The organism is Pseudomonas atacamensis (assembly GCF_017167965.1).
GTDB lineage: Bacteria > Pseudomonadota > Gammaproteobacteria > Pseudomonadales > Pseudomonadaceae > Aquipseudomonas > Aquipseudomonas atacamensis.
This window is the reverse complement of the sequence record NZ_CP070503.1, coordinates 2307494-2420629: the sequence shown is the minus strand read 5'-3', so window position 1 is coordinate 2420629 and position 113136 is coordinate 2307494. Positions and strand designations below refer to the sequence as shown.

The window sequence follows — 113136 nt, the reverse complement described above, 5'->3', positions numbered from 1 at the left end:
CGCGGTCGGACGCAAACCCAATACTCAAGGCTTCAATCTCGAAGCGTTGAATCTGGACATGAACGGTTCGGCGATCAGGATCGACAGCGGTTGCCAGACCAGCATGCGCAACGTCTACGCCATTGGCGACGTGAGCGGCGAACCGATGCTGGCCCACCGCGCCATGGCCCAGGGCGAAATGGTTGCCGAGCTGATCAGCGGCAAGCGCCGCGAATTCAACCCGACCGCCATCGCCGCCGTGTGCTTTACCGACCCGGAACTGGTGGTGGTCGGCAAAACTCCGGACGAGGCCAAGGCTGCGGGGCTGGACTGCATCGTTGCAAGCTTCCCGTTCGCCGCCAACGGCCGCGCAATGACCCTGGAATCGAAAAGCGGCTTCGTCCGCGTGGTCGCCCGTCGCGACAATCATTTGATTGTCGGCTGGCAAGCGGTGGGTGTCGGTGTTTCCGAATTGTCGACGGCATTCGCGCAGAGCCTGGAAATGGGCGCGCGCCTGGAAGACATCGGCGGCACCATTCACGCCCACCCGACCTTGGGCGAAGCGGTGCAGGAAGCGGCGTTGCGGGCGCTGGGGCATGCGCTGCATCTGTAAATCCGTCAAATTGATCGTTCCCACGCTCCGCGTGGGAATGCAGCCCGGGACGCTCTGCGTCCCAACAGCCGAACGCGGAGCGTCCGATGAGGCATTCCCACGCAGAGCGTGGGAACGATCAATCTGCAACCGCCGGGCGTCAGATATCTGTGCCAAAGGGGCCGCTTCGCAGCCCAGCGGGGATAAATCCCCTCGCCACAAGCTGCGAAACCGCTCAAGAATGAAGTATTGTTGTGCCCATCCAAAAAAACGTCAGAAGCCTTGAACCGTTTCGGCGGTTGTTCAGTGATAGAGGGTGTCATGGGTAACGAAAGCATCAATTGGGACAAGCTGGGTTTTGACTACATCAAGACCGACAAGCGCTATCTGTCGTACTTCCGCGATGGCGAGTGGGACAAAGGCACCCTGACCGAAGATAACGTCCTGCACATCAGCGAAGGCTCCACTGCCCTTCACTACGGTCAGCAGTGCTTCGAAGGCATGAAGGCCTATCGCTGCAAGGACGGCTCGATCAACCTGTTCCGCCCGGACCAGAACGCCCTGCGCATGCAGCGCAGCTGCGCGCGTCTGCTGATGCCGACGGTCGACACCGAGCAGTTCATCGAAGCCTGCAAAGCCGTGGTTCGCGCCAACGAGCGTTTCATCCCGCCGTACGGCACCGGCGGCGCGCTGTACCTGCGCCCGTTCGTGATCGGCGTCGGTGACAACATCGGCGTACGCACTGCGCCCGAGTTCATCTTTTCGATCTTCTGCATCCCGGTCGGCGCCTACTTCAAGGGCGGCCTGACCCCGCACAACTTCCAGATCTCCAGCTACGACCGCGCGGCCCCGCAAGGCACCGGTGCGGCCAAGGTCGGTGGCAACTACGCCGCCAGCCTGATGCCGGGCTCGAAAGCCAAGAAAGCCAACTTCGCCGACGCGATCTACCTCGATCCGATGACCCACACCAAGATCGAGGAAGTCGGTTCGGCCAACTTCTTCGGGATCACCCACGACAACAAGTTCGTCACCCCGAACTCGCCATCGGTCCTGCCAGGCATCACCCGCCTGTCGCTGATCGAACTGGCGAAATCGCGTCTGGGCCTGGAAGTGGTTGAAGGCGACGTGCTGATCGACAAGCTGTCGGACTTCAAGGAAGCCGGTGCCTGCGGTACCGCTGCGGTGATCACGCCGATTGGCGGCATCAGCTACAACGATCACCTGCATGTGTTTCACAGCGAAACCGAGGTAGGCCCGGTGACCCAGCAGCTCTACAAAGAGTTGACTGGCGTGCAGACCGGCGACATCGAAGCGCCAGCGGGCTGGATCGTCAAGGTTTGAATTGACCGTTGTTGATGTTGGAAAAGCCCTCCATTGAGTGATTGATGGAGGGCTTTTTTGTTCATCTTCTATTTCAAAGCAATCCGCTTCCCGGCTCGACTGGCAATCCCACTCGCCTGCCCATTCTGCTGCTTGCCCATCCGCGCCTGGGTGATCAATCCCGGTATCAACTCGCCCTCCGGCAGATTCTTCCAGAACCGCACCGGCAGATGTCCTTGCATGACCTTCGGGTTCAACCGCGCCGGGTTGAAGATGTGGCTGTAGTAGGTCAACCATAAATCGCCGTGGGGGTCATCGACGTTCTGTGCCAGTTGCTGCCATTCAATCGGGCATTGCCGCTCGTGAATCAACTGCTCACCGTCGTAGTACACACCATCGCGCGGTGTGGCGATCAACCAGCGATGCTGGCCCATGCGACCGATAAAGTGCTCGCTGGCGCTGTGCAGGATGTCATGCGCCGGTTCGTGCCACGCCACGTATTGTGGACCAGGCAGATCCTTCGGCCGCTCGATGAAACGCACGAATGCATGCAGATGATGGGCCTCGCGGCTGACCTGCTTGATGCGCCGCTGCAACTCGCTGCCGAGTTTGTCGCCGGCCATCATCGCCGTGCGGTCGCCGTGACTGACGCGCCAGAGCACTTCATACAACAGGCTCCAGCGTTGCTCACCGCGATAGCGCGCCGCTTGTTCGAGGGTGGCGAGCAGCGCACGGGGAATACGCGCCTGAAACGGCCCCTGCCCTTCGGGCACGTGATCATCACTGGCAAACAGATCGCCAACGCCTTCCGCCGCCCAGCTCACCAGACTCGGATCGATCTCATGGCTGAGCAACCAGCGCGCCTGCTGGCGCCAGGTGTCGAACAGATCGTCACAATCGAGACTGATCATCCCCACAACCCCATCTGCTGCGGCATCGGCCGGTCGCGCAATTGCTGGTAGAGCATGTGACTGGTGACTTCCGCCTGTTGCGGGTGGTAATCGCTGGTGATGATGAACGGCTTGGCCTTGGCCAGCACACAGCGCATCCGTGCCACGTCTTCGTAACGGATGCGGCGCTGACGGCGCAACTCGACCAGGCGCTCGGTGGTGCGCAAGCCAATGCCCGGGATGCGTGCGATCAACGTCGCGTCAGCACGGTTGAGGTCGAGCGGGAACACTTCGCGATTTTCCAGCGCCCAGGCCAGCTTCGGGTCGATATCAAGCGCCAGATTGCCCGGGCCTTTGAGCAATTCGTCAGCGCTGTAGCCGTAGCTGCGCAGGAGAAAATCAGCCTGATACAAACGGTGCTCACGCATCAGCGGTGGCGCGGCGAGCGGTACGCTTTTCGGGCTGTCGGGGATCGGACTGAATGCCGAGTAATAGACCCGGCGCAAACGGAAGTTGCCATAAAGGGACTGAGCGCTGTGGAGGATGGTGCTGTCGTCGGTGTCATCGGCACCGACGATCAGTTGCGTGCTCTGCCCCGCCGGGGCGAATTTTGCCGAGCGCGGTTCGTTCAACACTGTTTGCACGCCGGTGTAGATGGTGTTCATCGCTTGCTTTATCGAGGTGATGTCCTTCTCCGGCGCCAGTGTCTGCAGGCTGGCGTCGGTGGGCAGTTCGATGTTGACGCTGAGGCGGTCGGCGTAACGCCCAGCCTCCTCGATCAAGGCCGGATCGGCTTCCGGAATGGTCTTCAAATGGATGTAGCCGCGAAATTCGTGCTCTTCACGCAGCAGCTTCGCCACGCGCACCAGTTGCTCCATGGTGTAGTCCGCCGAGCGGATGATCCCGGAGCTGAGAAACAGCCCGCTGACGCAGTTGCGGCGGTAGAAATCCATGGTCAGCGTCACGACTTCTTCCGGGGTGAAGCGCGCACGTGGCACATCGCTGGAACGGCGGTTGACGCAGTACTGGCAATCGTAAAGACAGAAGTTGGTCAGCAGGATTTTCAGCAACGACACACAGCGCCCGTCCGGCGTGTAGCTGTGGCAAATGCCCATGCCGTCCGTCGAACCGAGCCCGCTCTTGCCCTCGGAGCTGCGCTTGGGCGCACCACTGCTGGCGCAGGAGGCGTCGTACTTGGCGGCGTCGGCGAGGATGCTCAGCTTGTCGATGATTTGCATGGCGCGGGCTCTTTACTGTGTGCATATACAGTATAGGCTCGCCCGCCGCGAAACAAGTTGATGGATGACCCCTCGTCGGCTGGCCATCTGAATTGCGGCCAACCGCGCAACCAGTGGGAGCGAGCCTGCTCGCGAATAGGCCCTGCCAGTCACCGCAACACAGTGATCAAACCGCCCACTGCAATATCAACCAACTGTTCGCCCCGCTGATCAACACAAACAGCCCCCAGGCCAGCACCCGCGTGGGCCAGCGATTGACGAACGGCCCCATCAATTGCCGATCGTTGGTCATGCGGATCAGCGGGTACAAGGCGAACGGCAGTTGCAGGCTGAGCACCACCTGGCTCAACACCAGCAACTTGCCGATAGCGCCATCACCGAGCAGCCATACGCCGATGAACGCCGGAATCAGCGCCAGCCCGCGGGTGATCAAACGCCGCTGCCAGCACGGGATGCGCAGGTTCAGATAGCCTTCCATGATGACCTGCCCGGCGATGGTCCCGGTGAAGGTCGAACTTTGCCCCGACGCGAGCAGCGCCACGCCGAACAACACACTGGCCAGCGCACCGCCCACCAGCGGATCGAGCAGATGATAAGCGTCCTGAATGTCGACCACATCGGTGTGCCCGGACTGGTGAAAGGCCGCCGCGGCGAGAATCAGGATCGCCGCGTTGACCAGCAGCGCCAGGGCCAGGGAACCGATGGTGTCGATGCGTGCCAGTTTCACCGCGTCCTGTTTGCTCGCCAGGTCCTTGCCGATCATCCGCGTTTGCACGATCGAGGTGTGCAGATACAGGTTATGCGGCATCACTGTGGCGCCGAGGATGCCGATGGCCAGATACAGCGGCGCCGCATCGCTGATCGCGGACAGCGAGGGTTTGAAGCCCAGCGCCACGTCTGGCCAGTACGGTTTGATCAACAACAATTCGACGAAGAAACACACACCGATGGTCGCGACCAGAACCAGCATGATCGCTTCGAGACGGCGGAACCCCCGGTTCTGCAAGGCCAGCACTAGCAGCGTGTCGAACGCCGTGAGGGCAATGCCGAAGGTCAGCGAACAGCCGAGCAGCAAGTGAAACGCCAGGGCGCAGCCGAGCACTTCGGCGAGGTCGGTGGCGATGATCGAGATTTCCGCCAGCAGCCATTGCAGGCGCGCGGTCGGCGTGCTGTAGCGCTCGCGGGACAACTGCGCCAGATCGCGCCCGGTGGCGATGCCCAACCGCGAGCAAAGGCACTGCACCACCATGCCGGCCAGACTCGCCAGCAACACGACGAACAACAGGCTGTAGCCAAAACGCGAACCGGCCTCGATCGCGGTCGCCCAGTTGCCCGGATCCATGTAGCCGATCGACACCAGCAAACCGGGACCGGCGAAACGCAGCACACGTTTGAAGAACGAGGCAGTCGGATCAACCGCAACACTGCCAGCCACTTCCGGCGGGCAAAACGGCGCGGTGGCGATTTTGGGCAAACTGAATTTCACGCACACATCCAGAAACAAAAACGGGAGCCCGGCAGCTTAGTCGTTTCGCCTGATGCCTTGAAGCGCAAAGATCACTGAACCTATGGGTTCACCCCCAGCAACTGCTCGCGCAACTCGGGACTGCGTGTTCGCGGATCCAGCCAGATATCGAAGAACGCCTTGGCAAACTGCGGATCCTCAATCTCATGCTGGAGCTTCTGCCCGACAAAAAACCGCGCGCCCTGCCCCGGCAGATACACGCCTGTTATGCGCGTGCCGGCCTGGACGTCGACAAAGGATTGCTGCATCTGCTTCTGCCAGCCGGCCAATTGCGCTGAAGTGACCCGAGGACCGGCAAGGCGTTTGATCTCATCGACGCTGGTGCTGACCAGATCGTCTCGCGAGATGTTGCGCCGGTAGATCAGCTCCAGAGCAAACGGCTGGCCCGGCGCCAGAGGCCGCGCGGCACTCCACAAGCGCGCGCTGTAAACATCGAAGCCGAACACGCTGAAATCGCCGCTGCCGATGATTTGCGCGCCCGGCACTGCGTCCTGCCAATTGGCCCACGTCGGCGTCAGCAACAGCGCCCACAAGCCGATGCCACAACAGCCACGTACGAGCTTGGGTGTTCTGTTCATCGCCGTATCGTCTCCGCTGCATTCTGATGATCAAAGCATAGCCGGATTCGCGTCTGAATTTTTGTATACAAAAATTGCGAACATAGGCAGCAATCTTTAATCGGCAGTGCTAACGTGGCTCATCCTGACCCGATGGAGACACCCGCGTGCTGATCCTCAAACTGCTGCTGATTCCCGGTTTTCTCCTGCTGATTTCCCTGGCGGGCAAACGCTGGGGGCCGAGCGTGGCCGGGTGGTTGTCGGGATTGCCGGTGGTGGTCGGGCCGATTCTGTTCTTTCTGGCGATTGAACAAGGGCCGCAGTTTGCCGCGCAATCGGCGGTGGCGGCGCTGTCGGCGATGTTCGCGATGATCGCTTTCTGCATTACCTATGCGCAGGTGGCGCAGCGGGCGAACTGGCCGTGGGCGTTGACCATTTCACTGGCGGTTTGGGCCGCGCTGGCGACGGTGTTGTCGGTGATTCCGGCGTCCTTGCCGTTCTCGGTGATTGCGGCAGCGGTGGCACTGCTCGCTTCGCCTTATCTGTTCCCTGAGGTGCAGCCGGTGTTGAACGGGCCAGCACCGAAGTCGGACAAACTGATCTGGCGGATGATCGCCGGTGCGGCGCTGACGCTGGTGGTGACGATGCTGGCAAGCACCGTCGGCGAACGCTGGAGCGGCCTGCTCGCGGTGTTCCCGGTGCTCGGCAGCGTCATGGCAGTGTTCTCGCAACAAACTCGCGGCCCGGCGTTTACCGCTGCGTTATTGCGCGCAACGGCGACCGGCATGTATTCGTTTTCGGCGTTCTGCCTGGTGTCGGCCTTGACGCTGCCGACCATGGGCCTCAGCGGTTTTGTCGTAGGCGTGGCAGTGTCGGTGGTCATGCTCGGGGTGACCCGGCGTCTGCTGGCGCGGCCAGTGGCCAAGGCGCAAGCGCAATAACCGCCCGGACGAATCGCGCTGGAACGCCCGGCACGCTCCGTGGGATGATCGCCCGCCTCGCGCGACCATTCACCGGAGATTCACATGTCATTGTTGAGCAAAAAAGCCCTCGTCCTGATGCTGGCGGCCGTCGCCGGTTTCGCCGCGATCAACGCGCACGCCGCCAAGGAAAAGGTCAAAACCGAGAAGGTTACGCTGCTCGACGGCAAATTCGCCTTCGTCCTGCCCAAAGGCTTTGTCGCTGACCCGCTGCCCGCCAGCCCAAGCGGGGCCAAGGGCACGATGTACACCAACCAGACCACCAAGACCGTGGTCATCGCCGCCGAAAACCAGATCCCCGCAGGCCAGAACGTCAAGGACAACGACGGTGAGTTTCTTGACGGCAGCGTGTCGAGTTTCATCGACGATCAGCGCAAGGCCCTGCCGGACTTTAACAAACTCAGCGAGAAAAGCCTGACCCAGAAAGGTACCGGCCTGGGTCTGCGTCAGGTTGACAGCACCGCCACCCAGGGCGGTGGCCAGACGCTGAACACCACGCTACTGGCCGGCTCGGGGACGAAGATGGCGCTGGTGCAGGTGATTTCCCGCGCCAGCGACAAGAAGGGTCACGATGCTTTGGTCAAAGCCATCGTCAAGGATTGAGCCGCTGCAACCAGCCGTTCAAATCGCGCAATTCGGCCGCACTGATGCTGTGGCCGACGCCCGGATACGCGTGAAACTCGGGCTGGTAATCGAGCTTGTGCAATAGCGCGTTGGCCTCGGTGCCGTGACGGTAAGGCACCGGATCATCAGCGGTGCCGTGGCCGATAAAAATGCTCAGCGGCAGTGGCGCTTGCCCGGGCTTGAGTTCGGCTTTGAGCACCGGCAACAAGCGCCCGCTCAACGCGGCAAACCCGCCCACGACCGCTGGCGCGCGCAGGCCCACTTCGTAACTCATCATCGCGCCCTGGCTGAAGCCGATCAGGTACACCTTGTCCGGCGCGGCGTGATATTTCTTCGCCGCCTGGGCGATAAAATCGCGCAGCTTCTGGCCGCTGGCCTTCAGATCATCGGTCTCGCCGTTGTAGGCGCCTTCACCCTTCTTGCGAAACCACTGGAAACGTCCTTCACCCAACGTCATCGGTGCGCGCACGGAAAGGTAGTTGTACTGCGCCGGCAGCTGAAATTTCATGCCGATCAGATCGGCCTCGTTACTGCCGTAACCGTGCAGGAAAATCACCAGCGGACGTGGTACGGCGTCGGCGTGGACCTGTTCGAGGTATTTGAGCGGCAGGTCGGATTGCAGGGTGGTTTGCGCGTGGACGGCGGTGGATGCGAGCAGGGTCAGCAGGGCGAACAATTTCAGCATGGAGCGCTCCTTCACAGAGTGTCGGGTTCGCGGGGAGCCTAACATCCTCGGCTGAGGATCCAAATTTTGTGGCGTGGCTGATGGCCCTTTCGCGAGCAGGCTCGCTCCCACCGTTGAAATGCGTTCTTCTGTGGGAGCGAGCCTGCTCGCGAAGAGGCCCGCACATTCACCGCAACCTGTCAGTCGTTGGTCAGCTTGCCGGTACGAAACGGCACCCGCCCCGCCACTTTCGCCTGCCAGATCCCCGGCTCGGTATAGCGCCCGCGATCAATCGCGAACAGCACCCCGCTGGTGCCGGCGCGCACGGTGGTCACGCGATCCTGCAACGGGTCAACGACCTCGAACAGCGCATCGCCCTGCTCTACCCACTCGCCGGCATTGCGCAAGAAACTGACCACGCCGTGGTGCGGGGCGAACAGGTATTCAGTGCCTTCGAACGGCAGACCTTCACAACATTCGCTCGGCGCCGCCGGCCATTCCCCGCTGATGAAACCCTGCTCGGCGAGAAAGCCCAGAATCGCTTCGCAGTTGGCCTGAGCCTGATCGACGCGGGTGTCGCCCATGCTGCCCAGCTCAAGCGTCGTCGCCAGATTCGCCGCCGGAATCGTCGCGTTCGGGAATGCTTTGGCCAGACGCAGCCACGGTGTCGAGCACGATTCATCGAACGAGCTGCCGCCGGAGTCCTCGCAGAGCAACGCGACGCCGGCCTGCAACCGCGCCGCCAGCGATTGCCATCGCGGCCAGTGTTGCGGCAGCGCGTAGAGGTGAATCGCAGCGTCGAAGTCGCAGTGCAAGTCGAGGGTGATATCGGCGTCGCAGGCGTGGCGCAGCAACAAGCGGTGCAAGGCTTCCAATTGCGAGGCTGGCGCTGGCAATTCCTCGAAGACCTGAGCCATGGCCTGGCGAATCAGGGCGACGTTGGCCTCGGCATCCGCGCCCAGACGCTCGCCAACCAGCGCCGCGACCGGGGCGCTGAGTTCGACGAATGCGCGGTTGAAATTCTTGCCGCTGCCCAGTTCGAAGCGGCCCATGTGATTGCCTTGCAGATGCTGATCCAGGCCGATCGGATTCGCCACCGGCACCAGTTCGATAATGCCCTGCAAACGGCCCTGCCGTTCCAGTTCGTTCAAGCGCAGCTTGAGTTCCCACGCGGTACGCATGCCCGGCAGTTCATCGGCGTGCAGGCTGGCCTGGATATACACCTTGCGGCTGCCGGCGCCGTAGCGAAAAACGCTGAGGGAGCGCTCGCTGCCCAAGTGGCTCCAGGGCAGAACGTGGTCGATGCGTTGCATGGAAAACTCCTTAATAGCTGGGTTACGCAAATCCCTGTGGGAGCGAGCCTGCTCGCGAATGCGTCAGGTCAGACGATGACGATGTCGAATGTCAGACCGCTTTCGCGAGCAGGCTCGCTCCCACAGAGAATTTCCATCAATAAAAGAACATAAAAAAAGTGGCCACCGCGCAAACGGGGCCACTTTTTTTCACGGCGTATTAATGGCCGTATACGTCAAAGTCGAAGTACTTGTCCTGGACTTTCTTGTACTCGCCATTGGCGCGGATTTCGGTGATGGCTTTGTTGAACTGCTCAGCCAGTGCGGTATCGCCCTTGCGCACCGCGATGCCAGCGCCGCCGCCGAAGTACTTGGCGTCTTCGTAGGTCGGGCCGACGAATTCGAACCCTTTGCCGGCGTCGGTTTTCAGGAAACCGTCGCTGAGGTTGACCGAGTCAGCGAGCATCGCGTCGATACGCCCGGACACCATGTCGAGGTTGGCTTCCTGCTGCGAGCCGTAGCGCACCAGATCGATCCCGGCCGGAACCAGCACTTCGGTCGCGTAGCGGTCGTGAGTACTGGCGCGCAGCACGCCGACTTTCTTGCCCTTGAGTTCGGTCAGCGGGTTTTTCACGCCCGAGCCTTCCTTCATCACGAAACGTGCCGGGGTGTGGTAATACTTGATGGTGAAATCGACGTTTTTCTTGCGATCGTCAGTGATGGTCATCGACGACAGGATCGCGTCGATCTTCTTCACTTTCAGCGCCGGGATCAGGCCATCGAACTCTTGTTCGACCCACGTGCATTTAACCTTCATCTGCGCGCACAGTGCGTCACCGATGTCCACGTCAAAACCAGTGAGTTTGCCGTCAGGGGTTTTCATCGAGAATGGCGGGTACCCGGCTTCGATACCGATGCGGATCGGCTTGGCGTCTTCGGCCACGGCGGTCAGAGACAACATCGACAGTGCCAGGGCACCGAACATCACTAGCTTTTTCATTTATTACTCCCGTGCGGAGGCTTTTATTGGCAGCTTTCGAGTCAGCGTTCGGTCATGGCGTTCTAACGGCAAAAACCGACGTGGCCGGCAGTCTATGGCGGCGCGCACGGAGGCAATTGTTTTTAAGCGACAATTACTTACAGAACATCGGCGCACGCATTGACTGGGGTCAACGCGTGCGCCGTGGTGGTGCGAAGGCTGTAGGACACTGCCCTCTTCAGGTCATAAATATGCGTTTTTTTGTTTGTGACTCTCTATGTCCCGACACGAGATGCGGAGGGCCCACGGCGGCGAGATCGAAGCGTCAGCAGGCGCAGCTGATCGCAGTGTTGGTTGCTGAAACCGCGTTCAATTCGAAACCCTCATCGAGCCATCCGGCGACACCGCCGATCATCTCCTTGACCGGATAGCCCAATGCCGCCAGCTTCACCGCCGCCTTGTTCGCGCCGTTGCAATGCGGCCCGGCGCAATAGACCACGAACAAAGTGTGTTTCGGGTAATCGGCCAAGCGCTCCGCCGTGAGCAAGCGGGTCGGGATATTGATCGCGCCGGGCACATGGCCGCGCTCGAACGCCAGTGGGCCGCGCACATCCACCAGAACAAAAATCGACCTCCCCGGCCTCGTGGCTACTGAACACGTCGGAACAATCGGTTTCGAAGGTCAGACGATTGCTGAAATGCATCAGGGCAATCGCCGAAGGGGCGGCGGGAATTTCGCGAACCAGGCTGGTCATGCTGTGTTGCTCCTTTGTCTGTGGGGGATGAACAGACTTTATCGAGACGGCGCTTGCCGCTACAGTGGCGCGCAAGACACCGACCGGGAGATTTCCGCCAAATGCCCACTCAGCCCAATCTGGTTGCCATTCTGGCCTACGACGGCCTCTGCACATTCGAGTTCGGCATTGCCGTCGAGATCTTCGGCCTGGCCCGGCCAGAGTTCGATTTCCCTTGGTACGAACACGCGATAGCGGCAGTCGATCAAGGCCCGATGCGCGCCATGGGCGGGATTCAGGTGCTGGCCGATGGTGGCCTGGAACTGCTCGCCGCAGCGCGCACCATCGTTATTCCGGGCTGGCGCGACCGCAACGCCCCGGTACCGCCTGCGCTGATCGACTCGTTGCGTCAGGCCCACGACCGAGGCGCGCGATTGCTGTCGATCTGCTCGGGCGTGTTCGTGCTCGCCGCCAGCGGCCTGCTCGACGGCCACCGCGCCACCACGCACTGGCGCTACACCGGTGAACTGGCGCAACGCTTCCCGGCAATCGAGGTCGATCCGGACGTGCTCTACGTCGACGCCGGTCAACTGATCACCTCCGCCGGCAGCGCCGCCGGCATCGACGCCTGCCTGCATCTGGTAACCCGCGACTTCGGCACGCAGATCGCCAACGCCGTCGCGCGGCGCCTGGTCATGTCGCCACAACGCACCGGCGGCCAGGCCCAATTCATCCCCACCCCGGTCAGCCCGACACCCCGCAGCGACCTGTCGCGCGTCATGCAATGGGCCCGCGAACGCCTGCACGAACCACTGGAAGTCCGCGATCTGGCCAGCGAAGCGGCAATGAGCGAGCGCACGTTTCTGCGGCGCTTCACCGAAGCCAGCGGGCAAACGCCCAAGGCGTGGCTGCAACATGAACGCCTGGCACGAGCGCGGGAGCTGCTCGAGAGCACCCATCAACACACCGAGCAGATCGCCCAGCGCTGCGGCTATCGCTCGGTGGAGAGTTTTCGTGTGGCGTTCCGCAGCGTGGTGGGCGTACCGCCGTCGGTTTATCGGGAGCGGTTTGGGCGAAGCAACAAGCTTTCGCTCCATTCCACAGCGTTTTAAGGGCCGACGCTGGCGGCGAGACCTGCAGAAACGCCAGCCGATGAAAATCATAAAACGGACAAATGCGGCTTGCTTTATATTGATTCTGATATAACCTGAAAATCAAACGCGCACTGGCACTTCTTGCAATACAACTCACCGTCGCCGCTTACGTTCAGCTATTACGCTTTTCCTTTTGACACAGGACTAGCCGATGCCGAAACACAAGGATGTGGTGTTCGTGGGAAGCGCGTTGAAAGATCTCAAAGCGTTCCCGGTTGATGCCCGAAGAGCGGCGGGGTTTCAGCTGGACCTGTTGCAACAGGGTGATGCCCTACTCGATTGGCGCCCTATGAAAACCGTAGGACGCGGTGTCAACGAAATCAGAATCACCGAGGACTCAGGGGCGTTTCGCGTGTTTTATGTAGTCAATCGACCTGAAGCAATCTATGTGCTTCACGCCATGCACAAAACCACGCGTAAAACGGAAATTAGAGACATCGAACTGGCCCGGGCCAGATATCAGGAAATAGGTTAAGCCATGAAGGAACATCAAGACTCATCCCAACGATTTTCCAGTGTATGGGATGCATTGGAGGACACGCCTCAGGAAGCCGCCAACATGCGTTTGCGAGCCAAGCTCATGCGTTCGCTTTGCGAGACCATTCGAGCGTGGGAGCTCCCTCAAAAGGACGCGGCACAGAGATTGGGAATCTCGCAGCCGCGCCTCAATGATGTACTCAACGGGAAAATCGACAAATTCTCGCTCGATGCATTGGTCAACCTGTCAGCTGCTGCAAGGCTGGAGGTGGACATTTGCTTTCCGTCAGGTCCTACATTGCAATGGGCCTGACTGACGATCTGTTTAGGACAGTCGTCGATTGACCTATATGCGGAAGTCAGCGAGCACAAAGGTCGTGTGAGTTCGAAGGTAACCGTCGACGTCATCCAGCGAATGCAATGCTCCACTGGATGACTCGATATTGGACGCATCGTCCTGACGAACCAAAGTTACGATAAACATTCCATCCTTTTGAACAAGTGTCCCGGTTACCTTTATTGCCATCCCATTCTCCTGAGAAAAAGAGGTCACGCTTATTGGCTTGAACTGCAGATTGCCAGCCACCTTCGCTTTGAGCTTTTTGCGCTTGGCAAGCAGTTCTTTACTAGCCACCCAACTGCCCACTCCAGCGGCGACGGACAATACGTACATGTAGTTGTAGCTTGATCTACCACGCGTACCATGCTTTTCAATCAGCCAATCGGTGACTTGCGAGACTACTTGCCAAATATCCATCACTCTTAGTCCTGTGCTAAAAACTCCCCGTTTCAATCCTCCCGCGTCAAAACCTCCAGCAACTCAATCTCAAACACCAGATTCGAATTCGGCGGGATCTTGCCCAGGGTCCGCTCGCCGTACCCCAGATGCGCCGGTACCAGCAATTTGCGTTTGCCGCCGACCTGCATGCCCATCAGGCCCTGATCCCAGCCTTTGATCACGCGCCCAGTGCCGATTACGCACTGAAACGGCTTGCCCCGGCTCCAGGACGAATCGAATTCAGTGCCGTCTTCCAGCCAGCCGGTGTATTGGGTGGTGATCAGCGCGCCTTTCACCGCGGCTTTGCCGTCGCCCGGTTGCAGGTCGATGATTTGCAGTTCGTCTGTCATGTCGTTGGCTCTTGAGATGTTCGCAGGCGGCGTTTTTCGCAGAATCCGGCGTCGATGGCAATCCATGGAACCGAAAACACGCCTTGCCGCTCACATGTGTATCGACATCGTATGACGACAAGGATGCTTAGATGACCGACTCTCGATTGCTGCGCAGTTTCATCCCGCCCTACATTCTCAACCGCATCATTGCCCACGGTTCCGAGCCGCAGCGCAACGCCGCGATGCAGACGCTCAATCATGTGCGCAGCCTGCTGCCCAACCCCGGCCGTCCTTCGCAGCCGCCGGCGCGGGCGATTCTGCCGGAGGCGAGCAAGCCTGGCCTGGCACGGCGCAGCGTGCATGATGCGCAGAACAAAATGCTCTTACCGGGCATGCCGGTGCGTCTCGAGGGCCAGCCGGCATCGGGGGATCCGGCAGTCGACGAGGCTTACGATGCGCTGGGCGCCAGCTATGATTTCTTCTGGAAGGTGCTCGGTCGCGACTCGATCGACAATCAGGGATTCGCGCTGATCGGCAGCGTGCATTATGGCCAGGGCTACGAGAACGCATTCTGGAACGGCGCGCAGATGGTCTTCGGTGACGGGGATGGCGAAATCTTCCAGCGCTTCACCCGCTCGCTCGACGTCATCGGCCATGAATTGGCCCACGGCGTCACCGAAAGCGAAGCCGGGCTGATTTATGCCAACCAGTCCGGCGCGCTGAACGAGTCGCTCTCGGATGTATTCGGCGTGTTGACCAAGCAATACACCCTTGGCCAAACCGCCGAGCAGGCAGACTGGTTGATCGGCGCCGACCTGCTGATGCCACAGATCCAAGGCAAGGGCCTGCGCTCGATGTCGCACCCCGGCACGGCATACGACGACCCGATGCTGGGCAAGGATCCGCAACCGGATCACATGCGCAAGTTCGTCATCACCAGCGAAGACAATGGCGGCGTACACATCAACTCCGGCATTCCCAACCGCGCGTTTTACCTGGCAGCCCGAGCATTTGGCGGCTTCGCTTGGGAAAAGGCCGGGAAGATCTGGTATGACACGCTGTGCGACAACCGCTTGAGCCAGGATGCAACGTTCGACGCGTTCGCAAAACTGACGATCAACCACGCCGGCGAGCGCTTCGGCGCCGAAGCAGCCGACGCAGTGCAGCAAGCCTGGGCACAGGTCGGTATCGAATAATCCGAGGAGACCGTATGAAAACGCTACCCGAGCTGGATAAAGATTCCGTTTTGCGCGTATCTCGCCAGGGTGGCGTTGCAGCGATTCACAGCCTGAGCCGCCCACGGGAAATCGAATTTGCCCAGTGCGACATCAGTCAGCGTTCAAGGATCTGCTCGGTGCTTGAGGGTTGCCTGCCACTGGACAGCAGCGAATCGGGCCGTGGGGATCAGCGCTTCTACCAGATTGAAGTGCGCTATCAGTCCGGGGAAATGGTGTTGAAGGTACCGGAGGATCGGGCGCCGGGGGAGCTGGTGCATTTGTGGGACAAGGGGGAGCTGCTCTGATTCACGCTGGCGGCTCTTCTGCGTCGACAACTGACGATGTGCGCGGGCCAAAGCCCGCGGTCTGGCCGAATACGACACCGTTGAACGTGTGGGTACAGCACTCGCAGCTCGGCGTCATGTCCTGCGCCTTCAGTTTCGGATTGACCATTTGCAGGAGATTTTGCTCGTCGACGTACAGCCCGTTGAAATAACTGGACTCACCCAGTCGCACGACTTCTTCGCGATCCTTATCATGGATGGCAACCATCCAGAACACCGGCGCTGATTGATCCAGTCGCGCCACAGCTTCGCTGAAAATGGCATCCCAAGAACCGCCCACCCGAGACAGCAGGAAGCGAAACAACGGCGTGTAATCTCGCCCGTATTGTTTGCCTGCGTGCATCGAACTTCGCATGCCTTCGTCACGGCTTGCAGCTTTGCTGTTGCGCTGATCGCGATAATGCGCAACTGATTCGTGGCGACGAACACCCCACGTTCGAGTGTTCACTTTGCGGTAGAGCGGTTTCTTGTCCAATCCCTTGTTCCTCATCCAGACATCCGCTGTTTTACCGGAACGGCGTTTGAATGCAATCAGCCATCCGTGGCCAATTGTAAAACCGGGCCTATCGCTCGACCGGCTGCATCTCGACAATCGTGCCGTTGGTGATCATCACCATCACGTACTGGTCATTGATCTGCACCCACTGCGCCTGGTCGATAGGCGCTTTCAGACCTTTGGCTTTCCAGTTCTCCAGAGCCTTGTCTTTGCGCTGGTACATTTCCGGCGCGCGGTCGTTGACCTTCAACTGGCGGTCGCTGGTCGGCGATTGCACGGCGGGTTCGCTGGAGGTTTGCGCCGCTTGAACAATGGGCGTGATCCCGGCAATGCCCGCAACAAGGGCCAGGCTGGCGATTAGGGTTTTGCTGTTCATCGGTGAACCTCTTTCGGATAGGTAGTACCTGAACTCCGACTGCGCGACGCGGGAAACATTCCTTGTTTTTTGCCGGAGGTGGCCGTAAGAGGCCTTGTCCATCAGACCGCCATCGCTGGCAACTCGAATCGTCGCACCGCAGCTCCCACAGGGTTGGTGTTACACCACAGTTTTTGACCTGAGCTCCATTCCCACAAGTCTTGGCGGACGCTGATTCTCTGATCACCACCGATCCCCTGTGGGAGCGAGCCTGCTCGCGAATACGCCGGCACATCCGCCATCGTCGCCAACTGACGGAAAGCCTTCGCGAGCCGGCCCGCTCCCACAAATGCGCCAAGCACTGAAGCCATTGATCCGCCCCACGCATCAATCCATGCCAACAATGCAATTAACAGATTGTTACATCTGCGCCACCATCCACCTCAATAAAAACCGTGCGCCGCCTCTCCGTAGCGCACGTCATAAAAGCGGTGGAGTACTTTTCAATGACAGCCTCAATCCCAACCAACGGCTCGCGGGCCGGTGCCATCTTCCGGGTGACCTCGGGCAACTTCCTCGAACAGTTCGACTTCTTTCTGTTCGGCTTCTACGCCACGCAGATCGCGGCGGTGTTCTTCCCGGCGAGCAGCGAGTTCGCCTCCCTGATGATGACTTTCGCAGTATTCGGCGCAGGCTTCCTGATGCGTCCGCTCGGCGCCATCGTGCTCGGCGCCTACATCGATGATGTCGGCCGGCGCAAAGGTCTGATCGTCACCCTGTCGATCATGGCCAGCGGCACGATATTGATTGTGCTGGTGCCCGGATACGAAACCATTGGCCTGTTCGCCCCGGCACTGGTGCTGATCGGGCGGCTGCTGCAAGGCTTCTCCGCCGGCGCCGAACTCGGTGGCGTTTCGGTGTACCTTTCCGAGATCGCCACGCCGGGTCGCAAAGGCTTTTTCACTGCTTGGCAGTCGGCTAGTCAGCAAGTGGCGATCATCGTTGCTGCCGCGCTGGGCTACGGTCTGAACCAGTGGATGGAGCCGCAAGCCGTGGCGGCCTGGGGCTGGCGCATTCCGTTTTTCGTCGGTTGCATGATCGTCCCGTTCATCTTCTTCCTGCGCCGCAACCTGGCGGAAACCGAAGAGTTCGCCGCGCGTAAACACCGTCCAAGCATGCGCGAAGTGTTCCGCACCCTCGGCCAGAACTGGGGCGTGGTGCTCGGCGGGATGTTGATGGTCGCGCTGACCACTACCGCGTTCTACCTGATCACCGTGTACGCGCCGACTTTCGGCAAAACCGTGCTGCACCTGAGCACTTCCGACGCGTTGCTGGTAACGCTGCTGGTGGGCGTGTCGAACTTCTTCTGGCTGCCGATTGGCGGCGCGTTGTCCGACCGTATCGGTCGTCGCCCAGTGCTCATAGGCATGGCCTTGCTGGCGCTGGCCACCACTTATCCGGCGCTGTCGTTCCTGGTGCAGGCGCCGAGCTTCACCAACATGCTGCTGTCGCTGCTGTGGCTGTCGTTCATCTATGGCTTGTACAACGGCGCGATGATTCCGGCGCTGACCGAAATCATGCCGGTTGAAGTGCGCGTCGCCGGTTTCTCCCTGGCCTACAGCCTGGCCACGGCGATCTTCGGCGGTTTCACCCCGGCGATGTCGACCTTCCTGATCCAGTACACCGGCGACAAAGCCGCGCCAGGTTACTGGATGAGCATCGGTGCCCTGTGCGCGCTGTGCGCCACGCTTTATCTGTACCGCCGTGCCGGTGGTCGTCTGCAACCTGTCGCGGCCTGAGGAATACTCGCCATGAAAAAACTATTTACTGTCACCGCCCTGCTCGCCGGTCTCGCGTTTAATTTCGCGGCTCAGGCCGAAGAACTCAGCGTGATGACCTCCGGTGGTTTCACTGCCGCCTACAAGATCCTCGGGCCGAAATTCGCCGCCGCAACGGGCAACACGCTGACCACCAGCCTCGGCCCGTCGATGGGCAAGGCGCCGGAAGCGATTCCCAACCGTCTGGCGCGCGGCGAGCACGCCGACGTGGTGATCATGGTCGGTTACGCTCTTGATGAGCTGATCAAACAAGGCAAGGTCGACCCAGCCTCCCGCGTTGAACTGGCGGATTCGCGGATCGGCATGGTGGTGCGTGAAGGCGCGGCGAAACCGGACATCAGCAGCGTCGAGGGCCTGAAGAAAACCCTGCTTGATGCGCAATCGGTGGCCTACTCCGACAGCGCCAGCGGCGTGTACATCGAGCAGCAGCTGTTCAAGAAACTCGGCATCGAAGATCAGTTGAAACCGAAAGCCAAGATGATCGCCAGGATCCCGGTCGGCTCGGTGGTCGCCACTGGCGACTATCAGTTGGGCTTCCAGCAGGTCAGCGAATTGCTGCCGGTGCCGGGCGTGAGCTTCGTCGCGAAGATTCCGGAATCGGTGCAGTCGGTGACGCGTTTTGCCGCTGGCATTCCGGTCAAGGCCGAGCATCCGCAAGAAGCCAAAGCCCTGCTCGCCTACCTCGCTGCACCGGCCGCTCAGGCTGACGTGCAGGCCACCGGGCTGGATTCGGTCAAGCGTTGATCGTTGGCGGCTGGACGCGCATTTCCACGACCAGCCGCTCCAGTTCCAAAGCCGCCGGGGTCAACGTGCGATCCCGGCGCTTGATGATGCCGACACTGCGCATCACCTGCGGCTCAATCAGTGGCACCCGCGTCAGGATCGGATGATCCGGCCCGGGCATCGCCATCAACGGCACCGCCGCCACGCCCAGCCCCGCCTCCACCAAGCCGATCATCGTCGTCACATGCCGCGTCTCGCAGATGCTCTGCCGCTGCGGCACTACCCCGCCCAAGGCCTGATCGAGCAGAAAGCGATTGCCCGAAGTCTTGTCCAGCGCAATGTAATCCTGTTGATAGAACTCGTCCCAACTGACGCTGCTGCGCCCGGCCAGTGGATGATCGCGACGACAGGCGACAACGTAGCACTCCTGCACAAGCGGTTCGAACTCGACTTTGGCATCCTGCGTGCCGAGAAAACTCAAACCGAAATCCGCCTCGCCATTGACCACCGCACTCAACACATCGTGGGCGCTGGAATCGAGGACTTTGACCTTGATCCGTGGAAACTGCCGGTGATAGCGCGCGACCACGCGGGGCATGAAGTAGTACGCCGCCGACGGCACGCAGGCGACGGTGACATGGCCCAGACGCGTCGAGGCGACTTCGCTGATGCCGAGCAAGGCAATGTCGAGGTCATCCAGCAAGCGCTCGACGCTGGGCATGAAGCCGCGCCCGGCCTGGGTCAGGCTGACCTTGCGCGTGGTGCGCTCGAACAGTTTCACGCCGAGGGCGTCTTCGAGCTTTTCGATGCGCCGGCTGAGCGCCGGTTGCGACAGGCGCACGGTGTCGGCAGCCTTGCGAAAACTGCCCTGCTCGACCACCGCGCGAAAGGCTTGCAGGTCGTTGAGGTCGAAGTTGATGGCCATGGCGTTTCCGGAAATTGATGCGCAGGGGTTATAAATGTAACCAGTTGATGCAAATTATTACAGACCTGATGAAAGCTGCCCTTGTGGGAGCGAGCCTGCTCGCGAATGCGGAGCATTAGTCAATGCATAGGTGACTGACCCACCGCATTCGCGAGCAGGCTCGCTCCCACATTGGATCTCGAATGGTCTGGAGACCGCGTAACCCTTATCCTTGTCGCCCCGCCGTACCCGTAGTCAGGAGTCGTTCCAATGCCCCATGAAGGCAATCTGTTGCAAGCCGCTGTCGTGTTTCTGTTCGCGGCCGTGCTCACCGTGCCTTTGGCCAAACGTCTGCAACTGGGCGCAGTGCTCGGTTATCTGTTTGCCGGGGTGATCATCGGCCCGTCGGTGCTCGGCCTGATCGGCAACCCGCAAAGCGTTGCGCATATCTCCGAGCTGGGCGTGGTGTTGCTGCTGTTCATCATCGGCCTGGAGCTGTCGCCGCGCCGCTTGTGGGTGATGCGCAAATCGGTGTTCGGCGTCGGTCTGGCGCAGGTGCTGTTGACCGCATCGGTGATCGGCGTGCTGGCGCTGTCGGTGTTCGGCCAGCCGCTGAACAGCGCCATTGTGCTGGGCCTCGGTCTGGCGCTGTCGTCCACTGCCTTTGGCTTGCAAAGCCTTGCCGAACGCAAGGAACTGACCAGTCCCCACGGGCGGCTGGCGTTTGCGATTCTGCTGTTCCAGGACATCGCGGCGATTCCATTGATCGCCCTGGTGCCGATGCTCGCCGGCGTCGATCACCACACCAGCACCGCCGACGATATTCGTCACAGCTTGCAGGTGCTCGGCGGCATTGCCGTGGTGGTGATCGGCGGGCGGTATCTGCTGCGTCCGGTGTTCCGCGTGGTGGCGAAAACCGGTCTGCCCGAGGTATCCACTGCCACGGCGTTGCTGGTGGTGATCGGCACGGCGTGGCTGATGGATCTGGTCGGCGTGTCGATGGCGTTGGGCGCGTTTCTCGCCGGTCTGCTGCTGGCGGATTCGGAATACCGGCATGAGCTGGAAGCGCAGATCGAACCGTTCAAGGGCCTGCTGCTCGGGCTGTTTTTCATCAGCGTCGGCATGGGCGCCAACCTCAGCCTGTTGTTGAGCGCGCCGATCACCGTGTTGGGCCTCACCCTGCTGCTGATCGGTCTGAAGTTGCCGCTGCTGTTCGTGGTTGGGCGCTTGGCAGGAGGATTGAACAAAATCAGCGCAATTCGCCTCGGCATCGTCCTCGCTGCCGGCGGTGAGTTTGCCTTCGTGGTGTTCAAGATCGGTCGCGATCAGGGCCTGTTCGAGCCACGGCTGTACGACTTGCTGGTGCTGACCATCACCCTGTCGATGGCGCTGACGCCGTTGTTGCTGTTGATCTGCGCGCGTCTGGTCAGCCCGAAAGTGCAGCCGGTGGAAGTGCCGGAGAAATTCCGCGAAATCGACACCGAAGCGCCGCGCGTGGTGATTGCCGGCATGGGCCGGATGGGCCAGATCGTGGCGCGGATCCTGCGCGCGCAGAACATCAAGTTCGTTGCGCTGGACACTTCGGTGGAAACCATCGAACTGTCGCGCAGCTTCGGCGGTGTGCCGGTGTTCTATGGCGACCCGATGCGCCCGGAAATCCTTCACGCGGCGAAGGTTGGCGAAGCGGAGTATTTCGTCATTGCTACGGACGATCCGGAGACCAACATCAAGACTGCCGAAGTGGTGCACAAGCTCTATCCGCACATGAAAATCATCGCCCGCGCGCGTAACCGTCAGCACGTGCATCGCCTGGTGGATGTCGGCGCGGAAGCGATTCGTGAGACCTATTATTCGAGCCTGGAAATGAGCCGGCGCACGCTGGTCGGCCTCGGTCTGACCCAAGCCCAGGCCGATGCGCGGATCAAGCGTTTCAAGCATCACGACGAACAGGTGCTGGAGGCGCAACACGCCGTCTACGACGACGCCGCCAAAGTCCTGCAGACCGCCCAGGAAGCCCGGGCGGAACTGGCCAAACTGTTTGAATCGGATCAGCTCGAAGAGGAAGCCCGCAAATCCTGATCGTGCCTTTCGCAGATCCAACTGTGGGAGAGAGCCTGCTCGCGAAAGCGTCGTGTCAGTTTGATTGTTCCCACGCTCCGCGTGGTAACACAGCCCGGGACGCTCCGCGTTCCACTTCCCGAGCTGGAACGCGGAGCGTCCCTTGAGGCATTCCCACGCAGAGCGTGGGAACGATCATGCGGGAGAGGGTCAGGCCCGTTCCAGCGCGGGCACTGGCTCGACGGCTGCAACCGCAAACCGATCCGCCAGAAACGGTGTGATATCCAGCGGCAGCGGTTCGTCATTCACCAGTTTATCCAGCAACACCCCGGTAATCGCCGAGGTCAGAATGCCGGTGCGGAAGTGCCCGCAAGCATTCAGATAACCCTCGACCCCACGCATCGGCCCGAGGATCGGCAACTCATCCGGAGAGCCCGGACGCAGCCCCGCCCATGTGCGCTTCAGATTGACGTCCACAAGCTCCGGCAGACAGCGCACCGCGCCCTGCACCAGCCCGGCGATTTCCGGGTAGGTGGTGGTGACGTCGAAGCCTTTGTCCTCGGTGGTACTGCCGATAAGGATTTCGCCGTTGTCCTTCTGCGCCACGTAGCAATCGCTGGTAGTCAGGCAGCCGTTGAGGATTCTCGGCATGCGCTCGGTCAGCAGGATCTGCCCTTTCACCGGTTTCACCGGAATACGAATTCCCGTCGCCCACTCGCTCAAATCCGCCGCCCAGGCACCGGCGGCGTTGATCAGCGTCTTGCAGTGAAACACGCCCGCTTCTGCCGTCTGCACGCCGGTCACACGAGTGCCGTGATGCAACACGCCGGTGACGTTGGTGTTGACGAAGATGTCGACGCCGTTCTGCCGCGCGCCTTCCATGTAGGCATCGGCGAGGCGGAACGGACTGACCTGATGATCGCAGAGAAACTCCAGCGCCCCACGCGCCTCATGGCTGACACTCGGTTCGGCCGCGCGCAACGCCGCCTGATCGAGCCAGCGCACTTGATCAGCCAGATGCGGAATGCAGCCGACGATGTGCTCGGCGTAGAGCCGATCTTCGTCGTCATAGATCACGAATTTCAATCCGGTCTTCTCGAACTTGCAATCCATGCCGTGGTTGTCTTTCAGTTCGCGGTGCAGCGCCGGGTACAGCGCGTTGGATTGCAAGGCAAAATCGAAAAACGACGCTGGCAAAATATGCGGCGTACTGGCGTCCACCGCGACTGCGGCGCCCTGGGTTTCGCGCTTGCGGTTGGCCGACATCATGCGAAAGAAAATCACCCCGCAACCGAGGCCGACCGACTCGCCGATCGCCCATAAACCACCCGCCGAAGCACGGGTCGCGTTGCCGGGGCGCTTGGCGTCGATCAGCGCAACTTTCAGATCTTTGCGCTTGGACAATTGGTAGGCGCAGGAGGCGCCGATCACGCCGCCACCGGCAATGACCACGTCGTAGAACTTACTCATGGCAAGCGCCCTCCGTGCCGAGAGACTGGAACGCGGAAAACGGTACCGGATCGATTGGAAAGCGTGGGCGCAGCCAACCGACATCCTGACGTCCGGTGGCCTGGCGCAAGCGATCGCTGCAATAGCCGACACACATCCGCCCCTGACAATCGCCCATGCTCACGCGGGTGCGCATTTTCAGGCTGGCGATGTCTTGCACACCCTGCTCCAGCGCCAGATCGATGTCGGCGCGGGTCGCATGTTCGCAGCGGCAGATCACCGTGTCGGCTGCGGGCAAAGCGATCTGACCAACGCCGCGCTCGGTGTAGCGATCCACCGCCGCACGAAAGCGCACGATGGCTCTGAGCTTGCTCGCGTAGCGATCGCGGCGCACCCGGGCCAGCTCGGCGTCGAGCACACCGCGTTGCAGCAGGATCGAAGTGGCGGCGATCTTGCCGGCGAGCATCGCCGCTTCGCCGCCGCGGATCCCGCCCATGTCGCCGGCCAGATGCACATGCGCCACGCTGCTTTGCTGCCAGACATTGGCGTGCGCACGCAGGTAGCCATCGTCGCTGAAGCCGTGATCTAGGCCCATCTGCTGGCTCAATTGCGTGCGCGGAATAAAACCGTAACCCACCGCCAGCGTCTGCGCTTCGAAACGCTCGACCCGCGACAGATCCGCCTCCCACGTCGACGAATACGGCGCGACGCTGACACTTTTCAATTCGCCCTCGCCGTGGGCTTCGACCACCCCCCAACCGTAGTTCATCGGGATGCCGTGCAACTTGAGGTAAGCGAGCATGCTCAAACCGTCGAGAAACAACTGCGGCTTGTTCAAGAGCGCCAGACTCTCGCGGGCGATCTTGCCGAATGCACACGCCTCGTAGACGCCAGCGACACGCACGCCGGAGGCATGCAACTGGGTCGCAACCAGCGGCAGCAACGGCCCGGTGCCGGCGATGATCACCGGCCCCCGCGGCTTGACCACGCCACTCTTGATCTGCAATTGCAGGCCGCCGAGCAGAATCACTCCCGGCAACGTCCAGCCGGGAAATGGCACGCTGCGTTCATGGCAACCGGCGGCCAGCAGCAGTTGCGGATAAGCCATCTCGTGCAGCTGTTCATCGCCATCGAGCACCACCAGAGCGCGGGTGCCTTCGGCGCCGACCACCCGATGGTTGAGGCGCACGTCGATCAGCCCTGACTGCTGCTGAAATTCACCGTGCAGTTTGTCCAGTGCTTCGGAATAACGCGGCCCGAGATAATGCAGCTGCACGCCATCGCGCAACGGCCCGCGATAGACCACACCGCCGAGGCGCGAAGCCTCTTCGAGCAAGGTGCAGCGCACGCCGTGGCGCGCCAGTTCGATGGCCGCCGCCATCCCCGCCGGCCCGCCGCCGACGATCAACGGTTGCAGGCTCATACAACCTCCTGCGCGACGACGCGGTTGACTCGGGTTTCGATCTGCATGCCGTCGCGGACCACGGTCTGGCAGGCGCGGCGTTTGTGGCGACCGTTGATTTTCACCAGACAGCACTGGCACACGCCCATGCCGCAATAGGCGCCGCTGATCTGATCATGGTCATTGCGTGCGATCTGGCGCACGCCGAGGGACTGGATGACGCTGAGAACGGTTTCGCCGATGGCGGCGCTGACCGCTTGGCCATTGATGTGCACGGTCATGTCCGCCTGCACCAAGGGCTGGATATCGAAGGTTCTTTCTAGGCAGTTCATTTACGGTGTTCGTCCGTGAAGATTCAGTTGAGGTTGTGACAGCTCCTTGCTGCACTACGCCTCGTCGACGCTTTTATTGCTGTGTTTTCAACGTCGACGCGGATACTTCGTCAGCGCAACAAGGTGCGCGACAAGCACTGTAGCTCATACCTCAGCAAAGGCCTGGATCATTTACGGTAGGCGATATCGCCAGGGGAAATATTGATCCAGGCCAGTGAAAATGGCGGGATGGAAACGGTTAGTTGGAGAAGACGTACTGGCCCCGCAGAAAGCAAAAAAGCCGCTTTCACCCGAAGATGAAAGCGGCAGAGGCATCCTGCCTCAGAGGGATCAGTGTACGAACAGGGCGATCAGGATGATGATCGGGATCGGTACGCCGAGGAAGAACAGCAGTAATGAGCGCATGGTGACTCTCCTTTTTAACGGACCGGAGTGGTAGTGGTGTAGGTCTCGACTTCAACGTACTCGACCGCATCGCGACGACGACCGCCGAAGGTGGCTGCCAGGCTGGCGAAGAACGCACCGGCCAGCAGCGCGACGAACATCCACAGCGAGGTGTAGGCAGCGACTTTCGCGGCGGTGTCGGCAGCTTGCTGGGCTTTCAGTTTCGCGTCAGCGATGGCTTTCTGGGTGTTGGCGTAGATTTCGTCGACACGACGTTCAGCATCGGCCTGGCTCAGGTTGGTACGTTGCGATACCAGTTGTGCGAGGTAGGTGCGGTCTTCGGCGCTGAGCTGACCGTTGGCCAGGCTCTGAGCGAAGATGCGGGTCACGGTGCCGCGTGCGGCGTCATCGCTGACGGCAGCCGGACGGTCGTCACGGAACAGGCTGTCGACGAAGTAGCCGTACTGATCGCTGTCAGTATTGGCTGCGGCAGAACCGGCGGCCTGGCTCATCGCACCGGCAGCACCGCCGACAACGTTAGCCCCAGCCTGCACACCGCCGCTGACGACGCTGCTGACCGAACCGACCACCAGCACAGCTGTGACCAACGTGGCGACGCACCAGGCGAGGAAGCCGTGGGCGGTGTCACGGAAGTAGACTTCGTCACCGTGCATGTTCGCCCATTTCACCCGCAGACGACCGGCAATGTAGCCGCCCATGCCGGAAGCAATGATCTGCGTCACAGCCAGCCAGACAATCGTCGAAATACCCAGGCCCTTGGCGCTGACGCCCTCTCCGGCCCACGGTGAAACCGCCGAAAAGCCCAGACCGAAACCGAGCAGCACGAGAATCATCGACAGCGCAGCGGCCGCCGCAGCACCGGCAAAGATCGCGCCCCAGGACACGCCTGAGACGCTGCTCGACTCTTCCACGGCAGGATAATAGCCATCAGGGGATCTATTCATCGTTGTACTGCTCCAGGCATGAAAAATGGTGTTACAACTCGTCAGGTGAAGAATTGCAGTGACCGTGCCAGTTACAGAAACTAAATAAACTGTTTGTTTTCAACAGGTTAGAAAGTTTGAACTTCGCTGAGCCGTGCAATTTGCAATAAACGGTCAGCGCCTGCGGGTTTTCTGCATTGATGACTGACTGGCAGATCCGATCAGTTCCGATTCACCGTCGCGACGAAGATGAAAGTTAATTTAAAGCGTCACGGTAAATTCTTGGCAAAATGCTGCCATTCCGTTTGAACCGATCAGCAGGCCTGCCTATGACTCGTATCTTGACCATCGAAGACGACGCCGTGACCGCGCGGGAAATCGTTGCCGAACTGAGCAGCCACGGGCTGGATGTCGACTGGGTCGACAATGGCCGCGAGGGCCTCGACCGTGCCGTCAGCGGCAACTACGACCTGATCACCCTCGACCGCATGTTGCCCGAGCTGGATGGTCTGGCCATCGTCACTACCCTGCGCACCATGGGCGTGGCGACGCCGATTCTGATGATCAGCGCCCTCTCCGATGTCGATGAGCGCGTGCGCGGTTTGCGCGCCGGTGGCGATGACTACCTGACCAAACCGTTCGCCACCGATGAAATGGCCGCGCGGGTCGAAGTGTTGCTGCGTCGGCAAAACAGCGTCGCCACCCAGGCCACGACATTGAACGTCGCCGACCTAGAACTCGACCTGATCAGCCATGAAGCCCGCCGCGCCGGACAGGTGCTGACGCTGCTGCCCACCGAATACAAACTGCTCGAGTTTCTGATGCGCAACAGCGGCCAGATTCTCTCGCGGATGATGATTTTCGAAGAGGTCTGGGGTTATCACTTCGACCCGGGCACCAACCTGATCGACGTGCACATCGGCCGTCTGCGCAAGAAGATCGACGCAGCCGGCAACGTTCCGCTGATCCGCACGGTACGGGGCTCCGGCTATGTCATTGCCGAACCCGTCTGACGGCTGGCGCTCGTCCAGCAGCCGCTTGCTGGCGCTGTACAGCTCGCTGTTCGTGGCCTGGAGCGCGATCCTCATGGGGGTCATGTACTACGAGGTATCCGGCTACCTCGACAAACTGGCCAAACATTCGTTGATGCAACGCCAGCATCTGTTCTCGCATTTTCGCGGCGAGCAACTCGAAGACGCGCTCGCGGCCAGCATGACCTTCGATATTCGTGGTATCGACGCCTATGGTCTGTTCAGCGCTGACGGCGTTTACCTGGGCGGCGCACTTCAGCAAATTCCCGAAGGACTGCCGCTCGACGGCAAGATCCACATGCTCGCCGAGTGCGCCGATTCCGATGACCCGACCCTGCCGAACGACAGCTGCGATGCTGTGGCCACCCAGACTCGCGACGGGCGCTGGCTGGTGCTGCTGCGTGACAATGGCTCGCTGTTCGCGGTGACGCGGATCATTTTGCACGCGTTGTTCTGGGGCGTGTCGCTGACGATTATTCCCGGGGTCGCCGGTTGGCATCTGCTGCGGCGTCGACCGTTGCAGCGCATCCGCGCGATTCAGAACAGCGCCCAGGCCATCGTTGCCGGCGACCTGACGCACCGCTTGCCGCTGTCCAATCGCCGCGATGAGCTGGACATGCTCGCCGCCATCGTCAACGCCATGCTGGAGCGCATCGAGCGCTTGATGAACGAGGTCAAAGGCGTCTGCGACAACATCGCCCACGACTTGCGCACACCGCTGACTCGCCTGCGCGCGCAGTTGTATCGGATGCAGCAACAGGCGGGCGAAGGTTCACAAGAAGCGGCGCAACTGGATCTGGTACTGGCTGAGGCGGACACGCTGATGGCGCGGTTTCGCGGACTGCTGCGGATTTCCGAACTGGAAGATCGCCAGCGCCGCTCAGGTTTCGTCGAACTTGATCCGGTGCGTTTGCTGGAGGAGTTGCACGAGTTCTATCTGCCGCTGGCCGAGGAAGGCGATCTGCGCTTTCAGTTGAACATGCCGGAGACGCTGCCGCCGCTCAATGGCGACCGCGCGTTGCTGTTCGAAGCGTTGGCGAACCTGCTGAGCAACTCGATCAAATTCACCCCGCCCGGCGGCACGGTGATGTTGCGTGGGGTCAATGCCAATGGCCAGACGCGGATCGAGGTTCACGATTCAGGCCCGGGGATTCCCGAGGCTGAACGTGAGGCGGTGTTCCAGCGGTTTTACCGCACCGAGGGTGGCCAGCCGCAGAGTGGATTCGGTCTGGGGCTGTCGATTGTTGCGGCGATTGTCAGCTTGCACGGCTTCAGTCTTGAAGTCGGCAGCAGCGATCTGGGCGGGGCGAAACTGGTGCTGGATTGTCGGCAGAGTTTGATCAGTCAGGCCTGACGTCTCGCGCCGATCGTTCCCACGCTCCGCGTGGGAATGCCTCAAGGGACGCTCCGCGTTCCGGCTTTCGAAATGGGACGCAGAGCGCCCCGGGCTGCATTCCCACGCAGAGCGTGGGAACGATCTGCGTCTCAGGTTGGGTAATTCGCTCGCAAGGCTTCGAGCCCGCCCTGGTAGATGCCGTTGAACAACGCCACCACCTCTTCATCGCTCACGCCCACCGCATTAAATCGCCCCGACCACGTCACCCGCGCGCCCTGCCCTTGGGCTTCAACCTTGATCGTCGCGAGATAATCGCTGGCCGGGAACGGTGCCTGTTCAATCGAATAGCTGTAGGTTCGGGCGGCGTTATCGAAGGTCTGCAGACGTTCGACGACCACGCCGCCGTCAGCGGTTTGCAGGGTGCGTACGCGCCCGCCTTCGCTCAGTTCACTGTTGGTAATCAACGGCAGCCAGTCCGGCAGCGTGTTGAAGCCGCCGATCAATTGCCAGACCTGATCGGCCGCGGCCGGGATGTCGATGGTTGCAGATGCTGTTGGCATAAAACCTCTCTTTCGGAAATTTCAGATAGTCAGGCTGTCGACCACACCGCCATCAACGCGCAAGGCCGCGCCCGTGGTGGCCGAAGACAGCGGTGAAGCGATATAGGTGACCAGATGCGCCACTTCCGAAACATCCGCCACGCGCTGGATGATCGAAGTCGGACGGGCCTTGCGCACAAAGGCGTCGGCTTCGTCGCGCAGGTCGCGCCCGGATTCGGCGGCCGCGTCTCTGAGCATGTCCTGCAGGCCATCGGTGAAAGTCGGTCCCGGCAGGATCGCATTGACCGTGACCCCGGTGCCAGCCAGACGTTTGGCCAAGCCGTGGGACACCGCGAGGTTGGCGCTTTTGGTCACGCCGTAATTGAGCATGTCAGCCGGCGTCGCCACCCCGGATTCCGATGACAGAAAGATCACCCGGCCCCAACCCTGCTCGACCATCGCCGGCACGTAATGCCGCGCCAGGCGCACGCCGGAAATCACGTTGACTTCATAGAAGCGCGTCCACTCGCTGTCGGGAGTCTCGAAGAAATCGACGTCGTTGAAGATGCCGAGGTTGTTGACCAGAATGTCCGCGCGCGGTTCGGCGGCGAAAAGCTTTTCCGCGCCCTCGGCCGTGCCCAGATCGGCGGTAAGACCACGCAACTGCGCGCGGGGCACCGCTTCGCGTATGCTCGCCAGCGCCTGCTCGACCTTGGCCATGTCGCGACCGATGACCACCACCGTCGCCCCGGCTTCGGCCAGCGACTGGCTGATGCCCAGACCGATGCCGCCGGTACTGCCGCTGACAATGGCCAGTTTTCCACTCAGATCGATCTTCATGCGTTTACCTCATTAGCAAGGAGTTCCACCGCGCTCGACTTTGGCGACGATTTCACAAGCATGGATCAGCGTAGTTGCGATATTGCCGGCATGGTTGAGCTGCCGACCGGTGACGGGGATGTGGTTTGATCGACGATCCCCTGTCTCTGGCAGACCGTAGCCCCTCACCCTAGCCCTCTCCCGGGGGAGAGGGAACCGACCGAGTTGTGCTGAACTTGACGTCGACCTGAAAGACCATAGCGATTATGGATTCAGAGAAGACCTTTCACGTCGGCGTATTACCTGAATATCCCCCGGTCAGTCCCCTCTCCCTCCGGGAGAGGGCTAGGGTGAGGGGCATTTCGGAACAGATCAGATTTCCGTCAGACGAAGCAGACCATCGGCGCCGACCCTGACGCCGATCGCATCGTAACTGGCCAACGTCGCATGCGCCGTTTCGATCGGGTGCTGGTGCGTGGTGGTGATGATCATCAACGCCGCGCCCGCCGACTCCGCAGCCTGAATACCAACCGTGGCGTCTTCAAAAATCAGACAGTCATCCGGCTCGACACCGAGCTTTTTCGCCGCCAGCAGATACCCCGCAGGATCAGGCTTGCCAGCCTTTACATCTTCCGCCGTGATCATCACCGCCGGCTCCGGAATCCCCGCAGCCGCCATCCGCCGCAACGCCAGATCGCGAGGCGCCGACGTCACCATCGCCCAACGGTTTTTCGGCAGCGCGTTGAGAAAGGCTGCCGCCGCAGGAATCTCGACAATGCCTTCAACGTCATTGATTTCCGCTGCGGTGATGAACGCTGCTTGTTGCTCGGCATCCACGCCCGGCAGACTCAGCCGGGTGATCGTGTCGATCGCACGCGCGCCATGGATGGTCGGCAGGAACGTCTCGACATCAACGCCATGGCGCACCGCCCACGCTGACCAGATGCGCTCGGCGGCGGCGATGGAGTTGAGGACGGTGCCGTCCATGTCGAACAGGAACGCGCCGAACGCGCGATCAAAAACCGATGCTTGTGCAGACAAGAGAGCAAATCCTCTGACAGTTGGCCGGGCAGGCTGGCCCGGCAATGTAGCACTTGTCAGTGCAGCTGCGGGGCCTTGGATTTGAACGCACTTTCCACACAATCGAGCAACTGACCGATCGCCCACGGCTTCTTGATGAACGCCACCGAGTGCTTGACCCCGGAGGTCTCGGGCGTTTCATAGCCGGACATGACCATCACCGGTTTTTCCGGCCAGCGGTCGCCGAACAGATTAGCCAGGTCCGCGCCGTTAAGCGTGCCGGGCATGGTGATGTCGGTCAGCAGCAGCGCAACGTCGGCTGCATGTTTTTCCAGATACAGTGAGGCGGCGTCGGCGCTGGTTTGCGGTTCGACCTTGAACCCTTCCTCCTGGAGAATTTCGCAAAGGAACTCCAGAATCAACGGATCGTCCTCGACAACCAGAATCAACCCGCCAGGAAGGTGCGCGCTCGACGTAGGTGTAGGGCACATGAACAGCACTCCCCCGAATTACATTTTTGATAAGCGGTTTGAATCCGCTGCTTATCAGGTATGAGCAGCGCGCCTTGTAGAAATTCACTTTTGATACAGCAGATTTCGACAAGGTGTTGTTTTTCGGAGCGCAGCGCCCGTCGAAAACCTTCATTTGTGGGTAAAATGCCGGCCCTTTGAACGGCCGAACCGTAATCCATGAACCCTCAAGCCCTCGCGACCCTCCACGCTCATTTGCTACCCGCACTCGCGGCGGCGCCCAGCGAAACCCGTCGGTTGTTTCACGGGCGCGGACGCTGCTGGCCGGGGCTGGAGCAGTTGACCGTGGACTGGTTGCAGGGCGTGGTACTGGTGTCGCTGTTCAAGGAACCGGCGCCTGAGCAGCTGCAAGATCTGCGGGATTCGCTGCTGCTCCTCGCCGCCTCGGCCGAGTGGCAGCAGTCCGGCGCGCACACTTTGCTGATCCAGCACCGTTATCTGCCGCAAAGCACGGCCGAATGGCTGATCGGTGAGGAAATCGAAGAAATGACCATCGTCGAGGGTGGCTTGCAGTACCGCGTCGACCTGGGGCGCAAGCAGAACGCCGGGCTGTTTCTCGACATGCGTTACGGACGCAACTGGGTGCGCGAACAGGCGGCGGGCAAGCGGGTGTTGAACCTGTTCGCCTACACCTGCGGCTTTTCCGTGGCGGCAATCGAGGGCGGCGCCAGCCATGTGGTCAACCTCGACATGTCCCGCGCCGCGCTGAGCCGAGGTCGCGACAATCACCGCCTGAACGGCCACGACCTGAGCAAGGTCAGCTTTCTCGGTCACGACCTGTTCAAATCCTGGGGCAAGGTGATCAACAGCGGCCCGTACGATCTGGTGATCATCGACCCGCCGTCGTTTCAGAAAGGCAGCTTTTTGCTGACCAAGGATTATCAACGGGTGTTGCGCCGCTTGCCGGAACTGTTGACCGCGCAAGGCACGGTGCTGGCGTGCATGAACGACCCGTCGTTCGGTTCCGACTTTCTGATTGATGGCGTGACCCAGGAAGCGCCGAGCCTGCGCTTCGAGCAACGGCTGGACAACCCGCCAGAGTTTCCCGATATCGATTCAGAGAGCGGCCTGAAAGCCCTGGTCTTCCAGCGCAGCCACTGACACAGCGTAAGTTCACCTGTGGGAGCGAGCCTGCTCGCGAAAGCGCAGTGTCAGATAACAATTTTGTTGACTGATACACCGCTTTCGCAAGCAGGCTCGCCCCCACACAAGTTCTGTGTTGATCAAAAAACCGTCGGCCGCAGCACCAATGCAAACAACTCACCATGCCCGGTGACGTTGAGCTTGTGATCACCGATCCCGAGGACTACAAAAAAGCCGAAGCATTGCTGCTCAAGCTGCGCCCGCACATCGCCTACTTCAACTCTTCGAAGTTCATCAGCGATCTGTCCAACGGTAATATCTGCGTGGCGGTTGGCTGGTCCGGGGCGATGCTCGAAGCCAAGACCAACGCCGAGCAGGCCAACAACGGCGTAAAGATCGCCTACAGCCTGCCCAAGGAAGGCGCGCCGGTGTGGTTCGACACTCTGGTGCTGCTCAAGGACGCCCCCAATCGCGCCCAAGGCCTGGCGTTTATCGATTACCTGCTGCGACCGGAGGTGATCGCGCCGGTCAGTGATCACCTGTCGTACCCGAATGGCAATCGCGCCGCGACAACGCTGGTGGCAGCAGCCACTCGCGACAACCCGGCGGTCTACCCGTCCCCTGCCGCCATGGCCACCCTCTACACCCTCGAACCCTTGCCCAAAGCCGTCGAACGCGTGCGTACGCGGGTGTGGAGCAAGAAGGTCAAGAACGGCCAGTAACCCGCGCAAGAAATCTGCCTGCCTCATCCGAGCGGTAAGCCGCCCGACCTTTGAATGAAGAGACTGAATCTTATGAATCCGCGTGCCCGTGATCTCGATATCCTGATTGGCCAGATGCAACCTGGCCCGCTCAACGCCATTACCGATGTGCCGGGGGTGCGCGTCGGTCACAGCAATGTACGCGGTCGCAGCAGCAGCGGCCGTGACATCTGCACTGGCGTCACGCTGATCGAGCCGCGCCCCGGCTCGACCAGCCAGCAACCGTGCTTTGCCGGCGTGCATGTACTCAATGGCAACGGTGATGCGACCGGCCTGGAATGGATTCGCGAGGCCGGTCTGCTGACCAGTCCGATTGCCTTTACCAACACCCACAGCCTGGGTGTGGTGCGTGATGCGCTGATTGTGCTGGACCGAGAGCAACAGCCGGATGACGGGCGGCTTTACTGGAATATGCCGGTGGTGCTGGAGACCTTCGATGGGCTGCTCAATGACATCAACGGCTTTCACGTCAAACCAGAGCATGTCGCCGAGGCACTGAACGGCGCCGTGGACGGGCCGGTAGTCGAAGGTGCGGTGGGCGGTGGCAGCGGCATGATCTGCCATGAATTCAAGGGTGGCATCGGCACCGCATCGCGCCGTTTGAGTGCTGCCCAGGGAGGCTGGACCGTTGGCGCGATCGTGCAGGCCAACCACGGCATTCGCAGTGAATTACGCGTCGATGGTTACCCGGTCGGGCGCTATATGGAACAGAAGGATTCACCGTTCCTGCGGGCAGCGCTGCCGCACCCGGGCATGGGCTCGATCGTCGTCTGCCTGGCGACTGATGCGCCGCTGCTGCCCCATCAATGCACGCGTCTGGCACAGCGTGCCAGCCTGGGCCTGGCGCGTACCGGCGGCGGTAACGAAGACCACAGCGGCGACATCTTCATTGCCTTCGCCACTGGCAATGATCACGTCCCGCCCGCCGCTTACGAGGCTAAACGCGCAGCCACCTGCGACGGTTTGCGCATGGTCAACAACGACCACATCAGCGAGCTGTTTCTGGCCGCGACCGAAGCCGTGGAAGAAGCGATCATCAATGCCCTGCTCGCCAGCAACAGCAGCGAGGGCAACGGTCATTCGGTGCCGGGCCTGGATGGGCAGACGCTTCTGGCGGCGCTGAAAAAATCCGGTTGGCCGGGATCGCGCCCGGCGTGAACCGGCATTGTGCAAGGACGACTGGCGGTACTTGAGTCGTCCATTGCACGCTCCTAGGATGAAGCTACGCGGTGACTGGATTGATCCGGCGCTGCGTAGGCGTGGGTGTTCTGAACCCCAATCAAGCCCACGCTTTGCTTCACACGCCTCTTGAGCCTCACGGGCTCTACTTCCTCCCCATCAAAGAGCTTTGAGGCTCTTTTTTTGTCTGCGTATTTCAGTCCTCGCCGAGACCTTCGGCACGAATCGAACGCCACGCCGCTTGCGCGAGCACTTGGCGATAGGCGCTCGGGCTGCCTTTGACTCGCCCTGCCAGCCAAGCTCGGCAGTAGCTGTCCGCTTGGCCAATGATCAGCGATGGCAGCAGCTCGGCAGGCAAATCCTGCAGTTCGGCGGCGCGACCCGATTGCGCCAGCCATTGGCGCAGACGCAGGTTGCGCGTCTTGTTGCGCTCGGCCAGCTCGTCCTTGAACGGGCCTTTGGTCACGGCGAACCGCGCGTGGTACTGGAAACGCGCCCACTGCGGCTGTTGCTCGACCCAGTCGACATAGCTGAAGACCAGCGCCTGCACGCCTTCTTCAGTGGTATTGGCCGCGTCCAGATACGCATCACGCAAACGCGCCTGATCCTCCAGCGCGGTGAAAAACAGCGCCGCGACCAGCCCTTCCTTGTTGCCGAAATGGTGGTAGATCGCGCCGACGCTGGTGTCGCACTCGGCACGGATCATTTCGATGGTGGTGGCTTCGATCCCCTGTTCATTGAACAGGCTCAGGGCCTTGCGAAAGATATCGCGTTTGAGTTCGGCGCGGCGGCCGGGGTAGCTGCGTTCCAGTAGATCGGCGGTGTCCATGCTGCTCGGGTCCAAAAACGGAGGTTCAAAAAGGCATCAAGTGCCCGGGAACAAATCGCGCCTAGGTTGACAGATTTGCCGCGAACAGAATACCGTTCCGTTACAGAATATTATTCTGTAACGGAACATCATTCTGCAAACTACCCAGCGAGGCTTCCCATGAGTCAATCTCTCAGCATGTTCAACAGCGTCGGCCCGGATGCATTCAGCAAAATGGCCTGCCAGTTCGCCCCGTACTTCAGCAGCATCAATCCGCTGATTTCCGAGTTGCGCCCGAATGCCGCCACCGTGCAAGTGCCGTTTCGCAAGGAAATCACCAACCACCTCGGCACGGTGCACGCGATCGCCATGTGCAACGCGGCAGAACTGGCCGGCGGAATGATGACCGACGTGTCGATCCCGGCCGGCGCGCGCTGGATTCCCAAAGGCATGACCGTGGAATATCTGGCCAAGGCGAAAACCGACGTCACCGCTGTGGCCAGCGCTGAAGGTGTGGATTGGCAAAGTGATGGCGACAAGGTAGTCAACGTCGACATTCACGATTGCGAGGGTAAAAAAGTCTTCACCGCGCGTATCACCATGAACGTCAAGCTCGGTTGAGAAGCAGATACAAAAAAGCCCTTGCCGCGGGATGCGCAGCAAGGGCTTTTGATTGGCCGACGATCAGTGCAGGGTCAGGCGCTGACGGACAAATTCTTCTACGTGGCGGCTGGTCTGGTCCAGATGGCGGTCGCGTTGTTTTTCCGCATCGAGCATCGCGCGCTTGCCGTTCTTCTGCAGCAGATAGGAGTGAATCTGCTGCACTTCCAGCGAGCGATAGATCGGCGTGGTGTCGATGAACCCGCGCAGGCCGTTGCTGCGGTAATGCCGCGTGCTCATCAGCACCTGCGTTTCGCGCTGGCCGATCACTTCAAAACCCAGTGCCTCGAAATACGGGACCTTGCCAATGCTGCAGGCCAGTTCCGCATGCGGATAGCGCCCGACCATGTCCGTGAGCATCGCCCGCGCCACACCTTGGCGCCGATGGCCTTCACGCACCGCCATGTACGCGACGCTGCACGCCTCCCAATCGCCCTGCACCGGCAGACAGATGAGAAATCCGATGACTTGCTCTGGATCCTCATCGTCAGTGGCCACCAGCAATTCCACCTCGGTGCCCTTCTGGCCGTTCAACGCCTCGAGGTAGAGATGCACCTCATAACCCACCGCGTACTGATAAACGTTGTACAGCAGATTGCTCGGGCCGAGGCCGACCGCACTGATGTCGGTCAGGTAATCGACGACCATTTGCAGGATCTGGCTGTTGACGTTTTCCGGGCATGGGGAGGTGTAGTGGGTGATGCGTGGCATGGGCAAACTCCGGCGATAAAAAACGTTGCCGATGATCAGAGCCGTCGACGAACCGCGACATCATACCGTGCCGGATCTATTGAACCGTCACTGTTGTGGCGCCACCACCCTGAATTTGATGTTGATGTCCCTCGACACCACGCTGTCAGCCCACTCCCCTGCGCCGAGGCCGAACTCCTCTCGATTGAGCACCAGCTCACCGTCGAAGATGCCGATGGCGTTGTCCGGTTTCAACTCCACCGGCACCTCGACCTCGCGAGTGATGCCCTTGAGCGTGAGCTGACCGGCGACTTGGTAACGATGCTCGTCCACTTGAGTAAAACGGCTGGACTTGAACACCGCGAGCGGGAATTTCCCGGTGTCGAACCACGCCGGTTTCACCAGTTCGGTATTGGCGTCTTCACTGCCGGCATCGATGCTGGCGAGATCGATATGCAGCGTGGTCTGGGCTTTGCCGAGGTCGTCGGTATCGAAGTCCAGCGTCGCCTCGAAATTGCCGAAGGTGCCGTACATTCGCGAGCCCATCTGGTTGTAGGTGAAACTGATCTGGCTGGCGCTGGTGTTGACCCGGTTATATTCAGCCGCCTGCGCACCGACCATGACGCACGATGTAAACGCGGCAACCAGCAGCAATCGCAACGTCATGACATTCTCCTGGCGGCGTGCGTCGTCGAGGGCCTTGGTTGACTTAAGCAAACAACCCGTTGTTATGCCAGCGCCTATATCAACCGCTCGATCTTCTGATGCTTCCACACCAATTTGTAATACAGGGTCTGCAAAATCAGCATTCCCAGATAGGCAACCGGAAACGCCATCCACACACCCTGCAAACCGAACTGCCCGTCGAGCCAGTAAGCCGCTGGCAGCTGCACGCCGACCACACAAACAATCGAGATGACCACCGGCACCAGTACCGTGCCGCTGGCCCGCATGATCCCGCCGATGATGGCCTGGAAACCGAACACCAACAGGCTCCAGAGCATGATATGCAGCAGGTGCTCGGCCATCGCCCGGGTCGAGTCCTCGGTGAGGAACAGGCCCAGCAACCAGTGCGATAACAGATAACCCAGCACAATCAGGCCACCGGTCAGGCACACATTGATCAACAGCCCGGTGCGCAGGATCGGACCCATGCGTTGCAGATGCCCGGCGCCGATTGCCTGGGCACCAAGGATCGATGCGGTGATTGCAATCGACAGCGCCGGAAACTGCACATAGTTGACGATCTGCGTTACTGCGCCATACGCCGCTGTCGCTTGCGAGCCGTGCTGATTGACCAGTGCCAGGATCACCAGCTCCGATAACGACAGGACGATCATCTGTACCCCGGTGGGCAGGCCGATGCGCAGGACCTTGCCGAGAATCACCCGATCCAGTCGCAATGCGGCAAAGAACTCTCGATCCGGCGCCAGCGGATGGCCCTTGCGGATCAGCCGCCAAGCCAGCCACGCCATTGCCGACAGATTCCCCGCCAGCCCGGCATACGCCGCGCTCTGAATGCCCAATGGCGGCAAACCCAGCCAGCCGCGAATCAACGCCGGCGTCAGCGCCAGCCCCACGGCGGTGGAGACGATCAGCGCGAGCAGTGGCGACAGCGTATCGCTGACCCCACGCAGCAATTGGGTGAACAGCACGAATACCAGTAGCGATGGCAGAATCCACAACATGACGTGGGCATAGTCCACCGCATCGTCGAGCACATCCGCCGGCGTGCCCAACCCCGTCAGTGCCTGTCGCGCAAACACCGTGCCCAGCACCGCCGCGACCAAACCGATCAACACACCCAGCAGCAACGTCGCTCCGGCAATCGCTTTGACCATATGCGTTTCGCGCGCGCCCCACGCCTGACCGATCAACACGCCCGCGCCAGCGCCGAGGCCGATGACCAGGGCGATGAAAAAGAATACGACAGGAAACATGCCGGATACGGCCCCAAGCGCTTGGGTGCCGAGCATCTGACCGATGTAGATGCTGTTGACCGTCCCGGACATCGATTGCAGGAAGTTCGACAGCACCATCGGCGCGAGAAACAGCAGATAGGTTTGCCAGAGCGGTTTGGCGAAGGTGGCGCTTTGCATTGAATGGAGGTCCATCTCGACGGCGGCAGGCCTGATTGACGATAGCTTCGGTGAGTTGCGTGCAGCGTGCAATCAACATTTCCAGACAGTGTTGATTGTCTGTTTTGCATTTGTGTAAATGCCGTGCATCGCTTTGTGTCAGTGTTGCGGCTGTGGTAAATCAGCGACTCTGTCGACACGTACTATTGAGGCTCGGTTCATGCGTAACGTTGCAAATTTTCTGCTTGGCTCCCTCCTCGCTCTGTCGGCCGCCTACGCGCAGGCAGCCGCACCCGCAGCGGCGCCTGCTTCATTGAAACCGCTACTGGCCACTTTGAATGAACGCCTGAGCATCGGTGATCTGGTTGCGTTGACCAAGTGGGACAGCGGCAAGCCGATCCAGGACAGCCCGCGTGAGGCGCAGGTCATCGCCAATGCCCGAACTCTGGCCACCGAACACAAACTCGATCCGGACGACGTCGCGCAACTGATCGCCGCACAGATGGAAGCGAACAAACTGGTGCAATACGGTCTGCTCGCACAATGGCAAGCGGCAGGTGCTGCACCGGACACACCGCGTCCGGATCTGGGCAAACAGATCCGCCCGCGCCTGGATGAACTGCAAAAGCGCTTGTTGCAGCAGTACGCCGCCTTCGCGCCCTATCGCCAGGATCCGAATTGCCCTGCATGGCTGGCCGATGTCCGCAACGGTCTGGCCGCGGATTCGCTGCACGACCTGGCGCTGATTCGTGCCAGCGGCGAGTTGTGCATCCGGGCGAAAGCGCTCTGAATCACCGCTCCTGGCAAACATCATCGGCGTCGATGTTCACCATCACGTCAATGAAGTTCTCATAAAAACTGCGCGGCGTAACATCGGCTCCAGACAAACAAACAACTTTCTGGAGCACACGATCATGAAACGCCAAACCCTTCTCGGCATCGCTTTCTCGGTTTTCGCAGTTAACGCTTTTGCAGTAACGCCTGCTCACACCCTGGTCGCTGAAGGCGGCTCGGACAAGCTGATCGAAAGCCGTCTGGCTGAAGGTGGTTCGGATCGTCTGATCGAACGTCGCGTTGCCGAAGGTGGTTCGGATCGTCTGCTCGAACGCCGCGTTGCTGAAGGCGGTTCGGATCGTCTGATCGAACGCCGCGTTGCTGAAGGCGGTTCGGATCGTCTGATCGAACGCCGTGTTGCTGAAGGTGGTTCGGATCGTCTGATCGAGCGCCGCGTTGCTGAAGGCGGTTCGGATCGTCTGCTCGAACGCCGCGTCGCTGAAGGTGGCTCTGATCGTCTGATCGAACGCCGCGTCGCTGAAGGTGGCTCTGATCGTCTGATCGAACGCCGCGTTGCATGAGTCTACTGCATGACCGCAACACTCATGAAAAAGCCCGGCCTGATCAGCCGGGCTTTTTTGCATTCAGCCGTCGCTTATTGCGCGGTTTTCAGCTTGACCACGTCACCGGAGATGGTGGTGGTGTAGCCGGTCAGAACCCAGGCCCAGAACCAGTTTTCCTGAACCTGCGTGTTGATCATTGCATCGCCGCCCTTGGCTTGGATGGCCGCGTTTTGCGCGCGCACAAATCGGCTGTTCTGGCGGATCGGGATAATGCCAAACAGCAGCAGGCCGGTGGCCGATGCTTCGCTGTGGCCAACCACGGTGTATTGGTTGCTGTCGTAATGGGCGGTTTTCATCGGGGCGCCGGTGCAACCTGCCAGAACCACACCGAACAGTGCGGCGGCGACTACTTTGCTGAGGTATTTCACAGTAAAACTCCATGGGGAAACGCCCGGGATCCGTCTCTCGGGCGGCGCGCATTCTAAACAAAATGATGGCTCATTGGCATCAATCTTCTTTGTATTTACTTGAACCCGTTCGCTGGCCCGCCGTCGGCGATGTCGCATACCATGGCGCCACTTCAATAAAGACAGACACCCGCCTCCATGTTCAAAGCCAGTCTGCGTAGCCATCTCACCCTGTGGTTCGGCGGTTTGTCCCTGCTGACGTTATTGAGCGTCGGCTTTTATGTCGGTCATATCGCCACCGAACAAATGAAACAGGCCAGCGGCAACGCGTTGCTGAACACGGCGCGCTCGGCGGCGACGTTGTTGGGTGAGCAACTGCGCGAGCGGCAACTGGAGGTCTATCTGCTCAGTCGCGCGCCGCATCTGGAGCGTGGCGATCTGGACAATCCAGCCATCCTCAAGTCGATGCAGTTGCGCACCCAGGCGCGCGCCGAATATGCGTGGATGGGCGTCACCGACGCCCAGGGCAACGTGCGCCAGGCGGTCAATGATCTGCTGGTTGGCCAATCCGTACAGAAACGCCCGTGGTTCCAGATCGGCCTGCGCCGGCAATACACCGGCGATCCCCACGAAGCAGTGTTGCTGGCCAAGTTGTTGCCGGGTCTGCCCAATGGCGAGCCGCTGCGCTTCATCGATTTCGCCGCGCCAATCCACAATGCCGAAGGGCAGGTGATTGGCGTGCTGGGCGCACATGCGCACTGGAGTTGGGTGACGCGCATCGTCGAGTCGGCGGCGTTTTCCCACAAGAACTCGGCGCCGGATATCCAGGCGCTGATCGTCGACCACGATGGCAAGGTGCTCTACCCCGAAGCGCTGATGGGCCAACAACTGGCGATCGGCGATTCGATATTGCCGGGCTGGACGGCGGCCAACGGTTACCTGACCAGCATGGTCACCGTGCCGACGCCATCGGGCACGGCGCTATCATGGTCGATCGCCATTCGCCAGCCATTGGAGACTGCGCTGCAACCGGCGCGGATGCTGCAATATGAACTGTTGATACTCGGCGTTTTCGCCGCCATCGTTTTCGGTCTGGTGGCTTATTATCTGGCGCTGTACCTGAGCCGGCCGATCGAACAACTGGCACGCTCGGCCAAACAAGTGCAGAACAACCAGTCCGGCGCACAGTTCCAGCTCCAGCATCCGGTGCTGGAAATCGCCCAGCTCGGCCAGTCCATCGACGCAATGACGCAGTCACTGCTCGGCAAGGAGCGCGAACTGCAAGAAGCCAACGCGTCGCTGGAAGCCACCGTGGCGCAACGCACCGCCGCACTCACCGAGGCCAACGCCGAGCTGCTGAGCCTGGCCACTCACGACGGCCTGACCGGCGTTTACAACCGTCGCCGGTTTGAGGAAAAAATCACTGAATATTCGCTGCTTTCCCGACGCACCGGACGCCCGTTTGCCCTGCTGCTGATCGATGCCGACCACTTCAAACGCATCAATGACAGCCACGGCCACGCGGTCGGTGACGAGGTCCTGCAACAACTGGCGACCTTGATCCAGAACAGCGTACGCAGCACCGATTTCGTCGCCCGCTACGGCGGCGAAGAGTTCGCCGTACTGCTGCCGGAAGTCGCGCAACCCGACACCCCGGAAGTCGTCGCCGAAAAGATTCGCGCAGCGGTAGCCGACGCGGAGTTTCCCGGCGTCGGCAACGTTACCGTGAGTATTGGCCTTGGCCTGGCAGATCCGGCAGACAACAACCACACGGCCCTGATCAAACGTGCCGATCAGCAGCTGTATCAGGCGAAAGCTGCGGGGCGCAATCAGGTGGTGTTCCATGCCCACTGACACAGGCGTATATCAACCAGAGACAGGCCGGCTCACCGACCCCATCGCTGGCAAGCCAGCTCCCACAGGGATTGGGTAAAAGCGGAAATATGGGTCGGCTGGAGAACCGCTTTCGCCAGCAGGCTCGCTCCCACAGAAAAGCAAAAAAAGGTGACCCGCCGTAAGGGCGAAACCCTAAGCAGCCGTTACCGAAGCAATGGATATGTACTCCGCTCCTACCTTGATTCAGGGCTGAACATCTGCAGATAAGCCAACAAATTATTCAACTTCTCCTCATCACTCAGCCCCCAGAAAATCATCCGCGTCCCCGGCACCACCCCTTTCGGATCCTCGAGATAAGCCTTCAACGTCGCCCGATCCCAGGTAATCCCCGAGTTCTTCATCGCATCGGAATAAACATAATTGGCCGAAGTCCCCGCAGCCCGGCCAATGATGCCGTTGAGCTGCGGACCAAACCCCGAACGAGCCGACTCGCCAACCTGATGGCAACCGCCGCACAGACGCGGAAAGATTTTCGCCCCGGCCTCAGGATCGCCCTCAGCCTGTGCGCTGGTGCTGAAGATCAAGGCGAGAAACAGTGTCGTGGTGAATTTCATTGAACAGTCCAAACCTCGCTTTGCATGGCGTGGGCGCAGTTTACAGATAAGCGCCGATGATCGTTCTGACGGTGATCAACGCCTGACGCAACACCTGCATGTCCACCGAGCCGAGAGCCAGACGAATCGCATGGGGCGTATGGGCCGACAGCGAAAACGGCTCGGCGCTGGTGACGGAAATCTGCTGCTGCATCAACTCGACCACGATCTGATCGGCACGCACATCTTCGGGCAGCGGCAACCACAGAAAATACGAGGCCGGATGAGCAATGTAGCGCAGCCCTTTGAGTACCTCGGCGGCCAAGGCCTGTCGCGCCGTAGCATCACGACGTTTCTGCGCCTCAAGCACGGTGACGGTGCCATCGTCGAGCCAGCCGCACGCGATGGCGGTCATCACCCCGGGCGTGTTCCACGTCGTCGCGCGAATGACTCGCTCCAGTGCGGGCACTTGAGGCAGCGGCGCGGCAATGAAGCCGACCCGCAATCCGGTGGCGATGTTTTTCGACAGGCCCGATACGTAAAACGTCCGTTCCGGTGCCAGTTCAATCAACGGACATGGCGGGTTTTCGACCAGAAACGCGTAGGCAGCGTCTTCAATGATTGTCAGATCGTGCCGCCGGGCAATCGCCACCAATTGCTCGCGCTGTTCCAGTGGCATGACCCAGCCCAGCGGATTGTGCAGCGTCGGCATGCTGTATACGGCGCGCACCGCACGCTGGCGACAGAGTCTGTCCAGTGCCGGCAAATCCGGGCCGTGTTCCGTCATCGGGATCGCCAGCACTTCCAGATGCAGCGCGTCGGCCAGCACCTTGAATCCCGAATAGGTCAGCGCATCGGCGGCGATCACATCGCCGGGTTTGAGCAGGGCCATCAGCGTCACCGCCAAACCTTGCTGAGCGCCATTGACGACCAGCACTTGGTCGGCTTCAACCGCCACGCCGCGTGTCGACAAATGTCGCGCCACCGAGGCGCGTTCGTGGGCACGTCCGGCGTGGGGTTGATAACGCAGCAGTGCTTCCAGATCACCGGACAACGCCAGTTGCCGCAACGCCGTGCGCAACAGTTCAGCCTGACCTGGCAACGAGGGATAGTTGAAATTCAGGTCGATCATGCCGACCGCCACGTCTTTCTGATCGATGCCCTGCCCCGGCGCCAGCGACGTTTCCCGAACAAACGTGCCGCGTCCGGCTTCGCCACTGACCAGGCCCATCGCTTCAAGCTCCGCATAAACCCGTGAAGCGGTAACCAGCGCCAGACCTTCCTGGCTCGCCAGCTGCCGATGCGTTGGCAGTCGCGTGCCCGGCGCCAATCGTCCGCCACGAATGTCTGCCGCATAGCGATCAACCAGGGTCTTGTAACGGGAACGCGGCATGTCGGCTGTATCCATGACAATTTTTTGATTGTGCTGATTCTCAGCCCTAGGATCACGGCGACACAAGCCACTTTTTGAGCGCGACCGACATGCACACAACATCGACTGCGGCCCACCCGGCGCTGGAAAAAACCAGCGGCTGGATCAACGGTTTTATCGGCGTGCTGATTTTCAGCGGTTCGCTGCCGGCCACACGTTTGGCGGTGCTGGAATTCGATCCGGTGTTTCTGACCGTGGTGCGAGCAGCGATTGCCGGGGCACTGGCCGTCGGACTTCTGCTGTTGTTCAAGCAACAGCGACCGTCGCGCCATCAGTGGCTCTCGCTGTTGATTGTGGCGCTGGGCGTGGTGTTGGGTTTCCCGCTGCTGACCGCGTTGGCATTGCAGCACGTAACGTCAGCGCATTCGATCGTGTTTGTAGGATTGCTACCGCTGGCCACGGCGATGTTTGGAGTCTTGCGTGGTGGGGAGCGGCCACGTCCAGTGTTCTGGATCTTTTCGGTGCTGGGCAGCGCATTGGTGGTGGGCTTTGCCCTGTCCCAAGGCTTGAGCGCCTCGCCCACCGGCGATCTGCTGATGCTCGCGGCGATCCTGGCCTGCGGCCTCGGTTACGCCGAAGGCGCGAAACTGTCGCGCAGCCTCGGCGGCTGGCAGGTGATCTGCTGGGCGCTGGTGTTGTCGTTACCGCTGATGACAGTGCTGAGCCTGTGGCTGGCGCCCGCCTCGTTCGCCGACATCAGCTTGCCTGCGTGGATGTGCCTGGGCTACGTGTCGCTGTTCAGCATGCTGATCGGCTTCGTGTTCTGGTATCGCGGTCTGGCACAAGGTGGAATCGCAGCGGTCGGGCAGTTGCAGTTGCTGCAGCCGTTTTTTGGTCTGGCACTGGCGGCGACGTTGTTGCATGAGCAGGTCAGTGTCGGCATGCTCGGCGTCACGCTGGGGGTGATTCTTTGCGTGGCCGGAGCGAAGAAATTCGCCAGGTAATGTTCAGTGTTCGGCTTTCCATTGCCGTGGACTGAGACCGGTCTTGCGCCGAAATGCCCGGGCCAGCGCCGACGGACTTTCGTATCCAACCTCCTCGGCAATCAACGCAATCGGACGGCCTTCGCGCAGGCGTTTCTGCGCAAGACTGACGCGCCAGCTCAACAGGTAATCGGCCGGCGTCTGCCCGACCACGCGGCGAAACTGCTCGGCAAAACCGGCGCGGGACTGGTTCGCCGCCGCCGCGAGATCAGCGACACTCCAAGGCTTGTGCGGCTGCTCGTGGATCAGGTTCAAGGCGCGAGACACGCGCGGATCCGCCAGCCCGGCCATCATGCCCGGTTGCTGATCACGACTGCCGATGAGATGGCGCAGCAGCAGAATCACCAGCAATTCAAACAGGCGATCCATCACCGCCACGCGCCCGCAATGCCCTTCAAAAGCTTCGTTGAACAGCCAGTCAAGGGTGCTGCGCAATTCCGGGATATCGGTGAGTTTCAATACCAGATAGTCCGGTAACGCGGCGGCCAGGGCATTGCCTGAGCCACCGTCGAAGCTCAGCGAGGCGCACACCACCTGGCTGGCCATGGCCTCGTCGGCAAACATCCGGTGAGTGAAAGGCCGGGGAAAGAAAATCAGCGACGGTTCTTCCAGGCGAATTTCCCGCTCGTTGCCCGGTTTGAGCAGCAACGCCCCGGCTTGCAGAACATGCACATGGCCGACCGGTTCGCCTTCGTGAACGCTCACGCCGCAAAACGCGCCGCTATGGAAGGTGCCGGCGTTCACACCGAAATGACTGAGTAATGTGGAAAGGCGATCCATGGCTGACTCCCGAAGGCATATCTGGACGATCTGCCGCATATCCTCGACGATTTGCCGCCAAAGCGCCATTGGCAGCCCATAAGATCTCTCCATCGCCGCTGCACTTCGCTGCGGAATTTCGGAGAATCACCATGAGCCGCATCCCTGCAATCAGCCTCGACACCGCCACCGATGCCACCCGTCCTGCACTGGAAGGCGTGAAGAAAAAAATCGGCTTCCTGCCCAACGTCTTCACCACCCTCGCCCAAGCGCCGATTGCATTCGACACTTACCTGCAAGCTTCGGCGATCCTCGGCAAGACTTCGCTCAGCGCCCAGGAAAAAGAAGCCGTATACCTCGCCACTTCGCAGGTCAACGGTTGCGACTATTGCCTGTCCGCACATACCGTGTTTGCCGGCAAAGCCGGGCTGTCGGCGCAGGACATCATCGCAGCACGTCACGGCGAACTGAATGCCTACGCCGCCCTCGCCCGCCAACTGACCGAAACCCGTGGCCACTTGAGCGATGAACAATTGGCCGCTGCCCGCGCTGCCGGTATCGATGACCGCAAGATCATCGAAGTCATTGCCCTGGTGGCCGTGCAGACATTGACCAACTACCTGAACAACACGGCGCTGACCGACATTGATTTCCCGACCGTCGAGGCCTGAGCAGTCGCTCACGATCCGAAGATAAAACCGGTGGCGAAAAGGCGCTCTTTTCGCCACCGCTGTTTTTTGCTGCCATGATGTACGTCAGAATAATTCGCAGCGCAAACAGTGTCTGGTGCGCTGAAACCAAACACCCTGCGCGCAGGTCTTTGTTCTCAGACAAATGCCCCGGAAAGACACGAACCCCATGACAGACTGGTTGCAAGACAACGGCGAGATGGCCGGGCAGATCCGCCGTCACGACTGGGCGAATTCGCCCCTCGGCCCGTTGGAAAACTGGCCCGATGTACTCAAGACCACTGTCTCGCTCAGTCTCGCCTCGCATTTCCCTCAGGCGATCGTCTGGGGCCCGCAACTCATCACACTCTATAACGACGCCTTCGTACCGATTCTCGGCGACAAGCCGCACGCGTTGGGACGCCCTTTCAGCGACATCTGGAAGGAAGCCTGGCACGAGATCAGCCCGATTGCTGAGGCCGCGTACGCCGGCCAGGCCACTTACATCGAAAACTTCGCTCTGCAGATCGAACGCGGCAAAGGCCCGGAGCAGGCGTTCTTCACTTTTTGCTACAGCCCGATTCGCGACTCCCACGGCAATGTCGTCGGCATGATCGACACCGTCACCGAGACCACCCAGACCGTTTATCTCAACCGACGCCTGGCCGTCCTCGATGCCATCGGCGAAGCGGTGACCAATGCCACGGATGCGCAAGCAATCCTGGCGGCAAGCACGCGGCTGATGGTCGAGCAACTGCGTCTGTCCAATTGCGCCTACGCCGACATGGATGCCGACGAGGATGGCTTCACCATTCGCGGCGACTATGCAGCGCCGGGTTCGCCGAGCATCGTCGGCCACTACCATTTGCGCGATTTCGGCGAGAAAGCCGTACGCCTTCTGCGCGCGGGTCAACCGTTGGTGATCCACGACAACCGCAGCGAATTGCCGCCGGAAGAATCAGCGACCTTTCAGGGCATAGGCATCACCGCCACCATTTGCGTGCCGCTGATCAAGCAAGGCCGTCTTACCGCGTTAATGGCCATTCACGACAAAGTGCCGCGTGTCTGGTCGAGCTTCGAACAGGCGCTGCTCAGCGAAGTCACCGAACGTTGCTGGGCGCACATCGAGCGAGTGCGCGCCGACGCCAACGTGCGCGAGGGCTTGCTTGCATTGGCTGAACTCAATGCCACGCTGGAACAACGGGTCGAAGAGCGCAGCCTGCGTCTGGCCCAGGCCGAGTCGGCATTACGCCAGTCGCAGAAGCTCGAAGCCATCGGCCAATTGACCGGCGGCGTCGCCCATGACTTCAACAATTTGCTGACGATCATTCGTTCGTCGGTGGATTTTCTGCGCCAGCCCAACCTGCCGGAAGAACGCCGTCAACGCTACATGCGCGCGGTGTCCGACACCGTTGAGCGCGCCTCCAAGCTGACCAGCCAGTTGCTCGCCTTCGCCCGCCGTCAGCCGCTCAATCCGCAGGTAGTCGACGCCGGCGAACGTTTGGCCAACATCGGCGAAATGCTCGAATCGGTCACCGGCGCGCAGATTCACGTGTGCGTCGAGCGCCCGGATCACCCCTGCTACATCCGCGTCGATCTCAGTCAGTTCGAAACAGCATTGATCAACATCGCCCTGAACGCTCGCGACGCCATGAATGGTCAGGGTGAGCTGAAATTGCGCCTGGAGTGCCATAAAGCGCTGCCGCCGATTCGCGGCCACGCTGGGTCCAGCAGCCATTTCGTGTCGATTGCCCTGGCCGACACCGGTGCCGGCATCGACGCACACACCCTCGAACACATCTTCGAGCCGTTCTTTACCACCAAGGCTGTTGGCAAAGGCACGGGTCTGGGGCTGTCGCAGGTGTTCGGCTTCGCCAAGCAATCGGGCGGCAACGTCGATGTTTCCAGCGTCCTTGGTCAAGGCACCGAGTTCACCTTGTATTTGCCGCAAGTGCCGGCGATCGAGGCAGAAATGGACGAGGCAGAGGAGAATGGCGAGGTGCAGCCGGCGTGCGAAAAACGCCGGGTGCTGGTGGTCGAAGACAATCTCGACGTCGGCCGTTTCGCCAACCAGATCCTCCAGGATCTGGGCTATGAAACCGCATGGGCGACCAACGCTGAAGAAGCCCTGCAGTTGGCCGGTAGCGATGCCAGCGCGTTCGATGCGGTGTTTTCCGACGTAGTCATGCCGGGCATCACCGGCGTCGCGTTGGCCAAGGAACTGCGTCAGCGTCGCCCCGATCTGCCGGTGATTCTGACCTCCGGCTACAGCGAAGAACTGGCGCGCAGCGGGTACGAAGGTTTTGAATTTCTCGCCAAGCCCTACTCCGCCGAACAGGTCTCGCGAATTCTCGGCAAGACCTGGCTCAAGGACGCAAAACCAGCGGCGTCAGTCGTGATCGACGCCGGCGCGCTTGAGTAATTTCTTGCAGCGTTCCGACAGATGAAACACCTGTAGATGCTTGCCCGCCTTGGCGTAGCGTTCACGCAGGGTTTTCAATGCGGCGATCGCCGAGTAATCGACAAAGCTCAGGTGTCGGCAGTCGAGAGTGACTTTGGCCGGGTCGTTGGCCGGGTCGAACTGGTTGAGAAACGGCGTGGTCGAGGCGAAAAACAGCGTGCCGTGCAGGCGATAGAGCTTGCTGCCATCGGCTTCAAGATGTTCATCGGCATACAGTTCGCGGGCCTGCTGCCAGGCGAAGTTGAGCGCAGCGATGATGATCCCGCACAGCACGGCCGTGGCCAGATCGGTGAACACGGTGATGGTGGTCACCGCGATGATCACCAGCACATCGTGCAGCGGCACCTTGTTGATCACCCGCAACGACGCCCAGGCGAAGGTCTGCTGCGACACCACGAACATCACCCCCACCAGCGCGGCGAGCGGAATACGCTCGATCAGCGGTGACAGAAACAGAATGAACAACAGAATCAGCACACCGGCAACCACGCCGGACAAGCGCCCGCGCCCGCCGGAGCTGAGATTGATCACGGTCTGCCCGATCATCGCGCAACCGCCCATGCCACCGAACGCCCCGGACACCATGTTCGCCGCGCCAAGCGCTACGCACTCACGGTCCGGATAGCCACGGGTTTCGGTGATCTCGTCGGTCAGGTTCAGCGTCAGCAGGGTTTCCAGCAGGCCGACCATCGCCATCAGGATCGCGTACGGGGCGATGATGCGCAGGGTTTCGAAATTCCATGGGATGTCCGGCGAAGCGAAGGTCGGCAGACCGCCGGCAATGTGCGCCATGTCACCGAGGGTGCGGGTCGGCAGCCCGAACAGGTAGACCAGCAGGCCGACACCAAGGATCGCCACCAGGGCCGGCGGTACCGCTTTGGTCAGGCGCGGCAGGATGTAAACGATGGCCATGGTCAGTAGCACTAGCCCGGTCATCAGATACAGCGGCGTACCGCTGAGCCAGTGCTCGCCGCTTTTGAAGTGCTCCAGTTGCGCCAGCGCAATGATGATCGCCAGGCCGTTGACGAAACCGAGCATCACCGGATGCGGCACCATGCGCACCAGTTTGCCCAAGCGCAACAGCCCGAACGCCATCATGATCAGACCGCCGAGCAGCACCGTTGCCAGCAGATATTGCACGCCGTGTTGCACCACCAGCGCGACGATCACCACCGCCATCGAACCCGCCGCACCGGAAACCATGCCCGGTCGACCGCCAAACAACGCCGTCAGCGTGCAAATGATGAACGCGCCGTACAGGCCCATCAGCGGATTGAGATGCGCGACCAGGGCGAAAGCAATGCATTCGGGCAACAGGGCGAACGAGGTGGTGAGTCCGGCGAGGACATCGGCGCGCAGACGAATCGGTTTCATGGCTTACCTGACTGAGCGGCCGCTGGGCACGGCTGCTGTTTTCGCGAAAAAAGAGGGAGGCGAATGTTACGGAATTGTTCGGCCTCGGGCCAGTGAAACGCTGACATGGGGTGGCGCGGGCCTTATCCTTGCAGGCTTGTCCATCGAATCGAGTCGCAGCATGTCAGCGTTTTTGTCCGCCCGTGATGTGTGTCAGCGCCTGCGCGAAGCTGCGCTGGGCGTGCTTGGGTTCGAAGTCTGCCAGGTAATGTCCGAGACCGGGCTGATTGCCGTTGATATCGAGGGCTGGCATCTGCGGTTGGACTTCGCCGAGGGACACTTGCATCACTGTGAATACGCGCGCAACTGCGCCGGGGATGAAGCGACGCTGGACACTTGGCAGCGTTATGGTACCGACCCGGTGAGTCTGCTCAGCACGTGGGAATTGGCGCAGATCGAACGGTTAGTGCGTGAGGCGGATGGAGTTGTGGCTCAAGGCATCATTTCCAGAACCAGAGACGACTGACTTTCGTGCATGCGGTCATACCAGCCCTGCAGCACATCGGGCAGCCGCTTCTTCCACTTCGCCACGTTGGTGTAGTACCGCAGATGTTCATGGCTCTGGTCATCGTAGCTTTTGAAGATCAGCCAGACCTGCGCATCGGCCGCGCTCATCAGGATCCCGATGCCGCCGAGACCGCGCATCCACATTTCTACAACCTGAGCATCGGGCACATCTTTTGAGTTTTCGCCGACCTGCAAGGAACCGGAGGTCTCTACCAGTTTTTGGTAGTCGGTCTTGAGCAGCGAACGCAGTGCCTGATCTTCTGCGGGTGTGCGAGCCAGACCCAGGCTGAGCAGATCGTAATCCAGCTTCAGCGGTTGTTCGGAGGCGACATACCGACCGGCGTAATACACGCCCATGCCTCCGCCGCAGTCGGAGTCCGCACCGGTTTGCGTGACGTTCAGTACGCCATTGATGGGCGTGAAGGCGAGTTTGCAGGCGTCCTCGGCGTACACGGCTGTTCCATCCTTGAGTATGGCAACGCCAGTCAAGTCTCCGGAATTGGCGCCCTCGCCTGCCGAGATATCGATGGCGATATGCGTGGCATTACGACGTTGGGTGACAAGGGTCGCCGAGGTCGAGGTGCCGCGCGGAATCAGTTGCCAGGTGGCATCCCAACTGAAGGGCTGAACCGCGTGTTCGAGCTCAGTGAGGCGCATCAGGTATTCGCGCCGAAGACACGCGCTCAGGGCACCGCAGGCGTTGCGGTTTTTCAGCCACTGACGCTGGTCGGTTTTCAGCTTTTTGGGATCGGCAACTTTGCCCAGCGTGGTCCGCCATTGCTCGGCGAGCTTGTCGTCAAGGGTTGAGAGGTAGGGATCAGTGCAGATGGCTTTTTCGGTTTTGCTGGTGGCGTCGGTGCAATCGAAACTGCTGGCATGGGCGGTGCAGGCGAGGACGATAGATGTCAGCGCCACGGCGTGACGCAGGTAGATAGCGAACATCGAGAGATTCCATTCTTCGGGCGGCGGGGATTATGCCAGTGCTGCTGCCGTAAATCGCCGTTGTCGTAGAGTCTGCTCGCTCCCACAGGGGTTTTGTGTGAGTTCAGAAGGTGATTTGGGCTGCCGGTTTGACGTCGATTCGTGCCACGGAACTGGTCAGGGCGGCGAAGTCCTTGTTGTGTTCGGCAATGATGTCCTCGGCGCTCATGTTGCCGTTATCGACCGTCGAATGCGCATCCCGCGCGACGACGATGTCGTAGCCCAGTGAATGCGCGCTGCGCACCGTGGCGTTGACGCAGTAATCGGTTTGCAGGCCGCAGATGATCAGGCGTTCGAAGTCCTCGCTGGGCAGCAGCTTGCCGAGATCGGTCTGGTAGAAAGAGTCCCCGGTGGTTTTGTCTACGTGCAGGTCTTTCGTAGAAGTCAGAAGGTTTTTCGCCAGTTGCCAACCCTCAGCACCGCGAACAAATGAGCCGTCCTTTTCTTCGTGCTGAATCAAAACCACCGGAACGCCAGCCGTACGGGCGCGTTGGCTGAGATCATTGATCGTGGCGATCACGCGGTCGATTTCAAAGCACTGATATTCACCAGCACACAGCGCCTGCTGGACGTCGATGATCAGTAATGCGGTGGTCATGTCGAGCCTTCCTTGATCAGTCCTTGAGAATAGGGCGGACCTAAGCCCGCCCCTTTTTACTCCGCTCAGTAACCCAGTGACAAGCCGGTATTACGCCGTGGATCATTGGCGCCGTAGAAGCGATTCTTGCCAACCGGTTTGCCGCCCAGTGACGGCGCGCCGACCAGAATCGCGGCGATGTGGTTGGCATCCTGCGGGCCGGCAAACTTGTGGCCCCAGCTCTCGAGGATCTTTTTCGTATCCGGGCTGGCGGCGAAGTCTTCGAGGTTGGTTTCCTCCGGCATCCACTGCTGATGGAAGCGCGGCGCGTCGACCGCTTCCTGCAAGCCCATGCCGTAATCGATGACGTTGAGCATGGTCAGCAAGGTCGCGGTGATGATCCGGCTACCACCCGGCGTGCCGACCACCATCACCACTTTGCCATCCTTGGTGACGATGGTCGGACTCATCGACGACAGCGGCGCCTTGCCCGGTGCGATGGCATTGGCCTCCCCCTGGACCAGCCCGTACATGTTCGGCACGCCGACCTTGGAGGTGAAGTCGTCCATTTCATCGTTAAGAATCACCCCGGTCTTGCTCGCCATGACGCCCGCGCCGAACCAGTCGTTGAGCGTGTACGTCACCGAAACGGCATTGCCCCACTTGTCGACGATCGAATAATGCGTGGTGTTGCTGCCTTCATGGGGCGCTACACCGGGCTTGAGCTCAGCCGAGATGCCGGCCTTCTGCGGCTGGATGGCGTTGCGCAGTTTGGTCGCGTAATTCTTGTCCAGCAGGTGCTCGATCGGATTCTTCATGAAATCCGGATCGCCGAGGTAGCTGTTGCGATCAACGTACGCGTGGCGCATCGCTTCGATCTGGTAGTGCATGCCCTGAGCGGAATGGAAGCCCAGGTCCTTCATCGGATAGCCTTCGAGGATATTCATGATCTGGCAGATCACCACCCCGCCGGAGCTTGGCGGTGGCGCCGAGACTACGTGATAGCCGCGATAATCGCATTCCACCGGGGCCAGTTCGCGAGTCTTGTATTTGTCCAGGTCGGCCTGGCTGATGATGCCTTTGTTGGCCTGGCTGGAAGTGACAATGGCATCAGCGACCCAACCTTTGTAGAAGCCGTCGGCGCCCTTGTCGGAGATTGTCCGCAGGGTTTTCGCCAGATCCTTTTGCACCAGTTTCTGCCCGACCTGCATCGGCTCGCCGTTGCTGAGGAAGATCGAGCCGGAATCGCGCATGTCCTTCTTGAACACATCCGTCGCGTATTCGAGCAGCTCGACATCGCCCTGCTGCAATTCGAAACCGTCTTCGGCCAGTTTGATCGCCGGGGCAATCATCTCCTTGCGCTGTTTGGTGCCGTATTTGCTCAGCGCCAGCTCCATGCCGGACACGGTGCCCGGCACCCCGACGGCCAGGTGCCCGCGGGTGCTCAGGTCTGGGATGACGTTACCGTCCTTGTCCAGATACATGTTGGCGGTCGCTGCCAGCGGGGCTTTCTCACGGAAATCGAGAAAGGTCTTGCGCCCGTCCGCCAGTTGTATGGTCATGAACCCGCCACCGCCAAGGTTGCCCGCAGCCGGATAGACCACCGCCAGCGCATAGCCCACGGCCACTGCCGCATCCACGGCATTGCCGCCGTTTTTCAAAACATCGACGCCGACATGGGTCGCCAGATGTTGCGCGGTGACCACCATGCCGTTTTCCGCCGCCACCGGCGCCACCGATGCCGCGTGAGCCATGAGACAGCTGAGCGCCAGAGAGGTCGCAATGAGCGATCTGGCCAAAGGTTCGTACTTCATGAGTCGATCTCTTTTTGTTTTTGGGGACTGCGCAAAACGCAGGGCAACACTTCAGGAGCAACAAGCAGTATGGCCTGCTTTGCGTATTGCGCCTCCCCGTTCAGCCAGTATGCTGAGCCATCGCAGTCTTTGGCAGCTCCTGCCCGAATCAAGCGAAGAGGTTATTCATCGCTGCGTATTGCAACAGCATGATGGTCTTGGCGTCACAGATCTCGCCGCGTTGAAATGCTGCCAGTGCCTCATCGAAGCCCCATTTGAGCACTTCCAGTTCTTCGGTTTCCTGTTCCAGGCCACCACCGTCGCTGACCTTGGAGGTGGCATCGTATTCAGCGATAAAAAAGTGCAGCTTCTCCGTCACCGAACCGGGACTCATGTACGCTTCGAATACTTTTTTCACGTCGTGCACGCGGTAACCGGTTTCCTCCTCGGCTTCGTCACGAATGCGCTGCTCGGGCGCGGCACCTTCCAGCAACCCGGCGGCCACCTCGATCAACAATCCATCGTGGCCGTTGACGAACACCGGCAAACGAAACTGGCGGGTCAGCACCACCGTGCGCTTTTCGCGGTTGAACAGCAGAATCGCCGCGCCGTTGCCCCGGTCGTATACCTCGCGGGTCTGACGCTGCCATTCGCCGTTGTTGCGGTGGTAATCGAAAGTGATTTTCTTCAACAGATACCAGTCGTGGGACAACACCTGAGTGTCGACGATGTTGACCCGTTCGGCTGTTTTGGACATCGCGTCTGATCCTGTCTTCATGGGGGACTGCCATGGTCGGACAATTGCGCCGACAAAAAAAGCCCGGCAGCGCTACCGAGCTCGTTCAGGCTGCGCGATTACTTAAAGTCGACGTCGAAGGCCTGGTAGAAGGCGTTGCCGGTATTGGCGACGATCCACATCAGCACAATGACGTGATGACCCTGCTTGTTCGCAGGCAGCTTCACTTGATGATCGACCTTGGCCTTCAATTCGCCGGCATGGCTGTAATACGGCACTTGCGGGTAGAAGTCTTCGAAGAACGGCTGGGTTTCCAGCTGCGCACGGCTGATGCGTTGCTGGGGATCCCAGCCGTCTTTGGTGATCAGCCAGCGATAACCTCGGGTGGTGTGCGGCGCGGTGTACGCCCAGCTGACCTCGAAAATCTGCCCCGGATCGACATTCAGCAGCGGCCAGTTGAATGAACGGCCGAGCTTCTTGCTCATCTCGTCGTCGGTGTAATTGACGCAATCGCGGGCATCGGTCTTGCCGCCGCTGAGAATGTAGCCATCGGCCGGCGGCGCGACGCTGTCCGAGTCGGTCTCGAAAGGTTGCGGGAAAGGTCCGGCGTCCATGGCCGGAAAGTTCTTGCCACCTTCCATTTCATTGACTTGCCAGGCGCCTAGCAAGCCGAGGTCGATGGCGACCGCGCCGCGACTCGCTGGCGAGATGACACGACCGTGTTTGAGTTGGGTTTGTGGGATTGCCTGATTCATCTTGCTCACTCCGTTGATTTGAGAACTCTCCTTCCCGAGGAGAGGCCTTCAAGCTAACGGAGGTGAATTTTTTGTCCATCGGCGCTTTTGTCACAGTCCCAGTGTGCAAGACGTAAAAAGCCCGGAAATACTGGATGCATAACCAGTGCTCGACGACGCATCGCACTCAACGTGTAGCTGAACACCTACACGCCGAGTCGCCTTTGGTCATTCAGACAGTTGCGCCTGATACTCCTTTTCGTACTGCCCGGCGAGTTGGCTTTTCTGTTTATCGTCGAGCAGCTTGCCGGCCATCTGGAAGAATTTGTGCTCTTCTTCCTCGAGGTGGTGATGAACCTTGTCGGAAAGCTTTTTGGCCGTGGCCAGCCAGGCCGGACTGGACATTTCGGTCTCGTCGAGCTCTTCCATCATCTCGTCCATTTCGTGGTGTTCGGCGATGGCGTGGCGGCTCAGGTCCACGCCTTCATCGATTTCCATCAACGGAATATAGAAATGCCGCTCTTCAGCGGTTTCATGGGCTTGCAGTTCTGCTTTGAGCTGCTTGTAGGCCTCGACCCGCTCAGGGCTGTCGCCGCTGGTCGCGATCAAAGCCTTGGCGTAAGTGCGCTGGCGCTCGTGGCTTTCGCGCAGGGCTTCAAAAATATTCACGGGATTTCCTCATCAATCGCGCTCAGGGAAAGAAGCGATAAAAGCCTAGACCGCAACGCTGGTTTGACGGTTCCGCTTGTTCGATCGAAGGGCTTGGAGGCGTTTGCCCGGACGGGTTAGGCTGGGCGTTCAATTACACAAGGAAGTCATGCATGAATTTGCGTATCGAGTTGACGCAGAGCCCTACCGAGGAACAGCGTCAGGCCATTCTGCAGCCGCTGATCGAATACAACGATGCTCAAACCGGCGGTTCGAAATCCGAGCCGTTCGCCTTGATGGTCAAAGACGAAAATGGCGAAATACTGGGCGGTTTGTACGGGCGAATGATTTTTCGCTGGATGTTCATCGAGCTGCTGTCCGTGCCGGAACAAGGTCGCGGACAGGGGATCGGCTCGAAATTGATGGCTCAGGCGGAAGCCCTGGCCAAGGAAAAAAACTGCTACGGCCTCTGGCTCGACACCTTCGATTTTCAGGCGCCCGAGTTCTACAAGAAGCTGGGGTTCTGCCAGTTTGGGGAAATCGTTGACTACCCACCGGGGCACAAGCGGCACTACTTTCAGAAGCGCCTGATCGATTGAGTCATGCCGTATTCGCGAGCAGGCTCGCTCCCACAGTGCAATGCATTACAACTTGTGGGAGCGAGCCTGCTCACGAAAGCGTCAACCGCTTCACCCCATAATCAAAGGCAGGTCGCCATCGCCGCCATCCGCCGCATCGCGACAAAATCACTCTTCTGCGCGTAATAGTTCAAGGTCGTGCCGGACGCTTCGGTGATCACATCGACAAACGACTCTGCCGAACGCGTATAAACCGTAGTGCCGCCGGACTCGCGCTGCTCCAGATAGGCCGCCGCGTCGACGCCGAACACGGCTTCGTCCTGCCAGGCGAATTGCACGCACCGGGCGACGTCTTTCTCCGGCTTGTCCGAGGTCAAGACCTTGTCCGGGCTCTTGCTGCGAGCATCGTTCATCACCGAACCGGCGCACCCGGCCAACAGGGCCGCCGCCAGCACTACCATCAGCATTCGCATTGCATTTGCTCATCGAGAAAAAAGCGGACTGTAGCACTGCGACGCGGCAAATCGTTCTGCTTTACTGTTTTTATGCGCGACATGCGCAAGCAGGTGCGGCACCCTATGGTCATCAGTCACACAAGGAAATTACATGGCGCCTAGCGACCAGCGACATGAACAGGCTTTGAAACTGTTTCTCGATGCGCGACCCGAACTACGTGAAACCCTCGACCATCTCAACCCGCTGCTGGCTCAGGCCAAGGGCGAAACCCAGGCGCAGTATCGCGAAGAACGCTTGCATGAGGCGTTTGAGGACGAAGCGGAGAGACAGGGGTTGTTCGCCTGGGAGCTGACGTTGCAGCTGACCGCTGCTTCGCCCGAGGAATATCAGGCGCAACGGCTGGAAGTGCATCGGGAAGTGGCGGAAATGGCGGGGATGGGCTGGATCGAGTATTGCGATCTTTACGGCATCACCCCGTAATCCAGCCGCCGCAAATCTCCCGTGGGAGCGAGCCTGCTCGCGAAGGCGGTGTGACTGCCGAAACTGATCTCGAACGAGATGACGCTTTCGCGAGCAGGCTCCCACCGTGAACCGCGTATTACCAGATTTCGCGGCACGCGCAATAAAGCTTTATCATGGCCGAAGTTTCGCTGATCGAGTCCATCATGAAGTTCGCCATCGCGCTGTTTTCCGCCGCCCATGCGCCCTCCTCGCGCCGTGCCTTGCTGTTTGCCCAGGCCGCGCTGGCCGGCGGCCATGAGATTGTTCGGCTGTTCTTCTATCAGGACGGCGTGTTCAACGCCTCCGATGCGGTGGTGACGCCGCAGGATGAACTGGATTTGCCCAAGCAATGGCGCGCCTTCATCAGCGAAAAGCAACTTGACGGCGTGGTCTGCATCGCCGCCGCTTTGCGCCGTGGTGTGTTGAACGAAGAAGAAGCCAAGCGTTACCAGCGTGAAGCGATTTCGCTCAGCGCGCCGTGGGAATTGTCCGGTCTGGGTCAGTTGCACGACGCCGTGCAGGACGCTGATCGGCTCATCTGTTTCGGAGGCGCTTGAACATGGCCAAATCGCTGTTGATCATCAGCCGCCAATCGCCGTGGTCCGGCCCCGGCGCCCGGGAAGCGCTGGATATCGTGCTCGCCGGTGGCGCCTTCGATCTGCCGATCGGTTTGCTGTTTCTCGATGATGGCGTGCTGCAACTGGCCGCCGGGCAGAACGCCAGGGCCTTGCAGCAGAAAGACCTCAGCGCCAATCTGCAGGCGCTGCCGATGTTTGGTGTCGAAGAGCTGTTCTATTGCGCCGAAAGCGCCAATGCTCGCGGTCTTGGCAACCTGTCGCTGGACGAAGCGCAGCCACTCGCCGCTGAACACATCACCGCCCTTATTGACCGTTACGATCAGGTGATCACCCTCTGATGTCGACTTTGCATGTGTTGTCTCATTCCCCGTTCGGCGACGATCGTCTGAGCAGTTGCCTGCGCCTGCTCGGCAGCGCCGACGCCGTGTTGTTGTCCGGCGATGCGGTGTATGCGCTGCAACCGGACACTGCGCCGTTCTCTGCTCTGCAAGAGCGACCAATCAAACTTTTTGTATTGGTTGAGGACGCACAGGCGCGTGCGATCGAGGTTCCAGACTGGGCCGAGGCCATTGACTACCCGGCCTTCGTCGAACTGTCGATCCATCACGCCAAGGTCAACAGCTGGCTATGAATTCAATGACCGTCGGCGCCCGCGCCATCGAACTGGACAAGGACGGCTTTCTCGTTGACCTCAGCGACTGGTCGGCTGAAGTCGCCAGCGCCCTCGCCGCCGCCGAAGACATCGAGTTGACGCCCGAACACTGGGAAGTCCTTGACCTTCTGCGTAGCTTCTACGCCGAATTCCAGCTATCGCCGGCCACGCGGCCGCTGATCAAGTACACCGCGTTGAAACTCGGCGCCGACAAAGGCAACAGCCTGCACCTGAACCGACTGTTCAAAGGCACCCCTGCCAAACTCGCCGCGAAACTGGCGGGCCTGCCCAAACCGACGAATTGCCTATGAACGACTTTCCAGCATTGACCCTCGAAACGCCTGCCGAGCACCCGTTCGCGCAATTCGTGCGCATTCTCGGCAAGGGCAAGCGCGGCGCCCGCGACCTGACGCGCGAGGAAGCCCGCGAGGCCATGGGCATGGTGCTCGATGACCAAGTCGAAGATACGCAATTGGGTGCCTTCCTGATGTTGCTGCGGCACAAGGAAGAAAGTGCCGAGGAAATGGCCGGTTTCACCGAAGCCCTGCGCGCACGCTTGCACGCGCCCGCATTGAATGTCGACCTGGACTGGCCGACCTACGCCGGCAAAAAACGCCACCTGCCGTGGTATCTGCTCGCGGCCAAGTGCCTGGCGCAAAACGGCGTACGCATTTTCATGCATGGCGGCGGCGCGCACACGGCCGGGCGTCTGTACAGCGAACAACTGCTGGGCGAATTGAACATTCCCCTGTGCCGTGATTGGCAGCAGGTCGGCACGGCACTGGACAACGGCGGCCTCGCGTTTATGCCGCTGGTGGACTGGGCGCCGCAGTTGCAAAAGATGATCGACCTGCGCAACACCTTGGGCCTGCGGTCGCCGATCCACTCGCTGGCGCGGATTCTCAATCCGTTGGGCGCACGCTGCGGCCTGCAAAGCATTTTCCATCCGGGCTACCAGGCGGTACATCGCGATGCCAGCGGCTTGCTCGGCGACACGGCAATTGTGGTCAAGGGCGATGGCGGTGAAATCGAGATCAACCCCGACGCCACCAGCCACCTTTATGGCACCAGCGGCGGTCAGAGCTGGGATGAAGAATGGCCGCAGCTGTCAGCGCAGCGCCACGTCAAACCCGCCTCGCTGGACATCGAGCACTTGAAAGCCGTGTGGCGTGGCGATGTGGTCGACAGTTACCCGCAAATGGCCTTGATTGCGACCATGGCCCTCGCCCTGCGCGGTCTCGGTCAGAATCGCGAACAGGCCTTCGCAACCGCAGAACAGTACTGGGCGGCGCGCAACACATCGATCTAACCGATCATTAGCGCCCGATCTTTGCGCTTTTTGTTCGAACTCATCGGAATAGACTCGACTCCAACGAATATTGGTTTTGGGAGTCTTGATCATGGGTTTACTCGTCGACGGCCACTGGCAGGACAAGTGGTACGAAAGCAGCAAGGACGGCGCGTTCCAGCGCGAACAAGCGCAACGCCGCAACTGGGTGACCGCCGACGGTCAGCCAGGCCCCAGCGGTGAAGGCGGTTTCACTGCCGAAGCCGGGCGCTATCACCTCTATGTTTCCCTCGCCTGCCCTTGGGCGCATCGCACGCTGATTTTTCGCAAACTGAAAGGTCTGGAAAGTCTGATCGACGTGTCGGTGGTCAGCTGGCTGATGCTGGAAAACGGCTGGACTTTCGACAAAGCGCTAGGCTCGACCGGCGACAAACTCGATGGCTTCGACTTCATGCACCAGCGGTATACGGCTGATACGCCTGACTACACCGGGCGCGTGACGGTGCCAGTGTTGTGGGACAAGAAACTCAAGCGCATCGTCAGCAATGAATCGGCGGAAATCATCCGCATGTTCAACAGCGCCTTCGACGGGATCACTGGCAACGATCTGGACTTGTACCCGGCGCCGCTACGCAACGAAATCGATGCGCTGAACGAGCGGATCTACCCGGCGGTGAACAACGGTGTCTACCGCGCCGGATTCGCTACTTCGCAGCAGGCCTACGAACAGGCTTTCGACGAAGTATTCGCCGAACTGGATCATCTGGAGCAACTGCTGGGTGCCAATCGCTACCTGAGCGGGGAATACCTGACCGAGGCCGACGTGCGCCTGTTTACCACGATGATTCGTTTCGACGCGGTGTATCACGGGCACTTCAAGTGCAACCTTAGGCGGATTGCCGATTACCCGAACCTGTCGAACTGGCTGCGCGAGATGTATCAGTGGTCGGGAATTGCCGAAACCGTGGATTTCCAGCACATCAAGCATCACTACTATGGCAGCCACAAGACCATCAACCCGACCGGCGTGGTGCCGAAGGGGCCGCAGCAGGATTTCAGCGTAGCGCATGATCGCGAGCGGTTGATCGGGAAAGGGGTTTGGCGCCGGGGTTGATTAGCTCGGTGTTTTCGAGACCCCGTTCGCGAGCAGGCTCGCTCCCACACCGGATTTGTGCATGACACAGATCCAATGTGGGAGCGAGCCTGCTCGCGAAGGGAACGACGCGGTGTTTAGACCTGCGCCTGCGCCCCTTCAAACCACGCCAGCTTCTCGCGAAGTTGTACCACTTCGCCGACGATCACCAAGGTCGGTGCATGCACTTTATGCTCCGCCACCATTCGCGGAAGATCCGCCAGCGTGCCGGTGAAAACCCGCTGATTGACTGTAGTGCCCTGCTGAATCAACGCCGCCGGGGTATCCGCCGCGCGACCATGCTTGATCAACTGCTCACAGATGATCGGCAAACCCACCAGGCCCATGTAGAACACCAGCGTCTGCGCCGGGGCGACAAGATCGGCCCATGGCAGATCGGTGGAACCATCCTTCAAGTGGCCAGTGACAAACCGCACGGACTGCGCATGGTCACGGTGGGTCAGCGGGATCCCCGCATAAGCAGCGCAACCGCTGGCCGCCGTAATGCCCGGGACCACCTGGAATGGAATACCGTGGGCCGCGAGCTCTTCAATCTCTTCGCCACCGCGCCCGAAGATAAACGGATCGCCGCCCTTCAACCGCACCACACGCTTGCCGGCCTTGGCCAGATCGACCAGTTGCTGATTGATCTGATCCTGCGGCACTGCGTGGTCAGAACGACGCTTGCCGACATACACCCGCTCGGCATCGCGACGGCACAACTCGAGAATCGCCGGTGCCACAAGGCGGTCATAGAGCACCACATCGGCTTGCTGCATCAGGCGCAGTGCGCGGAAGGTCAACAGATCCGGATCACCGGGGCCGGCACCGACCAGATAAACCTCGCCAGTGGTGACCATGGGCTCGCCATCGACCTTGGCCTGCAACAGGCGCTCGGCTTCAGCGCCCTGCCCGGCCAGTTGACGATCGGCAATCGGGCCCTGGAAAACGTCTTCCCAGAAGCCGCGACGCTGCTGAACATCCGGAAACAGGTTTTTCACCTGATTGCGAAAACGCGCAGCCAACCCTGCCAACTGACCGTAAGTGGAAGGAATCCAGGTTTCGATTTTCGCGCGGATCAGACGCGCCAGTACCGGCGCATCGCCGCCGCTGGACACAGCGATGATCAACGGCGAGCGATCGACGATCGCCGGGAAGATCACGCTGCACAAGGCCGGCGCATCGACCACGTTGACCGGCACGCAACGGCGGTGGGCATCGGTGGAGACTTGCGCGTTGAGCGTTTCGTCGTCGGTAGCGGCAATGATCAGCCCGCAACCGTCCAGATCCGTTTCGGCGTAACCGCGCAACAGGCATTCACCGCCGCTGGCAGCGACCAGTTCAGCCAGTTGCGTTTCGATTTCAGGTGCGACCACCCGCAGCAGCGCACCGGCATCGGCCAGCAGGCGGGATTTGCGCAAGGCAATTTCCCCCCCACCGACAACCAACACACGACTGCCGCGCAGGTTGTGAAACAGCGGCAGATATTTCATTTAGCCGATGACCTCGAGGCCACCCATGTACGGCTTGAGCACGTCCGGTACGCGGATAGAACCGTCGGCCTGCTGGTAGTTTTCCAGCACGGCAACCAGAGTACGACCGACCGCCAGGCCGGAACCGTTCAAGGTGTGCACCAGCTCGGGCTTGCCGGTTTCCGGGTTGCGGAAACGCGCCTGCATGCGCCGCGCCTGGAAGTCGCCGCAGTTGGAGCACGAGGAGATTTCGCGGTATTTGTCCTGGCTCGGAATCCACACTTCCAGGTCATAGGTCTTGACCGCGCTGAAGCCCATGTCGCCGGTGCACAGCGCCAGGGTGCGGTAAGGCAGGCCGAGCAGTTGCAGAACCTTTTCGGCGTTGGCAGTCAGGCCTTCCAGCGCTTCCATCGATTGCGATGGCTCGACGATCTGGACCATTTCGACTTTGTCGAACTGGTGCTGGCGGATCATGCCACGCGTGTCGCGGCCCGACGCACCGGCTTCGCTGCGGAAGCATGGGGTATGGGCGACGAATTTGATCGGCAGCAGTTTCGAATCGACGATTTCGCCGGCAACGATGTTGGTCAGCGACACTTCGGCGGTCGGGATCAGGTACAGATCGGCTTCGCCTTCGCGGGCAATCTTGAACAGATCCTCTTCGAATTTCGGCAACTGGCCGGTGCCTTGCAGCGCCGGAGCCTGAACCAGATACGGCGTGTAAGCCTCTTCGTAGCCATGTTCGGTGACATGCAGATTGATCATGAACTGCGCCAGTGCGCGATGCAGCCGCGCGATCGGGCCACGCAACAGCGCAAAGCGCGCGCCGGACAGCTTGGCGGCGGTTTCAAAGTCCAGCCAGCCGAACTTTTCGCCGAGGGCAACGTGGTCTTTGACTTCGAAATCGAACTGAGTCGGCGTGCCCCAGCGGCGCACTTCGACGTTGTCGTCTTCGTCCTTGCCGACCGGAACCGACTCGTGCGGCAGGTTCGGGATACCGAACAGGATCGAATCGAGTTCGGTCTGGATCGCATCCAGCTCGACCTTGCCAGCGCTCAACTCGCCCGCCATGCGCTCGACGTCCGCCATCAGCGGCGCGATGTCTTCGCCACGCTGCTTGGCCTGCCCGATGGATTTGGAACGCGCGTTACGTTCAGCCTGCAGTGCTTCGGTGCGGGTCTGGACGGTCTTGCGCTGTTCTTCCAGCGCTTCGATGCGCGCGGTGTCCAGGGCAAAGCCACGGGAAGCCAGGCGGTCCGCTACGTCCTGAAGGTTGCTACGTAACAGTTTGGAATCGAGCATGTCGGTTTCTCGTTATCAAAGTTTGGTCAGGGACAGGCCGGCCCACGTCGCGAGCAGCCCGCCGAATACGCTGAGTGCGGCATAGCCCAGGGCCAGCAACACTTGCCCGCTTTCCAGCAGGCGCACCGTATCCAGTGAAAAGGATGAAAAAGTCGTCAGCCCCCCGAGGAAGCCGACCATCAACCCGGCGCGCACCTCGATCGGCACCTCCGGGCGTATCAGAAACAGGCCGTACAACACGCCAATCAGCAGGCAGCCCACGATATTAACGGCCAGCGTCGCGGTATAGAAGTGCCGCGGCCAATTGGCGCTGACCCAATTACCGGTGGCGAAGCGCAACAAGGTGCCGGCAACACCGCCGACCGACACTGCAAGGATCAATGGAAGCACTATTTTCTCCGCTGCCGAGGGCTCAGACGATCGAGCTGAGCGAGGTGATTGAGCTTCTCGCCGATCTTCAACTCCAGGCCACGGGGCACTGGCTGATAGAACGGAATCGGCTCGAGTTCTTCCGGAAAATAGTCTTCACCGGCGGCATAGGCGTCCGGCTCGTCGTGGGCGTAGCGGTATTCGTCGCCATAACCCAATTGCTTCATCAGCTTGGTCGGTGCATTGCGCAGGTGCAGCGGGACTTCCAGCGAGCCGTTCTCAGCCGCTGCGCGCAGCGCGGTTTTGAAGCCCATGTACACCGCATTGCTTTTCGGTGCGCAGGCCAGATAAGTAATGGCCTGGGCGACTGCCAATTCGCCCTCGGGGCTGCCGAGACGCTCCTGCACTTCCCATGCCGCCAGGCACAGGCTCAGCGCACGCGGGTCGGCGTTGCCGATGTCTTCGCTGGCCATGCGCACCACGCGCCGGGCCAGATAAAGCGGATCGCAGCCGCCGTCGATCATCCGCGCAAACCAGTACAGCGCGCCGTCAGGGTTGGAGCCGCGCACGGATTTGTGCAGCGCCGAGATCTGGTCGTAGAACGCTTCACCGCCCTTGTCGAACCGTCGGCGCGTATCGCCGAGGAGACTTTGCAGCAGCTCGGTGCCGATTTCGCTGTTGTCTTCGGCCAGATCAGAGGCGTTTTCCAGCAGATTGAGCAGACGCCGGCCATCGCCATCGGCGGCCGACAGCAGCATCTGAAAACCTTCATCGCTCAGGGTCAGGTTGCGCTTTCCCAGCCCACGCTCCTCGGTCAGCGCACGATGTACCAGTTTGCGCAGCGCCGCTTCGTCGAGGCTTTTCAGCACGTAGACGCGGGCCCGCGACAACAGGGCGTTGTTGAGTTCGAACGAAGGGTTTTCGGTGGTGGCGCCGATGAAGATCAGCGTGCCGTCTTCAACGTAGGGCAGAAACGCGTCCTGCTGCGACTTGTTGAAGCGGTGCACTTCATCGACAAACAGGATCGTGCGCTTGCCGTACTGGCCGGCCTGCTGCTTGGCGATTTCAACGGCCTGGCGGATTTCCTTGACCCCGGCGAGCACCGCCGAAACCGTTTCGAAGTGCGCATCCGAGACTTCTGCGAGCAAGCGCGCCAGGGTGGTCTTGCCCACGCCCGGCGGCCCCCAGAAGATCATCGAATGCAGCGCGCCCTGCTCCAGCGCCTCACGCAGAGGCTTGCCGCGAGCGAGCACGTGTTCCTGACCGACGTACTCATCCAGATTGGCCGCACGCAAACGCGCGGCCAAGGGTTGGGCAATCGGTGCACTGCGAAACAGATCCATCACGTAGCGTTGAAACCTCTGATTTTCTGAAATCTGCTGAAGAACCTGTGGTGAGGGGATTTATCCCCGTTGGGCTGCGAAGCGGCCCCAAAAGCGACGACTGCTGCGCAGCCGGACGGGGATAAATCCCCTCGCCACAATAGCTCCTCAATAGCAGGCCCTCACCACAAAGGCCCTGACACAAAGGCCCGGTGTTTATTCCTGGATAACGTCGGCACCCTTGGGAATGTCGAATTTGAATTTCGACGCTGGCACCGCTTCGTTGGCCTTGACCCCGGTAAACAGGATATTGGTGCGCTGGCCGACGCTGTCAATCAGTTGCATGTCATTGAGCAGGCCGTTGCGGAACGACAGGCGCAGGTTGTCGAACAGGGTGTCCTTGGTTTTCGGCTTGAGAGTGAAGTCGATCACGCCGCCCGCCTCTTTCGCGCTGATATCGAAGCTCTGGCTGATCTTCGAGACATCACCGGACAGCAACAGCGCTGGCGTCTGGGTCAGACGCTCGTCGAGCTTCTTGATGGTTGCCTGTTCCAGGTCCGGGTCCCACAAGGTGACTTTCTTGCCATCGGAAACCATGGTCTGCTCGGCCGGCGGGTTGGTGTGCCAGTAGAACAGGCCCGGACGCTGCAGGGTCATGTTGCCGGTGGTTTCCTGCAACTGGGTGCCGGTGCCGTCGAGGGTCAACTGCGAAAAGTTCGCCGACAGGGTTTTCGATGTTTCGAGCAATTGGGTCAGACGCGCCACGTCCTTTTCATCGGCGTGGGCCGTGAGTGTGGTCAGCGCCAGTACTGGCAACAGCATGCGGATAAGGCGCATGAGAGTCCTCTTGAATAATCGTGGGAGAGCGGGTGGTGCGTCATTGCGCCACCCGCGTCGTTGCGTTTCAGTCGCGTACCGGGCCCGGGGCCAGGACTTCACGCGAACCGTTGGTGTTCATTGAGGTAACGACGCCGGCCATTTCCATCGCCTCGATCATCCGCGCGGCGCGGTTGTAGCCGATCTTCAGCTTGCGCTGCACAGCGGAAATCGATGCGCGACGGCTTTCGAGGACGAACTGCACCGCTTCGTCATACAGCGCGTCGGCTTCCGGATCATCACCGTCGCCACCACCGCTGCCGCCTTCAAAGCCGCTGCCCGCCTCTTCGACACCGTTGAGAATGTCGTCGTTGTATTCCGGCGCGCCGCGCACCTTCCACGCTTCGACCACACGGTGAACCTCATCGTCGGAGACGAATGCGCCGTGGACGCGGATCGGCAGACTGGTGCCCGGCGGCATGTAGAGCATGTCACCGTGACCGAGCAGTTGCTCGGCGCCACCCTGGTCGATGATGGTCCGCGAGTCGATCTTGCTCGATACCTGGAACGCCATACGGGTCGGGATGTTGGCCTTGATCAGACCGGTGATCACGTCAACCGACGGGCGCTGGGTCGCAAGAATCAAGTGAATCCCCGCCGCACGCGCTTTTTGCGCAATACGGGCAATCAGTTCTTCAACCTTCTTGCCGACGATCATCATCATGTCGGCGAATTCGTCCACCACTACGACGATGGTCGGCAGTTTCTGCAGCAGCGGCGCTTCGTCGTGAATGCTTTCGCGCTTGTACAGCGGATCGCTCAACGGCTCGCCGGCATCCTGGGCTTCCTTGACCTTGGCGTTGAAGCCGGAGAGGTTACGCACGCCCATTTTCGCCATCAGCTTGTAGCGACGCTCCATCTCGGCAACGCTCCAGCGCAAGGCGTTGGCGGCGTCCTTCATGTCGGTCACAACCGGGCAAAGCAGGTGCGGAATGCCTTCGTAGATCGACAGCTCAAGCATTTTCGGGTCGATCATGATCAGCTTGGCGTCGTCAGGCCCGGACTTGAACAGGATCGACAGGATCATCGCGTTCACGCCCACCGACTTACCGGAACCGGTGGTACCGGCCACCAGCAAGTGCGGCATCTTCGCCAGGTCGGTGATGACCGGCTTGCCGCCGATGTCATGACCGAGCGCCAGGGTGACCGGGGATTTGAAGTTGTCGTACTCGGGGGTCGACAGCACCTCGGAGAAACGCACGATCTGGCGGTCTTCGTTGGGAATCTCGATACCGACAGTGGTCTTGCCCGGAATCACCTCGACGACCCGCACACTGGTCACCGCCAGCGAACGCGCCAGGTCTTTCGCCAGGTTGGCGATACGGCTGACTTTTACCCCGGCGGCAGGCTGGATTTCGTAACGGGTAATCACCGGGCCCGGGTGGATCGAGTCAACGGTGACTTCGACGCCGAATTCCTTGAGCTTGATTTCCAGCAAGTGGCCGACCGCTGCCAAGGATTCAGGCGAATAGTTGAGCTGTTTCTTTTCCGCAGGATCAAGAATGGAGATCGGCGGCAAGGTGCCTTCGACCGCGCTGTCGACGAACAACGGCGCCTGCTTCTCTTTCTGCACGCGCTTGCTCGACTCTGGTGCCTTGGCCGGTGCCGGCGCGATCACCGGTGGCACCTGCTTCTCGCGGTCGGACATGTGCTTGCTCAGCGCTTGCTCACGCTCAATCAGGCGTTCCTTGACCTTGGCCTGTTCACGCTTGTCGGTGACAGTCGGTGCGACTACATCGTGGACGCGGTCATCAACCTCACGCAGTTGCGCGACCAGTTGCTTGCGCTCGGTGCGCGCCGACCACCAGCGGTTGAGCGCGCCTTGGAACAGTTCGAACAGATCGAGGGTGATCTTGCCGGTGACGTCCATCACCTTGAACCACGACAGGTCGGTGAATACGGTCAGGCCGAACAGGAACAGCGCGATGAACAGCAACGTGCTGCCCTGAATGTTCAGCGCATTCTTCGCCAGATCGCCAAGGCTTTCGCCCAGGGCACCGCCAGCGCCGGCCGGCAGACCGGTCGCGGCATGGAAATGAATGTGCGCCAGCGCAGCGCCGGAGAGCACGAGGAACACCAGACCGATCAGGCGCCAGGAAAACAGCCAGCCGCTCCACTGCCATGGTTCGTGGCGTTGACGGAAGATCTGGTACGCCTTGACCGCCAGCAGCAACGGAAAAATATAGGCGAAGTAGCCGAGCACCATGAACAGGATATCGGCGCTGTACGAGCCGGCCGGGCCGCCGAAGTTCTGCACATCGTCGATCTTGCTGTTATGGCTCCAACCCGGGTCGTCCTTGCCGTAAGTCAGCAAAGCCATCATCAGGAACAGGCACAAGGCGCCGATGGCGATCAATGCACCTTCCTTGAGCCGGTAGTGCAGTTGCTGGCGCCAGAGCGGAACGACTGTTTTGGGTGCTTCGGTGGTCTTCTTCAAAACGCTTCTTTTCCTGCGCCCGAGGCGCGTCCATCTATTGAATGACGATAAAAAACTGCCCAATCCAGGCAGGTAAAAAAGGTGAAAAGCTCAACTGGGAGTACTTTTAACACTGTGCCACTGGTTTTATAAACACAGCCATAAACACTGTGCGCAGCGAAAAGCCCGTCACAACCCGGCATTGTACGGGTTTGTGCGCCCGATGCCATGTTTCAGACCCCAGCCTTGAGCATAGCCAATCGCACACGCAGTGCCTTGCAATTGGAGCATGCATTGCCTTTTGTGACAAAGGCTTATGAGCTGTATTTGATGAACGTAGCGAACCTGGCCGGATCGGGCTCACAGGAATGCTCAACAGCATCGATACGGCGACGCTTACGACCACGGGCGACACATCAAGTTGCAGCTCAATGCTCGCTGCACCAGACAACTGTGCAGGACAGCGGCGCCGTTTCGCGGCAAACTCTTTCGCGGGGCCTGCACGCCCCCTGACCGCCCTCCCCTTCTGCAAGCCTGGATGCCATGCTGACTTGGTTACAACGTAACTCCCTGACCTTTCCGCCACTGGAAAAAGCCATGCGCGAGCCGAACGGATTGCTCGCCGCCGGCGGCGATCTGTCCGCCGACCGCCTGATCCAGGCCTATCGCCATGGCTGCTTTCCCTGGTTCTCCGAAGGCCAACCCATTCTCTGGTGGTCGCCAGACCCTCGCACCGTGCTGTTTCCCGACGAACTGCACGTCTCGCGCAGTCTCGGAAAGCTGCTGCGCAAGCAACGCTATCAAGTGACTTTCGATCAGGATTTCGACGCCGTCATCCGCGCCTGCGCTGCACCGCGTGATTACGCCGACGGCACCTGGATCACCGAGGCCATGCAGGCTGCTTACGTAGAATTGCATCGGCGCGGTTTCGCTCATTCGGTTGAGGTCTGGGACGAGGGACAGCTGGTCGGCGGCCTGTATGGCCTGGCAATGGGCCAACTGTTTTTTGGCGAGTCGATGTTCAGCCGCGCTGACAACGCGTCCAAATACGGCTTTGCCACGCTGGTGAAGCATTTGAAAGCCGCCGGGTTTGTGCTGATCGATTGCCAGATGCCGACCGATCACCTGCACAGCCTCGGTGCACGGTCCATTCCGCGCGGCGAATTCGCCGACTATCTGCAGCGCCATCTTGACCAACCGAATTCGGCGACCTGGGTTTGCTGAGCGACTTTTGCGCAGGTGGCTTACACTTAATCCACCAGCTTATCCCGAGGGTTGATTCATGACCGAGTTGGCGCGTTTGAAGTTTTATGCCACTCAGCCCCACTCTTGCAGTTATCTGCCCGAGGAGCAGGCCACGACGCTGTTTCTCGACCCGAGTCAGCCCATGGATGTGCATGTCTACGCAGACCTGTCGGAAATGGGCTTTCGTCGCAGCGGCGATCATCTGTACCGGCCGCATTGCCAGAATTGCAATGCGTGCGTGCCTGCGCGCATTCCTTCCGCCCAGTTCATCGCCAATCGCCAGCAGAAGCGTATCTACAAACGCAACACCGACCTGCAAGTGCAACCGGTCAAACCGCACTTCAGCGAAGAATATTTCGACCTCTACCAGCGCTACATCGAACAGCGCCATGCCGACGGCGACATGTACCCGCCAAGCCGTGATCAGTTCTCGACGTTCCTGGTGCGTGACCTGCCCTTCTCGCGCTTCTACGAGTTTCGACTCGACGGACGGTTGCTCGCGGTGGCGGTCACCGATCTGCTGCCCAACGGCCTGTCGGCGGTGTACACCTTCTACGAACCGAACGAAGAACGCCGCAGCCTCGGCCGTTACGCAATACTCTGGCAAATCGCCGAGAGCCAGCGCCTGGGACTTGAGGCTGTGTACCTGGGTTACTGGATCAAGAACTGCAAAAAGATGAATTACAAGACGCAATATCGACCCATCGAATTGCTGATCAATCAGCGCTGGGTCATCCTGAACTGAACCTGCGGCCTAAACCCCTTGGCGTAAACACCATTTTTCGGGCACAATGCACGCCGCTTTTGCCTGGCGCAGTTGCACCGGGCCATTCATTGGATACCGAGGGCTTTACTGCATGTCGAAAGAAGACAGCTTCGAAATGGAAGGCACTGTCGTCGACACCCTGCCCAACACCATGTTTCGTGTGGAGTTGGAAAATGGGCACGTCGTAACCGCGCATATTTCCGGCAAGATGCGCAAGAACTACATTCGTATTCTTACCGGCGACAAAGTGCGCGTCGAGCTGACGCCCTATGACTTGAGCAAAGGGCGGATCACTTACCGCGCTCGTTAATCAAGTCAATACAGAACGCCCGGGTAATGCCGGGCGTTTTTGTATCTGCGTTTTGAGGTTTTGGGGCTGGCGGTTTCGCGCTTACAGCATGCAAATCAAAAGATCGCAGCCTTCGGCAGCCCCTACGGTTGGATCGCGCGTATTAGACAGAAACGGGTTGACCTGCGGGCCGCCTTCGCGAGCAGGCTCGCTCCCACAGAAAAGCAAAAGCAAAAGCAAGGCAGCGCAGATGCCCGCGGCGAAGCCGCCCCACTCAAACAATGAGCGCAAGCTCGAGTGCTCTTGATCTTGATCCACCGGCGACGTCGGAAGGCTGAGTGGAGGGATTGATCCGGGCGTGGGAGCGCAGCGACCGTCTGGCGCAGCCAGACACAGCGGAAGGAGGTGCAGCGAAGCAAACCGTAGCCGCTGCGCCCGGATCGATCCCGCAGCGAAGGAACCCGAGCCTGCGAGGGCCGAACGTAGGAGCAAGCGTTTTTTTGCTTACTTTTTTTAGGCGATTGTAAAAAAAGTGAGTCGCCGTAAGGGCGAAACCCTAAGCAGCCGTAACCGCAGCAACGGATATACACCCAAAACCATCAAGCAACGAGCAACAAAAAGGCGCCCGAAGGCGCCCTCTTGATCCACAGCCGTCAGGCCATTTCTGCAGTGGTCTCGAAGTCGAACGTCAACTCCCCATCCTTGATGTCGATGTGCACCACACCGCCATGCTCGGCCAGTTCGCCAAACAGAATCTCCTCCGCCAGCGGACGCTTGATCTTGTCCTGGATCAGACGCGCCATCGGACGTGCACCCATCGCCGAGTCATAACCACCCGCCGCCAGCCAACTACGCGCAGCATCAGTAACCTCAAGCAACACACGCTTGTCTTCCAGCTGCGCCTGAAGCTCGGTGAGGAACTTGTCCACCACACTCTTGATGACCTCATGGCTGAGGCGACCAAACTGGATAATGGTGTCCAGACGGTTACGGAATTCCGGCGTGAAGCTCTTCTTGATCACTTCCATCGCATCGGACGAGTGGTCCTGATGAGTGAAACCGATCGAAGCCCGCGCGGCCGTCTCGGCACCGGCGTTGGTGGTCATGATCACGATCACGTTGCGGAAATCCGCCTTGCGCCCGTTGTTGTCGGTCAGCGTGCCGTGGTCCATGACCTGCAACAGCAGGTTGAAGACTTCCGGATGCGCCTTCTCGATTTCATCGAGGAGCAATACGCAATGTGGCTGCTTGGTAATGGCTTCGGTCAACAGACCGCCCTGGTCGAAACCGACATAGCCTGGAGGCGCACCGATCAGACGCGATACGGTGTGCCGCTCCATGTATTCGGACATGTCGAAACGCACCAGTTCAATGCCCAGGGCCTTGGCCAGTTGTCGCGCGGCCTCGGTTTTACCGACACCGGTAGGCCCGGCAAACAGGAACGAACCGACCGGTTTGTCCGGCGATTTGAGGCCAGCGCGTGACAGCTTGATCGCAGTCGACAGCGAATCGATCGCCGCGTCCTGACCAAACACCGTCAGCTTCAGGTCACGCTCCAGGTTACGCAGCAGCTCCTTGTCGGAACTGGTCACGTGCTTTGGCGGAATCCGCGCGATTTTCGCGACGATGTCCTCGACCTGTGGCACTTCGATTCGCTTGACGCGCATCTCTACCGGTTGCAGACGCTGGTAGGCGCCCGCTTCGTCGATCACGTCGATGGCCTTGTCCGGCATGTGCCGGTCATTGATGTAGCGCGACGCCAGTTCGGCAGCGGCACGCAACGACTCATCGCTGTATTCGATATTGTGGTGCTGCTCGAAACGCCCTTTCAGGCCACGCAGGATACCGATGGTGTCTTCCACCGACGGCTCGACGACATCGACCTTCTGGAAGCGACGCGCCAAGGCACGATCCTTCTCGAAGATGCCGCGAAATTCCTGGAATGTGGTGGAACCGATGCAGCGAATGTCGCCAGACGACAGCAGCGGCTTGAGCAGGTTGGACGCATCCATCACGCCACCGGAAGCAGCACCCGCACCGATGATGGTGTGGATCTCGTCGATGAACAGGATCGCCTGCGGACGCTTTTTCAGCTCATTGAGCAGCGCCTTGAAGCGCTTCTCGAAATCACCGCGATACTTGGTACCCGCGAGCAGAGCGCCAAGATCGAGCGAATAAACCACCGCATTGGCCAGCAGATCCGGCACCTGATTGTCGACGATGCGCTTGGCCAGGCCTTCGGCAATCGCGGTCTTACCCACGCCTGCCTCACCCACCAGCAGCGGATTGTTCTTGCGCCGGCGCGCGAGGATCTGCGCGACACGCTCGACCTCCGATTCACGGCCGACCAGCGGATCGATGCGACCCTGGCGCGCGAGTTCGTTGAGGTTGCTGGCATAAGCATCCAGAGGATTGCCTGAAGAAGAAGACTCACCGCCCTCGTCGTCCTGCATATCTTGTTCACCTTCAGAATGATCGCCGTGCCCCGGTACTTTCGAAATGCCGTGGGCGATGTAGTTGACGACATCGATGCGCGCAACGCTCTGCTGTTTCAGCAGGAACACTGCCTGACTCTCTTGCTCACTGAAGATGGCGACCAGCACGTTGGCGCCGGTCACTTCGCGTTTGCCCGAGCTCTGTACGTGAAAAACAGCACGCTGCAGGACACGCTGGAAGCCCAGGGTTGGCTGGGTTTCGCGATCCTCGTCATGCACGGGGATCAATGGCGTGGTGGAGTCGATGAACTCCTGCAGATCATGCTTGAGTTTGTCGAGGTTTGCGCCGCAGGCACGCAAAACGGTGGCGGCAGCCTCATTATCCAATAGGGCCAGCAGGAGATGTTCGACGGTCATGAACTCATGACGCTTCGAACGAGCCTCCTTGAAGGCAAGATTGAGGGTGACTTCGAGCTCGCGGTTTAACATAGCTTCACCTCATACCCAAGTGGTCGGCGATTAACCGTCCTTCTCGATTTCACAGAGTAGCGGATGCTGGCTTTCCCTGGCGTACTGGTTGACCTGCATGGCCTTTGTCTCGGCGATGTCGCGGGTAAACACTCCACATACTGCCCGTCCTTCTGTATGGACGGCCAGCATGACCTTGGTCGCCAGCTCGCGATTCAGGTTAAAAAACACCTCGAGCACTTCGACGACGAAATCCATCGGTGTGTAGTCATCGTTGAACAAAACCACCTTGTACATCGGCGGCGCCTGTAACGCGGGCTTTGCTTCCTGAACAGCAACGCCTGCCGAATCGTCGTCGTGCTCCTGTGGAAGATCCTTTTGGAGAAGCGGGCGATCCTGATTGAATGTTAGTCGAATCTGGCTGATTGCATGCATGGAAAAAAAGGTTCGTCAGTTGTGCGAATACAGTGGTGGGGGCGGTTGCACACGTTTTCAACTACGACTGCCCGGTCACCTTGACTATCGGGAAAACGGTGTTACAACCAATAGAGCCCACAGTGGGTAAAAAAGATCCGCGGAGTCAATTCTTTTATCGAATTCGATTGCGGATGTCGTGGATGATACTCCAGCGATGGAGTCTGTTGCAGAGGGATTTGAGCATGGCTGTCGGCAAGGTGAAATGGTTCAACAATGCCAAGGGATTCGGCTTTATCAATACCGATGCCCGGGAAGGTCGCGATGAGGATGGCAAGGACATTGACTTCTTTGCCCACTACTCGGCCATTGAAATGGAAGGGTACAAGACCCTGAAAGCGGGTCAGGCAGTCACATTCGACATCGTTCAAGGCCCCAAAGGCTTGCATGCCGTGAAGATAACTCCGGTCGAAGCAGCTTCGACGCCAAGCTCGATTGCTACGAAAAAACAAACGGCAACCAGTTGAAGCCTCAAAACATTCGGTCATAAAAAACCGCCTGACTCAACCCATCGAGTCAGGCGGTTTTTGCGTACCTGCAGCTTTTACATATGCGAAATCAACGCATCCCCGAACCCGGAAGACGACACCAGCTTCGCGCCATCCATCAAGCGCTCGAAATCATAAGTAACAGTCTTGGCGCCGATCGCACCGTTGGTTCCCTTGATGATCAGGTCCGCCGCTTCCGTCCAGCCCATATGACGCAGCATCATCTCGGCCGAGAGAATCAGCGAGCCCGGGTTGACCTGGTCCTTGCCGGCATATTTCGGCGCGGTACCGTGGGTCGCTTCGAACATCGCCACGGTGTCGGACAGGTTGGCGCCCGGCGCAATACCGATACCACCCACTTCCGCCGCCAGCGCGTCGGACAGGTAGTCACCGTTGAGGTTAAGCGTAGCGATCACATCGTATTCGGCCGGGCGCAGCAGGATCTGCTGGAGCATGGCGTCGGCGATGGCGTCCTTGACCACAACGTTCTTGCCGGTTTTCGGATTCTTGAACTGCATCCACGGACCGCCGTCCAGCAGTGTCGCGCCGAACTCTTCGGCGGCCACTTCGTAGGCCCATTCCTTGAAGGCACCTTCGGTGAACTTCATGATGTTGCCTTTGTGCACGATGGTCAGCGAGTCGCGGTCATTGTCGACCACATATTGCAGAGCCTTGCGCGCCAGACGCTTGGTGCCTTCGCGGGAGACCGGCTTGACGCCGATGCCGCAGTTTTCGTCGAAACGGATCTTGGTGACGCCCATTTCTTCTTTAAGGAATTTGATGACCTTGGTGGCTTCCGGCGAACCGGCCTTCCATTCGATACCCGCGTAGATGTCTTCGGAGTTCTCGCGGAAGATGGTCATGTCGACATCGCCGGGCTTTTTCACCGGGCTCGGCACGCCTTCGAACCAGCGCACCGGGCGCAGGCAGACGTACAGGTCGAGCTGCTGACGCAGGGCCACGTTCAGCGAGCGGATGCCGCCACCGACCGGAGTGGTCAGCGGGCCTTTGATGGAGACCACGTAATCCTTGACCGCGTCGAGGGTTTCCTGCGGCAGCCAGGTGTCCTGGTCATAAACCTGAGTGGCCTTTTCGCCGGCGTAGACTTCCATCCAGGAAATCTTGCGCTTGCCGCCGTAGGCCTTTTCAACAGCAGCATCGACAACCTTGATCATCACCGGACTGATGTCGACACCAATACCGTCACCTTCGATGAAGGGGATGATCGGGTTATCAGGAACATTGAGAGAATGGTCTGCATTGACAGTGATTTTGTCACCGACGGCTGGAACCTGAATCTTCTTGTAACCCATGCTGAACTCCATTGTTTGGATTGAACACCTGGCTTGCTTCGAGCGTAACCCAGTTGAATCAACACGCAAACCCTATGTTCCTGCGCCGCGCACATCTCGTTTCCTACAAGCCTGAAAGCAAAGGGAAAAGCGCCAAAGTCCAGCATTCGTAACGAGTCTTTGCCCGGTCGCGCCCTGCGACCTTTAGACCAATGGACGAGAATCGTTGCATATGAACCATCGGCAGATTGCCAGCTACCTATGTATAATGCCGCCCGCTGACCACAGGGTCACGACGGCTGGCCTCTCTAGCACGAGACTTTCCGCCTGATTGGTCGGGTTGTTACCGCAGCCTGACTGCTTGACGCTCCACTGATGCACCCAACATCACCGCGAAGAATCTCGACATTCGGTTCATGGATGACTTTGAACGAACGCGCTTACCCGGCGCCCCTCGAGTTTCTGCGCACGCTTTAGCAAAGAAGAGAGAGTTAATCCGAATATGCCCACCCGCTCGAAGATCATCTATACCTTCACCGACGAAGCTCCTGCCCTCGCCACCTATTCCCTGCTGCCGATCATCGAGGCTTACACCGCCTCGGCCGATATCGCCGTGGAAACCCGCGATATCTCTCTTGCAGCGCGCATCCTGGCAAGCTTCCCCGAGCAACTGGGCGACAAAGCCGTAGCCGACCACCTCGCCGAACTGGGCGACCTGGCCGTTACGCCTGAAGCCAACATCATCAAGCTGCCGAACATCAGTGCTTCGGTGCCACAGCTGCAAGCCGCGATCAAAGAGCTGCAGGCGCAGGGCTACAACCTGCCGGACTACCCGGAAACCGTGACCAGCGACGCCGACAAAGACGCCAAGGCGCGTTACGACAAGGTCAAGGGCAGCGCCGTGAACCCGGTTCTGCGTGAAGGCAACTCCGACCGCCGCGCTCCGCTGTCGGTGAAGAACTACGCGCGCAAGCACCCGCACAAAATGGGCGCCTGGGCCAAGGACTCCAAGTCCCACGTCGCACACATGAGCACCGGCGATTTCTACGGCAGCGAAAAAGCTGTCCTGATCGACGCCGCTGACGCTGTGAAGATCGAACTGATCGCCAAGGACGGTGCTGCCACCGTTCTGAAAGAAAAAACCACCGTTCAGGCTGGCGAGATCCTCGACTGCGCCGTGATGAGCAAAAACGCCCTGCGTGCGTTCATCGCTGCCGAAATCGAAAGCGCCAAGGCCCAGGGCGTGCTGCTCTCGGTTCACTTGAAAGCGACCATGATGAAGGTCTCCGACCCGATCATGTTCGGCCAGATCGTTGCCGAGTTCTATAAAGACGCACTGACCAAGCACGCTGACGTGCTGAACCAGATCGGCTTCAATCTGAACAACGGCATCGGCGATCTGTACGCGCGCATCAAGGCCCTGCCGGCCGAGCAGCAAGCGCAGATCGAAGCCGATATCGCAGCGGTCTACGCCGTTCGTCCGTCGCTGGCGATGGTCAACTCCGACAAAGGCATCACCAACCTGCACGTGCCGAGCGACGTCATCGTTGACGCCTCGATGCCAGCGATGATCCGTGACTCCGGCAAGATGTGGGGCACCGACGGTCAGCTGCACGACACCAAGGCTGTAATCCCGGATCGTTGCTACGCGACCATCTACCAGGCGGTGATCGAAGATTGCAAAGCCAATGGCGCTTTCGATCCGACCACCATGGGCAGCGTGCCGAACGTCGGCCTGATGGCGAAGAAAGCCGAAGAGTACGGCTCCCACGACAAGACCTTCCAGATCAAGGCTGACGGCGTTGTTCGCGTCACCGACAGCAAAGGCAAGCTGCTGATGGAACAGGCTGTCGAAGCCGGCGACATCTTCCGCATGTGCCAGACCAAAGACGCGCCGATCCAGGACTGGGTCAAACTGGCCGTCAACCGTGCTCGCGCGAGCAGCACGCCGGCGATCTTCTGGCTCGACCCGATGCGCGCTCACGATGGCGTGGTGATCGAGAAGGTTCAGGCCTACCTGAAGGATCACGACACCAGCGGTCTGGACATCCAGATCATGGCGCCGGTCGACGCGATGAAGTACACCCTGCAGCGCACCCGCGAAGGCAAGGACACCATTTCGGTGACCGGCAACGTACTGCGCGACTACCTGACCGACCTGTTCCCGATCATGGAACTGGGCACCAGCGCCAAGATGCTGTCGATCGTACCGCTGATGAATGGCGGTGGTCTGTTCGAAACCGGCGCCGGCGGTTCGGCGCCGAAGCACGTGCAGCAACTGGTTGAAGAAAACTTCCTGCGCTGGGATTCGCTGGGTGAGTTCCTTGCCCTCGCCGCTTCCCTTGAGCACCTGGGTGTGAACTACAACAACCCGAAAGCACTGGTGCTGTCGAAAACCCTGGACCAGGCCACCGGTCAGTTCCTCGACAACAACAAGTCGCCATCGCGCAAAGTCGGCAACATCGACAACCGCGGCAGCCACTTCTACCTGGCGATGTACTGGGCTCAGGCCCTGGCCGCCCAGACTGAAGACGCTGCACTGCAAGCGCAGTTCGCGACTCTGGCCAAAACCCTGACCGAGAACGAAGCGACCATCGTTGCCGAGCTCAACGCCGTGCAGGGCAAGCCAGTCGACATCGGCGGTTACTACCACGCCGACGCCGAGCTGATCAGCAAGGCCATGCGCCCAAGCGCAACCTTCAACGCGGCGATTGCTGCGCTGGTTTAAGGTTGTAATGGGAACATCACAAACCCCGGCCTTGTGCCGGGGTTTGTGTTTCCGGGTTTTGTGATCACCACAAAACTTTGTGGGAGCTGGCTTGCCAGCGATGGCGGTTTATCATCCAGCATGGATGGTGACTGAACCACCGCTATCGCTGCGATGCGGCGTTCCGACAAGCCAGCTCCCACAGGGATTGGGGTTTAACCAATAGATTGAGGAAGGTTTTATGGAATGGCTCCCCCACATCACCGTCGCCACCATCGTCGAGGACAACGGCCGTTTCCTGATGGTCGAAGAGCACAAAGGCGGGCGCAATGTGCTCAACCAGCCCGCCGGGCATCTCGATCCGGATGAAACCCTGATCGACGCGGCGATTCGCGAAACCCTCGAAGAAACCGGTTGGGACGTCGAACCCACCGGCGTGATCGGCATTTATCTGTACACCGCACCGAGCAACGGCGTGACTTACCAGCGCATATGCTTCAGCGCCAAAGCCGTGCAGCATCACCCGGATTACCAACTCGACGACGGCATCGTCGGCGCCAAGTGGCTGACCCGCGACGAATTAATCGCCCAGCGCGACAACTGGCGCAGCGAGCTGATCATCCGCTGCATCGACGATTATCTGGCCGGTCATCACTTCAGCCTCGAACTGATCCGCCCTTCTCTTTAGCCTTGCGGCCGTGAGCCTGATAGAATCGCGCCCTTTTCCAAGACACTCATTGAATCCCTATGCGTGATCCAGCCCCTTCTGACACATCCAAGAAGCGCGTCATTGTCGGCATGTCCGGCGGCGTGGACTCTTCCGTTTCCGCCCTTCTGCTGATCGAGCAGGGTTATGAAGTGGAAGGCCTGTTCATGAAGAACTGGGAAGAAGACGACGGAACGGAATACTGCACCGCCATGGACGACCTGGCGGATGCTCAGGCTGTCTGCGACAAGATCGGCATCAAGCTGCACACCGCCAACTTTGCCGCCGAGTACTGGGACAACGTGTTCGAGCACTTCCTCGCCGAATACAAGGCGGGGCGCACGCCGAACCCGGACATCCTGTGCAACCGCGAGATCAAGTTCAAAGCGTTTCTCGACTACGCGATGATGCTCGGCGCCGACCTGATCGCCACCGGTCACTACGTGCGCCGCCGCGATATCGACGGCCGCACCGAACTGCTCAAGGGCCTCGATCCGAACAAGGATCAGAGCTACTTCCTGCACGCCGTTGGTGGCGAACAGATCGCCAAGACCCTGTTCCCGGTCGGCGAACTGGAAAAGCCTGAAGTGCGCGCGATTGCCGAGAAATACGAACTGGCCACCGCCAAGAAGAAGGATTCCACCGGGATCTGCTTCATCGGCGAGCGCCGTTTCAGCGATTTCCTCAAGCAGTACCTGCCGGCACAACCGGGTGAGATCAAGACTACCGAAGGCGAAGTCATCGGCCGTCACCACGGCTTGATGTACCACACCATCGGCCAGCGTCAGGGCCTCGGCATTGGCGGCTTGAAGGATGCTGGCGATGAGCCGTGGTACGTGCTGCGCAAGGATCTGCAGACCAACGAGCTGATCGTCGGTCAGGGCAACAACCATCCATGGCTGTTCTCCAGCGCCCTGCTCGCTTCGGAAATCTACTGGGTCAATCCGATCGATCTGAGCCAGCCGCTGCGCCTGACGGCGAAAGTGCGTTATCGCCAGAGCGATCAGGCCTGCACCCTGGAAAAAACCGCCAGCGGCTATCGCGCCGTGTTCGACGAACCGCAACGTGCGGTGACGCCGGGCCAGTCGGTGGTTTTCTATGACGGTGAAATCTGCCTCGGCGGCGGCGTGATCGAAGTGGCCGAGCCGTGGAGCGGCCAGGCATGAGCCCGACTCAGGAACAACTGACAGCGCTGGGCGGTGTGTTTCTCGCCGCCGTGCTGGTCGATCGCATCGCCAAGACTGGCCAGACCAACGAGGCCGGCCTGAGTTGCATGCTCGGCAGCCTGCTGGTCCGCGACCCAAAAGATACGCTGGATGTATACGGCGGCGACGACATCAATCTGCGCGAGGGTTACCGCGCATTGATCGGCGCGCTGGAGCGCGATCCGAGCACCTTGCAGCGTGAGCCGTTGCGCTACGCGCTGTCGATGCTCGGTCTGGAGCGGCAACTGGCCAAGCGTGACGACATGCTTGAGACGATTGCCAAACGCCTGCCGCAGATTCAGGCGCAGGTGGAGCATTTTGGCCCGGCCCACGAAAACGTCGTCGCCGCTTGCGGTGCGTTGTATCAGGACACGTTAAGCACGCTGCGCCAGCGCATTCAAGTGCACGGCGACATGCGCAACCTGCAGCAGCCGAGCAACGCCTCGAAGATCCGCGCCCTGCTCCTCGCGGGCATCCGCTCGGCGCGCCTGTGGCGTCAGCTCGGTGGTCATCGCTGGCAGTTGGTAATCAGCCGCCGCAAGCTGCTCAAAGAGCTTTATCCGTTGATGCGCAGCGAGTAAGCGCCGCGTCATGAAGGCTTTGTAGTCTGTAACGCGTAATACGCCGGTCAGTTGGCGACGGACCGGCGGATTTTTTCATGTATGATACGCGCCCCATTTCGTTGCCCGACTGTCCGAGAACACCCCATGCAGCTCTCTTCGCTCACTGCGGTTTCCCCTGTTGACGGCCGCTACGCCGGCAAAACCCAGGCCCTGCGCCCGATTTTCAGCGAGTACGGCCTTATCCGTGCCCGCGTTCTGGTTGAAGTGCGCTGGCTCCAGCGCCTGGCCGCCCACGCTGGCATCCCTGAAGTGCCAGCCTTCTCCGCCGAGGCCAACGCCGTTCTCAACGAACTGGCTGAAAACTTCTCGCTGGAGCACGCCGAGCGCGTCAAAGAGATCGAGCGCACCACCAACCACGACGTCAAAGCCATCGAATACCTGCTCAAAGAGCAGGCGGCCAAGCTGCCGGAGCTGGCCAAGGTCAGCGAATTCATCCACTTTGCCTGCACCAGCGAAGACATCAACAACCTGTCCCACGCCTTGATGCTGCGTGAAGGCCGTGACGACGTGATGCTGCCGCTGATGCGCCAGACTGCCAACGCCATCCGCGAACTGGCGATCCGTTTCGCCGACGTGCCGATGCTGTCGCGCACCCACGGCCAGCCGGCTTCGCCGACTACTCTGGGTAAAGAACTGGCTAACGTGGTTTACCGTCTCGAGCGTCAGATCGCTCAAGTCGCTGCCGTGCCGCTGCTGGGCAAGATCAACGGCGCTGTCGGCAACTACAACGCGCACCTGTCGGCCTACCCGCAGATCGACTGGGAAGCCAACGCTCGCGCCTTCATCGAAGACGAGCTGGGTCTGGGCTTCAACCCGTACACCACGCAGATCGAACCGCACGACTACATCGCCGAGCTGTTCGATGCCATTGCGCGCTTCAACACCATCCTGATCGACTTCGACCGCGACATCTGGGGCTACATTTCCCTGGGTTATTTCAAGCAGCGCACCATCGCTGGCGAAATCGGCTCGTCGACCATGCCGCACAAGGTCAACCCGATCGACTTCGAAAACTCCGAAGGCAACCTGGGTATCGCCAACGCACTGTTCCAGCATCTGGCGAGCAAACTGCCGATCTCCCGCTGGCAGCGTGACCTGACCGACTCCACCGTCCTGCGCAACCTCGGTGTCGGCTTCGCCCACAGCGTGATCGCTTACGAAGCCAGCCTCAAAGGCATCAGCAAACTCGAGCTCAACGAGCAGAAGATTGCCGCCGACCTCGACGCTTGCTGGGAAGTCCTGGCCGAGCCGATCCAGACCGTGATGCGTCGCTACAACATCGAAAACCCGTACGAAAAGCTGAAAGAACTGACCCGTGGCAAGGGCATCAGCCCTGAAGCGCTGCAGACTTTCATCGATGGCCTGGACATGCCAGCCGAAGCCAAAGCCGAGCTCAAGCAACTGACCCCGGCCAACTACATCGGCAACGCTGTGGCACAAGCCAAACGCATCTGATCGACCGTTTGCCCCGTTTGAGACGCCCGGCCGCGCCGGGCGTTTTTATTCCCGTCTGAAAAGTGCTTTTTTTCAATAGGTTACATATGAATTCCGATATTCCTCTTCAACTTCTGGGCGGCCTCACAGCACGCGAATTCCTGCGTGACTACTGGCAGAAAAAACCGCTGCTGATCCGTCAGGCGATTCCTGACTTCGAAAGCCCGATCGACGCCGACGAACTGGCCGGCCTGGCCCTGGAAGAAGAAGTCGAATCGCGCCTGGTCATCGAGCACGGCGAGCGCCCATGGGAATTGCGTCGCGGCCCGTTCGCCGAAGACGAGTTCAGCAAATTGCCAGAGAAAGAGTGGACGCTGCTGGTGCAGGCGGTTGACCAGTTCGTGCCGGAAGTCAGCGAACTGCTGGAAAATTTCCGCTTCCTGCCGAGCTGGCGCGTCGACGACGTGATGATCAGTTTCGCCGCACCAGGTGGCAGCGTCGGCCCGCATTTCGACAACTACGATGTTTTCCTGCTGCAGGGCCACGGCAAGCGCAACTGGAAAATCGGCCAGATGTGCGATTCCGAGAGCCCGCTGCTGCAACACGCCGACCTGCGCATCCTCGCTGAATTCCACGAAACCGAAGAATGGGTGCTGGAGCCGGGCGACATGCTCTACCTGCCGCCGCGCCTGGCCCATTGCGGCGTCGCGGTCGACAACTGCATGACCTACTCGGTCGGCTTCCGCGCGCCAAGCGCCGCTGAAGTGCTGACCCACTTCACCGACTTCCTCAGCCAGTTCCTGACCGACGAAGAGCGCTACACCGATGCCGACGCCAAGCCGGCGGTCGATCCGCACCAGATTCAACACGATGCGCTGGATCGTCTGAAAAGCCTGCTCGCCGAACACATGAGCGATGAGCGCCTGCTGCTGACCTGGTTCGGTCAATACATGACGGAGCCGCGCTACCCGGAACTGGTGGTCGGCCCGGAAGACGTCGAAGAAGAAGACTTCCTCGCCGCCCTGCAGGACGGCGCCGTGCTGATCCGCAACCCGAGCGCGCGCCTGGCCTGGTCGGAAGTCGACAACGATCTGCTGCTGTTCGCCAGTGGCCAGAGCCGCTACCTGCCGGGCAAGCTGCGCGAACTGTTGAAGCTGATCTGCGCCGCTGACGCCCTGCACGCCGATAACCTCGGCGAGTGGCTGAGCGACGAAGACGGCCGCAGCCTGCTCTGCGAACTGGTCAAGCAAGGAAGCCTGGGGTTCGCCGATGAATAAAATTCGCGTTCGTGTCGCAGACTGGCAGAAGGATATCGCCGAGATCCGGCGCATTCGTGAAACGGTGTTCATCGCCGAACAATCGGTGCCACCCGAGCTTGAGTGGGACGCCGATGACGCGACCGCCGTGCATTTTCTGGCGTTCGAAGGCGACTTCCCGATCGGCACGGCGCGGCTGTTGCCCGACGGGCACATCGGCCGCGTTTCAGTACTCAAAGACTGGCGCGGAATGAAGGTCGGTGACGCGCTGATGCAAGCGGTCATCGCCGAAGCTGAAGCACGCGGGCTGAAACAGCAGAAGCTCAGCGCTCAGGTGCAAGCCACGGCGTTCTACGAGCGCCTGGGTTTCAGCCTGGTCAGCGAGGAATTCCTCGAAGCCGGGATTCCGCATGTCGACATGGTTCGGCATTCGGCCTGAGCCCCGCCCTGATCGTTCCCACGCTCTGCGTGGGAATGCCTCTCGGGACGCTCCGCGTCCCTTGCGGCATGTGACGCAGAGCGTCACTGGCTGCATTCCCACGCAGAGCGTGGGAACGATCACGCCCCGCCATCCACCGATGCCGGGGCGTTTTGCTGTCTACGATTCAACTTGCCCCACCCCGGGCCGACAAACTGGCAATATCAAGCCTTTCGAACGCGGAGATAACGGACATGTCCCTACGCACCCTGCTCACCACCCTGCTGCTCGGCTGCAGTTTTTCGGTGCTGGCAGCCACAGAAATCGTCCCCCTCAAATACCACACCAGCGCTGACATGTTGCCAGTGGCGCAGGATTTCATCGGCCAGGACGGTCAGGTCAGCGCTTACGGCAATCAGCTGATCGTCAAGGCCGAGCCGGGCAAGATTCAGGAGTTGAAGGATCTGCTGGCGCAACTCGATACCGCACCGAAGCGCTTGCTGATCACCGTCGACACCAACGAAAACAACGGCCGTGGCGACGAAGGTTATGCGGTCAATGGCGCCCAGCCGAGCCAGACCCGGATCATCAGCCGCAGCACCACCAGCCGCAACGGCGGCGTTCAGCAAGTGCAGACCAGCGAAGGCACTCCGGCGCTGATTCAAGTTGGCCAGAGCGTGCCGATCACCAACACCCAGAGCGATTCCTACGGCGGTTACAGCAGCGAGACTCAATACCGCAACGTCACCCAGGGCTTCTATGTCACCGCCAGCGTCACCGGCGAAACCGTTCATCTGGCGATCAGTACCAACCGTGACCGCATGAGCCAGGAACGTCCCGATGTAGTGACCGTACAAAGCACCGACACAACCGTCACCGGGCGCCTCGGTGAGTGGATCACTCTGGCGGGCGTCAACAGCCAGACTCAGGCCGATAAACAGGGCCTGACCCGCAGCTACTCGACTCAAGGCCGGGATGACATGACCTTGCGGGTGAAAGTCGACACGCTGGACTAAAGCACCGAAAACTGACTGATTAGTCGTATTAGACGAAAGATGTAGTGCTTGAAAAAAAGCACTACAAAACGTTTGACGCGAAAAAAAAGCGAAGGCATGATGGCCTCGCTCCCGCTAATCAGAGGCCCTGGCAAGGGCCTTCGAAGCGCCGCTCGCACCTACCCCGCGAGCCGTTTCGTGTCTGTACCGCCCACAAGGTGTGTTTGACGAGGTTGCCGACTGGAACGAAGTTGTCCCGAGGGACGGAAGCGTATTTAGGTAACCCGGCTTCACGCTGTTGTCCGTATAAAGGCCCACGACGCCCGCATGCGCCCCGCAGTCCGCCACTACCTGCTCACTTCCCCTCGAGCCCATCGTTCATCCCGTCGCCTACCCCGCCGAATCCGACTTGACCACCTAAGCTTCTGGTCAGCGAGCGCAGGAATTTTCCACCGCAGAACAACTTTTCATAAAAGACGCGACGAGGTTTATCTCCATGGCACTGACACGCGAACAGCAAATTGCAGCCCTCGAAAAAGACTGGGCCGAGAACCCGCGCTGGAAAGGCGTGACTCGCACTTACTCCGCTGCCGACGTGGTCCGCCTGCGTGGCTCGGTTCAGCCAGAGCACACCTTCGCGAAGATGGGCGCCGAGAAGCTGTGGAACCTGGTCACCCAGGGTGCCAAGCCGTCCTTCCGTCCAGAGAAAGATTTCGTCAACTGCATGGGCGCCCTGACTGGCGGCCAGGCTGTTCAGCAGGTCAAGGCCGGTATCCAGGCGATCTACCTGTCCGGCTGGCAGGTGGCTGCGGACAACAACTCCGCAGAGTCCATGTACCCGGACCAGTCGCTGTACCCGGTGGACTCGGTGCCCACCGTGGTCAAGCGCATCAACAACTCGTTCCGTCGTGCTGACCAGATCCAGTGGAAGGCCGGCAAGAATCCGGGCGATGAAGGCTACATCGACTACTTCGCGCCAATCGTGGCCGACGCTGAAGCCGGTTTCGGCGGCGTACTCAACGCCTACGAGCTGATGAAGAGCATGATCGAAGCAGGCGCCGCCGGCGTTCACTTCGAAGACCAACTGGCTTCGGTGAAGAAATGCGGCCACATGGGCGGCAAGGTTCTGGTGCCAACCCAGGAAGCCGTGCAGAAGCTGACCGCTGCCCGTCTGGCCGCTGACGTTGCCGGCACGCCGACCATCATTCTGGCCCGCACCGACGCCAACGCGGCTGACCTGCTGACTTCCGACTGCGACCCGTACGATCAGCCATTCGTGACCGGCGAGCGTACTCAGGAAGGTTTCTACAAGGTACGTGCCGGCCTGGATCAAGCGATCGCCCGTGGCCTGGCTTACGCACCGTACGCCGACCTGATCTGGTGCGAAACCGCCAAACCGGATCTGGAAGAAGCCCGTCGCTTCGCTGAAGCGATCAAAAAGGAATACCCGGACCAGCTGCTGTCGTACAACTGCTCGCCTTCCTTCAACTGGAAGAAGAACCTGGACGACGCGACCATCGCCAAGTTCCAGCGCGAACTGTCCGCCATGGGCTACAAGCACCAGTTCATCACCCTGGCCGGCATTCACAACATGTGGCACAGCATGTTCAACCTGGCGCACGACTACGCCCGCAACGACATGACCGCCTACGTGAAGCTGCAAGAGCAGGAATTCGCTGACGCCGCCAAGGGCTACACCTTTGTTGCGCACCAGCAGGAAGTGGGCACTGGCTACTTCGACGACATGACCACCGTGATCCAGGGCGGCTCGTCCTCGGTGACCGCGCTGACCGGTTCGACCGAAGAAGAACAGTTCCACTGATTCGGCTACACCTGAGCAAACGGCCTTTGCGGGTCGGATAAAAAGCTAACCGCAGAGCCGCAAAACTGACGCCCCGACTGGATCGGGGCGTTTTTTTGCCTGTTGGAATCTCAAAGACACTACAAATCCCCTGTGGGAGCGAGCCTGCTCGCGAAGGCGATAAGTCAGCTTGCACATCTGGAGGCTGATCCTTCGCTTTCGCGAGCAGGCTCGCTCCCACAGGGCTACCGTCAGCCGCGAGACGAAACATTGATCTGAAGCGCTACAAGCGTCAGAAATTTCCGTTAAAACGGTAGGCTTCGCTACTTGCAGTAACGCGCAAGTAAGACAACTTCCCAGCCACTCACTCGTTAAACAGTTACAAAACCACGCCAAACGATATCAATTATCATTTAGCCGCAACTATGTTCGTTACAAACTCTACAAAACATAATTGATGGAAACCCGGCTAATGCCCGCAACGCATGGGCCGCAGCGCCTTCAGGAGGCGCTATGTCCTTAATCCGGTAAATAATTTCGCCTTTGGAATTTTACTTGCCGGGTGTTTAGCCATAAAATCAGCCCGATTGATTGCTGCGACATATCGTCACTGCCTTATTTCTTTATCAAGCTCAGAGACCTTTGCTCTCTGTTAAGGATTACCAGCATGCCCGAAGCGACAGGACTCATGGCCCACAACTGGGGCTTTGCCATTTTCCTTCTGGGTGTCGTCGGCCTGTGTGCCTTCATGCTTGGCGTCTCCAGCCTCCTCGGGTCAAAAGCCTGGGGTCGCAGCAAAAACGAACCGTTCGAGTCGGGCATGCTACCTACCGGTGGCGCCCGCTTGCGGCTCTCAGCCAAATTCTATCTGGTCGCGATGCTCTTCGTGATCTTCGATATCGAAGCCCTCTTTCTCTTTGCATGGTCTGTGTCCGTCCGCGAAAGCGGCTGGACCGGATTCGTCGAAGCTCTCGTTTTCATAGCAATTCTGTTGGCAGGTCTTGTCTACCTGTTCCGAGTGGGCGCCCTTGACTGGGCTCCGGAAGCTCGTCGCAAGCGGCAGGCGAAGCTGAAACAATGAGGCTTTGGCAATGCAATACAATCTCACCAGGATCGACCCCGATGCTCCTAACGAGCAGTATCCGATTGGCCAGCGGGAAACCGTTGCCGATCCGTTAGAAGATCAAGTCCACAAAAACATTTTCATGGGCAAGCTGGAAGACGTGCTGAGTGGCGCGGTCAACTGGGGACGTAAGAACTCCCTGTGGCCGTACAACTTCGGCCTGTCGTGCTGCTACGTGGAAATGACCACCGCCTTCACGGCGCCCCACGACATCGCGCGCTTTGGCGCCGAAGTGATCCGGGCCTCGCCGCGTCAGGCCGACTTCATGGTTATCGCCGGTACCTGCTTCATCAAGATGGCGCCGATCATCCAGCGTCTCTACGAGCAAATGCTCGAGCCGAAATGGGTTATCTCCATGGGTTCGTGCGCCAACTCCGGCGGCATGTACGACATCTACTCCGTGGTTCAAGGGGTGGACAAGTTCCTGCCCGTGGACGTCTACGTACCTGGCTGCCCGCCCCGTCCGGAAGCATTTCTGCAAGGCTTGATGCTGTTGCAGGAATCGATTGGACAGGAGCGTCGTCCGCTTTCCTGGGTCGTTGGTGATCAAGGCGTGTACCGCGCCGACATGCCATCGCAGAAGGAACAGCGCCGCGAACAGCGAATCGCAGTCACCAATCTGCGCAGCCCTGACGAAGTCTGATCCAGTTCTGTTCCAAGTAACGAGAAGCTGGCTTCATTCTTTACGTTGACCGAAAGCGAAAAAATAACCATGACTACAGGCAGTGCTCTGTACATCCCGCCTTACAAGGCAGACGACCAGGATGTGGTCGTCGAACTGAACAACCGTTTTGGCGCCGAAGCGTTCACCGCGCAGGCAACCCGCACCGGCATGCCGGTGCTGTGGGTGGCCCGTGCCAAACTGGTTGAAGTCCTGACTTTCCTGCGCAACCTGCCCAAGCCGTACGTCATGCTCTATGACCTGCACGGCGTGGACGAGCGTCTGCGCACCAAGCGTCAAGGGCTGCCGACCGGCGCCGATTTCACCGTGTTCTATCACCTCATGTCGCTGGAGCGTAATAGTGACGTGATGATCAAGGTGGCCTTGTCCGAAGGCGACCTCAGCATGCCTTCCGTTACCAGCATCTGGCCGAACGCCAACTGGTACGAGCGCGAAGTCTGGGACATGTTCGGCATCGACTTCAAAGGCCACCCGCACCTGTCGCGCATCATGATGCCGCCGACCTGGGAAGGTCACCCGCTGCGCAAGGACTTCCCGGCGCGCGCCACCGAATTCGACCCATACAGCCTCAACCTCGCCAAGCAGCAGCTGGAGGAAGAAGCCGCGCGTTTCCGTCCGGAAGACTGGGGCATGAAGCGTTCCGGTGCCAACGAGGACTACATGTTCCTCAACCTCGGCCCGAACCACCCTTCGGCGCACGGTGCGTTCCGCATCATCCTGCAGCTGGACGGCGAAGAGATCGTCGACTGCGTCCCGGACATCGGTTACCACCACCGTGGCGCCGAGAAGATGGGCGAGCGCCAGTCCTGGCACAGCTACATTCCGTACACCGACCGCATCGACTACCTCGGCGGCGTGATGAACAACCTGCCGTACGTGCTCTCGGTCGAGAAGCTGGCCGGCATCAAGGTGCCGCAGAAAGTCGACGTCATCCGCATCATGATGGCCGAGTTCTTCCGGATCACCAGTCACCTGCTGTTCCTGGGTACCTATATCCAGGACGTCGGCGCCATGACCCCGGTGTTCTTCACCTTCACCGACCGCCAGAAGGCGTACACGGTGATCGAGGCGATTACCGGTTTCCGTCTGCACCCGGCCTGGTACCGCATCGGCGGCGTCGCCCACGACCTGCCGCGCGGCTGGGAAAAACTGGTCAAGGATTTCGTCGAGTGGATGCCCAAGCGTCTGGACGAATACACCAAGGCCGCCCTGCAGAACAGCATCCTCAAGGGTCGTACCATCGGCGTTGCCGCCTACAACACCAAAGAGGCCCTGGAATGGGGCGTCACCGGTGCCGGCCTGCGTTCGACCGGTTGCGATTTCGACCTGCGCAAAGCGCGTCCGTACTCGGGCTACGAGAACTTCGAATTCGAAGTGCCGCTCGCCGTCAACGGCGATGCGTACGACCGCTGCATGGTTCGCGTCGAAGAGATGCGCCAGAGCATCAAGATCATCGATCAATGCATGCGCAACATGCCGGAAGGCCCGTACAAGGCGGATCACCCGCTGACCACGCCGCCGCCGAAAGAGCGCACGCTGCAGCACATCGAAACCCTGATCACGCACTTCCTGCAGGTTTCGTGGGGCCCGGTCATGCCGGCCAACGAATCCTTCCAGATGATCGAAGCGACCAAGGGCATCAACAGTTATTACCTGACGAGCGACGGCGGCACCATGAGCTACCGTACCCGGATCCGTACTCCGAGCTTCCCGCATCTGCAGCAGATCCCTTCGGTGATCAAAGGCAGCATGGTCGCGGACTTGATTGCGTACCTGGGTAGTATCGACTTCGTTATGGCCGACGTGGACCGCTAAGCATGAACAGCACGCTTATCCAGACAGACCGTTTCACCTTGAGTGAAACCGAGCGCTCGGCCATCGAGCACGAGCTGCATCACTACGAAGACCCGCGCGCAGCGTCGATCGAAGCCCTGAAGATCGTTCAGAAGGAACGTGGCTGGGTGCCGGACGGCGCCCTTTACGCGATCGGCGAAATCCTCGGCATCCCGGCCAGCGACGTTGAAGGCGTGGCGACGTTCTACAGCCAGATCTTCCGTCAACCGGTCGGCCGTCACATCATTCGCGTCTGCGACAGCATGGTCTGCTACATCGGCGGCCACGAGTCGGTGGTCAGCGAAATCCAGAACAATCTGGGCATCGGCCTGGGTCAGACCACCGCCGACGGTCGTTTCACCCTGCTGCCTGTCTGCTGCCTCGGCAACTGCGACAAGGCACCGGCGCTGATGATCGACGACGACACCTTTGGCGACGTGCAGCCTGCTGGCGTGGCCAAACTGCTCGAGGGCTACGTATGACCCTGACATCTTTTGGTCCAGCCAACCGCATCCAGCGTTCGGCCGAGACACACCCGCTGACCTGGCGTCTGCGTGATGACGGCGAAGCCGTGTGGCTCGACGAATACCAGGCCAAGAACGGTTACGCCGCTGCACGCAAAGCCTTCGCCGAGATGGATCAGGACGCGATCGTCCAGACCGTCAAAGACGCTGGCCTCAAGGGTCGCGGCGGCGCCGGCTTCCCCACTGGCGTGAAGTGGGGCCTGATGCCCAAGGACGAATCCATCAATATCCGCTACCTGCTGTGCAACGCGGATGAAATGGAGCCGAACACCTGGAAAGACCGCATGCTGATGGAGCAATTGCCCCATCTGCTGATCGAAGGCATGCTGATCAGTGCCCGCGCGCTGAAAACCTACCGTGGCTACATCTTCCTGCGCGGCGAATACACCACCGCCGCCAAGCACCTCAACCGTGCCGTGGAAGAAGCCAAGGCGGCCGGCCTGCTGGGCAAGAACATTCTCGGTTCGGGTTTCGATTTCGAGCTGTTCGTCCACACCGGCGCCGGGCGTTACATCTGCGGTGAAGAAACCGCACTGATCAACTCCCTTGAAGGCCGCCGCGCCAACCCGCGCTCCAAGCCGCCCTTCCCTGCCGCCGTCGGCGTGTGGGGCAAGCCGACCTGCGTAAACAACGTCGAAACCCTGTGCAACGTGCCGGCGATCATTGCCGACGGCGTTGACTGGTACAAATCGTTGGCCCGCGAAGGTTCCGAAGACATGGGCACCAAGCTCATGGGTTTCTCCGGCAAGGTCAAGAACCCGGGCCTGTGGGAACTGCCGTTCGGCGTCACCGGTCGTGAACTGTTCGAAGACTACGCCGGCGGCATGCGCGACGGCTTCAAGCTCAAGGCCTGGCAGCCAGGCGGCGCCGGTACCGGTTTCCTCCTGCCCGAGCACCTCGACGCACAAATGTATGCCGGCGGTATCGCCAAGGTCGGCACCCGGATGGGTACCGGTCTGGCGATGGCGGTGGATGACAGCGTCAACATGGTCTCGCTGCTGCGCAACATGGAGCAGTTCTTCGCTCGCGAATCCTGCGGTTTCTGCACCCCGTGCCGCGATGGTCTGCCATGGAGCGTCAAGCTCCTGATGGCCATCGAACAGGGCAAGGGCCAGCCGGGCGACATCGAGACCCTGCTGGGTCTGGTCGGTTTCCTCGGCCCGGGCAAGACCTTCTGTGCTCACGCACCGGGTGCCGTGGAGCCGCTGGGCAGCGCCATCAAATACTTCCGTCCAGAGTTCGAAGCCGGTATCGCGCCTGTCAGCGCCGCCGTCCCGCCTCTGGCAAGGCCGATCGTAGTCGGCGCGTAAACGCTTAAAAAGGCGAAGGGTCCGTGCCCTTCGCCTTTCGTCCGATGACGCCCTTCGGGGCTGTTTGGATTCGGACGCATAACAAGATTCCATTAGCCACGCCCGCTGACACCGGGCCAACGAAGACCTTTGAACCATGGCCACTATCCACGTAGACGGCAAAGCGCTCGAAGTCGACGGGGCAGACAACCTGTTACAGGCATGTCTGTCGCTGGGCCTCGACATTCCATATTTCTGCTGGCACCCCGCGCTTGGTAGCGTCGGGGCCTGCCGCCAGTGCGCGGTCAAGCAGTACACCGACGAGAACGACACCCGTGGTCGCATCGTCATGTCCTGCATGACCCCGGCCACCGACAACACCTGGATCTCCATCGACGATGAAGAATCCAAGGCGTTCCGCGCCAGCGTTGTCGAATGGCTGATGACCAACCACCCGCACGACTGCCCGGTGTGCGAGGAAGGCGGTCACTGCCACCTGCAAGACATGACAGTGATGACCGGCCACAACGAGCGCCGTTATCGCTTCAGCAAACGCACCCACCAGAACCAGCAACTGGGCCCGTTCATTTCCCACGAAATGAACCGCTGCATCGCTTGCTACCGCTGCGTGCGTTTCTATAAGGACTACGCCGGCGGCACCGACCTCGGTGTATTCGGCGCCCACGACAACGTGTACTTCGGTCGCGTTGAGGACGGCACCCTCGAAAGCGAGTTCTCCGGCAACCTTACCGAGGTCTGCCCGACCGGTGTGTTCACCGACAAGACTCACTCCGAGCGCTACAACCGCAAGTGGGACATGCAGTTCGCGCCGAGCATCTGCCATGGCTGCTCGAGCGGTTGCAACATTTCCCCGGGCGAGCGTTACGGTGAACTGCGTCGCATCGAAAACCGTTTCAACGGTTCGGTGAACCAGTATTTCCTCTGCGACCGTGGCCGTTTCGGTTATGGCTACGTCAACCGCACCGACCGTCCACGTCAGCCGCTGCTGGCCGATGGCACCAAGCTCGGCCTCGACGCTGCGCTGGATAAAGCCGCCGACCTGCTGCGCGGGCGCAACATCGTCGGCATCGGTTCGCCGCGTGCCAGCCTCGAAAGCAACTACGCGTTGCGCGAACTGGTTGGTGCCGAGCACTTCTATTCGGGTATCGAAGCCTCCGAACTGGAGCGCATTCGTCTGGTCCTGCAGGTGCTGAACGACAGCCCGCTGCCAGTGCCGAACATGCGCGACATCGAAGATCACGACGCGATCTTCGTCCTCGGCGAAGACCTGACCCAGACCGCTGCGCGTATGGCGCTGGCTCTGCGTCAGTCGGTCAAGGGCAAGGCTGAAGACATGGCCGAAGCCATGCGCGTCCAGCCTTGGCTCGACGCGGCGGTGAAGAACATCGGCCAGCACGCGCTGAACCCGCTGTTTATCGCCAGCCTCGCCGAAACCAAGCTCGACGACGTCGCTGAAGAATGCGTACACGCAGCTCCGGATGATCTGGCGCGCATCGGTTTCGCCGTGGCTCACGCGCTGGACGCCAGTGCCCCGGCCGTTGAAGGTCTGGACACCGAAGCCCTGGAACTGGCGCAGCGCATCGCCGATGCCCTGCTCGCCGCCAAGCGTCCGCTGATCATCGCCGGTACTTCGCTGGGCTCCAAAGCCTTGATCGAAGCTGCCGCGAACATCGCCAAAGCCCTGAAGCTGCGCGAGAAGAACGGTTCGATCAGCCTGATTGTGCCGGAAGCCAACAGCCTCGGTCTGGCCATGCTCGGTGGCGAATCGGTCGACGCCGCGCTGCAAGCGGTCATCGATGGCAAGGCCGACGCTATCGTCGTGCTGGAAAACGATCTGTACACCCGCACCGCCAAAGCCAAGGTCGATGCCGCACTGAACGCCGCTAAAGTGGTGATCGTCGCTGACCATCAGAAAACCGCCACCACCGATCGCGCGCACCTGGTACTGCCAGCGGCAAGCTTCGCAGAGGGCGACGGTACGCTGGTCAGCCAGGAAGGCCGCGCCCAGCGCTTCTTCCAGGTTTTCGATCCGCAATACATGGACGCGAGCATTCTGGTGCACGAAGGCTGGCGCTGGCTGCACGCCCTGCGCGCGACCCTGCTGAACCAGCCGATCGACTGGACGCAACTCGACCACGTCACCGCTGCCGTTGCTTCGAGCACCGCGCAACTGGCGCGCATCGTCGATGCAGCACCGTCGGCGGCGTTCCGCATCAAGGGTCTGAAACTGGCCCGTGAGCCGCTGCGTTATTCCGGTCGCACCGCCATGCGCGCCGACATCAGCGTTCACGAACCACGCACCCCGCAAGACCAGGACACCGCGTTCGCCTTCTCCATGGAAGGTTACTCGGGCTCCGCCGAACCGCGTCAGCAGGTGCCATTCGCATGGTCGCCGGGCTGGAACTCGCCACAAGCGTGGAACAAGTTCCAGGACGAAGTCGGTGGTCATCTGCGCGCTGGCGACCCGGGCACACGCCTGATCGAAAGCACCGGTGATTCGCTGAACTGGTTCGCCGCTGCGCCGCGTGCGTTCAACCCGGCGCCGGGTACCTGGCAAGCCGTGCCGTTCTTCCACCTGTTCGGCAGCGAAGAAAACTCTTCGAAAGCCGCCCCGGTACAGGAACGCATCCCGGCACCTTACGTCGCGCTGGCGAAATCCGAAGCGGATCGCCTCGGCGTCAACGACGGTGCCCTGCTGAGCCTGAACGTGGCCGGCCAGACCCTGCGTCTGCCGCTGCGCATCAATGAAGAACTGGGCGCCGGTCTGGTGGCATTGCCTGCGGGCATCGCCGGCATTCCACCGGCATTCGCCGGCGTGTCCGTCGACGGTCTGCAGGAGGCAGCGCAATGACCTGGTTCACCCCTGAAGTGATCGATGTGATCCTGACGGTCATCAAAGCCATCGTGATCCTGCTGGCCGTGGTGGTCGCAGGCGCCTTGCTCAGCTTTGTCGAACGTCGCCTGCTGGGCTGGTGGCAGGACCGTTACGGTCCGAACCGTGTTGGCCCGTTCGGCATGTTCCAGATCGCCGCCGACATGCTGAAGATGTTCTTCAAGGAAGACTGGACCCCGCCGTTCGCCGACAAGGTGATCTTCACCCTGGCGCCGGTGGTGGCCATGTCCGCCCTGCTGATCGCCTTCGCGATCATCCCGATCACCCCGACCTGGGGCGTGGCGGATCTGAACATCGGCCTGCTGTTCTTCTTCGCCATGGCCGGTCTGTCGGTCTACGCGGTGCTGTTCGCCGGCTGGTCGAGCAACAACAAGTTCGCCCTGCTCGGCAGCTTGCGTGCCTCGGCGCAGACCGTGTCCTACGAAGTGTTCATGGGCCTGGCCCTGATGGGCATCGTGGTCCAGGTCGGTTCGTTCAACATGCGCGACATCGTTGAGTACCAGGCGCAGAACCTGTGGTTCATCATTCCGCAGTTCTTCGGCTTCTGTACCTTCTTCATCGCTGGTGTCGCCGTGACTCACCGTCACCCGTTCGACCAGCCGGAAGCGGAACAGGAACTGGCCGACGGTTACCACATTGAATACGCCGGTATGAAATGGGGCATGTTCTTCGTCGGTGAATACATCGGCATCATCCTGATCTCGGCGCTGCTGGTCACCCTGTTCTTCGGTGGCTGGCATGGTCCGTTCGGCATCCTGCCGCAACTGTCCTTCGTCTGGTTCGCACTGAAGACCGCGTTCTTCATCATGCTGTTCATCCTGCTGCGCGCTTCCATCCCGCGTCCGCGTTATGACCAGGTGATGGACTTCAGCTGGAAATTCTGCCTGCCACTGACCCTGATCAATTTGCTGGTGACCGCTGCGGTTGTGTTGATGAACACGCCTGCGGTTGCGGTTCAGTGAGGATTTGACCCATGTTCAAATATATTGGCGACATCGTTAAGGGTACCGGTACCCAGTTGCGCAGCCTGGTCATGGTCTTCGGCCATGGCTTTCGCAAGCGCGACACCCTGCAATACCCCGAGGAGCAGGTCTACCTGCCGCCGCGTTACCGTGGCCGCATCGTCCTGACCCGCGACCCCGATGGCGAAGAACGCTGCGTAGCCTGCAACCTGTGCGCCGTGGCCTGCCCGGTGGGTTGCATCTCGCTGCAGAAAGCTGAAACCGAAGACGGTCGCTGGTATCCGGACTTCTTCCGGATCAACTTCTCGCGCTGCATTTTCTGCGGTCTCTGCGAGGAAGCCTGCCCGACTACCGCGATCCAGCTGACGCCGGATTTCGAGATGGCCGAGTTCAAACGTCAGGACCTGGTGTACGAGAAAGAAGATCTTTTGATCTCCGGCCCCGGCAAAAACCCTGATTACAACTTCTATCGTGTTGCAGGTATGGCAATCGCTGGCAAGCCGAAAGGCGCTGCGCAGAACGAAGCCGAACCGATCAACGTGAAGAGCTTGCTGCCTTAAGGAAGAACGATGGAATTCGCTTTCTATTTCGCATCGGGTATTGCTGTGGTGTCCACGCTGCGTGTGGTCACCAACACCAACCCCGTGCACGCCCTGCTCTACCTGATCATCTCGTTGATCGCCGTGGCCATGACCTTCTTCGCCCTCGGCGCGCCGTTCGCCGGTGTGCTGGAAGTGATCGCCTACGCCGGCGCCATCATGGTGCTGTTCGTGTTCGTGGTGATGATGCTCAACCTCGGTCCCGCCTCGGTGCAGCAGGAACGCACCTGGCTCAAGCCCGGCATCTGGGCAGGACCGGTGATTCTTGCCGCGCTGCTGCTGGCCGAACTGCTGTATGTGCTGTTCGCTCACCAGAGCGGTCAGGCCATCGGCCACACCACCGTAGACGCGAAAGCCGTGGGCATCAGCCTGTTCGGCCCGTACCTGCTGGTGGTCGAACTCGCCTCGATGCTGCTGCTCGCCGCAGCCGTCACGGCGTTCCATTTGGGCCGTAACGAGGCGAAGGAGTAAGACATGCCTGCTATCCCTCTCGAACATGGACTGGCCGTCGCCGGCATCCTGTTCTGCCTTGGTCTGGTCGGCCTGATGGTCCGCCGCAACATTTTGTTCGTGTTGATGAGTCTGGAAGTGATGATGAACGCCTCTGCCCTGGCCTTCATCGTCGCGGGCGCCCGCTGGGCGCAGCCGGATGGACAGATCATGTTCATCCTGGTGATCAGCCTTGCAGCGGCCGAGGCCAGTATTGGCCTGGCGATCCTGCTGCAACTGTATCGCCGCTTCCACACGCTCGATATCGACGCTGCCAGTGAGATGCGCGGATGAACCTACTCTTTCTGACTTTCGTATTCCCTCTGATCGGGTTCCTGTTGCTGTCGTTCTCGCGCGGCCGCTTCTCGGAAAACCTCTCGGCGCTGATCGGTGTCGGTTCGATCGGCCTGTCGGCTATCGTCACCGCTTACGTGATCTGGCAATTCAACGTCGCACCGCCGGAGGGTGGCGTATACACCCAGGTGCTGTGGCGCTGGATGTCGGTGGAAGGTTTCCAGCCGAACTTCGCGCTGTACCTGGATGGCCTCTCGGTGACCATGCTCGGTGTGGTCGTCGGCGTCGGCTTCCTGATCCACCTGTTCGCGTCCTGGTACATGCGTGGCGAAGACGGTTACTCGCGCTTCTTCTCGTACACCAACCTGTTCATCGCCAGCATGCTGTTCCTGATCCTCGGCGATAACCTGCTGTTCATCTACTTCGGTTGGGAAGGCGTGGGCCTGTGCTCGTACCTGTTGATCGGTTTCTACTACAGCAACCGCAACAACGGTAACGCGGCACTCAAGGCGTTCATCGTCACCCGCATCGGCGACGTGTTCATGGCCATCGGCCTGTTCATCCTGTTCCAGCAACTGGGCACGCTGAACGTCCAGGAACTGCTGGTACGTGCGCCGGAGCACTTCAAGGTTGGTGACTTCTGGATCGTTCTGGCAACCCTGATGCTGCTCGGTGGTGCTGTCGGTAAATCGGCGCAACTGCCGCTGCAAACCTGGCTCGCGGATGCGATGGCCGGCCCTACTCCGGTTTCGGCACTGATCCACGCCGCGACCATGGTCACCGCCGGTGTCTACCTGATCGCCCGTACCCATGGTCTGTTTGCCTTGGCGCCGGACATCCTGCACCTCGTCGGCATCGTCGGTGGCGTGACCCTGGTACTGGCCGGTTTCGCCGCGCTGGTACAGACCGACATCAAACGTATCCTCGCCTACTCGACCATGAGCCAGATCGGCTACATGTTCCTGGCGCTGGGCGTTGGCGCCTGGGAAGGCGCGATCTTCCACCTGATGACCCACGCCTTCTTCAAGGCCCTTCTGTTCCTTGCTTCCGGTGCGGTGATCGTTGCCTGCCACCACGAGCAGAACATCTTCAAGATGGGCGGTCTGTGGAAGAAACTGCCACTGGCCTACGCCAGCTTCATCGTCGGTGGTGCCGCGCTGGCCGCTCTGCCACTGGTTACCGCAGGCTTCTACTCCAAGGACGAAATCCTCTGGGAAGCGTTCGCCAGCGGTAACCAGGGTCTGCTTTACGCAGGTCTGGTCGGTGCGTTCATGACGTCGCTGTACACCTTCCGCCTGATCTTCATCGCGTTCCACGGTGAAGCCAAGACCGAAGCCCACGCCGGCCACGGCATTGCCCACTGGCTGCCTCTGTCGGTACTGATCGTGCTGTCGACTTTCGTCGGCGCGATGATCGTGCCACCGCTGCACGGCGTACTGCCGCAAAGCGTTGGCCATGCCGGTGGCGAAGCCAAGCACAGTCTGGAAATCGCCTCGGGCGCCATCGCCCTGGCCGGTATCCTGCTGGCAGCGCTGCTGTTCCTTGGCAAGCGTCGCTTCGTCACGGCGATCGCCAACAGCGGCATCGGCCGTTTCCTTTCGGCCTGGTGGTTCGCTGCCTGGGGCTTCGACTGGATCTACGACAAACTGTTCGTCAAGCCGTACCTTGCGATCAGCCATGTACTGCGCAAAGACCCGCTCGACCAGACCATCGGTCTGATCCCGCGTATGGCCAAGGGTGGTCACACTGCCCTGAGCCGCACCGAGACCGGTCAACTGCGTTGGTACGCCGCCTCGATGGCTGCTGGTGCCGTGCTGGTGATCGGCGCCATCGTGCTGGTAGCGGTCTGATATGAACCTTGCGAATTTGCGAAAGGAAACGAGCCCGTCATGATTCTGCCTTGGCTAATCCTGATCCCCTTCATCGGCGGCCTGCTGTGCTGGATGGGTGAGCGCTTCGGCGCTACCCTCCCGCGCTGGATTGCGCTGTTGACCATGACCCTGGAACTCGCGCTCGGCCTCTGGCTGTGGGCCCACGGTGACTATTCATTCGCACCGGCGCCGGGCGCCGATCCGACTTGGGCGCTTGAGTTCAAGCATGTCTGGATCCAGCGTTTCGGCATCAACGTGCACCTGGCCCTCGACGGCCTGTCGCTGTTGATGATCCTGCTGACCGGCCTGCTGGGTATCCTCTCGGTACTCTGCTCGTGGAAAGAGATTCAACGTCACGTTGGCTTCTTCCACCTCAACCTGATGTGGATCCTGGGCGGTGTGGTCGGCGTGTTCCTCGCCCTCGACCTGTTCATGTTCTTCTTCTTCTGGGAAATGATGCTGGTGCCGATGTACTTCCTCATCGCGCTCTGGGGTCACAGTTCTTCGGACGGCAAGAAAACCCGGATCTACGCGGCGACCAAGTTCTTCATCTTCACTCAGGCGTCCGGCCTGATCATGCTGGTGGCGATCCTCGGTCTGGTGCTGGTCAACTTCAACAATACCGGCGTTATCACCTTCAACTACGCCGACCTGTTGAAAACCAAGATGTCGATGACCACCGAGTACATTCTGATGCTCGGCTTCTTCATCGCCTTCGCGGTCAAGCTGCCCGTCGTACCGTTCCACTCCTGGCTGCCTGATGCTCACGCCCAGGCACCGACTGCCGGTTCCGTCGACCTCGCCGGTATCCTGCTGAAAACCGCGGCCTACGGTCTGCTGCGTTTCGCCCTGCCGCTGTTCCCGAACGCTTCGGCCGAGTTCGCGCCGATCGCCATGACCCTCGGTCTGATCGGGATCTTCTACGGCGCGTTCCTGGCGTTCGCACAAACCGACATCAAGCGTCTGATTGCCTTCTCTTCCGTTTCCCACATGGGCTTCGTGTTGATCGGTATCTACTCCGGCAGCCAACTGGCGCTGCAAGGCGCAGTGATCCAGATGCTGGCGCACGGTCTGTCGGCAGCGGCGCTGTTTATCCTCAGCGGTCAGTTGTACGAGCGTCTGCACACTCGTGACATGCGTGAGATGGGCGGTCTGTGGTCGCGTATCGCTTACCTGCCGGCGATCAGCCTGTTCTTCGCTGCGGCGTCGCTGGGCTTGCCGGGCACCGGTAACTTTGTCGGCGAATTCCTGATCCTGATCGGCTCCTTCGCCAGCGCTCCATGGGTCACGGCGATTGCCACGTCCGGTCTGGTGTTCGGTTCGGTCTACTCGCTGATCATGATCCACCGTGCCTACTTCGGCCCGTCGAAATCCGACGCGGTGTTGCACGGCATGGACGCGCGCGAACTGATCATGGTGCTCGGTCTGGCAGTATTGCTGATTTACCTCGGCGTCTACCCGCAACCGTTCCTCGACACCTCTGCCGCCACCATGCATGGCGTGCAGCAGTGGCTCGGCACCGCCTTCTCTCAACTCGCTTCGGCCCGGTAAGAGCGCTATGGAATTCACGATTCAACACTTTATTGCGCTTGCGCCACTGTTGATCACCAGCCTCACCATTATCGTGGTGATGCTGGCAATCGCCTGGCGCCGCAACCACTCGCAGACCTTCCTGATTTCGGTGGCGGGTCTGAACCTGGCCCTGCTGTCGATCCTGCCGGCTCTGAAAGTTGCGCCTCTGGCCGTAACTCCGTTGCTGCAGATCGATGCATTCGCCTGCCTGTACATGGCGATGATCCTGGTCGCCACCCTCGCCTGCGTCACCCTTGCCCACGCTTATCTGGGTGATGGCGGTTCGGGCTACCCGGGCAATCGCGAAGAACTGTATCTGCTGATCCTGATGGCCGCCGCCGGTGGTCTGGTCCTGGTCAGCGCGCAGCACCTGGCCGGGTTGTTCATCGGTCTGGAACTGCTCTCGGTACCGGTCTACGGTCTGGTGGCTTACGCCTTCTTCAACAAGCGTTCGCTGGAAGCCGGCATCAAGTACATGGTGCTGTCGGCCGCCGGTTCCGCGTTCCTGCTGTTCGGTATGGCGCTGCTCTACGCCGACGCCGGTTCGCTGAGCTTCGTCGGCATCGGTCAGGCCCTGGCCGCGACCGGCCTGCCAAGCCCGCTGGCGCAACTGGGCCTGGGCATGATGCTCATCGGTCTGGCGTTCAAGCTGTCGCTGGTACCGTTTCACCTGTGGACGCCGGACGTTTACGAAGGTGCTCCGGCACCGGTGGCGGCGTTCCTCGCTACCGCTTCGAAGGTCGCAGTGTTTGCGGTGATGGTGCGTCTGTTCCAGCTCTCCCCTGCCGCCAGCAGTGGCGTGCTGAGCGATGTGCTGAGCGTGATCGCGGTCGCCTCGATCCTGTTCGGTAACCTGCTGGCCCTGACCCAGAGCAACCTCAAGCGTCTGCTCGGTTACTCGTCGATTGCGCACTTCGGCTATCTGCTGATCGCGCTGGTGGCGAGCAAGGGTCTGGCGGTGGAAGCCATTGGCGTCTATCTGGTGACTTATGTCATCACCAGCCTCGGCGCGTTCGGCGTGATCACCCTGATGTCGTCGCCGTACAACGGCCGCGACGCTGACGCCCTGTACGAGTACCGCGGCCTGTTCTGGCGCCGTCCGTACCTGACCGCCGTACTCACCGTGATGATGCTGTCCCTGGCCGGCATCCCGCTGACCGCCGGCTTCATCGGCAAGTTCTACATCATCGCCAGCGGCGTCGAAACGCGTCAGTGGTGGCTGGTCGGCGCACTGGTACTGGGCAGCGCCATCGGCGTCTTCTACTACCTGCGCGTGATGGTCACCCTGTACCTGATCGAGCCTAACCTGCGTCGCCACGACGCCCAGCTGCACTGGGAACAGAAGGCAGGCGGCGTGATGCTGCTGGCCATCGCCCTGGTCGCATTCTTCCTGGGCGTGTACCCGCAGCCATTGCTGGTGCTGGTACAGCAGGCGGGTCTGGCGGGCTGATTGCTCGGCTGATCTGGCTGGAATGGAAACGGCACCTTCGGGTGCCGTTTTTTGTTTGTAGCAGAAGTCGATATCGCCGGCGTTTATGCAAGCGTCATCGCGGGCAAGCCCGCTCCCACAGGTGTGTGTGTGTCGCTCATAGCATCCGGGTGCATCGCACACCCAGCAGGAGTGAGCCTGCTCGCGATGGCGTCCTACAAGTCGATGGATATGCTAACCGACCCACCGCTTTCGCGAGCAGGCTCGCTCCCACAGGGATCTCGGGTGCCACCAATTTTGAGTAGCACCGCTCCAATGTGGGAGTGAGCCTGCTCGCGAAAGCGGCAGATCCGGCAGCAAAAAAAACGGCACCTTCCGGTGCCGTTCGCTTCTCACATTTCCAACATCATTTGCGCGCATCCGCCCAGGATTTCAGCAGTTCGCTATAGCTCACGGTTTCACCCTTCGGCTTCTCGTTGGCCAGTTTCGGCTTCGGTGCGCCCGGTTGATCGAACCAGTATTGCGCATCGCGTTCCGGGTTCATCTTCGGTGCGCAAGTGGCCTGGGCCTTGGAGCGTTCGAGGCGTTCCATGATGCGGTCCTGATCCTTGGCCAGGCCATCGAGCGCTTGTTGCGGTGTTTTCTCGCCGCTGGCGGCTTCGGCGATATGGCTCCACCACAGCTGAGCGAGACGTGGATAGTCCGGCACGTTGGTACCGGTCGGCGACCATTGCACGCGGGCCGGGCTGCGATAGAACTCGACCAGACCACCGAGTTTCGGCGCCAGATCGGTCATGGCCTGCGAGTTGATGTCCGACTCGCGAATAGGTGTCAGACCGACGATGGTTTTCTTCAGCGAAACAGTTTTCGACGTAACGAACTGCGCGTACAGCCACGCCGCGAGTTTCTGTTTCTCAGGCGTGGATTTCATGAACGTCCACGATCCCACATCCTGATAGCCGAGCTTCATGCCCTCTTCCCAATACGGGCCTTTAGGCGACGGCGCCATGCGCCATTTCGGCGTGCCGTCGGCGTTGACCACCGGTAGGCCGGGTTTGGTCATGTCGGCGGTGAACGCGGTGTACCAGAAGATCTGCTGGGCGATGTTGCCCTGCGACGGCACCGGGCCGGACTCGGAGAAAGTCATGCCGGCCGCTTCCGGTGGCGCATATTTCTTCAGCCAGTCGACGTATTTGGTGGTGGCAAACACCGCCGCCGGGCCGTTGGTGTCGCCGCCGCGGGTCACGCTGGAGCCGACCGGATGACAGTCTTCGACGCGGATGCCCCACTCGTCCACCGGCAAGCCGTTGGGCAGTCCCTTGTCGCCGCCACCGGCCATGGAGAACCAGGCATCGGTGAAACGCCAGCCCAGCGACGGGTCTTTCTTGCCGTAATCCATGTGGCCGTAGACGCGTTTGCCGTCGATTTCCTTGACGTCTTCGCTGAAGAATTTGGCAATGTCTTCATAGGCCGACCAGTTCACCGGCACGCCTAATTCGTAGCCGTATTTTTCCTTGAACTTGGCTTTCAGATCGGCGCGTTCGAACCAGTCGGCGCGGAACCAGTACAGGTTGGCGAATTGCTGGTCGGGTAGTTGATAGATCTTGCCGTCCGGCGCGGTGGTGAAGGAAATGCCGATGAAGTCCTTGATGTCGAGAGTTGGCGAGGTGAAATTCTTGCCTTCGTTGGCCATCAGGTCGGTGATCGATTCGGTCTTGCCGTAGCGAAAGTGCGTGCCGATCAGGTCGGAGTCGTTGACCCAGCCGTCGTAGATGTTCTTGTCCGACTGCATCACCGTCTGCATTTTCTCGACCACGTCGCCTTCCTGCAGCAGGTCGTGGGTGAGTTTGATCCCGGTGATTTCGCTGAAGGCCTTGGCTAGCACCTTGGACTCGTATTCGTGAGTGGTCAGGGTTTCGGAAACGACCTTGATGTCCATGCCGCGAAACGGCTCGGCGGCCTTGATGAACCACTTCAATTCTTCGAGCTGCTGTTCGGCCGTCAGGGTCGAGGGCTTGAACTCGCTGCCGATCCATTTTTTTGCAGCATCTTCGTAGGCGTCGGCCCAGGCAGATGCGCTCAGACCGCTGAGTGCCAGCATGGCTGCCAATGAAATGCTATGTCGCAGCTTATTGTTTTTATCGAACATAGAGACCTCCTGTTTAAGTTGTGGAGCCGCGTTGCCGAACGATTCGACTAGCCCCAACGCATCACAGCCAACAGCCACACCAGGGACAACGCGGACGCCACCCAGATGCTCCAGTCGGTGACGCCGATTACCAGCAAATGCAGGTAGGCGCTGCCGAGAAGACCGATAAACAAGCGATCGCCACGGGTGGTGGCAATCGGCAGAAACCCGCGCCGCAGAATGCTCGGCGAGCGCAATTCCCAGGTGGTCATGCCCACCAGAATCAGACCGATGCCGATGAAGAACGCGGCGGTCGGTGTCGTCCAGCTCATCCATTCCATCATCAGCTCCTCAGACTCGACCGAGGGCAAAGCCCTTGGCCACGTGGTTGCGTACAAACCAGATCACCAGCATGCCCGGCAGGATGGTCAACACCCCCGCTGCTGCCAGCACGCCCCAATCGATCCCCGACGCCGACACCGTGCGCGTCATCACCGCCGCAATCGGCTTGGCGTTGACCGAGGTCAGCGTGCGCGCCAGCAGCAGCTCGACCCAGGAAAACATGAAGCAGAAAAACGCCGTGACGCCGATACCGGAACCGATCAACGGGATGAAAATCTTCACGAAAAACTTGGGGAAACTGTAGCCGTCGATGTAGGCCGTTTCGTCGATCTCCTTGGGCACGCCGGACATGAAACCTTCGAGAATCCACACCGCCAGCGGCACGTTGAACAGGCAGTGCGCCAAAGCCACGGCGATATGCGTGTCGAACAGGCCGATCGACGAATACAACTGAAAGAACGGCAGCAAGAACACCGCCGGCGGCGCCATGCGATTGGTCAGCAGCCAGAAGAACAGATGCTTGTCGCCGAGGAAACGATAGCGTGAAAACGCGTAAGCCGCCGGTAACGCCACGCTCAGGGAAATCACCGTGTTGAGGCTGACGTAATACAGCGAGTTCAAGTAGCCGGTGTACCAGCTCGGATCAGTGAAGATCACCTTGTAGTTCGCCAGCGTGAAGTCCTGTGGGAAAAGCGTCAGGCCGCCGAGGATTTCGGTGTTGCTCTTGAACGACATGTTCAGCAGCCAGTAGATCGGCACCAGCAGGAACAGGATGTACACCAGCAACGGAATCAGCTTTTTCTTGCTCATGGCCGGGCCTCAGCGGTTGGCGTCGGAGTGCGTCATGGCGGTATAGAACAGCCAGGACACCAACAGGATGATCAGGAAGTACACCAGCGAAAACGCCGCTGCCGGACCGAGGTCGAATTGCCCTACGGCCATCTGCGTCAACGTCTGACTGAGGAAGGTCGTGGCATTGCCCGGCCCGCCGCCGGTGAGCACGAACGGCTCGGTGTAGATCATGAAACTGTCCATGAAGCGCAGCATCACCGCGATCAGCAGCACGCTTTTCAGCTTGGGCAACTGAATGTGGCGGAACACAGCCCACGCCGAGGCGCGATCGATGCGCGCGGCCTGGTAATAGACGTCGGGAATTGCTCGCAAACCGGAGAAACACAGCAGCGCGACCAGAGAAGTCCAATGCCAGACGTCCATCACCAGCACCGTCACCCAGGCGTCCATGGTGTTGGCCGCGTAGTTGTAGCTGATGCCCATCGCGTTGAGGCTGGAACCGAGCAGGCCGATGTCGGCGCGGCCGAAGATCTGCCAGATGGTGCCGACCACGTTCCAGGGAATCAGCAACGGAATCGCCAGAATGATCAGCACCACCGAGGACCAGCGACCCTTGGTCGGCATGGTCAGCGCGACGGCGATGCCCAGGGGGATTTCAATCAGCAACACGCAGGCCGAATAGATGAACTGGCGCAGCAGCGAATCATGCAGACGCGGGTCAAGCAGCACTTGCTTGTACCAGTCAGCGCCAACGAAGTAGCGGCTGGACTGGTCGAAGATGTCCTGCACCGAATAGTTGACCACGGTCATCATCGGGATCACCGCACTGAACGCCACCAGCAGGAACACCGGCAACACCAGCCACCAGGCCTTGTTGTTCTGCACCTTGTTCATGGCTGCACCTCCTCGTCGCTGACTTCCAGGAGAAACTCATCGGCATAGACCATCAGCCATTGCGCCGGAAAACTGATGTAAGCCGTGCCTTGAGGCACCGGTTTGTCTTCAGCCAGGCGCACCTTCAACGGCGCGCCGTCGAGGTTGAGGGTCATGATCTTGTAGGTGCCGAGGTCTTCGACGTGTACGACTTTTGCCTGCATCGCGTCGTCAAACGGCTCGTCCCACACATGAATGAATTCGGGGCGGATGCCGACCTTGAGATTTTTCCACTGGCCGTGCTCGATATGGCGCTGCAAGGCGTCGGACAGCGGCAGGTGCGTCGAGGCGAAACCGACACCACCGGGCTGCGGCTGCACCTCGATCAGATTCATCCCCGGGCTGCCGATGAAATAGCCGACAAAGGTGTGGCTCGGCCGCTCGAACAATTCCCGTGGCGTGCCGAACTGGACGATCTGGCCGCCGTACATCACCGCGATCTTGTCAGCGAAGGTCGAGGCTTCGAGCTGATCGTGGGTGACGTAGACCATGGTGATGTTGAACTGCTCATGGATCTGCTTGAGCTTGCGCCGCAGTTTCCACTTCAAGTGCGGGTCGATCACCGTCAGCGGCTCATCGAAGAGGATCGCCGAGACGTCGTCGCGCACCAGGCCACGGCCCATGGAGACTTTCTGCTTTTCGTCGGCGGTGAGATTGCGCGCTTTTTTGCTCAGCAGATTCTGCAGGTCGAGCACTTCGGCAATTTCCTGCACCTTGCTGTGCACTTTCGCCTCGGCCATGCCCTGGTTTCGCAGCGGGAAGGCGAGGTTGTCGAACACGGTCATGGTGTCGTAGACCACCGGAAACTGGAAAACCTGGGCGATGTTGCGCTTCTCCGGGGTCAGGTCGTTGACCGCTTTGCCGTCAAACAACACGTGGCCCTGGGACGGGCTGAGCAGGCCGGAAATGATGTTGAGCAAGGTCGACTTGCCGCAACCGGACGGGCCGAGCAAGGCGTAGGCGCCGCCCTGCTCCCAGACGTGATCCATCTCGCGGATCGCATAATCCTCGGCGCCGCTCGGGGTTTTGCTGTAGCTGTGGGCGAGGTGTTGCAAACGGATTTCGGCCATCAGGCAACCCTCGCGACACGCCGGCCCGGTGCTTGCACCAGACGGCCCTGCGCATCGAAAACGAACAGTTTGTGGGTCGGGATATAGATGCGGATCGGCGCATCGACGTCGTATTCGTGAACCCCGGGCAAGTGCAGCACCAACAGAAAGTGCTCGTTGCGCACATGCAGGAAGGTTTCCGAGCCGCTGATTTCGGCGACCTCGACGGTCACCGCCAGTTCGAGGTCGTCATCGTTGCTCGGCACCAGCGAGATATGGCTCGGGCGTACACCGAAGCGGAACTCGCCCTCGCCCACCGGGCGCAGATCGACGTTCAACGGAAAGTGTACAAAGTTGGCGAAACTGACTTCGTTGCCGGCAATGCGTCCCGGCATCAGGTTTATCGGCGGCTCGGAGAACAGTTCAGCAGCGAGCACCGACTGCGGTTGGTGGTAGACCTCGGTCGACGGCCCGCTCTGGATCACCCGGCCTTCGTGCAGGATGGTGGTGGTGCCGCCGAGGGCCAGCGCTTCGTTGGGTTCGGTGGTGGCGTAGATGGCGATGGTGTGGCGGGCCTTGAACAGCTCGCGCATTTCCTGACGCAGCTCTTCGCGCAGCTTGTAGTCGAGGTTGACCAGCGGCTCGTCGAACAGGATCAGCTCAGCATCCTTGACCAGCGCGCGGGCCATGGCCGTGCGCTGTTGCTGCCCACCGGAGAGCTCCAGCGGATAGCGCTGCAAGAACTTCTCGATGCGCAGCATGCGTGCGGTTTCCTGCACCTTGCTGTGGATGATCTCTTTCGAGATGCCGGCCTGACGCAGTGGCGAGGCGATGTTCTCGAACACGGTCATGGTCGGGTAATTGATGAACTGCTGATAGACCATCGACACGTTGCGCAGCCGCACCGGGCGCTGGGTGACGTCGACGCCGTTCATCAGCACGCGGCCGCTGTCGGGCTTGTCGAGGCCGGCCATCAGACGCATGAGGCTGGTCTTGCCGGACAGCGTGCGCCCGAGCAGAACGTTGAAGGATCCGGGTTCGAATTTCAGGCACGCATCGTCGATCCAGATCTGGCCCTCGACGGTACGGCTGACGTGCTCCAGGGTGAGTGACATGGCTCGGCCTTTGTTATTTTTGGAGTCAAGCGACCGGAGCAACAGAGCGACATTCGTGCCAGAAATGGCAAGTGCTTGATTTGTCTTGAGAAGCAGTGTTTACGGGGGCAAGCGGCGTTCACAGCTGAACACTTTTGAACAGTCGGGGTGATTGACAATGAACAATAGTGAACAACACTCTATGCACGCTTTTGCCCAATCCTCAATGCAAATGGATCCCCTGTGGGAGCGAGCCTGCTCGCGAAAGCGGTGTGTCATTCAATGAATCCATTGACTGAACCGACGCTTTCGCGAGCAGGCTCGCTCCCACAGGGGGTTTGTGGAGTTTTGAAGATCGGGTTCATAACAATAATAAAATCGCTGCACTCAGAGGCTCGCCCCATGGCCGCACCTGCTTCGCCGCTGTCCCACGACGCGATCGTCCAGACCTCCTGGCAACGTTGCCGCGCGTTCGGCCTCGACCACCAGAGCGCCCCGGCCTTCGATCAATTGCCCGCCGCCGGCATTGCACGGTTGCTCGACAGCCATCATTCGCTGGTGCAGACCACGCATCAGGAAGTCCTGCCCTACTACGAAAACATCCTCAGCAACTCCAACTGCCTGATCATGCTCGCCGACAATCAGGGCCAGGTGCTGACCTCGTGGGGCACACAGCGCTTTATCGAGCCGAATCTGGCCCGGGGCTTTCAGGCCGGGGCGAGCTGGATGGAGCGCAGCAGCGGTACCAACGCGATCGGCACCGCACTGGCCTGTGAGCAGGCGGTGCACATCGAACACGACGAACACTTTCTCAAGGCCAACCGCTTCATGACCGGCTCCGCCGCGCCGATTTTCGACGCCGAGCGCAAGGTCATCGCCGTGCTCGATGTCTCCAGCGACAGCTACCTGCCGCCCTCGCACACCTTGGGCATGGTCAAGATGATGAGCCAGACCGTGGAGAACCGGCTGATCCTCAACCTGTTCCATGGCCAGCATTTTCAACTGACCTTCAACACCGGGTTGAACAACCTCGACAGCCAGTGGGCGGGGCTGTTGATTTTCGATGAGAGCGGACAGGTGCTGTCGGCCAATCGCCGCGCCGACAATCTGCTCGGTGTGCGTTTGTCCCGCGTCAGCGTTGAAAGCCTGTTCAAGGTGTCGCTGCTGGAGTTGATCAATCAGCCCGAAGGTCTGCCGTTTGCCTTGCAGACCTCTGGACGCAACCGTTTCCAGTGCTTGCTGAAACGGCCGAAACAGGCACCGGTGCAAGCGCGCGTGTTTGTCGCCGAGGACAAGCCTGCGCCAGCCAGTGCGATCAGTCTCAGTACGCTGCATTTCGGCGACAGCCGCGTGGAAAAGGCCGTGCGTCAAGCCGAGCGCTTGCTGGAAAAAGACATTCCGTTGTTGATCCACGGTGAGACCGGCGTCGGCAAGGAAGTCTTCGTCAAAGCCTTGCACCAGGCCAGCTCGCGGAGCAAACAGGCATTCATCGCGGTGAATTGCGCAGCGATCCCCGCTGAACTGGTCGAGTCCGAGTTGTTCGGTTACGAGAAAGGCGCGTTCACCGGGGCCAGCCAGAAAGGCAGCATCGGCCTGATCCGCAAGGCCGACAAAGGCACGCTGTTTCTTGATGAGATCGGTGACATGCCGCTGCCGACCCAGGCGCGTTTGTTGCGCGTGTTGCAGGAGCGTTGCGTGCAGCCGGTGGGCAGCAGCGAGTTGTTCCCGGTTGATCTGCGGATCATTTCCGCGACCAACCGTTCGTTGCGCGAGCAGGTGCAACTCGGCCGCTTTCGCGAAGACTTGTACTACCGCATCGGCGGCCTGACCCTGGAGCTGCCGCCGTTACGCGAACGCAGTGACAAGCAGGCGCTGTTCAAACGGCTGTGGGAGCAACATCGCGAGCCGACTCAATGGGCGGGGCTGAGCCCTGAAGTTCTGGAGTTGTTTGAAAAGCATCCGTGGCCGGGGAATTTGCGTCAGGTGAGCAGCGTGATGCAGGTGGCACTGGCCATGGCCGAGGAACAACCGGTGCGGGCTGAGCATCTGCCGGATGATTTTTTTGTCGACCTGGAGATGGAGCCGGTGGAAACAGCGGCGCCGCTGGGGCTGGATTTGAATGATGTTGAGGCGTTGAATCGCGAGTTGAAGGCGGCCGGGGGGAATATTTCGCACCTGGCGCGACGGTTGGGGGTGAGTCGGAATACGCTGTACAAGCGGTTGCGGCAGATTGGCAATTAAAAGCCAGATCAAAAGATCGCAGCCTTCGGCGGCTCCTACAGGGATCGCGTTTCAATCGATCGTTCCCACGCTCTGCGTGGGAATGCAGCCCGGGACGCTCTGCGTCCCTACAGAGCCGAACGCGGAGCGTCCGTTGAGGCATTCCCACGCAGAGCGTGGGAACGATCATGGGAGGGGCTGTGGGCCTCAGTCAGCCAGACGCCAGGTAGTCCCACCCTTGCCATCTTCCAGCACCACGCCCATCGCCGTCAGCTGATCACGAATCCGGTCCGACTCGGCCCAGTCTTTCGCCGCCCGAGCTGCCAGGCGCGCCGCAATCAGTGCATCGACTTCAGCCGCGTCGACCCGCCCTTCAGCGCCGGCCTGCAGGAAGTCATCCGCCTCCAACTGCAACACACCCAGCACACTCGCCAGTTCTTTCAGACGTGCCGCCAGTCCCGCCGCTGCATCGAGATCGCTCTCACGCAGACGG

111 protein-coding genes and 2 pseudogenes (2 of these 113 only partly in view) are annotated in these 113136 nt (G+C 60.3%); 60 read left to right on the top strand and 53 right to left on the bottom strand.

Annotated features, from left to right (window positions below; all coding sequences use genetic code 11):
• On the top strand, positions 1-592 hold the end of the coding sequence (gene lpdA, locus JWU58_RS11090) for a dihydrolipoyl dehydrogenase (protein WP_206421937.1). It extends 782 nt beyond the left edge of the window; 592 of the gene's 1374 nt are visible here — the last part of the coding sequence; its start codon lies off the left edge, out of view; the stop codon is at positions 590-592.
• Positions 593-892: 300 nt separating this feature from the next.
• Entirely contained in the window at positions 893-1912 is a 1020-nt protein-coding gene (locus JWU58_RS11085; protein WP_016775201.1) for a branched-chain amino acid aminotransferase, read from the top strand.
• Between the two features lie 68 nt (positions 1913-1980).
• Here JWU58_RS11085 and JWU58_RS11080 read toward each other — a convergent pair whose 3' ends face one another.
• From JWU58_RS11080 to JWU58_RS11065, 4 genes are all read right to left on the bottom strand, one after another.
• A complete protein-coding gene (locus JWU58_RS11080) occupies positions 1981-2802 on the bottom strand; it encodes a TIGR03915 family putative DNA repair protein (protein WP_123442174.1) in 822 nt (273 codons plus the stop codon).
• A complete protein-coding gene (locus tag JWU58_RS11075) occupies positions 2799-4019 on the bottom strand; it encodes a putative DNA modification/repair radical SAM protein (protein WP_024013352.1) in 1221 nt (406 codons plus the stop codon). The genes JWU58_RS11080 and JWU58_RS11075 overlap by 4 nt, the downstream gene beginning before the upstream one ends.
• Before the next feature lie 166 nt (positions 4020-4185).
• Positions 4186-5454, bottom strand: coding sequence for an Nramp family divalent metal transporter (locus JWU58_RS11070; RefSeq protein WP_241196171.1), 1269 nt, complete (start codon positions 5452-5454; stop codon positions 4186-4188).
• A gap of 131 nt (positions 5455-5585) precedes the next feature.
• Positions 5586-6122, bottom strand: coding sequence for a chalcone isomerase family protein (locus JWU58_RS11065; protein ID WP_125927692.1), 537 nt, complete (start codon positions 6120-6122; stop codon positions 5586-5588).
• A 146-nt stretch (positions 6123-6268) separates the two neighbouring features.
• Between JWU58_RS11065 and JWU58_RS11060 the strand changes: the two genes are divergently transcribed.
• Entirely contained in the window at positions 6269-7042 is a 774-nt protein-coding gene (locus tag JWU58_RS11060; protein WP_206421936.1) for a hypothetical protein, read from the top strand.
• 84 nt (positions 7043-7126) lie between these two features.
• Entirely contained in the window at positions 7127-7684 is a 558-nt protein-coding gene (locus JWU58_RS11055; RefSeq protein ID WP_206421934.1) for a DcrB/PsbP domain-containing protein, read from the top strand.
• On the opposite strand, the gene JWU58_RS11050 is transcribed toward JWU58_RS11055, so the two are convergent.
• The 4 genes and pseudogenes from JWU58_RS11050 to JWU58_RS11035 form a co-directional block, all read right to left on the bottom strand.
• Positions 7674-8390, bottom strand: coding sequence for an alpha/beta hydrolase (locus JWU58_RS11050; RefSeq protein WP_206421933.1), 717 nt, complete (start codon positions 8388-8390; stop codon positions 7674-7676). The genes JWU58_RS11055 and JWU58_RS11050 overlap by 11 nt on opposite strands.
• Positions 8391-8569: 179 nt before the next feature.
• Positions 8570-9682 (bottom strand): succinylglutamate desuccinylase/aspartoacylase family protein, encoded by a 1113-nt coding sequence (locus JWU58_RS11045; protein ID WP_206421931.1) that lies wholly within the window; start codon positions 9680-9682, stop codon positions 8570-8572.
• 199 nt (positions 9683-9881) lie between these two features.
• Positions 9882-10661 carry an ABC transporter substrate-binding protein gene (locus JWU58_RS11040; protein ID WP_206421929.1) on the bottom strand — a complete coding sequence of 260 codons (780 nt, stop codon included), beginning with the start codon at positions 10659-10661 and terminating at the stop codon, positions 9882-9884.
• A 304-nt stretch (positions 10662-10965) separates the two neighbouring features.
• Positions 10966-11395, bottom strand: a pseudogene (locus tag JWU58_RS11035) (rhodanese-like domain-containing protein).
• A gap of 101 nt (positions 11396-11496) precedes the next feature.
• Between JWU58_RS11035 and ftrA the strand changes: the two are divergent.
• The 3 genes from ftrA (at position 11497) to JWU58_RS11020 (ending at position 13318) form a co-directional block, all read left to right on the top strand.
• Entirely contained in the window at positions 11497-12486 is a 990-nt protein-coding gene (gene ftrA / locus JWU58_RS11030) for a transcriptional regulator FtrA (protein ID WP_206421928.1), read from the top strand.
• 193 nt (positions 12487-12679) lie between these two features.
• Positions 12680-13003, top strand: coding sequence for a type II toxin-antitoxin system RelE/ParE family toxin (locus tag JWU58_RS11025; protein ID WP_206421926.1), 324 nt, complete (start codon positions 12680-12682; stop codon positions 13001-13003).
• A gap of 3 nt (positions 13004-13006) precedes the next feature.
• Entirely contained in the window at positions 13007-13318 is a 312-nt protein-coding gene (locus tag JWU58_RS11020; RefSeq protein WP_071172860.1) for a helix-turn-helix domain-containing protein, read from the top strand.
• Between the two features lie 33 nt (positions 13319-13351).
• Here the strand turns inward: JWU58_RS11020 and JWU58_RS11015 are convergent, their stop codons facing one another.
• Positions 13352-13762 carry a hypothetical protein gene (locus tag JWU58_RS11015; RefSeq protein ID WP_071172861.1) on the bottom strand — a complete coding sequence of 137 codons (411 nt, stop codon included), beginning with the start codon at positions 13760-13762 and terminating at the stop codon, positions 13352-13354.
• A gap of 32 nt (positions 13763-13794) precedes the next feature.
• On the bottom strand, positions 13795-14133 hold the full coding sequence (locus JWU58_RS11010) for an FKBP-type peptidyl-prolyl cis-trans isomerase (protein WP_206421924.1): 339 nt from the start codon (positions 14131-14133) through the stop codon (positions 13795-13797).
• 131 nt (positions 14134-14264) lie between these two features.
• Between JWU58_RS11010 and JWU58_RS11005 the strand changes: the two genes are divergently transcribed.
• Positions 14265-15311, top strand: coding sequence for a M4 family metallopeptidase (locus JWU58_RS11005; protein WP_206421923.1), 1047 nt, complete (start codon positions 14265-14267; stop codon positions 15309-15311).
• Between the two features lie 14 nt (positions 15312-15325).
• A complete protein-coding gene (locus tag JWU58_RS11000) occupies positions 15326-15637 on the top strand; it encodes a protealysin inhibitor emfourin (RefSeq protein ID WP_122508038.1) in 312 nt (103 codons plus the stop codon).
• 1 nt (position 15638) lies between these two features.
• Here JWU58_RS11000 and JWU58_RS10995 read toward each other — a convergent pair whose 3' ends face one another.
• Positions 15639-16151, bottom strand: coding sequence for a hypothetical protein (locus JWU58_RS10995; protein ID WP_206421921.1), 513 nt, complete (start codon positions 16149-16151; stop codon positions 15639-15641).
• Between the two features lie 88 nt (positions 16152-16239).
• Positions 16240-16548, bottom strand: coding sequence for an RcnB family protein (locus JWU58_RS10990; RefSeq protein ID WP_186566484.1), 309 nt, complete (start codon positions 16546-16548; stop codon positions 16240-16242).
• Positions 16549-17033: 485 nt separating this feature from the next.
• On the opposite strand from JWU58_RS10990, the gene tcuC reads away from it, so the two are divergent.
• Both tcuC and JWU58_RS10980 read left to right on the top strand, forming a co-directional pair.
• The gene (tcuC, locus tag JWU58_RS10985; RefSeq protein WP_016775219.1) at positions 17034-18326 is read left to right on the top strand and encodes an MFS transporter; all 1293 of its coding nucleotides are present in this window, start codon (positions 17034-17036) and stop codon (positions 18324-18326) included.
• Positions 18327-18338: 12 nt separating this feature from the next.
• Positions 18339-19109 carry a substrate-binding domain-containing protein gene (locus tag JWU58_RS10980; RefSeq protein WP_110600891.1) on the top strand — a complete coding sequence of 257 codons (771 nt, stop codon included), beginning with the start codon at positions 18339-18341 and terminating at the stop codon, positions 19107-19109.
• Here the strand turns inward: JWU58_RS10980 and JWU58_RS10975 are convergent.
• The gene (locus tag JWU58_RS10975) at positions 19099-20013 is read right to left on the bottom strand and encodes a LysR family transcriptional regulator (protein ID WP_206421920.1); all 915 of its coding nucleotides are present in this window, start codon (positions 20011-20013) and stop codon (positions 19099-19101) included. The genes JWU58_RS10980 and JWU58_RS10975 overlap by 11 nt on opposite strands.
• Positions 20014-20262: 249 nt before the next feature.
• On the opposite strand from JWU58_RS10975, the gene JWU58_RS10970 reads away from it, so the two are divergent.
• Positions 20263-22071: a monovalent cation:proton antiporter-2 (CPA2) family protein gene (locus tag JWU58_RS10970; RefSeq protein ID WP_024013370.1), complete on the top strand. Its 1809-nt coding sequence runs from the start codon at positions 20263-20265 to the stop codon at positions 22069-22071.
• 189 nt (positions 22072-22260) lie between these two features.
• Here JWU58_RS10970 and hcnC read toward each other — a convergent pair whose 3' ends face one another.
• From hcnC to JWU58_RS10950, 4 genes are all read right to left on the bottom strand, one after another.
• On the bottom strand, positions 22261-23520 hold the full coding sequence (hcnC, locus tag JWU58_RS10965; RefSeq protein WP_206421918.1) for a cyanide-forming glycine dehydrogenase subunit HcnC: 1260 nt from the start codon (positions 23518-23520) through the stop codon (positions 22261-22263).
• Positions 23513-24922 carry a cyanide-forming glycine dehydrogenase subunit HcnB gene (gene hcnB / locus JWU58_RS10960; protein ID WP_206421917.1) on the bottom strand — a complete coding sequence of 470 codons (1410 nt, stop codon included), beginning with the start codon at positions 24920-24922 and terminating at the stop codon, positions 23513-23515. The genes hcnC and hcnB overlap by 8 nt, the downstream gene beginning before the upstream one ends.
• Positions 24919-25233 carry a (2Fe-2S)-binding protein gene (locus JWU58_RS10955; protein WP_016775225.1) on the bottom strand — a complete coding sequence of 105 codons (315 nt, stop codon included), beginning with the start codon at positions 25231-25233 and terminating at the stop codon, positions 24919-24921. Before JWU58_RS10955 ends, hcnB begins: the two co-directional genes overlap by 4 nt.
• A 419-nt stretch (positions 25234-25652) precedes the next feature.
• On the bottom strand, positions 25653-26582 hold the full coding sequence (locus tag JWU58_RS10950; RefSeq protein WP_206421916.1) for a hypothetical protein: 930 nt from the start codon (positions 26580-26582) through the stop codon (positions 25653-25655).
• 308 nt (positions 26583-26890) lie between these two features.
• Here JWU58_RS10950 and JWU58_RS10945 point away from each other — a divergent pair, with 308 nt between their 5' ends.
• Together JWU58_RS10945 and JWU58_RS10940 are read left to right on the top strand one after the other, a co-directional pair.
• Complete coding sequence (locus JWU58_RS10945; protein ID WP_016775228.1) at positions 26891-27574, top strand: response regulator transcription factor; 684 nt, start codon at positions 26891-26893, stop codon at positions 27572-27574.
• Positions 27552-28946 (top strand): sensor histidine kinase, encoded by a 1395-nt coding sequence (locus tag JWU58_RS10940; RefSeq protein ID WP_110600882.1) that lies wholly within the window; start codon positions 27552-27554, stop codon positions 28944-28946. Before JWU58_RS10945 ends, JWU58_RS10940 begins: the two co-directional genes overlap by 23 nt.
• Positions 28947-29077: 131 nt before the next feature.
• Here the strand turns inward: JWU58_RS10940 and JWU58_RS10935 are convergent, their stop codons facing one another.
• The 4 genes from JWU58_RS10935 to JWU58_RS10920 all read right to left on the bottom strand — a co-directional run bounded on the left by JWU58_RS10935 (position 29078) and on the right by JWU58_RS10920 (position 31797).
• The gene (locus JWU58_RS10935; protein WP_123442154.1) at positions 29078-29488 is read right to left on the bottom strand and encodes an SRPBCC family protein; all 411 of its coding nucleotides are present in this window, start codon (positions 29486-29488) and stop codon (positions 29078-29080) included.
• Positions 29489-29509: 21 nt separating this feature from the next.
• A complete protein-coding gene (locus JWU58_RS10930) occupies positions 29510-30307 on the bottom strand; it encodes an SDR family NAD(P)-dependent oxidoreductase (protein WP_206421915.1) in 798 nt (265 codons plus the stop codon).
• A gap of 351 nt (positions 30308-30658) precedes the next feature.
• Entirely contained in the window at positions 30659-31327 is a 669-nt protein-coding gene (locus tag JWU58_RS10925) for an HAD family hydrolase (RefSeq protein WP_206421914.1), read from the bottom strand.
• A 56-nt stretch (positions 31328-31383) separates the two neighbouring features.
• Positions 31384-31797 (bottom strand): response regulator, encoded by a 414-nt coding sequence (locus JWU58_RS10920; RefSeq protein WP_016775233.1) that lies wholly within the window; start codon positions 31795-31797, stop codon positions 31384-31386.
• A 198-nt stretch (positions 31798-31995) separates the two neighbouring features.
• Here JWU58_RS10920 and JWU58_RS10915 point away from each other — a divergent pair, with 198 nt between their 5' ends.
• From JWU58_RS10915 to JWU58_RS10905, 3 genes and pseudogenes are all read left to right on the top strand, one after another.
• On the top strand, positions 31996-32937 hold the full coding sequence (locus JWU58_RS10915) for a class I SAM-dependent methyltransferase (protein ID WP_206421913.1): 942 nt from the start codon (positions 31996-31998) through the stop codon (positions 32935-32937).
• A 191-nt stretch (positions 32938-33128) separates the two neighbouring features.
• Positions 33129-33641, top strand: a pseudogene (locus tag JWU58_RS10910) (extracellular solute-binding protein); the annotation flags it as partial.
• Between the two features lie 72 nt (positions 33642-33713).
• The gene (locus JWU58_RS10905) at positions 33714-34838 is read left to right on the top strand and encodes a DmpA family aminopeptidase (RefSeq protein WP_206421912.1); all 1125 of its coding nucleotides are present in this window, start codon (positions 33714-33716) and stop codon (positions 34836-34838) included.
• A 217-nt stretch (positions 34839-35055) separates the two neighbouring features.
• On the opposite strand, the gene JWU58_RS10900 is transcribed toward JWU58_RS10905, so the two are convergent.
• Entirely contained in the window at positions 35056-35688 is a 633-nt protein-coding gene (locus JWU58_RS10900) for a TetR/AcrR family transcriptional regulator (RefSeq protein ID WP_206421911.1), read from the bottom strand.
• Positions 35689-35847: 159 nt separating this feature from the next.
• On the opposite strand from JWU58_RS10900, the gene JWU58_RS10895 reads away from it, so the two are divergent.
• Positions 35848-36288 carry a hotdog fold domain-containing protein gene (locus JWU58_RS10895; RefSeq protein ID WP_024013379.1) on the top strand — a complete coding sequence of 147 codons (441 nt, stop codon included), beginning with the start codon at positions 35848-35850 and terminating at the stop codon, positions 36286-36288.
• 63 nt (positions 36289-36351) lie between these two features.
• Here JWU58_RS10895 and JWU58_RS10890 read toward each other — a convergent pair whose 3' ends face one another.
• From JWU58_RS10890 to JWU58_RS10880, 3 genes are all read right to left on the bottom strand, one after another.
• Entirely contained in the window at positions 36352-37038 is a 687-nt protein-coding gene (locus JWU58_RS10890) for a GNAT family N-acetyltransferase (protein WP_206421910.1), read from the bottom strand.
• Positions 37039-37125: 87 nt separating this feature from the next.
• Positions 37126-37683 (bottom strand): YceI family protein, encoded by a 558-nt coding sequence (locus JWU58_RS10885; protein ID WP_016775238.1) that lies wholly within the window; start codon positions 37681-37683, stop codon positions 37126-37128.
• Positions 37684-37757: 74 nt separating this feature from the next.
• Complete coding sequence (locus tag JWU58_RS10880) at positions 37758-39116, bottom strand: MATE family efflux transporter (protein ID WP_206421909.1); 1359 nt, start codon at positions 39114-39116, stop codon at positions 37758-37760.
• Between the two features lie 199 nt (positions 39117-39315).
• Here JWU58_RS10880 and JWU58_RS10875 point away from each other — a divergent pair, with 199 nt between their 5' ends.
• Both JWU58_RS10875 and JWU58_RS10870 read left to right on the top strand, forming a co-directional pair.
• Complete coding sequence (locus JWU58_RS10875; RefSeq protein ID WP_206421908.1) at positions 39316-39885, top strand: chorismate mutase; 570 nt, start codon at positions 39316-39318, stop codon at positions 39883-39885.
• A 124-nt stretch (positions 39886-40009) separates the two neighbouring features.
• Complete coding sequence (locus tag JWU58_RS10870; RefSeq protein WP_206421907.1) at positions 40010-40450, top strand: phage infection protein; 441 nt, start codon at positions 40010-40012, stop codon at positions 40448-40450.
• A 74-nt stretch (positions 40451-40524) separates the two neighbouring features.
• On the opposite strand, the gene JWU58_RS10865 is transcribed toward JWU58_RS10870, so the two are convergent.
• Positions 40525-40860 (bottom strand): hypothetical protein, encoded by a 336-nt coding sequence (locus JWU58_RS10865; protein WP_024013386.1) that lies wholly within the window; start codon positions 40858-40860, stop codon positions 40525-40527.
• 177 nt (positions 40861-41037) lie between these two features.
• On the opposite strand from JWU58_RS10865, the gene JWU58_RS10860 reads away from it, so the two are divergent.
• Positions 41038-42693 (top strand): sensor domain-containing diguanylate cyclase, encoded by a 1656-nt coding sequence (locus tag JWU58_RS10860; protein ID WP_206421906.1) that lies wholly within the window; start codon positions 41038-41040, stop codon positions 42691-42693.
• Between the two features lie 215 nt (positions 42694-42908).
• Here the strand turns inward: JWU58_RS10860 and JWU58_RS10855 are convergent, their stop codons facing one another.
• A complete protein-coding gene (locus JWU58_RS10855) occupies positions 42909-43289 on the bottom strand; it encodes a c-type cytochrome (protein ID WP_206421905.1) in 381 nt (126 codons plus the stop codon).
• Between the two features lie 40 nt (positions 43290-43329).
• Positions 43330-44661: an aminotransferase-like domain-containing protein gene (locus JWU58_RS10850; protein WP_206421904.1), complete on the bottom strand. Its 1332-nt coding sequence runs from the start codon at positions 44659-44661 to the stop codon at positions 43330-43332.
• A gap of 89 nt (positions 44662-44750) precedes the next feature.
• Here JWU58_RS10850 and JWU58_RS10845 point away from each other — a divergent pair, with 89 nt between their 5' ends.
• Positions 44751-45644 carry a DMT family transporter gene (locus tag JWU58_RS10845; RefSeq protein ID WP_206421903.1) on the top strand — a complete coding sequence of 298 codons (894 nt, stop codon included), beginning with the start codon at positions 44751-44753 and terminating at the stop codon, positions 45642-45644.
• 3 nt (positions 45645-45647) lie between these two features.
• On the opposite strand, the gene JWU58_RS10840 is transcribed toward JWU58_RS10845, so the two are convergent.
• Positions 45648-46463, bottom strand: coding sequence for an AraC family transcriptional regulator (locus JWU58_RS10840; protein ID WP_206421902.1), 816 nt, complete (start codon positions 46461-46463; stop codon positions 45648-45650).
• A 131-nt stretch (positions 46464-46594) separates the two neighbouring features.
• Here JWU58_RS10840 and JWU58_RS10835 point away from each other — a divergent pair, with 131 nt between their 5' ends.
• Together JWU58_RS10835 and JWU58_RS10830 are read left to right on the top strand one after the other, a co-directional pair.
• The gene (locus JWU58_RS10835; RefSeq protein WP_206421901.1) at positions 46595-47113 is read left to right on the top strand and encodes a carboxymuconolactone decarboxylase family protein; all 519 of its coding nucleotides are present in this window, start codon (positions 46595-46597) and stop codon (positions 47111-47113) included.
• 187 nt (positions 47114-47300) lie between these two features.
• A complete protein-coding gene (locus JWU58_RS10830) occupies positions 47301-49532 on the top strand; it encodes a response regulator (RefSeq protein ID WP_206421900.1) in 2232 nt (743 codons plus the stop codon).
• Here the strand turns inward: JWU58_RS10830 and JWU58_RS10825 are convergent.
• Positions 49500-50945: a SulP family inorganic anion transporter gene (locus tag JWU58_RS10825; protein ID WP_206421899.1), complete on the bottom strand. Its 1446-nt coding sequence runs from the start codon at positions 50943-50945 to the stop codon at positions 49500-49502. The two genes, JWU58_RS10830 and JWU58_RS10825, sit on opposite strands and share 33 nt — an antisense overlap.
• Before the next feature lie 160 nt (positions 50946-51105).
• On the opposite strand from JWU58_RS10825, the gene JWU58_RS10820 reads away from it, so the two are divergent.
• Positions 51106-51450, top strand: a complete 345-nt coding sequence (locus JWU58_RS10820) for a DUF7693 family protein (protein ID WP_123442136.1) — start codon at positions 51106-51108, stop codon at positions 51448-51450.
• Here the strand turns inward: JWU58_RS10820 and JWU58_RS10815 are convergent.
• The 6 genes from JWU58_RS10815 to JWU58_RS10790 form a co-directional block, all read right to left on the bottom strand.
• On the bottom strand, positions 51417-52433 hold the full coding sequence (locus tag JWU58_RS10815) for a lysozyme inhibitor LprI family protein (protein WP_206421898.1): 1017 nt from the start codon (positions 52431-52433) through the stop codon (positions 51417-51419). The genes JWU58_RS10820 and JWU58_RS10815 overlap by 34 nt on opposite strands.
• Positions 52434-52536: 103 nt before the next feature.
• Complete coding sequence (locus JWU58_RS10810; protein WP_206421897.1) at positions 52537-53070, bottom strand: cysteine hydrolase family protein; 534 nt, start codon at positions 53068-53070, stop codon at positions 52537-52539.
• Between the two features lie 65 nt (positions 53071-53135).
• A complete protein-coding gene (gene ggt / locus JWU58_RS10805; protein WP_206421896.1) occupies positions 53136-54863 on the bottom strand; it encodes a gamma-glutamyltransferase in 1728 nt (575 codons plus the stop codon).
• Between the two features lie 148 nt (positions 54864-55011).
• On the bottom strand, positions 55012-55599 hold the full coding sequence (locus JWU58_RS10800; RefSeq protein ID WP_206421895.1) for an NUDIX domain-containing protein: 588 nt from the start codon (positions 55597-55599) through the stop codon (positions 55012-55014).
• Between the two features lie 98 nt (positions 55600-55697).
• Positions 55698-56333, bottom strand: a complete 636-nt coding sequence (locus tag JWU58_RS10795) for a lytic polysaccharide monooxygenase auxiliary activity family 9 protein (RefSeq protein WP_206421894.1) — start codon at positions 56331-56333, stop codon at positions 55698-55700.
• A 207-nt stretch (positions 56334-56540) separates the two neighbouring features.
• Positions 56541-56981 (bottom strand): hemerythrin domain-containing protein, encoded by a 441-nt coding sequence (locus tag JWU58_RS10790; RefSeq protein ID WP_024013399.1) that lies wholly within the window; start codon positions 56979-56981, stop codon positions 56541-56543.
• Positions 56982-57133: 152 nt separating this feature from the next.
• On the opposite strand from JWU58_RS10790, the gene JWU58_RS10785 reads away from it, so the two are divergent.
• The gene (locus tag JWU58_RS10785) at positions 57134-57559 is read left to right on the top strand and encodes a GNAT family N-acetyltransferase (protein ID WP_123442131.1); all 426 of its coding nucleotides are present in this window, start codon (positions 57134-57136) and stop codon (positions 57557-57559) included.
• 101 nt (positions 57560-57660) lie between these two features.
• On the opposite strand, the gene JWU58_RS10780 is transcribed toward JWU58_RS10785, so the two are convergent.
• Entirely contained in the window at positions 57661-58011 is a 351-nt protein-coding gene (locus tag JWU58_RS10780) for a hypothetical protein (protein WP_123442130.1), read from the bottom strand.
• Positions 58012-58144: 133 nt separating this feature from the next.
• Here JWU58_RS10780 and JWU58_RS10775 point away from each other — a divergent pair, with 133 nt between their 5' ends.
• From JWU58_RS10775 to JWU58_RS10745, 7 genes are all read left to right on the top strand, one after another.
• Positions 58145-58474, top strand: a complete 330-nt coding sequence (locus JWU58_RS10775) for a DUF6388 family protein (protein ID WP_123442129.1) — start codon at positions 58145-58147, stop codon at positions 58472-58474.
• A gap of 185 nt (positions 58475-58659) precedes the next feature.
• Entirely contained in the window at positions 58660-59052 is a 393-nt protein-coding gene (gene tusD / locus JWU58_RS10770) for a sulfurtransferase complex subunit TusD (protein ID WP_122603052.1), read from the top strand.
• A 2-nt stretch (positions 59053-59054) separates the two neighbouring features.
• On the top strand, positions 59055-59411 hold the full coding sequence (gene tusC / locus JWU58_RS10765; RefSeq protein WP_071172887.1) for a sulfurtransferase complex subunit TusC: 357 nt from the start codon (positions 59055-59057) through the stop codon (positions 59409-59411).
• Positions 59411-59704 carry a sulfurtransferase complex subunit TusB gene (gene tusB, locus JWU58_RS10760; RefSeq protein ID WP_206421893.1) on the top strand — a complete coding sequence of 98 codons (294 nt, stop codon included), beginning with the start codon at positions 59411-59413 and terminating at the stop codon, positions 59702-59704. The genes tusC and tusB overlap by 1 nt, the downstream gene beginning before the upstream one ends.
• Complete coding sequence (locus tag JWU58_RS10755; protein WP_206421892.1) at positions 59701-60036, top strand: TusE/DsrC/DsvC family sulfur relay protein; 336 nt, start codon at positions 59701-59703, stop codon at positions 60034-60036. Before tusB ends, JWU58_RS10755 begins: the two co-directional genes overlap by 4 nt.
• Positions 60033-61034: a glycosyl transferase family protein gene (locus tag JWU58_RS10750; protein WP_122880206.1), complete on the top strand. Its 1002-nt coding sequence runs from the start codon at positions 60033-60035 to the stop codon at positions 61032-61034. Before JWU58_RS10755 ends, JWU58_RS10750 begins: the two co-directional genes overlap by 4 nt.
• 91 nt (positions 61035-61125) lie before the next feature.
• Complete coding sequence (locus tag JWU58_RS10745) at positions 61126-62127, top strand: glutathione S-transferase family protein (RefSeq protein ID WP_206421891.1); 1002 nt, start codon at positions 61126-61128, stop codon at positions 62125-62127.
• A gap of 116 nt (positions 62128-62243) precedes the next feature.
• Here JWU58_RS10745 and cysG read toward each other — a convergent pair whose 3' ends face one another.
• The 6 genes from cysG to ftsK form a co-directional block, all read right to left on the bottom strand.
• On the bottom strand, positions 62244-63638 hold the full coding sequence (cysG, locus tag JWU58_RS10740) for a siroheme synthase CysG (RefSeq protein WP_206421890.1): 1395 nt from the start codon (positions 63636-63638) through the stop codon (positions 62244-62246).
• Positions 63639-64919 carry a serine--tRNA ligase gene (serS, locus tag JWU58_RS10735; RefSeq protein WP_130899282.1) on the bottom strand — a complete coding sequence of 427 codons (1281 nt, stop codon included), beginning with the start codon at positions 64917-64919 and terminating at the stop codon, positions 63639-63641.
• Positions 64920-64934: 15 nt separating this feature from the next.
• Positions 64935-65309, bottom strand: a complete 375-nt coding sequence (gene crcB, locus JWU58_RS10730; RefSeq protein ID WP_123442126.1) for a fluoride efflux transporter CrcB — start codon at positions 65307-65309, stop codon at positions 64935-64937.
• Positions 65309-66631 carry a replication-associated recombination protein A gene (locus JWU58_RS10725; RefSeq protein ID WP_042609225.1) on the bottom strand — a complete coding sequence of 441 codons (1323 nt, stop codon included), beginning with the start codon at positions 66629-66631 and terminating at the stop codon, positions 65309-65311. The genes crcB and JWU58_RS10725 overlap by 1 nt, the downstream gene beginning before the upstream one ends.
• A 195-nt stretch (positions 66632-66826) precedes the next feature.
• On the bottom strand, positions 66827-67447 hold the full coding sequence (gene lolA, locus JWU58_RS10720) for an outer membrane lipoprotein periplasmic chaperone LolA (RefSeq protein WP_024013411.1): 621 nt from the start codon (positions 67445-67447) through the stop codon (positions 66827-66829).
• Positions 67448-67514: 67 nt separating this feature from the next.
• The gene (gene ftsK, locus JWU58_RS10715; protein WP_206421889.1) at positions 67515-69923 is read right to left on the bottom strand and encodes a DNA translocase FtsK; all 2409 of its coding nucleotides are present in this window, start codon (positions 69921-69923) and stop codon (positions 67515-67517) included.
• 522 nt (positions 69924-70445) lie between these two features.
• Between ftsK and aat the strand changes: the two genes are divergently transcribed.
• The 3 genes from aat to infA all read left to right on the top strand — a co-directional run bounded on the left by aat (position 70446) and on the right by infA (position 72223).
• Complete coding sequence (aat, locus tag JWU58_RS10710) at positions 70446-71126, top strand: leucyl/phenylalanyl-tRNA--protein transferase (RefSeq protein WP_206421888.1); 681 nt, start codon at positions 70446-70448, stop codon at positions 71124-71126.
• Positions 71127-71184: 58 nt separating this feature from the next.
• Positions 71185-71892: an arginyltransferase gene (locus JWU58_RS10705; protein ID WP_110600808.1), complete on the top strand. Its 708-nt coding sequence runs from the start codon at positions 71185-71187 to the stop codon at positions 71890-71892.
• Between the two features lie 112 nt (positions 71893-72004).
• Positions 72005-72223, top strand: coding sequence for a translation initiation factor IF-1 (gene infA / locus JWU58_RS10700; RefSeq protein ID WP_002553999.1), 219 nt, complete (start codon positions 72005-72007; stop codon positions 72221-72223).
• A gap of 632 nt (positions 72224-72855) precedes the next feature.
• Here the strand turns inward: infA and clpA are convergent.
• Together clpA and clpS are read right to left on the bottom strand one after the other, a co-directional pair.
• Positions 72856-75126, bottom strand: a complete 2271-nt coding sequence (clpA, locus tag JWU58_RS10695; protein ID WP_016775266.1) for an ATP-dependent Clp protease ATP-binding subunit ClpA — start codon at positions 75124-75126, stop codon at positions 72856-72858.
• Positions 75127-75156: 30 nt separating this feature from the next.
• On the bottom strand, positions 75157-75540 hold the full coding sequence (gene clpS / locus JWU58_RS10690) for an ATP-dependent Clp protease adapter ClpS (RefSeq protein WP_011334948.1): 384 nt from the start codon (positions 75538-75540) through the stop codon (positions 75157-75159).
• A 224-nt stretch (positions 75541-75764) separates the two neighbouring features.
• On the opposite strand from clpS, the gene JWU58_RS10685 reads away from it, so the two are divergent.
• Positions 75765-76046, top strand: a complete 282-nt coding sequence (locus JWU58_RS10685) for a cold shock domain-containing protein (protein WP_016775267.1) — start codon at positions 75765-75767, stop codon at positions 76044-76046.
• Between the two features lie 77 nt (positions 76047-76123).
• On the opposite strand, the gene icd is transcribed toward JWU58_RS10685, so the two are convergent.
• Positions 76124-77380 carry an NADP-dependent isocitrate dehydrogenase gene (gene icd / locus JWU58_RS10680; protein WP_024013414.1) on the bottom strand — a complete coding sequence of 419 codons (1257 nt, stop codon included), beginning with the start codon at positions 77378-77380 and terminating at the stop codon, positions 76124-76126.
• A 481-nt stretch (positions 77381-77861) separates the two neighbouring features.
• Between icd and JWU58_RS10675 the strand changes: the two genes are divergently transcribed.
• The 22 genes from JWU58_RS10675 (at position 77862) to nuoN (ending at position 104106) form a co-directional block, all read left to right on the top strand.
• Positions 77862-80087: an NADP-dependent isocitrate dehydrogenase gene (locus JWU58_RS10675; RefSeq protein ID WP_071172899.1), complete on the top strand. Its 2226-nt coding sequence runs from the start codon at positions 77862-77864 to the stop codon at positions 80085-80087.
• A 220-nt stretch (positions 80088-80307) separates the two neighbouring features.
• A complete protein-coding gene (locus JWU58_RS10670; RefSeq protein WP_016775271.1) occupies positions 80308-80754 on the top strand; it encodes an NUDIX hydrolase in 447 nt (148 codons plus the stop codon).
• 59 nt (positions 80755-80813) lie between these two features.
• The gene (mnmA, locus tag JWU58_RS10665) at positions 80814-81938 is read left to right on the top strand and encodes a tRNA 2-thiouridine(34) synthase MnmA (RefSeq protein ID WP_071172900.1); all 1125 of its coding nucleotides are present in this window, start codon (positions 80814-80816) and stop codon (positions 81936-81938) included.
• Entirely contained in the window at positions 81935-82558 is a 624-nt protein-coding gene (gene hflD / locus JWU58_RS10660; protein WP_016775273.1) for a high frequency lysogenization protein HflD, read from the top strand. Before mnmA ends, hflD begins: the two co-directional genes overlap by 4 nt.
• Before the next feature lie 126 nt (positions 82559-82684).
• Complete coding sequence (gene purB, locus JWU58_RS10655) at positions 82685-84055, top strand: adenylosuccinate lyase (RefSeq protein WP_003223822.1); 1371 nt, start codon at positions 82685-82687, stop codon at positions 84053-84055.
• 86 nt (positions 84056-84141) lie between these two features.
• Positions 84142-85311 carry a ribosomal protein uL16 3-hydroxylase gene (locus tag JWU58_RS10650; RefSeq protein ID WP_122880204.1) on the top strand — a complete coding sequence of 390 codons (1170 nt, stop codon included), beginning with the start codon at positions 84142-84144 and terminating at the stop codon, positions 85309-85311.
• Positions 85304-85729 (top strand): GNAT family N-acetyltransferase, encoded by a 426-nt coding sequence (locus JWU58_RS10645; protein ID WP_016775275.1) that lies wholly within the window; start codon positions 85304-85306, stop codon positions 85727-85729. Before JWU58_RS10650 ends, JWU58_RS10645 begins: the two co-directional genes overlap by 8 nt.
• A 233-nt stretch (positions 85730-85962) precedes the next feature.
• Positions 85963-86724: a secretin N-terminal domain-containing protein gene (locus tag JWU58_RS10640; protein WP_206421887.1), complete on the top strand. Its 762-nt coding sequence runs from the start codon at positions 85963-85965 to the stop codon at positions 86722-86724.
• Positions 86725-87199: 475 nt separating this feature from the next.
• Complete coding sequence (gene aceA / locus JWU58_RS10635; protein ID WP_003223815.1) at positions 87200-88525, top strand: isocitrate lyase; 1326 nt, start codon at positions 87200-87202, stop codon at positions 88523-88525.
• 646 nt (positions 88526-89171) lie between these two features.
• The gene (locus tag JWU58_RS10630; protein ID WP_003223812.1) at positions 89172-89585 is read left to right on the top strand and encodes an NADH-quinone oxidoreductase subunit A; all 414 of its coding nucleotides are present in this window, start codon (positions 89172-89174) and stop codon (positions 89583-89585) included.
• A 10-nt stretch (positions 89586-89595) separates the two neighbouring features.
• Complete coding sequence (locus JWU58_RS10625; protein WP_016775278.1) at positions 89596-90270, top strand: NuoB/complex I 20 kDa subunit family protein; 675 nt, start codon at positions 89596-89598, stop codon at positions 90268-90270.
• 69 nt (positions 90271-90339) lie between these two features.
• Positions 90340-92124: an NADH-quinone oxidoreductase subunit C/D gene (gene nuoC / locus JWU58_RS10620; protein WP_122612132.1), complete on the top strand. Its 1785-nt coding sequence runs from the start codon at positions 90340-90342 to the stop codon at positions 92122-92124.
• 2 nt (positions 92125-92126) lie between these two features.
• The gene (nuoE, locus tag JWU58_RS10615; protein WP_003223804.1) at positions 92127-92624 is read left to right on the top strand and encodes an NADH-quinone oxidoreductase subunit NuoE; all 498 of its coding nucleotides are present in this window, start codon (positions 92127-92129) and stop codon (positions 92622-92624) included.
• A complete protein-coding gene (gene nuoF, locus JWU58_RS10610) occupies positions 92621-93976 on the top strand; it encodes an NADH-quinone oxidoreductase subunit NuoF (RefSeq protein ID WP_024013417.1) in 1356 nt (451 codons plus the stop codon). The genes nuoE and nuoF overlap by 4 nt, the downstream gene beginning before the upstream one ends.
• A 136-nt stretch (positions 93977-94112) precedes the next feature.
• A complete protein-coding gene (gene nuoG / locus JWU58_RS10605) occupies positions 94113-96827 on the top strand; it encodes an NADH-quinone oxidoreductase subunit NuoG (RefSeq protein WP_123442122.1) in 2715 nt (904 codons plus the stop codon).
• Positions 96824-97831: an NADH-quinone oxidoreductase subunit NuoH gene (gene nuoH, locus JWU58_RS10600; protein ID WP_016775282.1), complete on the top strand. Its 1008-nt coding sequence runs from the start codon at positions 96824-96826 to the stop codon at positions 97829-97831. Before nuoG ends, nuoH begins: the two co-directional genes overlap by 4 nt.
• 11 nt (positions 97832-97842) lie before the next feature.
• Positions 97843-98391, top strand: a complete 549-nt coding sequence (gene nuoI, locus JWU58_RS10595) for an NADH-quinone oxidoreductase subunit NuoI (protein ID WP_016775283.1) — start codon at positions 97843-97845, stop codon at positions 98389-98391.
• A 9-nt stretch (positions 98392-98400) separates the two neighbouring features.
• Positions 98401-98901 (top strand): NADH-quinone oxidoreductase subunit J, encoded by a 501-nt coding sequence (gene nuoJ / locus JWU58_RS10590; RefSeq protein WP_007951462.1) that lies wholly within the window; start codon positions 98401-98403, stop codon positions 98899-98901.
• Between the two features lie 3 nt (positions 98902-98904).
• Positions 98905-99213 carry an NADH-quinone oxidoreductase subunit NuoK gene (gene nuoK / locus JWU58_RS10585; RefSeq protein ID WP_003180046.1) on the top strand — a complete coding sequence of 103 codons (309 nt, stop codon included), beginning with the start codon at positions 98905-98907 and terminating at the stop codon, positions 99211-99213.
• Positions 99210-101063: an NADH-quinone oxidoreductase subunit L gene (gene nuoL, locus JWU58_RS10580; protein ID WP_024013419.1), complete on the top strand. Its 1854-nt coding sequence runs from the start codon at positions 99210-99212 to the stop codon at positions 101061-101063. The genes nuoK and nuoL overlap by 4 nt, the downstream gene beginning before the upstream one ends.
• Before the next feature lie 39 nt (positions 101064-101102).
• Positions 101103-102635, top strand: coding sequence for an NADH-quinone oxidoreductase subunit M (nuoM, locus tag JWU58_RS10575; protein WP_016775285.1), 1533 nt, complete (start codon positions 101103-101105; stop codon positions 102633-102635).
• Positions 102636-102642: 7 nt separating this feature from the next.
• Complete coding sequence (gene nuoN, locus JWU58_RS10570; protein ID WP_024013420.1) at positions 102643-104106, top strand: NADH-quinone oxidoreductase subunit NuoN; 1464 nt, start codon at positions 102643-102645, stop codon at positions 104104-104106.
• A gap of 385 nt (positions 104107-104491) precedes the next feature.
• Here the strand turns inward: nuoN and JWU58_RS10565 are convergent, their stop codons facing one another.
• The 6 genes from JWU58_RS10565 to JWU58_RS10540 are packed head-to-tail and all read right to left on the bottom strand — an operon-like array spanning position 104492 to position 110444.
• The gene (locus JWU58_RS10565; protein WP_016775286.1) at positions 104492-106234 is read right to left on the bottom strand and encodes an ABC transporter substrate-binding protein; all 1743 of its coding nucleotides are present in this window, start codon (positions 106232-106234) and stop codon (positions 104492-104494) included.
• Positions 106235-106281: 47 nt separating this feature from the next.
• Positions 106282-106554 carry a DUF2160 domain-containing protein gene (locus JWU58_RS10560; protein WP_038861868.1) on the bottom strand — a complete coding sequence of 91 codons (273 nt, stop codon included), beginning with the start codon at positions 106552-106554 and terminating at the stop codon, positions 106282-106284.
• A gap of 10 nt (positions 106555-106564) precedes the next feature.
• The gene (locus tag JWU58_RS10555; protein WP_024013421.1) at positions 106565-107365 is read right to left on the bottom strand and encodes a carbohydrate ABC transporter permease; all 801 of its coding nucleotides are present in this window, start codon (positions 107363-107365) and stop codon (positions 106565-106567) included.
• A 9-nt stretch (positions 107366-107374) separates the two neighbouring features.
• Complete coding sequence (locus JWU58_RS10550) at positions 107375-108241, bottom strand: carbohydrate ABC transporter permease (protein ID WP_007912484.1); 867 nt, start codon at positions 108239-108241, stop codon at positions 107375-107377.
• The gene (locus JWU58_RS10545; protein ID WP_041477087.1) at positions 108238-109350 is read right to left on the bottom strand and encodes an ABC transporter ATP-binding protein; all 1113 of its coding nucleotides are present in this window, start codon (positions 109348-109350) and stop codon (positions 108238-108240) included. The genes JWU58_RS10550 and JWU58_RS10545 overlap by 4 nt, the downstream gene beginning before the upstream one ends.
• Complete coding sequence (locus JWU58_RS10540; protein WP_016775291.1) at positions 109350-110444, bottom strand: ABC transporter ATP-binding protein; 1095 nt, start codon at positions 110442-110444, stop codon at positions 109350-109352. Before JWU58_RS10540 ends, JWU58_RS10545 begins: the two co-directional genes overlap by 1 nt.
• Positions 110445-110825: 381 nt before the next feature.
• Between JWU58_RS10540 and JWU58_RS10535 the strand changes: the two genes are divergently transcribed.
• Entirely contained in the window at positions 110826-112664 is a 1839-nt protein-coding gene (locus JWU58_RS10535) for a sigma-54-dependent Fis family transcriptional regulator (protein ID WP_206421886.1), read from the top strand.
• Between the two features lie 186 nt (positions 112665-112850).
• On the opposite strand, the gene cysS is transcribed toward JWU58_RS10535, so the two are convergent.
• Positions 112851-113136: the final stretch of a cysteine--tRNA ligase gene (cysS, locus tag JWU58_RS10530; RefSeq protein WP_122612129.1), read on the bottom strand. It continues 1097 nt past the right edge of the window; only the last 286 of its 1383 coding nucleotides appear in the window; the start codon falls outside the window, past its right edge; it ends in the stop codon at positions 112851-112853.

Bases quoted from the DNA above. Each gene is read 5' to 3' on its own strand.
- JWU58_RS10945 (WP_016775228.1), top strand. From the start codon at position 26,891: ATGACTCGTATCTTGACCATCGAAGACGACGCCGTGACCGCGCGGGAA.
- JWU58_RS10645 (WP_016775275.1), top strand. From the start codon at position 85,304: ATGAATAAAATTCGCGTTCGTGTCGCAGACTGGCAGAAGGATATCGCC.
- JWU58_RS10970 (WP_024013370.1), top strand. From the start codon at position 20,263: ATGCCCCATGAAGGCAATCTGTTGCAAGCCGCTGTCGTGTTTCTGTTC.
- JWU58_RS11015 (WP_071172861.1), bottom strand. From the start codon at position 13,762: ATGGATATTTGGCAAGTAGTCTCGCAAGTCACCGATTGGCTGATTGAA.
- JWU58_RS10800 (WP_206421895.1), bottom strand. From the start codon at position 55,599: ATGTCCAAAACAGCCGAACGGGTCAACATCGTCGACACTCAGGTGTTG.
- tusD (WP_122603052.1), top strand. From the start codon at position 58,660: ATGAAGTTCGCCATCGCGCTGTTTTCCGCCGCCCATGCGCCCTCCTCG.
- JWU58_RS10940 (WP_110600882.1), top strand. From the start codon at position 27,552: ATGTCATTGCCGAACCCGTCTGACGGCTGGCGCTCGTCCAGCAGCCGC.
- icd (WP_024013414.1), bottom strand. From the start codon at position 77,380: ATGGGTTACAAGAAGATTCAGGTTCCAGCCGTCGGTGACAAAATCACT.
- JWU58_RS10705 (WP_110600808.1), top strand. From the start codon at position 71,185: ATGACCGAGTTGGCGCGTTTGAAGTTTTATGCCACTCAGCCCCACTCT.
- JWU58_RS10915 (WP_206421913.1), top strand. From the start codon at position 31,996: ATGAACCCTCAAGCCCTCGCGACCCTCCACGCTCATTTGCTACCCGCA.
- JWU58_RS10825 (WP_206421899.1), bottom strand. From the start codon at position 50,945: ATGAAACCGATTCGTCTGCGCGCCGATGTCCTCGCCGGACTCACCACC.
- JWU58_RS11055 (WP_206421934.1), top strand. From the start codon at position 7,127: ATGTCATTGTTGAGCAAAAAAGCCCTCGTCCTGATGCTGGCGGCCGTC.
- JWU58_RS10975 (WP_206421920.1), bottom strand. From the start codon at position 20,013: ATGGCCATCAACTTCGACCTCAACGACCTGCAAGCCTTTCGCGCGGTG.
- JWU58_RS10905 (WP_206421912.1), top strand. From the start codon at position 33,714: ATGAATCCGCGTGCCCGTGATCTCGATATCCTGATTGGCCAGATGCAA.
- nuoE (WP_003223804.1), top strand. From the start codon at position 92,127: ATGAACAGCACGCTTATCCAGACAGACCGTTTCACCTTGAGTGAAACC.
- JWU58_RS10685 (WP_016775267.1), top strand. From the start codon at position 75,765: ATGGCTGTCGGCAAGGTGAAATGGTTCAACAATGCCAAGGGATTCGGC.
- JWU58_RS10810 (WP_206421897.1), bottom strand. From the start codon at position 53,070: ATGACCACCGCATTACTGATCATCGACGTCCAGCAGGCGCTGTGTGCT.
- JWU58_RS10675 (WP_071172899.1), top strand. From the start codon at position 77,862: ATGCCCACCCGCTCGAAGATCATCTATACCTTCACCGACGAAGCTCCT.
- tcuC (WP_016775219.1), top strand. From the start codon at position 17,034: ATGACAGCCTCAATCCCAACCAACGGCTCGCGGGCCGGTGCCATCTTC.
- JWU58_RS10830 (WP_206421900.1), top strand. From the start codon at position 47,301: ATGACAGACTGGTTGCAAGACAACGGCGAGATGGCCGGGCAGATCCGC.
- JWU58_RS10930 (WP_206421915.1), bottom strand. From the start codon at position 30,307: ATGAAGATCGATCTGAGTGGAAAACTGGCCATTGTCAGCGGCAGTACC.
- lolA (WP_024013411.1), bottom strand. From the start codon at position 67,447: ATGCGCCTTATCCGCATGCTGTTGCCAGTACTGGCGCTGACCACACTC.
- JWU58_RS10650 (WP_122880204.1), top strand. From the start codon at position 84,142: ATGAATTCCGATATTCCTCTTCAACTTCTGGGCGGCCTCACAGCACGC.
- nuoF (WP_024013417.1), top strand. From the start codon at position 92,621: ATGACCCTGACATCTTTTGGTCCAGCCAACCGCATCCAGCGTTCGGCC.
- JWU58_RS10670 (WP_016775271.1), top strand. From the start codon at position 80,308: ATGGAATGGCTCCCCCACATCACCGTCGCCACCATCGTCGAGGACAAC.
- tusB (WP_206421893.1), top strand. From the start codon at position 59,411: ATGTCGACTTTGCATGTGTTGTCTCATTCCCCGTTCGGCGACGATCGT.
- nuoH (WP_016775282.1), top strand. From the start codon at position 96,824: ATGACCTGGTTCACCCCTGAAGTGATCGATGTGATCCTGACGGTCATC.
- JWU58_RS10860 (WP_206421906.1), top strand. From the start codon at position 41,038: ATGTTCAAAGCCAGTCTGCGTAGCCATCTCACCCTGTGGTTCGGCGGT.
- JWU58_RS10535 (WP_206421886.1), top strand. From the start codon at position 110,826: ATGGCCGCACCTGCTTCGCCGCTGTCCCACGACGCGATCGTCCAGACC.
- JWU58_RS11085 (WP_016775201.1), top strand. From the start codon at position 893: ATGGGTAACGAAAGCATCAATTGGGACAAGCTGGGTTTTGACTACATC.
- hcnC (WP_206421918.1), bottom strand. From the start codon at position 23,520: ATGAGTAAGTTCTACGACGTGGTCATTGCCGGTGGCGGCGTGATCGGC.
- JWU58_RS10630 (WP_003223812.1), top strand. From the start codon at position 89,172: ATGCCCGAAGCGACAGGACTCATGGCCCACAACTGGGGCTTTGCCATT.
- JWU58_RS11025 (WP_206421926.1), top strand. From the start codon at position 12,680: ATGCCGAAACACAAGGATGTGGTGTTCGTGGGAAGCGCGTTGAAAGAT.
- JWU58_RS11065 (WP_125927692.1), bottom strand. From the start codon at position 6,122: ATGAACAGAACACCCAAGCTCGTACGTGGCTGTTGTGGCATCGGCTTG.
- JWU58_RS10855 (WP_206421905.1), bottom strand. From the start codon at position 43,289: ATGAAATTCACCACGACACTGTTTCTCGCCTTGATCTTCAGCACCAGC.
- JWU58_RS10870 (WP_206421907.1), top strand. From the start codon at position 40,010: ATGAAACGCCAAACCCTTCTCGGCATCGCTTTCTCGGTTTTCGCAGTT.
- JWU58_RS10980 (WP_110600891.1), top strand. From the start codon at position 18,339: ATGAAAAAACTATTTACTGTCACCGCCCTGCTCGCCGGTCTCGCGTTT.
- nuoK (WP_003180046.1), top strand. From the start codon at position 98,905: ATGCCTGCTATCCCTCTCGAACATGGACTGGCCGTCGCCGGCATCCTG.
- JWU58_RS10875 (WP_206421908.1), top strand. From the start codon at position 39,316: ATGCGTAACGTTGCAAATTTTCTGCTTGGCTCCCTCCTCGCTCTGTCG.
- ggt (WP_206421896.1), bottom strand. From the start codon at position 54,863: ATGAAGTACGAACCTTTGGCCAGATCGCTCATTGCGACCTCTCTGGCG.
- nuoC (WP_122612132.1), top strand. From the start codon at position 90,340: ATGACTACAGGCAGTGCTCTGTACATCCCGCCTTACAAGGCAGACGAC.
- tusC (WP_071172887.1), top strand. From the start codon at position 59,055: ATGGCCAAATCGCTGTTGATCATCAGCCGCCAATCGCCGTGGTCCGGC.
- clpS (WP_011334948.1), bottom strand. From the start codon at position 75,540: ATGCATGCAATCAGCCAGATTCGACTAACATTCAATCAGGATCGCCCG.
- JWU58_RS10540 (WP_016775291.1), bottom strand. From the start codon at position 110,444: ATGTCACTCACCCTGGAGCACGTCAGCCGTACCGTCGAGGGCCAGATC.
- nuoG (WP_123442122.1), top strand. From the start codon at position 94,113: ATGGCCACTATCCACGTAGACGGCAAAGCGCTCGAAGTCGACGGGGCA.
- JWU58_RS10885 (WP_016775238.1), bottom strand. From the start codon at position 37,683: ATGACGTTGCGATTGCTGCTGGTTGCCGCGTTTACATCGTGCGTCATG.
- clpA (WP_016775266.1), bottom strand. From the start codon at position 75,126: ATGTTAAACCGCGAGCTCGAAGTCACCCTCAATCTTGCCTTCAAGGAG.
- JWU58_RS10920 (WP_016775233.1), bottom strand. From the start codon at position 31,797: ATGTGCCCTACACCTACGTCGAGCGCGCACCTTCCTGGCGGGTTGATT.
- JWU58_RS10895 (WP_024013379.1), top strand. From the start codon at position 35,848: ATGAGTCAATCTCTCAGCATGTTCAACAGCGTCGGCCCGGATGCATTC.
- JWU58_RS10890 (WP_206421910.1), bottom strand. From the start codon at position 37,038: ATGCCACGCATCACCCACTACACCTCCCCATGCCCGGAAAACGTCAAC.
- JWU58_RS10950 (WP_206421916.1), bottom strand. From the start codon at position 26,582: ATGAATAGATCCCCTGATGGCTATTATCCTGCCGTGGAAGAGTCGAGC.
- JWU58_RS10815 (WP_206421898.1), bottom strand. From the start codon at position 52,433: ATGTTCGCTATCTACCTGCGTCACGCCGTGGCGCTGACATCTATCGTC.
- JWU58_RS10755 (WP_206421892.1), top strand. From the start codon at position 59,701: ATGAATTCAATGACCGTCGGCGCCCGCGCCATCGAACTGGACAAGGAC.
- nuoI (WP_016775283.1), top strand. From the start codon at position 97,843: ATGTTCAAATATATTGGCGACATCGTTAAGGGTACCGGTACCCAGTTG.
- JWU58_RS10955 (WP_016775225.1), bottom strand. From the start codon at position 25,233: ATGAACTGCCTAGAAAGAACCTTCGATATCCAGCCCTTGGTGCAGGCG.
- JWU58_RS10935 (WP_123442154.1), bottom strand. From the start codon at position 29,488: ATGCCAACAGCATCTGCAACCATCGACATCCCGGCCGCGGCCGATCAG.
- aceA (WP_003223815.1), top strand. From the start codon at position 87,200: ATGGCACTGACACGCGAACAGCAAATTGCAGCCCTCGAAAAAGACTGG.
- JWU58_RS11045 (WP_206421931.1), bottom strand. From the start codon at position 9,682: ATGCAACGCATCGACCACGTTCTGCCCTGGAGCCACTTGGGCAGCGAG.
- JWU58_RS10880 (WP_206421909.1), bottom strand. From the start codon at position 39,116: ATGCAAAGCGCCACCTTCGCCAAACCGCTCTGGCAAACCTATCTGCTG.
- JWU58_RS10795 (WP_206421894.1), bottom strand. From the start codon at position 56,333: ATGAATCAGGCAATCCCACAAACCCAACTCAAACACGGTCGTGTCATC.
- JWU58_RS11080 (WP_123442174.1), bottom strand. From the start codon at position 2,802: ATGATCAGTCTCGATTGTGACGATCTGTTCGACACCTGGCGCCAGCAG.
- purB (WP_003223822.1), top strand. From the start codon at position 82,685: ATGCAGCTCTCTTCGCTCACTGCGGTTTCCCCTGTTGACGGCCGCTAC.
- JWU58_RS10725 (WP_042609225.1), bottom strand. From the start codon at position 66,631: ATGGATCTGTTTCGCAGTGCACCGATTGCCCAACCCTTGGCCGCGCGT.
- nuoN (WP_024013420.1), top strand. From the start codon at position 102,643: ATGGAATTCACGATTCAACACTTTATTGCGCTTGCGCCACTGTTGATC.
- hflD (WP_016775273.1), top strand. From the start codon at position 81,935: ATGAGCCCGACTCAGGAACAACTGACAGCGCTGGGCGGTGTGTTTCTC.
- JWU58_RS11040 (WP_206421929.1), bottom strand. From the start codon at position 10,661: ATGAAAAAGCTAGTGATGTTCGGTGCCCTGGCACTGTCGATGTTGTCT.
- JWU58_RS10990 (WP_186566484.1), bottom strand. From the start codon at position 16,548: ATGAACAGCAAAACCCTAATCGCCAGCCTGGCCCTTGTTGCGGGCATT.
- nuoM (WP_016775285.1), top strand. From the start codon at position 101,103: ATGATTCTGCCTTGGCTAATCCTGATCCCCTTCATCGGCGGCCTGCTG.
- ftrA (WP_206421928.1), top strand. From the start codon at position 11,497: ATGCCCACTCAGCCCAATCTGGTTGCCATTCTGGCCTACGACGGCCTC.
- JWU58_RS10750 (WP_122880206.1), top strand. From the start codon at position 60,033: ATGAACGACTTTCCAGCATTGACCCTCGAAACGCCTGCCGAGCACCCG.
- JWU58_RS10640 (WP_206421887.1), top strand. From the start codon at position 85,963: ATGTCCCTACGCACCCTGCTCACCACCCTGCTGCTCGGCTGCAGTTTT.
- JWU58_RS10555 (WP_024013421.1), bottom strand. From the start codon at position 107,365: ATGAGCAAGAAAAAGCTGATTCCGTTGCTGGTGTACATCCTGTTCCTG.
- JWU58_RS10625 (WP_016775278.1), top strand. From the start codon at position 89,596: ATGCAATACAATCTCACCAGGATCGACCCCGATGCTCCTAACGAGCAG.
- JWU58_RS11050 (WP_206421933.1), bottom strand. From the start codon at position 8,390: ATGCTGAAATTGTTCGCCCTGCTGACCCTGCTCGCATCCACCGCCGTC.
- JWU58_RS10900 (WP_206421911.1), bottom strand. From the start codon at position 35,688: ATGGACACCGCCGATCTACTGGAACGCAGCTACCCCGGCCGCCGCGCC.
- JWU58_RS10780 (WP_123442130.1), bottom strand. From the start codon at position 58,011: ATGCGAATGCTGATGGTAGTGCTGGCGGCGGCCCTGTTGGCCGGGTGC.
- hcnB (WP_206421917.1), bottom strand. From the start codon at position 24,922: ATGAGCCTGCAACCGTTGATCGTCGGCGGCGGGCCGGCGGGGATGGCG.
- mnmA (WP_071172900.1), top strand. From the start codon at position 80,814: ATGCGTGATCCAGCCCCTTCTGACACATCCAAGAAGCGCGTCATTGTC.
- infA (WP_002553999.1), top strand. From the start codon at position 72,005: ATGTCGAAAGAAGACAGCTTCGAAATGGAAGGCACTGTCGTCGACACC.
- JWU58_RS10565 (WP_016775286.1), bottom strand. From the start codon at position 106,234: ATGTTCGATAAAAACAATAAGCTGCGACATAGCATTTCATTGGCAGCC.
- cysG (WP_206421890.1), bottom strand. From the start codon at position 63,638: ATGAAATATCTGCCGCTGTTTCACAACCTGCGCGGCAGTCGTGTGTTG.
- JWU58_RS10775 (WP_123442129.1), top strand. From the start codon at position 58,145: ATGGCGCCTAGCGACCAGCGACATGAACAGGCTTTGAAACTGTTTCTC.
- JWU58_RS10745 (WP_206421891.1), top strand. From the start codon at position 61,126: ATGGGTTTACTCGTCGACGGCCACTGGCAGGACAAGTGGTACGAAAGC.
- JWU58_RS11075 (WP_024013352.1), bottom strand. From the start codon at position 4,019: ATGCAAATCATCGACAAGCTGAGCATCCTCGCCGACGCCGCCAAGTAC.
- aat (WP_206421888.1), top strand. From the start codon at position 70,446: ATGCTGACTTGGTTACAACGTAACTCCCTGACCTTTCCGCCACTGGAA.
- JWU58_RS10545 (WP_041477087.1), bottom strand. From the start codon at position 109,350: ATGGCCGAAATCCGTTTGCAACACCTCGCCCACAGCTACAGCAAAACC.
- nuoL (WP_024013419.1), top strand. From the start codon at position 99,210: ATGAACCTACTCTTTCTGACTTTCGTATTCCCTCTGATCGGGTTCCTG.
- nuoJ (WP_007951462.1), top strand. From the start codon at position 98,401: ATGGAATTCGCTTTCTATTTCGCATCGGGTATTGCTGTGGTGTCCACG.
- JWU58_RS10835 (WP_206421901.1), top strand. From the start codon at position 46,595: ATGAGCCGCATCCCTGCAATCAGCCTCGACACCGCCACCGATGCCACC.
- JWU58_RS11020 (WP_071172860.1), top strand. From the start codon at position 13,007: ATGAAGGAACATCAAGACTCATCCCAACGATTTTCCAGTGTATGGGAT.
- JWU58_RS10840 (WP_206421902.1), bottom strand. From the start codon at position 46,463: ATGGATCGCCTTTCCACATTACTCAGTCATTTCGGTGTGAACGCCGGC.
- JWU58_RS11005 (WP_206421923.1), top strand. From the start codon at position 14,265: ATGACCGACTCTCGATTGCTGCGCAGTTTCATCCCGCCCTACATTCTC.
- JWU58_RS10845 (WP_206421903.1), top strand. From the start codon at position 44,751: ATGCACACAACATCGACTGCGGCCCACCCGGCGCTGGAAAAAACCAGC.
- JWU58_RS11010 (WP_206421924.1), bottom strand. From the start codon at position 14,133: ATGACAGACGAACTGCAAATCATCGACCTGCAACCGGGCGACGGCAAA.
- JWU58_RS10820 (WP_123442136.1), top strand. From the start codon at position 51,106: ATGTCAGCGTTTTTGTCCGCCCGTGATGTGTGTCAGCGCCTGCGCGAA.
- JWU58_RS10785 (WP_123442131.1), top strand. From the start codon at position 57,134: ATGAATTTGCGTATCGAGTTGACGCAGAGCCCTACCGAGGAACAGCGT.
- serS (WP_130899282.1), bottom strand. From the start codon at position 64,919: ATGCTCGATTCCAAACTGTTACGTAGCAACCTTCAGGACGTAGCGGAC.
- JWU58_RS10560 (WP_038861868.1), bottom strand. From the start codon at position 106,554: ATGGAATGGATGAGCTGGACGACACCGACCGCCGCGTTCTTCATCGGC.
- JWU58_RS10850 (WP_206421904.1), bottom strand. From the start codon at position 44,661: ATGCCGCGTTCCCGTTACAAGACCCTGGTTGATCGCTATGCGGCAGAC.
- JWU58_RS10550 (WP_007912484.1), bottom strand. From the start codon at position 108,241: ATGAACAAGGTGCAGAACAACAAGGCCTGGTGGCTGGTGTTGCCGGTG.
- JWU58_RS11000 (WP_122508038.1), top strand. From the start codon at position 15,326: ATGAAAACGCTACCCGAGCTGGATAAAGATTCCGTTTTGCGCGTATCT.